This window comes from Nocardia sp. NPDC127526, from assembly GCF_042672265.1.
GTDB lineage: Bacteria > Actinomycetota > Actinomycetes > Mycobacteriales > Mycobacteriaceae > Nocardia.
Map to the genome: position 1 here is coordinate 227,378 of NZ_JBHXVO010000003.1, position 114,408 is coordinate 341,785.

The window sequence follows — 114,408 nt, forward strand, 5'->3', positions numbered from 1 at the left end:
CTTTTCTGGTGTGGCGCGGCCTGCAGCGCGGTCAGCGCTACGATCCGGCCGAGCTGGCCGCGGCCCGCCGCGACACGCTGGTGGACGGTGACCGGGTGGCGTGGGCCGCCTTCGCGGGCTGGTTGCAGCATGCGGTGCTGACGCCGTTCATCCTGCTGGCCTATACCGATCTGTCCGTGCCGCAGGTGCTGCACTTCGCCTCGACCCTGCTGGTCGCGGGCACGGTGGCGGTGGCCTACCCGTTCTTCCTGATCACCTTCTTCATCGTGCGCTGCATCTATCCGGCCCTGCTCATCCATGGCGAGACCACCGATGACGACCGTGATCTGCGCGCCCTGAGCCGGCGCTGCACCCGCTATCTCGCGGTGGCGGCCTCGATTCCGCTCATTGCCGTGGTCACCGGATTCATGGCGCTGCGGCCGGATGAGGTGTCGCTGGTCATCGAGCCCATGAAGTGGCTGTGCCTGGCGGGCGTGCTCGGATTCCTCGGCGACTATTGGCTTTTCCGGCAATTGGAGGCGGATCTGCGCGCGTTCGAGCGCACCGTGGCGGAGCGCCCAGAACTCGGGTGACGCGCCCGGATCCCGGGATGGGCTCAGAGAAAGAACCACATCCCGTACACCAGCATCCACGCCGCGCCGAGCGCCACGCCGCCGATGGCGAGACCCTTGTCCTCCCGCTGCGAATCCAGTGCCAGCGCCACCGACCCCAGCGCGATGGCGGGCAGCGCGGTGATGCCGCAGGCGATCCCGAACATGCCCAGGATGAAGGCGGCGATCCCCATGCCATTGGACCTGCGCGGTGGCCCGGGCGGTTGCGGGCCGTAGAGCATCGGCGTATTCGGATAGATGGCCGGTCCGAGCCGGACCGCCGGCAATCCGGTCATGACGTGTTCCAGATCGCCGTAGGTCTTGGCATTGAGCGCCAACCCGATTCGATCGGATAGTTCGTCGGCGTCGATGCGCCCCTCGGTGAAGCACTGTTTGAGCGCTTCGACCACCCGATCCCGATCGTCATCCCCCGCGCGGAAATGTGCGGCGGCCCAGTGAGGTTCCATCTGGCTCTCCCACGAACCCGAAGCAACAAATGTCTTCCCACCGAGCGTATGCCGCGAACGGGCGCGCCGCCGCAACCGAGAGCGGAACCACAGAGATCGTTCAGGCTCGGCGCCGAATCAGGCGCGGCCGTGCCGCCGTTCGTAGGCAGTGCGGTCGGCGGCCTCACGGGTGCGCCGATCGATATCGGCGAGTGCGGGATCCAGGCCGTGCTTGATGAGCCGATGCCGGCGGTAGACGTACATGAGCGCGGCGGTGAAATAGATGAGCGGAATGTAGAGCAGCGCCATCATGGCCAGCCCCATCCACGTCGGCCCGGGCAGCAGCAGGAACAGGCAGAGGACCGGAATGATCGGAACGAGAATCCGCAGCAGATAGCGGCGGGTCGCGCCGGGCCCGGTCAGATCCTCGAGGACCCAGTCCCGCATGCTCGGCGGGAGGGTGCGGCCCCAGACGTAGCCGATCCGTTCGAGCGGATTCGGCGTGGCGCGTTCGGGCATGTGCCCAGGATCCCCGGTGCCGCGACGGGGGACAACTCCGGGGGTCGGCGCCATTGACGACCCCGTGGCTCAGGCGCTGGCGCGGGCGGCGTGGAAGGCGGCGACCTGGGTGACCAGGTTCTTGGTGGAGCCCTTCACGGCCAGTTTCACGAACGGTTCGATGGTCTTGCCGAGCACCTTGCCCGCGAGACCGCCCGGGACCTTGTAGTCCACGATGGCGTCGATGGTGCAGGATTCCTCGCCCTTGTCGTGGAAGAGGAAGGTGGATTCGATCTCGAATCCCTTGATGGACTTCACTCCGATGGCCACGCCCGGTTCGTGCCGCACGATCTTGATGGTCGAGTGCAGCGTGACGGGACCGAGTGCGATGGTGCCGTCGAAGGTGGCGTCCACGCCCTCGGTCTGCTCGGTGAGCGGGGTGAAGGCGCTGATCTCATTGATGAATTTCGGCAGGTGCCGGTAGTCGTTGACATAGGCGAAGGCGGATTCGGCCGAGGCGGCGCAGTCCGCGACGATCTTGACTTCGGTCATGCGCAGAACTGTAACGTGTTCTAATTCGGTATGCCTCTCACAGCAGCGGGGGAGAGGCGCAGATCACGCGGTTCGCTCACGCGGTGACGGCCAGCGTCGCGGCCAAGCCGAACACTACCGCCATTGCCAGCACTTCGGAAATCGCACGGCGCAACGAGGATTCGGCGGTCATGCGATGATCGGCCGCCCGCGGCACCCAGCGGGTGCGCCACCACCAGCCCAGCCCCAGCAGCACGGCCAGCAGCAGGGTCTTCGCCAGCAGGATGCGGCCGTAACCGGTGGTCGCCAGGGCGGTGAGACCGCCGACCCGGATCAGGCCGTTCAGCACGCCGGTCAACGCCACCGCCGCCGCCAGCGGCAGCGCCCACGCCGAATACCGGGGCAGCAGCACCGCCCACTCACCCCGGGTGCGGACCGTCAGCGCCAGCGCCAGCAGCAGCCCGAACCAGGCCGAGGCCGCGAGCGCGTGCACGGCCGCCAGCACCGAACCGAACATCTGCTGCGACATGTGCCCGGTGATCGGCCGCAGCGCCACCGTCACCGCGGCGAACACCAGCACCAGATCGACGGTGGCGCGGTCGGGATTGCGATACGCGAACGCGCTGTAGACCGCCACCGCACCGCAGCCGATGAGAATGGCGATGCCGATCTGCCCGCCGCTCACCGTGGTCAGATACTCGCCGAACTGTCCCGCGCTCATGCGCCGCACCGGAATCCCCTGCACCTCCCCGGCTTCCAGCGCCAGCATGGTGAATTCCGTTGCCGCCCAGAGCCCGGCCAGGATGGTGAGCCAGCGCCAGGGCGGGGCCGTCCGCTCGTGCAGGCGCGGCAGCGCGGCCAGGCCGAGCACGGTCGCGCCCGCGCAATCGGCGAGCACCCGGGCGGGCGCCTCCGGCTGCACTGGATCGCTCGCGGCCAGCAGCCAGGCCAGGCCCGCACCGGCCAGGCCGAGCGGGACGACCAGCAGCAGCCAGCGCACTGCGTTGCCGGTCGTCCCGGGTTCCCGGCGGCGATCGGTGCGGTCGGACCGGTTCACTTGCGCCGCTTGCCCTTACCGCCGAACAGGGCGAAGGCCAGGCCGCCGCCGAACAGCACCACCGCGCCCACGATGAACACCCACAGCGGTACGCCGCCGCCGTCGGAACCGCCGGCCTTGGCCGAGGAATCGGCCTTGGGTCCCGGAGTTCCGTTGCCCGCCTTGGTGAGTTCGAACTTGCGGGTGCCGCTGACCGGGTGGCCGTCGGCGGAGGTGACGCGGTAGGCGATGGTGTACTCGCCCACCGGGCCCAGTTCACCGACCTCGATGCTCACCGAGGGGCCCTCGACCAGCGGCTGCCCCTTGGACCACAGATTGCCGTCCGGGCCGGTGACCGTCATGGACGGATAGCTGGCCTGCAGATCCTCGTTGAAGGTGACGCTGACCCGCGCCGGCGCGGCGTCGATCTTGGCCCCGTTCTCCGGGGTGGAGGCGATGGCGGCCGAATGCGCATTGGCCACACCGCCGCCCAGGAAGGCGAAACCGGTGATCAGCAGGCCGGTGATCAGACCGGCGAATACCTTGCGCGTCATGCCTTCTTGCTCCGGATCACGGCGCCCAGACCGAGCGCGGCGCCCAGCGCGCCGAGCGCCAGGCCGATACCGCCCAGCCAGCGGGCGGTGCTGTCCTCGGACTTCTGCTCCGCGGCCGCGGTGGTGCCGACGCTGTGGTCGTCACCGCCATTGCTCGCGGCCAGCGTGAGCGACGGGGCCGGATGTTCCGGTTCGGTGCCGTCGGCCTTCTCCTGCTGATCCCAGTTCACGATCTTGCCGTCGCTGTAGGTCTGGGTGGCGGCGAAGCTCAGGGTCTCCTGCTTGGGCAGCGGGCCCAGCGACAGCACGAAACGCTGGAACTGCCCCGGGCCCACACCCGGATTGCCCGGATCGGCGGTCCAGGTGACCGCGGTGGCCTCGCCCTTGTCATTGCGGTCGACCTTGGCCGACCAGCCCGGCAGCGGTTCGGTGCGCGTCGACTTCAGATTCGGCACCGTGACGGTGAGTTTCGTGGTGGACGCGGTATCGGACTCGGTCGGCACCTTGAACGTGACGACGGAATACCCGCCCTGTTCGGCGCCGGGCGCCTCCACGGTGACATGGGCGGCGGCCACGCCGGCGCCCAGCAGCGTCAGGCCCGCGGTCGCACCGACCGCGACGAGCCCACGCGAAAGAGAGGTGTGCATGGATGGATTGCCTTTTCTGACAAAGGGTTACGGGTGAAGGGGAGTCACATCGCAACCGGTGGCGCCCGCGGCCCGAACCCGCCGCGCACCAACCGCCCGCGCAGGACGGGCGCGGTGTGCGCCCAGCGCGCCGACCCGGCCCGCACCGGAACTCCGGCGGGCCGCGTCGACACCACCCGAAGCGCCTGCGAGACAACCGTATACAGCCGCTCGGCAATCAGGATGAGGAAGGCGAAGGCGATCGCGGCGATGGCGTGCGCCACCGTCATCGCGCCGTCCACGACGAAATCCGCTGCCCCCGAACCGTGCCCGCCGTGAGCGAGGCCGCTCAACGCGACGTGCCCGGCGGGCTGGCCGAGGGCCATCAGCGCGGGCACCGCGGCGGGGGAGTGCCGCACCGGCAGCATGGCCGCCAGCGCGCCGACGGCCGCGGCCGCCAGCAGCAGCAAGGTCAGCCCGGCAGATCCCGGATACCCGCCCCCGGCCCAGCCGTGCGCCGCCACCGCCAGCGCCGCCATGACGGCGCCCGCGAGACAGCCACGCACAGCATTGGATTCGGCTCCGCCGCGCTCCCCGTCGCTTCGGCGGGCGCTCGGCCGGAATGCGCCGCCGTGCCGTGTGCCGACCGTGCCGGGGGTTGCCCCCCGGCCGTCGGCTGCATCGCGGCGGCGCATCGCTGTCGGCTCAGTTCACGCCGAGGCGCGCGAGCACATCGGCTTCGATACCGGAGAGCTCGTTGGAGATGGAGGCGTGCACGGCGCGGCGGCGCTGCACCGGCATCTGGGCGGCGGTGCGGACCGCGGCGGCGAGGCTGTCCAGGCGATCACGCGTGGTGGCGGCGAACTTCTTGACGTCGGTGTCGTTCGGGTTCTTGCGCTCCACCTCGGCGAGGGTGCCCTCCACATTCGCCAGCCGGGCCTGGAGTTTGGCGCCGGGACCGGAGAATTCGCCGAGCTGGTTCACGCCGATGCCCAGCTGCTGCGCCCGCCGGACGTCCAGCTGGCCGCGCACCAGGGTGGCGGCCCGGTAGGCCAGCGGCGCCAGCACCGGCAGCAGGATCCGGGCCACGCCCAGATACTTCTTCACTTGTGCCGGGCTGAACGGATCCCGCTCGGCCTTGGCGGCCAGCTTGAGCGCGGCCTTCTCCTCGGCCTGCAGCTTCGCGATCTCGGCCTTGGCGACCTTCTCCTGGGTGCGCGCTTCGCTGCGATTGCGCTTGCGCTCGTTGCGCGCCCCGAGCTTGGCCTCCATCGCGGCCTTGTGCTTGAGGGCTTTCGCCTCGGCTCGGCGGCTGACCCGCTTCTTGCGCTTGGTGAACAACCCCATAAATGGCCTCCGTCATGCTGGTTCGCCATGGCAGCACAGGGCCGGGGGATATGCCTGTCCGCCCATGTAACACAGTTTGCCCCACCCTATCGGGTCGGAAAGTCACGCTGCGACCGCTCGGTGGTTTCGCCGGAAACAAGTCGCAGTATCAGTGCGGCCACGGACACGCGATGCCGGGGCGGGCGGGGATCGGTGTCGGGGGTTACCGCCATACTGGCGGGTGTGTATTCGGGCATCGGTGACCAAGGCGAGCGGGCCGCGTACCTTGACGCGCGGTCGCTGATCGGGTGCCGGCACCGGTTGTTTCTGGACGCCACGCATCCGGGAGTACTGACCGGGGTCGCGGAGGACGCGGGGGTGCAGCAGCGGCGGGAAGCCGCGGCGGCGCATCGATCGAATGTGCGGGACACGCTGGTCGCGGCAGATCCGGACCGCTGGCTGGTGATCGATCCGGCCCTGTCCGCGGGGCAGCGGGCCGCGGCGACCATGGCGGCCATGGCGGCCGGGGTCGAACGGATCTGGGGCGGGCTGCTGCCGCAGGAGTCCGACACCGGCCGGCGCGGCGGCTGCGAAATCCTGTGGCGCGACGGCGATCGCGGCGGCTACATCCCGGTGATCGTGGTGAACCACAAGGTGAGCGATCCGCGCCAGCCCGATCCGGCGGACTACCACCCGACGACGAGTGGCCTGTACCAGTGGGATCCGCAGCCCGACCGGCACGTGCGCACCCGCCCGCAGCCGCGCGACACCCAGCGGCTCGCGCACCTGTATCGCATGCTGCAGCGGCACGGCTATGCCAGCCCGGCCCTGGTCGGCGGTGCGATCGGCTATCACTTCGACCGTATCCTGGTGCACGATCTCGCCGCCGTCCTCGACGACTACGACGTGCGCTACGCCGACCGCATCGCGGTGGTGCGCGGCGAACTGCCCACGGTCCCGTCCAAAGTGCCCGAATGCCGGCAGTGCCCGTGGTGGACCCGCACCCCGGAGGAGGGCAGGCCCAGCTGCTCGCAGTGGCTGTCCGAGCACCGCGACGTGAGCCTGGTGGCTCCCGGTTCGCGCGCCGAGGTGCTGCGCCGCCACGGTGTGGAGACCATCGACGATCTGGCCGCCTGGACCGGTGACGATCCCGACGACTGGCAGTACGAGCCGTTCACCGAAACCGTTGTGACCGCACGGGCCTGGGCCACCGGCGCACCCCTGGTGCGGCGCGTGGAGCAGGTGCGGGTGCAGCGCGCCGACGTCGAGGTGGACGTGGACCTGGAGAGCTTCCAGGAGCACGGCGCCTACCTGTGGGGCACCCTGCTGGACGGCGTCTACCGCCCCTTCGTCACCTGGGATCCGCTGCCCACCGTCGACGAGGGCCGCTCCTTCGCCGAGTTCTGGACCTGGCTCATGGGCGTTCGCGCCGAGGCCGCCGCGAACGGCAAAACCTTTGCCGCCTACTGCTATTCCCGCACCGCCGAGGACAAGTGGCTCTACGAGTCGGCCCGCCGTTTCGCCGGCATGCCGGGCGTCCCGACCGAGAAACAGGTGCAGCAGTTCGTGGACGGCCCGCAGTGGGTGGACATGTTCCAGGCCGTCTCCGAACAGTTCATCTGCCCGAACGGCAAGGGGCTCAAGAAGATCGCGCCCGTCGCCGGCTTCGCCTGGCGCGACGCCGAGGCCGGGGGAGAGGCGTCCATGGCCTGGTATCGCCTGGCGGTCGCCTATGACGGCGGCGAACCGGACATGTCGCAGCGCACCCGCATCCTGGAATACAACGAGGACGATGTGCTCGCCACGAAGACCTTGCGGGAGTGGATGACCCAGCGGGCCGATGCCGAGGTTCCGGCCATCGCCGATTTCGCGCGTCGTAGTATCGCCTCGTGACCGAACACGTCGAACACCTGGAGTTTCAGGCCGAGACCCATCAGCTGCTGGAGTTGATGATCCACTCGGTCTACTCGAACAAGGACACCTTCCTGCGGGAACTGATCTCGAACGCGTCCGACGCACTGGACAAGCTGCGGCTCGAGTCGTTCCGCGACAAGGATCTGAATGTAGACACCTCCGACCTGCACATCGAGCTGGAGGTCGACAAGGACGCCCGGGTTCTCACCGTCCGCGACAACGGCATCGGCATGTCCCGCGCCGAAGTGGTGGATCTGATCGGCACCCTGGCCAAGTCCGGCACCGCGGAATTGCGCAAGCAGCTGCTGGAGGCCAAGAAGTCGCAGACCGAGGCCGAGGAGCTCATCGGCCAGTTCGGCATCGGCTTCTACTCGACCTTCATGGTGGCGGACAAGGTCACGCTCACCACGCGCAAGGCGGGCGAGACCGGCGGCACCCGCTGGGAATCCAGCGCGGGCAGCTCGACCTACACGATCGAGGAGCTCGACGAGGCGCCGCAGGGCACCGCGGTGTCGCTGCACCTGAAGCCCGCCGACGAGGAGGACCACCTCTTCGACTACACGCTGGAGTGGAAGCTCCGCGAGATCGTGAAGCGGTACTCGGATTTCATCGCCTGGCCCATCCGCATGGATGTGTCGCGCACCGTCATGGACGGTGAGGGCGAGGAGAAGACCGAGAAGGAGATCACCGAGACCCAGACGCTGAACTCCCAGAAGGCCCTGTGGACCCGCCCCAAGAGCGAGGTCTCCGAGGAGGAGTACAAGGAGTTCTACAAGCACGTCTCGCACGCCTGGGACGATCCGCTCGAGATCGTCCCCATGAAGGCCGAGGGCACCTTCGAATACCAAGCGCTGCTGTTCATTCCGAGCCACGCGCCCTTCGACTTGTTCATGCGCGAGCACAAGCGCGGCGTGCAGCTGTACGTGCGCCGGGTGTTCATCATGGACAACTGCGAAGAGCTGATGCCGGAGTACCTGCGCTTCGTCAAGGGCGTGGTGGACGCACAGGACCTGTCGCTCAATGTGTCCCGCGAGATCCTGCAGCAGGACCGGCAGATCCGGGCCATTCGCAAGCGCCTGGTCAAGAAGGTGCTGTCCACGGTCAAGGATCTGCGCGGCGCCGAGGATCAGGAGAAGTACCGGACCTTCTGGCAGGAGTTCGGCCGGGTCCTCAAGGAGGGCCTGCTCTCCGATACCGACAATCGCGAAACCATCCTGCAGGTCTCGTCGTTCGCCTCCACGCACTCCGACACCGAGCTCACCAGCCTGGCCGAGTACGTGGAGCGCATGCCGGAGGGCCAGCAGGCCATCTACTACATGACCGGCGAGTCCCGGCAGCAGATCGAGAACTCCCCGCACATGGAGGCGTTCAAGGCCAAGGGCCGCGAAGTGCTGGTGCTGACCGATCCGGTCGACGAGATGTGGGTGGGCTCGGTTCCCGAGTTCGACGGCAAGCCGTTCCAATCCATTGCCAAGGGCGAGGTCGACCTGGAGACCGAGGACGAGAAGAAGGCCTCGGAGACGCTGCGCGAACAGCAGGAGAAGGATTTCGCCGGCCTGCTCGCCTGGATGCGGGAAGCCCTCGACGCCAGCGTGAAGGAGGTCCGCCTCACCTCCCGGCTGACCACCTCGCCCGCGTGTGTCGTCGGCGACGTGTTCGATTTCACACCGATGCTCGAGCGCATGTACCGGGCCTCCGGCCAGGAACTCCCGGAGACCAAGCGCATCCTCGAGCTCAACCCGGCCCATCCCCTGGTCACCGGTCTGCGCGACGCCTTCGCGAAGGTCGCCGACGAGGATGTCAAGCCCGTTGAACTCGGTGAGACCGCCGAGTTGCTCTACGGCACAGCGGTTCTCGCCGAGGGTGGCGAACTGAAGGACCCGGCGCACTTCGCCAGGATCCTCGCGGATCGCCTCGCGCGGACTCTCTGACTCAGCGAGGCAACATCCTCTGACCTGGATGTTTTTGCGGCCCCCGCGGTTTGGGCGCGGGGGCCGCTACCGCCTCTGGGGTGCGGTCGCAGGCGCGCGACTGCTTCTGGGGTTCGGGGGCGAAGCCCCCGAGAGCCCCCGAGAGGCGGGTTTTGGTCATGCCTCGAATGGCGCAAATGTGACGCTTGTTATCCGTCGTCGATTTCGGGAACTCTTTTGAGACGCGTACGTTGTACGTCTTGGTCGTAAGTTTTTCGTGTTCGTGTTTTACATGCTCGCGCGGAACATTGTGCGGGCGTCGCTTCCTCTTGCCAGGCAAGGAGTAAGCCGCCTTCTGATCGACCGGACCACCGCGACCGCGGTGGTTGAAATGCCTCGTCAGGAGAAGGTAATGGTTCAGGGCACCGTCAAGTGGTTCAACGCGGAGAAGGGCTACGGCTTCATCGCCCGCGAGGACGGCCCCGACGTGTTCGTTCACTACTCGGAAATCGAAGGCAACGGCTACCGCCAGCTCGAAGAGGGCCAGGCCGTGAGCTTCGAGATCACCGAGGGCAAGAAGGGTCCGCAGGCCGCGGCCGTCCGCCCTCACTGAAACAGCGCGGTGACCTAGGGCGCAAGCCCCAACCCGCCTGAAAAACAAGGCCCACACCGGATTCGGTGCGGGCCTTGTCTGCGTCTCAGGGCTTGGGGTGGTTGGCCGGCCCTTCCCTTTCATAGGGGGTCCGGGGGCCTGGCCCCCAGTTCCCCCTTCTCTTCGGGGATTGGGGGCGAAGCCCCCAAGACCCAGCGTCAGCGCGGCGCCATGCGCAGGGCGCCGTCCATGCGGATGGTCTCGCCGTTCAGGTAGTCGTGCTCGGTGATGTACTGCGCCAGCTGCGCGTACTCGTCCGGGCGGCCCAGGCGCGACGGGAACGGCACACCGGCCTCGAGGCCCTTGCGGTACTCCTCGGTGACACCGGCCAGCATCGGGGTGTCGATGATGCCGGGGGCGATGGTGTTCACGCGAATGCCGAACTGCGCCAGGTCACGCGCGGCCGGAATGGTCATGCCGGCCACGCCGCCCTTGGACGCGGAGTAGGCGATCTGCCCGATCTGGCCTTCGAACGCCGCCACGGAGGCGGTGTTGATGATGACGCCGCGCGACCCGTACTCGTCGACCGGATCGGTCTTGGCGATGGCGTCGGCGGCCAGCCGCATGACATTGAAGGACCCGAGCAGGTTCACGGTGATCACCGTGCGGAACAGCTCCAGATCGTGCGGGCCGTTCTTGGACAGGATGCGTCCCGCCCAGCCCACACCGGCGCAGTTGACGACGATGCGCAGCGGCACACCGGATTCGACGACCTTGGCGACCGCGGCGGCCACCTCGTCGGCGCTGGTGACATCGGTCGGAATCAGGGTGACACCGGCGGGGACGCTATCGCCGGCGCGCTCGATGGACTGCGCGAGGTCGAGTCCGAACACGGTGGCGCCCGCGTCGGCGAACCGCTTGGCGGTGGCGGCGCCCAGGCCGGACGCACCTCCGGTGACGATGGCGGCGGAGCCCGAAATCTCCACGGTGATTGGTCCTCTCTGACGTGGACGGCCCTCTCACTGGCCCTCCGTCAATAGGCACCCTAACGGTGGCCCCGTGGGGGGTCATTCGGGGCCGGGGTATCCGCGCGCGAAAGACGACCGTGAAGTTTGCGAACAGAAGTGTTCGTCAGTGGTACTGTCGTCCGCATGAACGCCAGCACGGCCCGACGTTCGCGCCGTGGTCTCCTACGCCCGGCCCCGCTGGTCGCCGGAAAACGCATCCTTATCACCGGGGCCGCACGCGGTTTGGGGGCGAGCCTGGCCCGCCAGCTGCACGCGCACGGCGCCCGCGTCGCCCTGCTCGGCATCGAGGAGGCCCTGCTGGCCGATGTCGCCGCCGACTGTGGTGACGCGCCGTGGCGCTATTGCGACATCGGGGATCCGGCGCAGGTCGAACGCGTCATCAATTCGCTCGCCGAGGAGCTCGGCGGACTCGACGCGGTGGTCGCCAATGCCGGTATCGCCAAACAGCTTCCCCTGCTCGGCGGCGATCCGCTGGTGCTGGAGGAAACCCTCGCCGTCAATGTGCTCGGCGCGTACTACACGCTGCGCGCCGCCGGCCCGCACATCGCGCACCCGGGCGGCTACATCCTGCTGGTGTCCTCCCTGGCCGCCGCCGTCCACCTACCCCTGGCGGGCGCCTATAGCGCGTCCAAGGCGGCCGTGGACGCCCTCGGGCAGACCCTGCGCATCGAATTGCGCCACACCGGAGCCAAGGTCGGCGTCGCCTACTTCGCCGAACTCGACACCGATATGACCAGCCGCGGTTTCGACACCGAGGCCGCCCGCAGCATTCTGGGCCGCAGCACGGTCTCCGGCATCGCCCCGCTCGGCCCGGCCATCGACGCCATGGAACGCGCCCTGGCCCGTCGCTCCCGCCGCGTGGTCTCCCCGTTCTGGGTGGGCATGGTGCTGAATTTCCGCGCGATCAGTCAGCGCATGATCGAATACTCCTTGCGCAACGGCGTCGCCCCCGGCCTGGATATCGCCCGGACCGAGCGGACGGCCTTCACGACGGAGCAGCCGGCCCGGCAGCGCAGAATGAGGAAGCTCGCCTAACCGTCCCCGCCCAACGGAGTCCCATGACCGATTCGGCTGTCACCGCCCGCCAGCTGCCCCGCGGCCGCCACGGTCTGCCGCGGGAGACCGTGGTCGCGGCCCAGCGCGACCGCATTCTGCTCGCCATGGCGGAGGCCATGGCCGAGAACGGTTATGTCGGAACGCCGGTGGCGGCGGTCATCAAGCGGGCGGGCGTCTCCCGGGAGACCTTCTACGAGCAATTCCGTTCCAAGGAGCACTGTTTCGAGGCCGCCTTCGAACGCACCGTGGAACTGCTGCTGGCCGGTGTGCTCGCCGCCAGCACCGAGGGGCCCGAGGACGAGACCCAGGTCCAGCGCATCGAGCGCCTGCTCACCGCCTACCTGGATGCCCTTGCCGCACAACCGGCCTACGCCCGCCTGTTCCTGGTCGAGGTGTACGCGGTCGGCGCCGAGGCCATCGCCCGCCGCACCCAATTGCAGGAAACCTTCGTGGCCATGGTCGCCGACACCCTGGGCGCGGAATCCGAGGAACAACGTTTCGCCTGCCAGACCCTGGTGGCCGCGCTGAGCGCCATGGTGACCGCCCGCATCGCGGTGGGCGATGTCGACGGCCTGCGCTCGCTACGGGAGCCGCTGCTCGACCTGATCCGGCGCAGCGGGGAACTCTTCGGCAGCGCGCCGCTCGGCGAGTGAGGCCCGGCGGCGCAGCAGCGCCAGCGCCAGCCCGGCCAGCGCCGGCAGCACCGCCGCCAGCGTGAGCACCGCGGGCGTGCCGAGGCCGTCGGCGAAGGCGTCCAGCAGCGTCATGCCGCCGAAGTAGAGGAACAGCAGCCCCGAGGCGATGGCAATGAGCCGTTCGGGCAGATGCTTGCCCACGGTGACGCCGATCAGAATGGCGAGCCCGCCCGCCGCGACCATGCCGGCCACCGAGCCGATCCACACCGCCAGCCAGCCGTTCTTGGTGGCCAGGGCCATGGTCGCGAACATGGTGCGGTCGCCGAGTTCGGCCAGCAGGAAGGCCGACAGCACCACGAAGAAGGCGGATCGCGACGTCGATTGCGGCGCCGCGGCAGCCGTCCCGTCCTCGGACTCGCGACCGGGCAGGGTTTCGCGCAGGGTCCACAGGCCGACGCCGATCAGTGTGGCGGCCGCGAAGGCGGCGATGACAGTGGTCGGCAGCGCGGCGCCGAGGAAATGGCCGACGCCCACCGCGATGAGGTTCACCAGCACGCTCGCCGCGGTGATGGCGCTGAGCACGACCCACCAGCGATAGCGCAGCGCGAAGGTCAGGGCCATCAGCTGCGACTTGTCGCCCAGTTCGGCGAGGAACAGCGCGCCGAAACTCAGCAAAATCGTGGTGATCATTTCTTCTCAGCTCCAAGGTCTCCGGCCTGCCGGCTGAGAATGCGGGGTCGCTTCAGCCGACACCCGCACCGGTAAATCGGTTTGGTTGTCATCGGCCGAAGGTCTCGCCCACCGGATGACTCCGGTTCACGCAGCCGGATCCGCGATGGACCAGTATGTCGACTGCGTGATTGGGGGCTACTCCCCTTCGCTGTCCGCCACTCTATCGGGCAAATCCGGCGCCTGCAAACGCGCGTAACCGAAATCGCAATGCGCACAATAAGTTTGGAGACACTGCCGCGATTCTTCGGGAACCCTTACGCGGGCGTTCCCGCCACCCTCACGCCGCCAGCAGCATGGCCAGAACCGCGGTGTCGGGATCGCTGATCGGGTCCACCCCCACCCGGCTCACCATGGAGGTCACCGCCCCGTCGGAGTCGGTCTCCACCCACGCCGCCCGATGCTCCAACCCCAGATGCGGCAGCCCCGGAAGCAGCAGGCACCCGGAAGCGGCACCCGTGCACTCCGGCAGCGTAGGCCGCGTCTCCCGCGGCGGATGCAACATGATCAGGGCCGGTGGCACATGTTCGGCAAACTTCCCGGGCGCCAGCGCCTCCTCCCCGAGCACCGTCCCCTCCGCGATCACCAGCCCCACCATCCCCGGCTGCGGCTCATCGGGCAGCTCCTCCCGCGCCCCGAACACCGTCGTGGTCGGCAACAACCCCGGCAAACTGGCCACCCGCACCGCCAGCACCAGCACCTGCGCCCACTCCTTCGTCGAATCCGGCCACCGCCCGGAGATCACGAACCCGCGCAACGACCCGCGCGCCTGAAACGGCATCACACCGATCTGGTCGCTCATTGTGTGCCTCCCGAGCGATCCGGGGGCGGCTCTGCCCAACCAACCCTTGACCACCAGGTTGTACCCACAACGAACTGGCACACAAGTACCAGTGAGTGCTAGCAGAGGGGGCGCTGAGCACACAGAAACGGCTCGCGAACCGGTTGGTTCGCGAGCCGTTGCCTCGAGCCGGGTTGCCTCAGCCGAAGATGAGACCCTTGCCCTGGTTCACGGCGCGGGCGAAGCGGTCCTGCACCTCGGCCCAGTTGACGACGTTCCAGAACGCCTTCACGTAGTCGGCCTTGACGTTCTTGTACTGCAGGTAGAAGGCGTGCTCCCACATATCCAGGCCGAGCAGTGGGATGATGCCGAGCGGCACATTGCCCTGCTGGTCGGTGAGCTGGAAGGTGAGCAGCTTGCCGGCCAGGGTGTCGTAACCCAGCCAGGCCCAGCCGGAGCCCTGCAGGCCGTTGGCGGCGGCGGAGAACTGCGCGACGAACTTGTCGAAGGACCCGAACTGGTCGTCGATGGCGGCGCCCAGGTCGCCGACCGGCTTGTCGCCGCCGTCCTTGGACAGGGTCTTCCACCAGATGGAGTGGTTGACGTGCCCGCCCAGGTGGAAGGCCAGGTTCTTCTCGTTCAGGAAGATGGCGGCGTGGTCGCCGGACTCCCGGGCGGCCTCCAGCTTCTCCAGCGCGGCATTGGCGCCGGCCACGTAAGCGGCATGGTGCTTCGAATGGTGCAGCTCGTTGATCTGCCCGGAGATGAACGGCTCCAGGGCGCTGTAGTCGTAATCCAGATCTGGCAGCGTGTAAACAGCCACGATGTCCCTTCCTCAGTGTCGGGGGCTTAGTGTGCCCTGCCGGCGATTGCCGTGGCGCACCCAACCTTCATTCGTACACCCGCTCCGGTGCAACCGGGCTTTCTCCCCCTACATTCCGGTCCGCCCGGAGCTTTCTCAATCTGTGGAATCGGTCGTGATTGTCATGGCGGGCACGGCGAAGGGCCGCCCCGCGCGAGCGGAACGGCCCTGGCGCTTTCGCGACACCGGCGTGATCAGGCCACGAAATTACAGCGGCGGCACGATATTCGGCTTCTGGGTGCGGGGGTCGTTGGCGTCGTGGGCCTTCCACCACCGCACGCCGCCGGCGATGAACTCGTCGACGGGAATGTCGTTGCCCTGCTTGTCCTGCACGGTGACGCCCTCGAACCAGACCCGCACATCCAGCTCGCGCGGATCGATGCCCTCCTCCTGGGAGAACTCGAGCATGTGCGCGGCCGGCCGGTCACCGAGGGTGGTGTCGAAGCTGAGCAGTTTGCGCCACTGCGTCCAGGCCTTGTCGTCGAGATCGAGGAATTCCCAGCCGTGCAGCGCACCGCCGCCGAAGCTGCTGACCGCGTCGTGCAGGCCGTCCACGGTGAGCGGCAGGATGACCGGTTCCAGATCGTCCCAGCGCTGCATGCGGAACGAGGCCGCGATCCGGCTGACGCCGGTGAGGGTCAGATATACGTCGCAGTCGTCCGGCGGCGGGCCGTCGACGGGCAGGGTCAGGACGTCGAGTTCCAGCCGGAGCGTGCCGGCCGCCGCGTCGACATCCACACCGAGGCAGGTTGCCTCGGAGAGTGCGGTATTGAGTCCGGTGATATCCAGTCCGTCGAGTAGCCCCCTGTGCGCGGTCATAGCGCCAGGCTACCGATTCGCCCTGGCAGGTCCAGGGATTTCCGGTTTTCGCGCGCCGACCGGCGCGCCTGCCCTCGAAGCACCCGACATACAAGGACAATCAGGACAGGTCTGAAGCTGTGGATCAGGTTGTGGATTATGTGGATAACTCCCGGCCGGACTGCCGCGTACCCGGATAGAACTGCACAGCTCCGCGACGCCCGTGGCAGGATCGAAAGTGTGACCAGTCCCCATGTCCCCTCGGTTCCGATCGACGCCGTGCCTGCGGAATTCGATGCCGCCGAGTCCGGCCTGGGCACCGCACTGCTACTGGATGTCCGCGAGGACGACGAATGGCGGCTCGGGCACGCGCCCGGCGCCATCCACATTCCCATGGTCGACGTGCCCGCCCGCATCGACGAATTGGACTATGACGCCGAGATCTACGTCATCTGCCGGCAAGGTGGCCGTTCCCTGGACGTGGTGCGCTACCTGAACCAGGTCGGTTTCGAGGCGGTGCAGGTCACCGGCGGCATGGTGGCCTGGCAGCAGACCGGGCGCCCGCTCGCCGGCGACGGCGACGAGCCGAAGATCTACTAGTGAACGGGGGACACGTGGCCGACTCGCGCTCGCCGGTCGTACAGCCCTGCGCCCGGTGCGGCGCCCGCTGGGCCGTGCAGGGCAAGCCGCTGCACTGGTGCCCGCGCTGCCACGGCGTCCTGCTCTCACCGGCGCCGGTGGACGCGCCACCGGAACGCCGCAACTACCGCTGGGTGGCGCGCCCGCCGGGCCGCAAGGCCCATCCGGATCGGACGCCGCCGCGGCGCGCGGTGAACCCGGAAACCCCGCGCTACACCCAGATTCCGCGCTGGGGACTGCAGGACCGGCCGCCGCAGCAGGCCGTCGCACCGCAGAGCCGGCTCGACCGCCTGGCGTCGCGAATTCCCCGGCTGCTCACGCTCACCGCCGTGGTCTTCGGCCTGGCGGCGCTGGCCGAATTGCTGCGCTACGGCATTCTGCTGCGCAATCGGACCCGGCTGATCCATCCCTGGCTGTTGTGGGGATCCGATGCGGCCGTGATCTTTTCGGCGGTGCTGAGCCTGGTGTTCGCGCTGGTGAGCGCGGTGGCGCTGGTCGCCTGGCTGGCCCGGACCCGGCGGGCGGCGTATACCGCTGCCGGCAAACGGGATCCGCGTTCGCCGCGCATGCTCGCACTGGGCTGCCTGGTGCCCGGGGTGAATCTGATCTTCCCCGGCGTCTTCCTGACCGAGGCCGCGCGGGTGCGCTCCGAGGCCGGCGGCCTGCTGCGCGTGGTGCGGATCTGGTGGGGCGCTTGGGTTCTGAACGGCGCCCTCGTGGTGGTCGCGGTGCTGTACAAGTTCGCCGGGTCGCTCCAGGTGGAGGCGGACGGCGTGCTGTTCACCGTGTGGACGAATCTGATCGCCGCCGGGGTGGCGGTGCTCACGCTGTGGGTGGTGCGCGCCTTCGCCGGACAGGATCTGCGCGGCCGCGAACTGACCGTGAAGCGCTGGTTGATCGCCCCCGCCGGGCCGGAACCGGTCATCGAACCCGTGCAGCCGGGCGCGGGCGCCGCTTCCGCCGGACGCGCGCCCGCCGCCGCCGTCGGGAATGATGAGGCCACCGCATCGAATCCGGAACGCGAGCAAGAGGAGGTATTGGCGAAGTGAGCTCGGCCAATCGCGCACCGTTCGTGGTCGCGCACCGGGGAGCGTCGGCGGCGCGACCCGAACACACCCTCGCCGCTTACGAACTCGCGTTGCAGGAAGGCGCCGACGGCGTCGAATGCGATGTCCGGCTCACCAAGGACGGCCACCTGGTGTGCGTGCACGACCGCACCGTGGACCGCACCTCCTCGGGCACCGGCGCGGTCAGCGAGATGACCCTCGACGAACTCGAGGCCCTCGATTTCGGCGCCGCGGGCGAGCCCGCCCCCATCCTCACCCTGGCGCAGCTCATCGAACTCGTCCTGGACTGGAAGAGCCGCCCCACCAAGCTCTTCATCGAGACCAAGCACCCGGTCCGCTACGGCGCCCTGGTCGAGACAACCCTCCTGAACGAGCTGCAGCGCTACGGCATCGCCACCCCCGCCTCCGCCGACCACTCCCGCGCGGTGGTCATGTCCTTCGCAGCGACCGCCGTCTGGCGCATCCGCCGTGCCGCCCCGCTCCTCCCCACCGTCCTGCTCGGCGAGTCCTCCCTGTACCTCGCCGGCGGCGCCGCAACCACCGTGGGCGCCACCGCAATCGGCCCCTCCGTCCGTTCCCTCCGCGAGCACCCCGACCTGGTGGACCGCGCCGCCGCCGCAGGCCGCGCCACCTACTGCTGGACCGTCGACGATCCGGACGACGTCAAGCTGTGCGCCGACCTGGGCGTCAGCTGGGTCGCCACGAATCACCCGGGCCGCACCAAGACCCTGCTCACCGCCGCGTAGTTCAGCCTGTAGCTTTGCCTGCTATGGGTAAGAGCAAGCGGAATAGTCCCAAGCCGGACAGCAACCGGGCGCAGAAGCTGGCCGCACGCCGCGCCGCGCAGGAGCAGGCCGCGCAGACCGTCACGCGCCCGTTCGAGGGCTTGGCCGCGGAATGCGATCTCGTCGCGCTACGGGAGTTCGTGCCGTCCGCGACCGCGACGCTGAAGCTGTCGCCGAATGTCGCCGCCGAGCGTGCGGTCACCCTCGCCACCGTGCTGCCCGGTGCGGTGGCCGCGCTGGTGCGGGCCGGGGACGAGGCCACCGGTTTCGTCGGCACGCAGGTGCAGTTCCAATCCGGTGATCCCGCAGCCGATCTGGCGAACGCCATCCTGTGGACCCAGTCCGCGGAGCCGGGCGAATCGCTGGCCGCCGCGAGTACCGATGGCGTGCCGGGTCTTTCGGAGGTGCTCGATGCCGGCGCCGCCCTGGATCTCACCGTGCATCAGGACTTCAACTGGTGGGTGCCCGAGGGCGTCACTCCCGACCCGCAGGTGGCCGCCACCATCGAGCAGGCCAATCAGGCCATCATGCCCTCGGCCCGCCTGAACCTGGGCGCGGACGGCATCGGCGCGGCCTGGTGGGTGGATGCCGGGGAGAAGGCGCATCTGCGCTGGGTGCGGCCCGAGGACGAGGATGCGCTCATGCTGGCGCTGGCGCGCCTGCACGCGGCCGGCGGTCTGCACCTGGGCGAGGGCTCCCGTTTCGCGGGTTCCTTCCGCACGCATGGCCTGCTGGTTCCGGTATTCGATCTTGATCCGGAAAAGCACGCCACCGAATGGGAGGCTCCCGCACGCGAATTCGGCGCCCGCCTCGCTGACGCGCTGAAGAACGACGCGCCGCTGACCTCGGATGAGCGTCGCTCGCGCGATGGCCTGCGCTCGCGTCAGGTGACCCTGCGCTGAGGCTCTGAGCTGCGCTTTCCGGGCCGCTCGCCGGTGGGTTCCGACCCATGGCGAGTGGCCCGGAGCCTTTATCGGGGAATTTTTTGAAAAACGCTCTTTTCGCAACCTGTTCTAGGTTACGTTCTCATCACCCCAGAAGGTCGGGGGCCGGTAGGGGAAACCACACCGGGCAGTGATGAGGAGAAAACAATGGATGCCATTCTCGAGCTGATCAAGGGTCTCGTTAGCACTCTTTCCAGCAGCCTCTCCAAGGAATGATCGACCTTCCCCGGTAGATCAGCGACAGCCCCGGTCCAGCGCAAGGGACCGGGGCTGTCGTGATAAAGAAAACTACAGTGCGCCGCCGGCGGCGTGCGGAGCGCCGGACGCATCACTCGGGGAACTCATTTCGCGCGAGACGTAATTCTCCAGATCGAACAGGTTCGCACTGGCCCGTTCGGCGACGGTGAGCAGGGTGCGCATGGTCGACACTTCCTCGACCTGCTCCTTGAGGAACCACTGCATGAACTGCTCACCCTGGTAGTCGCCCTCTTCGCGGGCGGTCTTGGCGAGCTGGACGATCTGCTCGGTGACCGTCTGCTCCTGGGAGAGCGCCAGGGCGATGGGCTCCTTGGCATTCGCGAATTCGGACTTCGCGGCATCGGTGTTCGCCACTTCGACGCTGATATCCAGGTCGAGCAGGTAGCGGGCGATCATCATCGCGTGATTGCGTTCCTCGACGGCCTGCTTGTAGAAATACTTCGCCAGGATCGGCAGATCGGCATTGTCGAACCACAGTGCAATGGCGATGTACTGGTGCTCGGCATTGAATTCGTTGCGGATCTGATCCTGCAGCAGGGAGTGGAACTTGCTGCGCTTGGTTTGGGTGCGGGTCGACATGTGGACGACATTAGCCCTGGTCACACCGCGTGTCATCCAAGTGCAACCTTATTGAGCACAGCCTTATTGAGGCAAGTATTACCTAAAACGAGTGTCCCGATTGCCCTAATTTCCGACCGTGGTGATGAGGTCCGCGGGGATCGGCTCATCGCTTTCCAGCGCCTCGAAGAACCTGCTCGCGCGGTCTTTGTCCCAGAGCAGCACATTGCCCACATCCGTATCGGTGAACCCGCCGATCGGGACCGTGGTTGCCACCGGATCGCCACTCAGCGCCTTGCCCAAAAGGGCCAGATGCCAGACGTGATCTCCGTCATCCACCTTCAGAGCCTTCGTCAAGCCCTGTATCAGCGGCCAGGCCCGGAACGGGTTGGCCAGGGTGGCCGGGCTCGACGCCTTCTTCAGCAGGGCGCTCAAGAACTTTCGCTGATTGAGCATGCGATCCAGATCGGCACTGGCGGTGGCGCGGGAGCGCACGAACCCGAGCGCGTTGGCGCCATTGAGTTCCTGGCAGCCCGCCGGCAGGTCGATGCCGGCCAGCGGATCATTGATGGGCTGGTCCAGGCACATGTCGATGCCGCCGACCGCGTCGACCACATCGGCGAAACCGCTGAACCCGATCTGCGCGTAATGGTCGATATGCAGTCCGGTCGCGCCCTCCACCGTCTGCACCAGCAGCTGCGGGCCACCGAAGGAGAAGGCGGAATTGAGCTTGTCCTTGCCGTAGCCCGGAATGCTCACATACGAGTCGCGCGGCAGGCTGACCAGCGTCGGCTGCCCGGACTCCGGAATGTGCACCAGCAGAATGGTGTCGGTCCGCTCGGACCCGACCTCACCGCCGGTCGCCAATTCCTGTTCCTGCTCCGGCGTGAGCCCGGAGCGGCTGTCGGAGCCCACCAAAAGCCAATTCGTCCCGGGCGTGTCGCCGGGGCGGCCCTCGTAATTGGTGAGCACGTCGATGCGCTGCAGATTCCGGTCCACATAGATCGCGGCGCCGATGGGCAGGAACAACAGCACCACCAGCAGCATGAGAATGATCCGCCCCCAGCGGAATCGGTATCTGCGCTTGCGCGGCTCCCGCGGCGGTCGGCCGCCGCGCTCGCGCCTGCCCGGTGGGACCGGTGGCGGCGGCGGGGGGCTCGCCTCCCGATAGGGGACCGGTTGCTGGGTCGGGGCGTGCGTCATGGGCGTGCCCTCGCGATCGGGATAGCGGGGCGGCTGCTGCCGCGTGCGCGCCTGCGGCTGGGGCGGCCGCGGCGGCTGATTGCGCGGCGGTTGATTGCGCGGAGTACGCGCCGGAGGCGCCTGCGAATAGGCCAGCGCCGGACCGGCTTCCTCGCGCGGCAGCCGCTTGGTTCGCCCGAGCGGATCGGGCCGGGGCCCGCGCGCCGCATGCGGTGGCGGGCCCGGATTCGGCCGGGGCGGCCGGCCCGCCCAGCCCGGCGGCGGCTCCCGGCGCATCCGTGCATTGTGCTGGGGTTCGTCGCCGTTCATCACCGATGATGCTACTGATTCGGGCGCCCGGGGGGTTCATTCCAATCGCATTACGGCAGCCAGGAGACGTGCCCGCGCAGGGCGGCGTAGCCGAGATAGGCAATGGTGTCGATGAGCGCGTGCGCCAGCAGCAACGGCCATAAACGGTTGGTGCGCTGCCAGTATCGGCCGAACAGCAGACCCATTACGAGGTTGCCGAGTCCGCCGCCCAGTCCTTGATAAAGGTGATAACTGCCACGCAGCAGCGCGGATGCGAGCAGTGAACGATGTTCCGACCAGCCGAGCGCGCGCAACCGGGTGATCAGGTACGCCACGACGAGGACTTCCTCGGCGGCCGAATTGGCCCAGGCGGTGAGCACCAGCATGGGCAGCCGCCACCAGTATTCGAGGGATCCGGGGACGATGGTGACGCTCACGCCCAGGGCGTGCGCGGTGAGATACAGGCCGAGCCCGGGTATTCCGATGACCGCCGCCAGCACGAGTCCGGGCAGCACATCGGCCCGCCACCGCAACCGGCGAGCAAGTCCGCTGGCGCGCGGCCCGATTCCGCTGCGCCACAACAGGTACAGCCCCAGCGCCGCCCAGCCGAGCAGTCGCGCCACGCTCAGGAACTGGAACAGCAGATCGATCGTCGACTGCGTGGCGCGCGAGGGGTTCAACGCAATGGTCTGCCCGCCCACCCCGCCCGGGGACAGCGCGCTCTCCAGCAGCGACAGCGCCGCATTGGCCCCGCTCAGCCCGAAGGTGACGACCAGCACCACCGCGATCTCGAGCCGGATGGCCCGTCGCTGCCGGTCGGTCGATACGGGCTCGGGCCACGTGGGTGCGGGCTCAGCTGCCGAAGACATGGCAGTCAATCTAGGTGCCGCCGGGTGCGGCGGCAGGTTGCGGTGCGGCGTCAGATGCGGTGCAGGCCGCGGCGGAACGGGTCGACGGCGAGGGCTTGCACCGCGCGGCTGAGGGATTCGACATCGTCGGCGGGCGCCGGGAAGGGCAGCCGGATGTCGTGATCGGCCTCGGCCGCCTCGACGCGCAGGGTGACGCCGTAGCGGTCGATGGCCAGCGGGTGCACCAGCGCGCCGCGGCGAATATCGGAGGGCAGGTGATGGGCCAGCCGGTCGATGACATCGGCGTGATCGGCGTGCAGATGCTGCAGCCAGGCCGCTTCCATGGCACAGAACGGGTCCGGCCGGGCGGCCCGAAGCTGGTCGCGGTCGACGGCGTCCGCGCCCGCGGTGTCGGCGACCACGGCCGAGTCCACGACCAGGCGCAGCAGGGTGGCGGTGTGGCCGATATCGAGCAGCGCCGGATTCGGATGGTCCTCGGCGACGGCCGCGGCCAGCGCGCGCTGGGCATGCGCGGGCACCGCGTGCACCCAGCCGCGCAGCCAGACCAGGGCGCGCACGGGTTCGCGCAGCGGCAGCGGGGCGTGGTCGGTGAGTTCCAGGACCGCGGGCGAGCCGGTGGTGCCGGTGCCGCCGACCAGCAGGTTGGCGGTCGAGGTGGACGGCACCGCGACCACGATGTCGCCGCACTGCCGCAGCAGATGGACCGAGGTGGGTACCGGATCGAGGCCGGGCAGGGCCAGTACCGCGCTCTCGGCGTGGGCACAGGCGCTGTGCACGCGTTCGGCGGTATTGGGAGCGACGGCCGGTGCCGCGTGGGGCATACACACCTCCGAAAGAAAATTAGGTAAACCTAAGCTAAGTGACGGTGTGATCTTGCGCAACCCATCGGCTCGCATACGGTGAAACTCGTGCCGCACGATTCCGCCCCCGCGCCCGAACCGGTCCTCATGCAACTGACCGTGCCCGGCAAGACCGGCGCGCAGACGCTGCTGGACGGACTGGTCCGCCCGATCGGCTCCGCGCCCGCCGCCGCGGAGGTCCTGGAGCCGGACGCGGACGACGAGGCCGTCTCGGAATTCCTGGTCCGAATCGCGCACGGCGACACGGGTTTCGTCGCGCGCACCGACTCCGGCGAACGCGCGCTCGCCCTCGTCGCCGCGACGGTCGCCGCGCTCTGCGGCGAGGACATCCGCACCGCGTTGACCAGCCCGGACATCGATTTCATCAAGGGCCTGAAGCCGCCCGCCGTCGAAGCGCTGCGGTCCGTCCTGCTCGCCGTCGAGACCGCCGACCCGGAGGCCGTGCACAGTGCGCTCGCCGTTCTCGGATGAGTAGTTACCGAGGAGTCGGCCAAAGCGCGGGAGGACTCCGGATCCGCAAGTAATGTCGTAGCCGTGCCGCGTATCGCCTACTTCGGGCCGTCGGGAACCTTTACGGAGATGGCCCTCGCAAAACTCGAGTCCACCGGAGTGTTCGGTGGGCCGGTCGAGCGTGTCCCGGCGGCCAGCCAGGGAGCCGCGATCGAACTGGTGCGGGCCGCGAGCGTCGAGGGCGCGGTGGTGCCGATCGAGAGTTCGGTGGAGGGCTCGATCGCGCCCACCCTCGATGCACTGGCCGTCGGTCCCCGATTGCAGATCATCGCCGAGACCGAATTGGACGTGGCGTTCACGATTCTCGGCAAGCCCGGCACCGAGCTCGCCGATGTGAAGCGTGTCGCCGCCTACCCGGTGGCCGCCGCCCAGGTCCGGTTGTGGCTGGCGCATCAACTACCCGGAGCCGAGCTGTACACCTCGGCCTCCAATGCCGCGGCCGCCGAGGATGTGGCCGCCGGGCACGCCGACGCCGCCGTCTCGACCGCACTGGCCGGGCAGCGCCTCGGCCTGTCGGTGCTGGCCTCCGGGGTCGCCGATCACGATCAGGCGGTGACCCGGTTCGTACTGGTCGCGCCGCCGCAGCCGGCGCCGCCGCGCACCGGGACCGATCGCACCTCGATCGTGCTGGAACTGGCCAACGAGCCCGGTTCGCTCATGCGCGCGTTCGCGGAATTCGCCACGCGCGGTATCGATCTCACCCGTATCGAGTCGCGGCCCACCCGCACCGGTATGGGCACCTACCGTTTCTATCTGGACTGTGTCGGGCACATCGACGACGCGGCGGTCGCGGAGGCGCTGAAGGCGTTGCACCGCACGGCCGCCCGGATCCGTTACCTCGGATCCTGGCCGGCCACCGCGCCGACCGGCACCCCGCCGCCCGCCGACGAACCGGCGGCGGCCTGGCTGGCCGACCTGAAGAAGGGGGTGGCGGACCTGTGACGGGCAAACTCATCCTGGTGCGGCACGGTGAAACCGAAGGCAATGTCGCCAAGATCCTGGACACCCGGCTGCCGGGCCTGCCGCTCACCGAACGCGGTGTGGCACAGGCGAAAACCTTCGGCTCCAACCTGGCCGCGCCGCCCCTGCGGCTGTTCTCCTCCGAAGCGCTGCGCGCCCGCCAGACCGGCAGCTACATCGAGGCCGCCACCGGCGTCCCGCTCGAGGTCCTCGAGGACCTGCACGAGGTTCAACTGGGCGATCTCGAAGGCCTCAACACCCGCGAGGCCCACGAAACCTTCCAGGACATCTACCACTCCTGGCATTTCGGCGATCTCGACACCCAGGTCCCCGGCGGCGAATCCGGCCGCGACGTACTCAACCGCTACATCCCTGCCCTGGAACGCCTACGCGACGAATACCTCACCGACTCCGACGCCGGCGACATCATCCTGGTCAGCCACGGCGCCGCCATGCGCCTGGTCTCTCGCGAATTAACCGGCGTCCCACGCCTGTTCGCCGCCAACAACCACCTGGACAACACCGAGACCATCGAACTCCTGCCGTTCTCCGACGGCGTCTGGGAATGCACCCGCTGGGGCCGCTACCCGGCCCCCTTCGGCGACAACATCGAACCCACCGGCGACGACCCGATGGGCTGACACCCTCCAGAACTGAAACGACATCGACCGGGAACTGGTGGCGGCAAACGCCGAGAAGGTCCCGCCACCAGTTCCCGGTCGGCGATATTTCAAATCGGCTGCACCTCAACGCACGAGAATGCACTGGAGATCGCAGGGGGTCAGTGGCCCATGCCGAGGCCGCCGTCGACGGGGATGACGGCGCCGGAGACGTAGCTGGATTCGTCGGAGGCGAGGAAGCTGATGACTGCGGCGACTTCTTCGGGGGCGCCGGTGCGTTGCATGGGGATGGCTTGCCGGGCGAGCTGGTGGTATTTGTCGTCGAGGGCTTGGGTCATGTCGGTGTCGATGAAGCCGGGGGCGACGACATTGGCGGTGATGGAGCGGGAGCTGAGTTCGCGGGTGATCGATCGGGCGAGTCCGATGAGACCTGCCTTGGAGGAGGCGTAGTTCGCCTGGGCGGGGGTTCCGAGCATGCCGACGACGGAACCGAGGAAGATCAGTCGTCCCCAGCGTGCGCGGAGCATGGATCGGCTCGCGCGCTTGGCGACGCGGAACGCGCCGGTGAGGTTGGTGTCCAGGGTGCGTTCGAACTGTTCCTCGCTCATCAGCGTGAACAGCATGTCGTCGGTGATGCCGGCGTTGGCGACCACCACTTCGACCTCACCGTGACGCTCGGCGACTTCGGCGAAGGCGGCATCGATGGATGGGGTGTCGGTGACGTCGCATCGCACGCCGAGTAGTCCTGCGGGCGTGTCTGTTCCGCGGTGGGTGACCGCGACCCGGTGACCAGTTGGGTGAGCCGAAATGTCCGGCCTCACTGAGGCTTACAGCTCACAAGGCGATCGGCATCAGCGGATTCCCCCAATCTCCACGGCGAAAAATGAGGGTTCCTCACACCGCCCAGAAGGCTGGCGTGATGCAGGCTTCAGACGGGCCGGGTGGCTGGGAATTCCTGTCGGAAAGGCAGCGACGCAATGAGATCTTGGAGGGCGGTGCGCAGGCGGGCGGGGGTGCCGCCGGCCAGGGAGGTCCATTTGGTGCCGTCGTCGGCGGGGGCGGCGGTGGCCAGGAAGCGGCCGTGCCGGGTGTTGAAGACGGCGATGTGGTTGTCGGTGATGTCGCGGGTGCCGTCGCCGTAGACGACGGCGACGATTTCGGCGTGGGAGTCGACTTGGACCAGGGCGGAGGCAAGGGTTTTCGCGTCCCTTGGCGGATTGCCTACCGCTGCGAGCCGGTTGGCCGTGGTGGTGACGTCGCCGGCGTCGTCGAAGATGGGGGCCAATTCCTCGGTGGGGGCGTTCATTCCGGCGAGGTCGAGGGGGTCGGCGGGGCCGAGGGCTGCCATGACGGTGCCCGGAAGGTCATGGCCCGCTTCGTCTATGACGTAGGAGTGCGGGCCGCGTAGTGCGACGACGGCGATATCGTCGCCTTGGGCCAGGCAGAAGCGGTTGACCTGGCCGTTCACGTACCAGCGCAGGGCCAGGACCCAGTGGGGGCGGTACAGGACTCGCAGGCGTTCGGCCAGTTCGGGATGCACCTGGTCGCCGTCCAGGAGTTCGCGTTCGGTGAGCGCTGCTGCGGCGGCGGTCAGGGCGGCGTCGTGGTCGGCGGCATTGTCGTAGCGGCCCATGGCATTCAGCACCACGGGCAGCTCGTCGATCGCCAATGTTTCCTGGAGGTACTGCAATTCGTCGGGGGTCAGGGTGATCGCCCGCAGGAGGGATGGTCCGCGACCCGCGCCGAGGACCGTCATCGGCCGTCGTTCGGGTCGGCGCCGATGACGGCGGGCGCGATGACCCGGCCGTCGGCGAAGTGCTCCACCGAGCGCCCGTAGTCCTTGCCGTCGTGGGTTTCGTCCTCGTCCCCGGAATGGTTGCTGCCGAGTAGCGGACTTGTGCTCGCGGAGCGGACCGGGGCGGTGGCGGCGGTATTCGGGGCGGCGGCAACGGGTTCGGTCAGCGTCGGTGCGGCCGGGGTTGCGCCGCCGCCGATTCCGGCGGCGGCGCCCCAGCCCTCGGGGAGTTTCAGTGTGCCGCCGCCGTTTCCGATGCTCACGCCCGCGCCGCCGCCGGTGAAGGACACCGCGCGGGTGCTCACGCCCGCTGCGCCCGCACCCGCCGCGGCCACGCCCATTCCGGCCATCATGGGCAGTTGGGCGCCCGCGGCGGCGGTCTGCGACAAGCCGTTGGCGACCGCGGACACGGCGGTGCCCGCGACCTGCCCGGCGGTGCTGACACCGCTGGTGACCACGGTTCCGGCGACCTGGGCGGACTGGGCGACGGCGCTGATCACGGCCGGATTATTGGCCAGCCCGGCGGCCGTGGCCAGGGCCGTCTGCACCGGATCGCCGGACATATTGGCGGCCGCGCCCGCATCGGCGGAACCCGCGCCCATGGCGATGGGCGGCGGCATGAGGAATTGGCCGGGCGTGGTGACGATGGCGGTGGTGGCGGCCTCGTAGGTCTCCATGACCAGTGCGGCGCGGATGTCGAGCGCCAGCTTGGCGGCCTCGGCGGCCTCGGCGGTGCCATTGAGCGCGCCGCCGGTCGAGTACGCGGCCACGCGGGCGGCCTCGACGACGGCGATCTCCGGCAGGCTCGGCATGGCGATCGAGGCCACGGTGTAGGCGGTGGCATTGGCTGCCGTCTTGGCGGCCATGGCGGCGGCCATGACGCCCTGCTGTTCGGCCCAGACGGTGAAGCCGGTGAGGCGGGCCAGCACATTGAGGCCGTTCACGCCCTGCAGGCCCACGCCGACCTCGGCCATGACCCGCGCGACGGTGGCGGTGGCGTCCACCCACGCGCCGGTGAGCACGCCCCAGGAGGTGCTGGCGGCGGCGATCGGAATGGCGTGCGCGCCCGCGTTCAAGGTGACGGAATTGAGTTCCGCCATGCGGGGCAGCCAGAACACCCCGGTGATTCCCAGCGTCATTGTTTCCCCCTAGACCTGAATGGCCGCGATGCCGGCGGCGCGCACCGCGTCCTGGATCAGATACTGCGCGAGCTGGCTGCGCAGCGTGGCGGCGGCGTGGTGCAGTTCGAGAATGCCCTGGGCGACGGCCCGGTCATGGCTGAAGGCGGCGTGATTGAAATGCCCGGCGGCCAGGAACGAGACCTCCTCGGTGCCGGAGGGCAGGACGTGGGTGGCCGGGCCGGCCGCCGCCGAGGCCGCGGACAGGCGCTCGGCGAGTAGGTCGAGTTCCAGGGCTGCCGCGAGGACGACCTCCGGCTGCACGAGGACGTGGCCAACCATGATCGATCTCCCTTCGGGATTCCCCCGGGTACGCAGTCGCGTCCCGATATGAAGCTTGGACGCGACGGGCATTCGATCGGTTCCCGGTTTGCCGCGAGTTAGCCCCATCCCAGCTGATGAAGGCGGTCGTCGTCAATCCCGAAGTAGTGGGCTATCTCGTGAATCACTGTGATTGCCACCTCTTCGACCACTTCTTCTTCGCTGTGACACATCTCCAGGATGGCTTCGCGGTAGATGGTCACGGTGTCGGGCAGCGCGCCGCCGTAGTGGCTGAAGTCCCGGTCGGTGAGGGCGATGCCGTGATACAGCCCGAGCAGATGCGGGTCTTCCTCATTGCGCGGTTCGATGAGCACCACGACGTTGTCGATGGCCTTCGACAACTCCGGCGGAATGAGGTCGAGCGCGTCCCCGACGAGTTCCTCGAAACGATCGTCGGACATGGAGACCGGCACGGCTACCTCGGCGCGGGAATGACCGGCGGCGCGGCGCCGGGCAGCGGCTGCGGGGTGGAGCGGCCGTTGTTCGGCGGCGGCACCGGGGCCTGCCCGTCGACCAGGATGTCGCCGCGCGCCGATCCGGTGATGGCGGCGAAGCCCTCCTGATCCGCGCCCTTGCCGATCATGCAGTTGAGGCTCTTGCTGCCCGCCAGCCAGCTGCGACTGTCCAGGTAGTCCCAGAACAGCGTGAGGGTCTTGTTGCGCAGCGCGTCCTCGGAACCGAGATAGTCGGTGGAATCCTTGGCGCACTGTTCTTCCATGAACCGGTCCTGCTCGTCCTTGGACGGCGGGCCGCCGTTGAAGTGACTGCTCAGATCCACGGTCGAGACGATCTCGAAGGCGTGCGGCTGGGCGCAGTCCACCGGATCGGTGGGCAGGTTGCGGGCAATGCCGATGCAGGTGCCGACGTCGTAGATCTTGGACTGGTTGGAGTTCTGCACGCTGCCGCTGACGGTATGGGTGGCGGTGCCGGAACTGCCCGCGACCTGAAGCCCGCAGCGCAGCGTGCGCTCGCCCGCCTTCCATCCGGCCTCGCCCGGATTGATCAGGCCGACCACGAATTTGCCGCGCGGATCGAACTTTCCGCCGAGGTAGGACTGGGCGGCGCTGACGCAGTGCTCGTCGCGCAGTTCGGAGAAGCGCAGCGAATCCGGGAACCGCGATCCGGGACCGAATTCGACGCCCGGGTACTTGCTCAGGTCGATATCGGCGGTGACCTCGAACAGATGCTTGTCGCCGCAGTCCACCTTCACCAGATCGCTGGCATTGGATTTGGACCAGGCCAGGCAGTCGCCCTGTTTGGCGGTGCCGAAGGCCTCGCCCGCGACCGCACCGGTGGGCGAGGCCGAGCCCGGATTGTGCGCCTCCACGCGCCCGGCGTGGAAGCCGGAGACGGCGACGGTGATGAGCGCGGCCACCAGGGCGCCGACGGCGACCGCGAGCAGACCCCAGCGCAGGGTCGGCGCGGACAGCGGGCCCTTGTCGAGCTTGGCGCGCAAGCCTTCCAGGGCGCCCGGCAACGACCGGCCCGTGGACCCGCCGGCGGGGCTACCGGCCGACCCACCCGTGGGCTTACCGGCCCGGCGGCGACCGGGTGTGGGCTGCTGTGGCGGAGGCGACTGTTCGGACATCGCGCTCCATCATTGCAGCGCCGCCGCACCCCCGCCATGTCCTCTTGTGTCAGGACCTGTCGGTTTCGGTCAGGCGTTGATCAGGTCGGCCGCCTTCTCGCCGATCAGCACCGCCGGGGCGTGGGTGTGGCCGCGGGTGATGATCGGCATGACCGAGGTGTCGGCGATGCGCAGGCCGGCCACGCCGCGTACGCGCAGTTCGGGATCCACGACGCCGGTCTCGCCGGTGCTCATGCGGCAGGTGCCGACCGGGTGGTAGAGGGTGTGCGAGTGGTCCTCGAGGCAGCGCCGCAGCACGTCTTCCATGGGCGTGTCGGCGGGCAAGGCAGGTTGCATGAGTTCGCCGATATGTTCCTTGAGCGCGGGCTGATTCGCGATCTCGACACAGGCGCGTAGCCCATTGAGCAGGGCGGTGCGGTCGGTGAATTCGGCGCAGTAGCGGGGATCGATGCGGGGCGCGGTGAACGGGTCGGCGGAGGAGAGGGTGATCTCGCCGGTGGACTTGGGTTTGAGCAGGATGGCCGCGAAGGTGAGCGCGTGGCCGTCCGGATCGCCGAGGCCCTCGCCGACGTACGGGGCGGGGCCGAAGATCAATTCGAGGTCCGGCAGCCCGACATCGGGATGGCTGCGCACGAAGCCGTAGGCCTCGCCGACATTGGAGGTGAGCTGGCCGCGGCGGCGTAGCAGGTAGTTGGCGAGTTCCGGAATGCTCTTGTCCGCGCCGAAGAGACTGCCCGCGCGAGTGCGGTAGACAATGGGCGCGGCCAGGTGGTCGCGCAGATTGCGGCCGACCTCCGGAGAGTGGTGCAGCACCGGAATCCCCAGCGCCCGAAGCTGGTTCGAATCGCCGATACCGGACAACATGAGCAACTGCGGGGTATTGATGGCGCCGCCGGACAGGATCACCTCGCGCTTGGCCTTGAGCTGTTTGAGCTCCCCGCCGAGCTGATACTCGACGCCGATGGCCCGGGTGCCCTCGAACAGCACCCGCGTTACATGTGCGTCGGTGACGATGGTGAGATCGCGATGCGCCTGCAGTGCGGGCCGCAGATAGGCGTCGGCGGTGCTCCACCGCGCGCCCCGCTTCTGCGTCACCATGGTCTGCGTGAACCCTTGCGGTTCATCCAGATTCGCGCGTTCGACCTTGTATCCGGCCTCCACCGCCGCCTGCAGATAGTTGAGCGTGTGCGGCCGCGGGCTGCGCTGGCGGGAGATGTGCAGCGGCCCGTTCACGCCCTCGCCGGGTTCGCTGGCGCCCTCGACCGCCTCCATGCGCTGGAAGTAGGGGAGCACCTGCTGGAACGACCACCCGGGCCCGGCGTGCTCGGCCCATTCGTCGTAATCGGCGGCGAAGCCGCGCACCCACATCATGGCGTTCATGGAGGAGGATCCGCCGAGCATCTTGCCGCGCGGCCAGTACACCTGCCGGTCGTGCAGCTCGGGCTGCGGTTCGGTGCGATAGTTCCAGTCGTTGGGACCCTGGAACAGCTGCGCGAACCCGGCCGGGATCCGGATGAATTTGTCGCGGTCGGCGCTGCCCGCCTCCACGACGGCGACGCTGGTGCCGATGCGCTCGCTCAGCCGCGCGGCCACCGCCGCACCGGCCGATCCGGCGCCCACCACGATGAAATCGACTGTGTCCGGGGTGTATTGCATGGGAACTCCTCGGAATTGACTACGCCGACCGGCCGGCTCGACAACCGTGGCACGGAAGGGATGGGTCCGCTACCGGAGGCCATGGCCCCCACTATGGCGGGGCGTGCTGGGCAGCGGCCGAAAACGCGGGAAATACCACGGGAAACTGTGAGCTCGGCGGCGGGACAAGCGGTCTCGCCCGGGCCCCGACCTGGGCGAAAATCAGTGGAGGCCGCCCACTAGGCTTATTGCCTATGATCGACCTTCGATTCCTGCGGGAGAACCCGGACGTGGTCCGTGCGTCGCAGCGTGCGCGCGGTGAGGACCCGGCCCTGGTGGACGCCCTGCTCGAGGCGGATGCGGCCCGGCGCGCGGCAGTGGCCACCGCCGACAATCTGCGCGCCGAGCAGAAGGCCCTCGGCAAGAAGGTCGGCAAGGCGTCCCCCGAGGAGCGCCCGGTGCTGCTGGCCCGGGGCCAGGAGTTGTCGGCGAAGGTGAAGGAGGCCGAGGCGGCCGAGAACGCCGCCGACGCCGATCTCGACACCGCCATGCGCGCCCTGTCGAATGTCGTGCAGGACGGCGCCCCCGCCGGCGGCGAGGACGACTACATCGTGCTGGAGACCGTCGGCACGCCGCGCGAGTTCGACTTCGAGCCCAAGGATCACCTGGAACTGGGTGAGTCGCTGGGCCTGATCGATATGGAACGCGGCGCCAAGGTCTCGGGCGCGCGCTTCTACTTCCTCACCGGTTACGGCGCGCTGCTGCAGCTGGGCCTGCTGCAGCTGGCCGCCCAGAAGGCCACCGCCAACGGCTTCACCATGATGATCCCGCCGGTGCTGGTGCGCCCGGAGATCATGGCGGGCACCGGATTCCTGGGCCAGCACGCGGCCGAGGTCTATCACCTCGACGAGGACGAGCTGTACCTGGTCGGCACCTCCGAGGTCCCCCTGGCCGGCTATCACTCGGGCGAGATCATCGACCTGAGCGAGGGTCCCAAGCGCTACGCCGGCTGGTCGTCGTGCTTCCGCCGGGAGGCCGGCAGCTACGGCAAGGACACCCGCGGCATCATTCGCGTGCACCAGTTCGACAAGGTGGAGATGTTCGTCTACGCCAAGCCCGAGGACGCCGATGCCGAGCATCAGCGCCTGCTGGCCTGGGAGCGCGAAATGCTCGCCGCCGTCGAGGTGCCCTATCGCGTGATCGATGTGGCGGCCGGTGATCTCGGTTCCTCGGCGGCCCGCAAGTTCGACTGCGAGGGCTGGGTGCCCACCCAGCAGACCTACCGCGAACTCACCTCGACCTCGAACTGCACCACCTTCCAGGGCCGCCGCCTGAACGTGCGCTACCGCGACGAGAACAACAAGCCGCAGACCGCCGCCACCTTGAACGGCACCCTCGCGACTACGCGCTGGATTGTGGCAATTCTGGAAAACCATCAGCAAGCGGACGGTTCGGTCCGAGTTCCGACCGCGCTGGTTCCCTTCGTCGGCACCGAGGTGCTGAAGCCGATCCGCTGAAAAACGTCCACTAGCAGCACTCTTCGACACCTGTGCCCCGAGGGTTCGAGGCCCGGCTCGGTCCGGACTGCGGCTCTCTCCTCCCCGCGCCTTGGAGCGGGGGAGTGAAGCGGAGGAGGGAAGACCGAGCTTGCAGGGCCTCGAACCAGCCGGAGCGAAGCGGAGGCAAATTCGGCACAGCGCAGGCAAAATTCGGCTGACCGTTTAGGCTAGGTGCCGTGCGAGGAATCGGGTCTCGCGGCGATACCCGAACCCGGGTGCGGGCGGCGTCGGCGCTGGCGACGGCAATGGTCATGGCTCGGACCACCGGGGCGTTCTACGTCATGGGTGGGGTGCTGGGTCTGATCATCACGGCGGTCGCTCCGGGTGATGAGGGCAATCGGCCGCTGGTGGGTACGGCGGCGCTGGTCGCGCTGCTGCTCGGCATCAGTCTGCTGATCTGGGGTCCGCGGATGCCGCATTCAGTGCATCACGTGTACGTCGGCATGGCGACGGTGCTGGTGACCATTGCGGTGCACTGGTTCCCGAATACCGTGGGCGCCATCAGCCTCGCCGCGTTCTATGTGTTCGTGGCCTGCGATGCGGCCATCTTCTTCGCGTGGCGCTGGCTGGGCGTGCATCTGGCCTTCGCCATCGCCTGCTGCCTGTGGGTGGTGCCCTCGCGCGGGCTGCCGTGGTGGTCGGGCCTGATTCCGGCGGGCATCACCTTCGGAATCGGCATCGTGGTGGGCATTTTGACGCGCATGGCCTCCGATGCCGATATCGACGTGCTGACCGGTCTGCTGAATCGCCGCGGTTTCGATCGGGCGTTGAGCAATGCCATCGCGCACGCCGCCCGCACCGGTCAGGGGCTGGCGCTGGTGCTGGTGGACCTGGACCGCTTCCAGAAGATCAACGACCATCTCGGCCACCGTGCCGGCGACGCCGTGCTGCAACGGGTGGGCGACACCTGGTCGAAACTGCTTGCGCCGGACCAGCGTCTGGCCCGCTACGGCGGTGACGCCTTCGCCCTGCTGCTGCCCGGCACCACCGAACAGGCCGCCATCCTGCTGACCGAGCAGCTGCGCGCCGCGGTGACCACCGGCTGTTCCGCGGGCGTGACCTCGTGGCAGCCGGGCGAATCCGGCTCGCTGCTGGTGAGCCGCGCCGATGTCGGGCTGTACCGGGCCAAGCAGGCGGGCCGCAATCGCACCGTGCTGGAATCCTCGCGGCAGCTGCCGCTGGCGGTGGAGCTGCGCGAGGCCATCGATCGCGGCACCCTCGACGTGCAGTATCAGCCCATTGTCAGCCTCTCCGACGGCGCCACCCGCGCGGTCGGGGTGGAGGCGCTGCTGCGCTGGTCCTCGCACGCGCAGCCGGATGTGACCACCGAGGGCCTCATCCGGGTCGCCGAGGAATACGACCTCATCTCCGATCTGGACGAGCTGGTCCTACGCCGGGCCTGCGCCGACGCCGCCCGCCTGCAGGAGACCTTCGCCCAGCTGGACCTGACCCTCAATGTGAATGTGAGCGGCCTGGAATTGGCCGAAACCGAATACGCCGACCGGGTTTCCGGGATTCTCGCCGACACCGGCTGGCCCGCCGATCAGCTGGTCCTCGAGGTCACCGAGAGCGAACTGGCCGCCGAGTCCGAGACCGCCATCGCGAATCTGCACACCCTGCGCGAGCGCGGCGTGCGGATCGCCATCGACGATTTCGGCACCGGCTATTCGTCCCTGAGCCGCCTGGCCACCCTGCCCAGCGACATTCTCAAGGTCGACCAGTCCTTCGTGGCCGCGATACGCTCCGATTCCCCGGCCCCGCCGCTGCTGGGAGTCATTGCGGCGCTGAGCAAATCCCTCGACCTCCAGGTCATCGCCGAAGGCGTCGAGACCGAATACCAGGCTGCGGTCCTCACCGAACTGGGCTTCGCCCTCGCCCAGGGCTACCACTACAGCGATTCGCATCCGGTCTCCGAACTCATCAGCGACCTCAACGAACGGCACGGTCTGGTCGGCGCGGGGGTCGCCGAGCACGAGGTCAACACCAATGGCTGGATCCCCCTCGATAATCCCCTTGACGGCGGTCCCGGCGGCGCGCCAAGCTGACCGCATGCGCTTGCTCGTCTACGCCGTTTGATCCTTACGCGCCCTCCGCGGTAGCAACCGCGACCAGCGCCCGGCCTCGGTGCGCGGTCTCACCGTTCGCGCGGTCCTGTTCTCCCTCACGGCAGACCTGATCCCGTACTACGCCCTCTACGCCCTGCTCTTCGCCGACCACGGCCTGAACACGGCGCAGATCTCCACGCTGCTGGCCATCTGGTCGGCCACGTCCTTCCTGCTGGAGGTCCCGTCCGGCGCCTGGGCGGACACGGTCTCGCGGCGCGCCCTGCTGATCCTGTCCGGATTCCTGCTGGTCGCCGGTTTCGCGTCCTGGACGCTGTGGCCGACCTATGCCGGTTTCGCCTTGGGCTTCGTCCTGTGGGGTACCTCCGGCGCGCTGCGGTCCGGCACCTTCGAGGCGCTGATCTACGACGATCTCGCGGCGTACCCGTCGACGGACGGGCGGGGGCGCGGGGCTACTTCCGAATACCCCCGCATCATGGGTTATGTCCGCGGCGCCGCCGAATCCGCCGCGCTGATCGGCATTCTGGCGGCCGCGCCGCTGTACGCCTGGGGCGGCTATGCCCTGGTGGGCTGGTCCAGTGTGGCGATCGCCGCGGTGCACACGCTCGCGGCCTGCGCACTGCCGGGTGCGCCCAAGGCCGTATCGGCAGGTGCGGTCGAGGATCTGGAGGATCCGGAGACGGCCGAGACGCCCGAAACCGCCGCGACCACAGCGGTTTCGCCTCGAGCCGGCTCGGCGGCTGTCGCTCGCTACCTGCATATGCTCCGCTCGGGCCTCCGGGAGGCGCTGCGGGTCAAGGTGATTCGCCGGGGCGTGCTGCTCGCCGCCCTGCTGGACGGCGTCACGGCCTATGACGAGTACTTCGCCCTGCTGGCGGGCCATGCCGGCGTATCGCCCTGGGTGGCGGCGATTCTGGTCGGTGTCACGGTCGCGGGCGCCCTGATCGGCGCGGTCACCGCCGGCCGCACCGCAGCCATCGCGCCCCGCACCATGTCCATCGCCCTGGCGGTCGGCGGCCTGCTGTTCATCGGCGGCGCACTGCTGGCCGGACTCGCCCTCGCCTACCCGAACGCCGTCTATGTCTTGACCGCTCTCGGCTTCACGGCGATCGGCGCGGCCTACGGCATCAACTACAACGCGAATGTCCTTGCCGACGCCCGTCTCCAGGACGCCATCGAGGGCCCCGCGCGAGCCACCGTCACCTCGGTCTCCGGCCTGGTCACCGAGGTTTTCGCGGTGGTCGTGTTCGCCTTCGTCGGATTGGCCTCGCTGTGGCTGCCGATTCCGGCCGTGGTCGCGCTGCTCGGTGTCCCGCTCCTCGCGACAGCGGCCTTGGTACCGGCGTGGCTACCACCTCGTACCGCCGAGTCGGTCCCCGAAGTGTCGTATCGCACGACCAGCGACTGAACACCCGATCGGGAGGTCCGCGCCCGCGCCACCTGATCCGGGTCGTCGCGCAGCAGTCATTCCGGCAGGGGTTCGGCCGGAATCCACCAGTTTCGTTGCGGTGCCGCAGGTGTGGATATCGGCCGGAAGCACGCCGGTAGACGGTGGCAGTTCAGCGCCGCCGTCGCCGTCGCCGTCACGTCGGTGAATCGCGCGCTGGCCGATCGGGTGGCGTGTCGGCCGACGCATAAGTGAAACATCGCCGACCGGGAACTGGTGACGGGGGCTTCTCGCGATTTGCCGCCACCAGTTCCCGGTCGGCGTCGTTTCAGAACGGGGGGCGGGGGAAGATCGGGGGGTGGCGATGCGGCGGCGGGTTGGGTTGGTGTTCGGGGGGTGTATCGGGGCGGCTGTGGCGGGGCAGGCTCGGATCAATGGGGCCTTGGGGGAGCGGTTGCAGGATGGGGTGGCGGCGGCCGTGATCAGCTTCGGGGCGGGGTTGGTGGTGTTGCTGATCGCGTTCGGGGCCAGTGGCCGACTACGGGTGGGGCTGGGGCGGGTCCGGGTGGCGCTGCGGGCGGGTGGGTTGCGGTGGTGGCAGTTGCTCGGGGGGCTGTGTGGGGCGTTTTTCGTTGCGTGCCAGGGGCTTACGGTGGGGGCGATCGGGGTCACGGCGTTCACTGTGGCGGTGGTGGCCGGGCAGTTGGTGAGCAGTCTGGTGGTGGATCGGTTCGGGCTGGGGCCGGGCGGGCGGACTCCGGTGACCGGATTGCGGGCCGGGGGCGCGGGGCTGGCGCTGGTGGCGGTGGCGCTCGCGGCGGTCGGACGGGCCGATAGCGGAGGCGGGCTGGCGGTGCCGGAGGCTTTGCGCGGCGGACCGCAGGCATTGCTGATCGGGTTGCCGCTGCTGGCGGGTTTGGGGGTGGCGTGGCAGCAGGCGGTGAACGGGCGGGTCGGGGCGGTCGGCGGGCCGCTGTCGGCGACGCTGGCGAATTTCACGACGGGTCTGGCCGGATTGCTGATCGTGGAAACCGCGGTGGTCACCAGGACCGGGTGGCCCACCGCCTTTCCCCGCGAACCGTGGCTCTATCTCGGTGGCGTCGTGGGCGTCGCGTTCATCGCGCTGGCGGTGGTGACGGTGCGCTGGATCGGCGTGTTGCTGCTCGGGCTGACCACGGTGGCCGGGCAGCTGCTGATGTCGCTGGTACTCGATGTGCTCACGCCCAGCGGGCCGGGGTTGTCGGCGACGGCGGTGGTGGGTTGCGCGCTGACCTTCGCCGCCGTGGCGCTCGCCGCGCGCGCACCCGCCCGAGCCGCGTAGGCCGCCGCTCCGCGGACGTGGTGCCCGGATCGCTCGGCACTGTGGCCCGAGATCCGATCGGCGATCGAATCGCGTTCTCCCGATTATCGTTTCGAGTTCGCCCGGGTATGTCATGGTGCGGGCATGACCATCGAATACGGCGTGTGGGGTCTGCGGCTGGCGCTGGGTGTGGTGTTCGGATTGTCGGCGGCGGGGAAATTCACGGATCGGGCGGGGACGCGGAAGGCGGTGGGGGAGTTCGGCATCCACCTGCGCTGGGTGCCCGCGGTGGCCTGGGCGCTGCCGGGCGTCGAGGCGCTGATCGCGGTGGCGGTGCTGCCGTCGTGGACTGCGGCGGTGGCGGCGCTGGTGGCGGTCGGGCTGCTCGGTGTGTTCACCGGGGCGGTCTTGCGCCTGCTCCGGCAGGGGCGGCATCCGGCGTGTTCGTGTTTCGGGGCGGGCAGCGCCGCACCGATCGGGGTGCGGACGGTGGTGCGCAATGCCGTTTTGATGCTGCTCGCGCTGGCGGTGGCGGTGGGTGCGATCGGATATTCGGAGGTGCCGGGGGCGCTGCCGCTGGATCATGTGGTGGGCATGGCGGTGGCGGCGGGTTTCGTCGCGATATTCGTGTGGCTGGAGGGTGAGATACGGGTGCTGCGGCGGCGATTGGACGAGCAGGCGCTCTCCACGCTCGGTGCGGAGGGCCTGCCGCCCGGTGCGGTCGCGCCGGAGTTCGAGTTGCTGAAGACGGCGGGGGACGGGCGGGCGAATCTGGACTCGCTGCTCGCGCCGGGGCGGTCGCTGCTGCTGGTGTTCGTGCATCCCGGCTGTGAGATGTGCGCGGCGCTGGCGCGGGAACTGCCGCGCTGGCAGGTGCGGGCGGCGCGGTCGCTGACCATTGCGGTGGTGGGCAACGGTGATGTGGCCGAGCATGCGGCGTGGGGGCGCGAGCAGGGGCTGGGGGAGATCCCGGTGCTGGTGCAGCAGGGTAACGAGGCGGCGCTGCGGTATCGGGTGCGGGGGACGCCGTCGGGCGTGCTGATCGATGCGGACGGCCGGGTCGCCGCGCCGGTGGCGCGCGGTGCGATGGCCATTCGAGACTTGATTATTCAAGCGAAACGGACTGGGTTGCAGTCGATTACGCACGGAAACGGGCAGTCGGTTCCCGATCGCGGTTAGTCGATCTCCGCGCCGCCGTTTGCCCGGAATCAAACGGGTCGGTCCCGCAAAATGCATTGCTACACAATCGATTTCAGCATTCGGCGTGCTTCGTGAGGCTTACCATCGAATGGCAGGACCCTCCCCATTCACCCAACGCATCGAGCGAGGGATCATCATGGCGGACTTCGCATTCACCGATTATTCCGGCAAAGAATTCGTCATTCGGCTGACCAATGAACAGCGGATTCAGGAGGCTCGCCGGATTCTCTCCGGCGAGGAACAAATGTCGGTCCACGTCATGGGCCGGATCAGGAAGCAGACGGCCGAATACAACCCGGGCTGGAGCTTCCATCTGGATCCGGACACGATCACGTTCTTCACCATGGCCATCGAGGTCTGCGATGCCAGCATCACCTATGTCGAAGACCATCTCGATGAGGCGTGCGGCGCCTTCCTGCCCGGCTGCTTCTGGTGTCCGTGGTCCTCGCGCCTGACCCGTGAACTGACCTGACGCCCGCAGAGCGGCGAAACTCTCCGGCCGACGTGGCGAACGCCGGCCGGAGCCGTGTGATCAGAGCTTGCGCGAGCGCAGTTCGTGGCCCTTGGAGGTCTTGCAGCGGCCCGATTCCAGATCCCACTGCCAGCCGTGCAGATTGCAGGTGAGGGTATTGCCCTCCACCACACCGAATTTCGACAGATCCGCCTTCAGGTGCGGGCAGCGGCGCTGCACTTCCCAGCCGGCCAGTTCGGTGGAGGCGGAATCGTCGTGCGCCTCGGCGAACCAGCCGTCGGCATAGGCGATGCGCTCATCGGTGAGGCATTTGAAGAAGGTGTAGAGGAATTCGTTGTAGCCGCCGATCCGCCAGGTGGTGAAGCGGGTCGACAGGAAGATGGTGTTCACCCAGTCGGGCTCGTTGTCGCGCAGCACCGTGCGCACCAATTGCGGATCGATGCGGAATCCGTAGCGCTGCTTGCCTTCCCCCTCGATGGGCTCGCGCACGACGCGCTTGGGGAAGTCGAGGACCACGGTCTCCTCGCCCATGACCAGGGCGACCGGATAGCCGATGCCGTCGCAGATGAGGTCGCTCTGCGCCATGATCGGCTCGAAGAGCTCCTTGAGCTGCGGCAGCAGCGGGGTGCCGTCATCGACTGCCCAGGAAGCCTTTTCGGCCGCCAGCACGGGGGCCATGCGCTGGGCCATGTCCTCGATGTAGGCGGCCTTGTCGTCGTACACGGTGGCCGGATCGACCAGGTGGGTGAGTCCGAGCAGTTCCTTGCCGCGCAGCTCCGCGGTGGAGCCCGGGATCATCAGGAGCCCGCCCTCGTTGCCGTGGATCTTCATCTGCTCGAGGAAGACGATCTGGTCGGGGAAGATATTGCCCTCGTCGCCGCGATCGTCGTTGAGGTAGCGCAGTTCGTCGTCGAGGAAGACCGGCGGCCCGGCGGACGGGACGATCCAGGTGGCGCCGACCTGTTCGATGTAGGAGCGGGCGCGGTCCATCCCGCGCTGGCGCTTCTGCTTGCCGAAGTTGGCCTTGGTCTTGGTGGGGATGTCGTAGACCATCGGGTACCAGATGGCCCCGGAGTACTGCAGCAGGTGGATGTCGACGTGCCCGAAGGCGTCGTGCAGCACGTCCATATCGACCGGACGCGCGTCGTTCATGTTGAAACAGACCGTCTCGCCGTCGGAGACGACCAGGCCGGAGTCGCCGATGGGACCGTCGGCGGGCGCGCGCAGCGCGATGATCATGATGTCGAGATCGCCGCCCGGGCCGGTGACGGTGTGCTTGACCGAGTCCTCGGTCTCCACGAACTTGTGGAAACCGAGCTTCTCGAGTTCCCGCTTGAGATCCGGCACCGGGTAGTCGGGCAGCAGGACGACGGCGTCCTTGTTGACCTTGTCGGCCAGGTGCTTGGCGTCCCAGTGATCGCGGTGCAGATGCGAGACGTAGAGGAAGTCGCAGTTGCCGAGCTCGTCCCAATCCAGCTGGGTATTGTCCGGGAACGGGAACCACGATCCGAAGTAGGCCGGATTGACCCATGGATCGCACAGGATCGTCCCCGCTGCGGTACGGATGTGGAATCCGGCGTGTCCGACGCTGGTGATCTGCACGAGCTATCTTCCTCCCTGACCGTTACCAGCCACCCAGGGTACTTGCTACCCCGAGACGTCGCCGATGCAGTAACCCTCGTCGCCCGCCTTCAGGGTGAAGACCTGTTTCTTCTGGACGCCGGCGGCGGTGGTGACCGGGACCGATACGGTGATGTACGCGCCGCGCGGCCACTCGGATTTGATGGATCGGTCCACGAAACCCTGGATGCCCGCGAGCGCGCCCGGATTTCCGGCCAGCGGCGGCTTGCCGGATTTACCCGTTTGGTTGGGGTCCCAATCGCCCGCACCGGCGGCGCAGACCAGCGGATGGGTCTGTTCGTCGTCGTCGGGGTGCACCGGTTCGCCGATCAGCCGCGAGAGATAGCGCCGCACGGTGTGCCGGGCGTCGGCATCGTTGAATCCGATCTCCGCATCGCCCGTAAAGACATATGGACAGGCGTACCCGCCGGTCACGGCCGCATCCGGCACCACGACGGTGACGCCGCCGTCCTGCCACACCGTGGTCGATCCGGTGTGCGCGCCCGGCCGCTCCAGCGCGGCGAGCACGGGCTCCGGATCGGCGTACATGGTCCGCACGTTCAGCGGAGCCATGGTCCAGCAGGTGGTCTCCAGCCTGTCGAGGTCGCCGCCGCGCAGATCGTTCGCGAAACCGCGCACGGCCGCCGTGGCCAGCGCCGATTTGTCCGGCCCGGGGGCGGTGGCGACCGCCATGACGGTGCGGGAATCCCCCGACGAGACGATTTCGTCGCCCGGAATCCCGACCACGGAATCGCATCCGGCGCTCAGCAACGCCGCGCCGAGCACCGCGAGTCCCCGTCTGCCGAGCAGTCCCCCGCGGTCGCGTGAACGCAGTGCTGTCCGGGCGGTTTCCACGCGTGCGAACCTCTTTCGTTTCTGTCGGTCGGTTGGTGGCATTCGTCACATGTTCTGGGCTGAGCAGCGACTACGCTAGCGGACTTGTGGAACCCGTCTACTTCCCGATCATCGGGCTGGCCCGCACCGTGTTCGCGCTGCAGGGCCTGAAGTTCACCGTCAAAGGCGACGAAAACATCCCGGCCACGGGTGGAGCGGTCATCGCCATCAATCACACCGGCTATATGGACTTCACGTACGCGGGTCTGCCCGCGCGCACGCCGAAGCGCTACATCCGGTTCATGGCGAAGAAGGAAGTCTTCGACGACCCGATCGCCGGTCCGATCATGCGGGCGCTCAAGCATATTCCGGTCGACCGCACCGCGGGCGCCGACTCCTACCACGAGGCCGTGAACCGCCTGCGCTCCGGCGAATTGGTGGGCGTCTACCCCGAGGCCACCATCAGCCGCAGTTTCGAATTGAAGGAATTCAAGTCGGGCGCGGCGCGCATGGCCATCGAAGCGAATGTCCCGATCATCCCGATCGTCATCTGGGGCGCCCAACGCGTCTGGACCAAGGGCCACCCCAAACGCCTGGGCCGCACCAACACCCCCATCTCCATGGAGGTCGGCGCCCCCATCCAGCCCTTCGAACCCGCCTCGGCCCTGACCGAGAAGCTGCATTCCACAATGGAATCCATGCTGCTGGACCTCCAGAAGGACTACATCCACGAGCCCGGCGCCTACTGGGTCCCCGCCCGGCTCGGCGGCAGCGCACCGACCCTGGAAGAGGCGAACGCCCTCGACGCCGCCGAGGTCGCCGAGCGCGCCGCCCGCCGCGAATCCCGCCCGCAGGAGTGATCAGCTGGGGTCGGAGCCCCGAATGGCGGCCAGCCAGGTGGCGGTGACACCGGCGACGAGGCCAGCGGCCAGGAAAGCGGCAACCCCGCCACCCGCAACATAGACCCACAGCAGTCCGAAGAACGGTGCGACAACGGCGGATTGGGCGTCGAGCAGGAGACGACGTCCGATCCGTCCGGCTCGCACTGCCGCGACCGGCCCATCCGGATCGGCCTGCGCCGGATTGTCGATCAGCCGTCCGACCGGTTCGGTACGACGCAATCGTCCCGAGGGATACACCCGCATCCCATCGACGTGTATGGCCCGATCGGACACATCGATCCGCGCCGGCGTCAGCGTGACGAACGCCGGATCGAAATACACCGGCAGCCACACGGTCCGGAACCTGGCATCCAACTCCAGCCAGGTCCGGCTGGTGAGCCGATGTTGCTGCCGGACCCGTCGCACGATCACGCCGTGCCGGTCTTCCGGTGCCTTCCCGGGGGCTGCCTGTGCCACGAACGCCGCCGCTCCCGCTGCGGTCCGGGTGGCGACGAACAGTCGAAAGGCGCTGTATCCCACCACTACCAGGGCCACGGCCCCGAGCAGTCCGGCCTGCTCCACATCGACGAACGGCGCCCAGGCGGCACACACCACCAGGACGCCGATTGTCATGAGCACCGGATAGGCCAGGGGATGGCCTGTCCGGAAACTCACTTCAGGAAACCGATTTTGGTGTAGTCGTAGGTGGCCAGGCCGGGTGCGCCGTAGTTGGCGAGATTGTCCCGCACCGCGACATTGCCGGGCGTCTGCCACAGCGGTAGCGAGTGGCCCTCGTCCCAGACCTTCTTGTCGACCTGGTTGGCCAGCTGAACGGCTTTCTCCGGGTCGAGTTCCGACAGAGTCTGCTCGATCAGATCGTTGAGTTCGGGGGAGCCGATGCGGCCGTAGTTACCCTGCAGGTTGTCGGGGTAGTAGCCGTATATCTGCGGCAGGCTGCTGAACGGGAACGGGTCGCCGACCCAACTCCACTGTCCCACATCGAAATTGCCCGGCTGTATCACATCGGTGAAGTAGCCCTGACCCGGTTTGGTCTCGATGGTGAGTTTCACGCCGATGCGTGCCAGGTTCTGCTGAATGATCTGTGCGACCTGCACCCAGGTTTCGGCGTTGTACACGATGTCGCGGATCTCGAGGACGCGGCCATCCTTCTCGCGGAATTCGCCGTTGAGCTTCCAGCCGAGTTCATCGAGTTCCCGGGCGGCGGCGTCCGGGTCGAAGGGAAGGGCATTGTCCTGGTAGCCCTTCTGCCCGGCCAGATAGACGTGGTTGTTGAGCGGTTTGGGGTTCTCCACGAGCCCATTGAGCAGGGCCGTCGTGATGCCCTGCCGGTCGATGGCCTTGGAGATCGCCACCCGCAGTTTCGCATCCTCCAGGATCGAGCCGGATGCGCCATTGAAGGTCAGGTGCGTCCAGAGGTTGCCGGGCGCCCGGCGGATCACCACGCCGGGGGTCCCCTGCGCGGTCCTGAGGTCGTCGCGGTCGGCGATGCCAACCGCGTCGATCTCGTTGTTCTGCAACGCCGGAATCATCGCCGCGTTGTCGAGGATGGTGAAGGTGATGGTGTCGAGCTTGGGCTTGTCACCCCACCAGAGGGGGCTGTGGTCCAGGACGATGCGTTTGACGGCGCGATCGACGGACTGGACCTTGAACGGCCCGGCGGTCAGGTTGATGCCGTCGACGAGACTCTTGTTGAACGCCTCCGGCGTTTCGGTCACGGCCTTGGGGTAGAGGAAGCTGTTGCCCGCGAACTGGCCCCTCCACTCACCGTAATGCTTGTTGAAGGTGATGATGGCCTGCCGGTCGTCGACGCCGCGTTCGACCTTCTCCACTCGGTCGAACCCGTTGGGGCCGGCGATCAGGAACTCTTTGTTCTTCCCGCTCAGCGCCTCGGCCTGGGAACGCAGATCCTCCCAGGTGATGGGGCTACCGTCGGACCAAATGGCCTTGGGATTGATGGTGTAGGTGACCTGCTGGGGCTCGGTGCTGGTCAGCTCGATACTCGTGAAGTAGTCGGTATTGACCGTGAGTTCGCCCGCCGCATCGGTTTTGAAGGCGCGCGGCATCATCGGCCGCAGGACGGCCGCGATTTCGGCATCGTTGCCGTCGTTGGACAGCCCGTTCCAGTTCTCCGGGATGGCGCCGAGCGCAAGGCGCAGATTGCCCCCGTCCCGCAGATCGCTCACCGGGTGCGGATTGATGTCATTGGTGGTGCCGAGTTCGCCGACGGCGCCTTCCGGGGCGCTGTCATTGCCACCCGCACAGCCGGTGGCCGCCACGGCGACGGCTACCAGGGGTATCGCGAGTCGCAAGCCTATCGAGCGCAACCGCATCGATCGATCCTTCCGGTGGGTGTACTGCTGGATTACTTCAGGAAACCGATTTTTGTGTAGTCGTAGGAGGCCAGGCCCGTGGCCCCGTAATTGGCGAGATCGGCACGCACCGCCACATTTCCGGCCGACTGCGTGAGCGGCAGCGAGAAGCCGATCTCCCACAGCTTGCGGTCGATCTGATTCGCCAGCTCGATGGCCCGCTGCGGATCGAGTTCGGCCAGCGCCCGGTCGATGAGATCGTTGATCTCCGGCGAACCGATGCGGCCGTAATTGCCCTGCAAATCATTCGGGTCGTACCGGTAGACCTGCGGCAGGTTCTTCAACGCGAAGACATCGCTGGACCACACCCAGTGCGCCATATCGAAATTGCCGGGCCGGATCACATCGGTGAAAAGGCCCTGGCCGGGTTTGGTCTCGATGACGAGCTGCACGCCGATACGCGCCAGATTCTGCTGGATGATCTGCGCCATCTGCACCCAGCTGTCGGAGTTGTACATGACATCGCGGATCACCAGTTTGCGGCCGTCCTTCTCCCGGACATCGCCGTTGAGCTTCCAGCCGAGATCGTCCAATTCCCTTGCCGCGGCGTCGGGATCGAACGGGATGCTGTTGTCCTGATAGCCCACTTGGCCCTGGACGTACACATGACTGTTCAGTGGAACCGGATTCTCCACCAGACCGTTCTGTACGGCGGTCACAATGCCCTGCCGGTCGATCGCCTTGGAGATCGCCACGCGGACTCGGGCATCCTCCAGGATCGAGCCGGGCGCACCATTGAAGGTCACATGCGTCCAGCTGGCGCCGGGAGCGCGCCGGATCGCCACGCCGGGGCTGTTCTGCGCGATCTTCATATCGTCGCGGGTCGCGATGCCGATCGCGTCGATCTCGTTGTTCTGCAGCGCGGGCATCACCGCGTCATCGGCGAGCACACTGAATGTGATGGAGTCGAGCTTGGGCTTGTCACCCCACCACATCGGATTGCGGCCCAGCACGATTCGCTGCAGCGCCCGGTCCACCGATTGCACGGTGAACGGTCCCGCCGTCAGCTTCACCTCGTTGCGCAGGCTCTCGTTGAACGCCTCCGGTGTTTCGGTGACCGACTTCGGGAAGAGGAACCCTTCGCCGGCGAACTGGCCCTTCCAGTCGGCGTAGTGCTGTTTGAACGTGATGACGGCCTGCCGGTCGTCGACGCCGCGCTCCACCTTCTCCACCCGGTCGAAGCCGAAGCTCATGCGGATCAGGTAGGCCGGATCGGACCCGTCCAGCGCATGTGCCTGGGAGCGCATATCCTCCCAGGTGATCGGGCTGCCGTCGGACCAGACCGCTTTGGGATTGATGGTGTAGGTGACCTGCTGCGGATCGGTAGCGGTGAGCTCCACATTCGTGAAGTAATTGGTGTCGACCGAAAGGTTGCCCGCGGCATCGGTTCTGAAGGCGCGCGGCATCTGCGGCCGCATCAGGCCGCCCACCTCGCCGTCCGCATCGTTGTGCAGCACATTCCAGGTCTCGGGCATGGAGCTCAGCGCGAGCCGCAGATTGCCGCCGTCCCGCAATTCGCTCACATCGCGCGGATTGATGTCGTTGGTGGTGCCGAGCTGGGCGGCCCCACCCTGTGCGGCGTCGTTGCCGTCACCTGTGGCACATCCGGCGAGCATCACCGTGGCCGCGATCAACGGCACGGCCAATCGTGTTCCCAGCGACCTGATTCTCACGGCTTTCTCCTATCGTGCGACCACCGGGACCGGCACCGCGTCGATGAGGGCGCGGGTGTAGGCGTGGCGGGGAGCGGTGAAAATCTGTTCGGCCGGACCGTATTCGACAATCTCGCCGCGATACATGACCGCGACCTCATGGGCGAGATTACGCACCACCGACAGGTCGTGGGATACGAACAGAAACGACAGTCCGCGCTCGATCTGCAGGTCCCGCAGCAGGTTCAGCACACCCGCCTGAATCGAGACATCCAATGAGGAGACGGGCTCGTCCAGCACCAGGATCTCCGGATCGAGGGCGAGCGCGCGGGCGATATTGATGCGCTGCTTCTGTCCGCCCGAGAAGTCGGCCGGATAACGGTCGGCGTGTTCCGGTCGGAGACCTACCTGCCGCAATAGTTGCGGTACCCGCCGCCGGATTTCCTCACGGGGGCGGCCGTCGATGCGCAGCGGTTGCGCCAGCGCGTCGAAAATGGGCAGGCGGGGATCCAATGAGGCCGAGGGATCCTGGAAGACGATCTGCATGCGCCGCCGGATGGAGCGACGCTGCTCCGTGGTCATCGACTCCACACTGTGGCCGAGGATTTCGATGCTGCCACTCTCCGGGCGCACCAGATCCATGATCTGGGTAAGGGTGGTGGACTTGCCCGATCCGGATTCCCCGACCAGCGCCAGCGTGCGGCCCGCGCGCACTTCGAAACTGATGTCGTCCACGGCCTTCACCTCGCCGGTACGACGGCGGAACACGACACCCTTGGTAATGGGGAAGGTCTTCTTCAGATTCGAAACCTTCAGCACCACATGGGAATCGGTCTCGGACCGGTGGTCCGGTTCGGGAATCTCCCGGCGGTAGGCGGTGAACAGCTCCGCCGAACCGACCTCTTCGGTGCGGATACAGGCGGCACGATGACCCGGCCCGGTGCCTTGCAGCGGCGGCTCGGCGACCCGGCAGTCGTCGACGGCGACCGGGCAGCGGGGCGCGAAGGTGCACCCGGGCGGCAGTGCGTGCATGGCCGGCGGTGCGCCGACGATGGGGATCAACGGTGTGCGCGGCGGCCCGTCCATCCGGGGGATGGAACCCAGCAGGCCGACCGTGTACGGCATCCGCGGGGCGTTGAACAGCTCTGCCGCGGGGGCGGTTTCGACGATTCGGCCGGCGTACATGACCGCCACTCGATCCGCGAGGGTGGCGGCGATGCCCATATCGTGGGTGATCATCACAACGCCCGCACCGGTGATGTCGCGTGCCTTGCGCAGCAGATCGAGGATCTGCTTCTGCACGGTCACATCGAGGGCGGTGGTGGGCTCGTCACAAATGATGAGTTCCGGATCGTTGGCGATGGCCATGGCGATGACCACGCGCTGGCGCATACCGCCGGAGAATTCGTGCGGGAAGGCCTTGGCCCGTTGGGCGGGATCGGGAATGCCCACCAAGCCGAGCAGTTCCACGGCCTTCTCGGCGGCCTCGGCCTTGCCGAATTTGCGGTGTGCCAGGAGCGCTTCCGCGATCTGCTCGCCGACCCGGTACACGGGGGTCAGCGCCGACAACGGGTCCTGGAACACCATCGAGACGCGACTGCCACGCAGGGTGGACATCTGTTTGTCGCCCAGGCCGAGCAGTTCCCGGCCGCGCAATCGGATGGATCCCCGCACGCGCGCCTGTTCCGGCAGCAGCCCCATGACCGCCAGCGACGACACTGATTTGCCGGAGCCGGATTCGCCGACGATGGCCAGCACTTCACCGTCCTGCACGGTGTAGCTCACCCCGCGCACCGCGTCGATGCGGCCCTCCTCGCCGGGGAAGGAGACGTGCAGATCGGAGACCTCCAGCAGCGGGGCGGTCAAAGCACGCCGGGCGGAATCGTCCCCATCGCCCTTGCCCAGTACGACCTTCTGGTCCGTCATGACCCTGCCTTCTCCGGTGCCGCGGTCTGCATGGTCGCCACGGTCGCCGGTCGTACGGCCTTCGACTTCTTGCGCGACCGAGCGCGTTTCGCACTCGGATCGAAGGCATCACGCAACCCGTCGCCGACCAGATTCGCGCACAGCACCGTGGCGACCAGCAGGCCGCCGGCGAACATGAACAGCCACGGATAGGTCAGTGCCGACTTGGTGCCCGAGGCGATGAGCGAACCGAGCGAGACATCCGGCGGCTGCACGCCGAATCCCAGGAAGCTGAGTCCCGTTTCGGCCATGATCGCCGAGCCCACCGACAGCGTGGTGTCGATGATCAGGATCGACGCGATATTGGGCACGATGTGGGTGGTGATCACCGTCCAGGTCGATGCACCCATATACCGTGCGGCGCGCACGAATTCGCGCTCCCGCAGACTCATTGCCAGGCCGCGCACGATGCGCGCGCTGATCATCCAGCTGAACACACTCAGCAGGCCGATGAGCAGCAGAATGGAGCCATTGCCCTTGGTGCGCGGCGCGAAGATCGCCACGATGATGAAGCTCGGCACCACCAGCAGCAGGTCGACGAACCACATGACGGCCCGGTCGGTCCAGCCGCCCAGCAGCCCCGCCAGCGAACCGGCCAATGCGGCGATGGTGGTGGAGATGAGCGCCACGCACAGACCGATGATCAGCGATTTCTGCAGGCCGCGCAGTGTCTGCGCCAGTACGTCCTGACCAATCTGGTTGGTGCCGAAGGGATGATCCGCGCTCGGCGGCTGCAACAGCGCCGTGTAATCGAGTTCCTGATAGTCGTAGGGCAGCAATGGCGGCAGCGCGAAGGCCAGTACGAACATCAGCACCAGCACCGTCGCGCCGAATACCGAGGCCTTGTTGCGAAGGAACCGGCGCAGCACCAGCTTCCGGCGACCAGCGGCGGCGGGCTCCGGCGCGCCCTGGACGATGATTTCGGCTTCGGTCATCCCACACGCACCCGGGGGTCGAGGATCGCGTACACGACATCGGACAGCAGGCCCGATACGAGTACCACCAATCCGGCGAAGGCCGTGATCGTCACGACCGGATACAGATCCTGGGCATTGATGGAGTCCACCAGCCATTCGCCGACTCCGTGCCAGCCGAAGATCTTCTCGGTGAAGGTCGCGCCGGTGATCAGACCGCCCAGGCTGTAGGCGAACAGGGTTGCCATGGGAATCAGAGCGGTCCGCAAGCCGTGTTTGTAAAGGGCTCTGCTGCGGGTCAGTCCCTTGGCGCGGGCGGTGCGGATGAAATCGGACTGGAGCACATCCAGCATGGCGTTGCGCTGATAGCGGCTGTATCCGGCCATCGCGCCCAGTGCCAGACCCAGGGTCGGGATAACCATGTGCTGGAAGCGGTCCACGATCTGGTTCCACAGGCCGTGCACGGCGTTCGCCGACGTCTCACCGGTATAGAGGAAGATCTGCTTCCCGGTGGCCATATTGATCTCCAGCGCACCGAATTTCAGCAGGGTAGCGAGTAGGAATACCGGTGTCGAGAGCACCAGCAGCGAGATCACCGTCGTGAAGTAGTCGCTGAACTTGTACTGGCGTATCGCGCCCGCCGCACCGATCAGCACGCCGAGCACGGTGCCCACCAGCGAGCCGACCAGCAACAGTCTCAGGCTCACTCCGATACGGCGCGGCAGTTCCTCCGACACCGGCTGCCCGGCAAGCGTCTTGCCGAAATCACCGTGCAAGACGCCGCCGACCCACTGCACGTACCGCGGAACGATTGGTTCGTCCAGTTTCAGCTCGGCGCGCTTGGCATCGATCACCGATTGCGGCGGACGAGGATTGCGCTGTTCCAGGCTCTCCAACGGGTGAAAGGACCACGACGCGGCAGCGAAGGTCAGGAACGAGGCCAGCACCAACAGCACGACGTAGTTGAGCGCCCGTCGCAGTAGAAATCCGGCCATCAGTCCCTCTCGGGTCGAGTCTTAGGCACAGATAATAGGGACAGCTGCGGGCAACCGTGCGGTTCGGCGGACAGTGGCGGCAAGATCGGCCCGGCACGGCTTCTACCAGCCGCGTCCGTGTCGCCGAATGTTTCCGTCCGGCAGCGTTGCGATCACGCTGCAGACAATCCTTGGCAATTCACCCCTCGTTACCATTCGATGTCCGTATTTCAGGCAGGATGGACTAGGTGACTCTCTTTCACCTGCCTAAACCCAAGATGGTCGCCACGGATGTCGACGGCACGCTCATCGACCACAGTGAGCAGGTGAGCCCGCGCACGAAAGCCGCGATCGACGCCCTCATCGCGGACGGCGTGCCGTTCGTGCTCGCCACCGGCCGTCCGCCCCGCTGGATCGATCCGGTCGTCGACGGGCTCGGCTATGCACCGCTGTGTGTGTGCGGGAACGGCGCGGTCATCTACGACAGTGCCGGCGATCGCATCCTGTCGACCTCGACGCTGGATACCGACACCCTGGCCTGGGTCGCGGATCTGGCCGAAAGCCTGCTGCCGGGCTGTGGTCTGGCCGCCGAACGCGTCGGCGTCAGCGCCCATGACGCGGCGACGCCGCAGTTCGTGAGCTCGCCGGAGTACGAGCACGCCTGGCTCAATCCGGACGATACCGAGGTGTCGCGCGCCGAGGTGATCTCCGCACCCGCCATCAAGATGCTGATCCGCCTACCTGGCGCGTCCAGCGGCGATATGCGGGCGATCCTCGAGCCCCGCCTCGCCGGGCGGGCCGATCTCACCTATTCGACCGACAACGGGCTCATCGAGCTGTCCGCGCCGGGCGTCACCAAGGCGACCGGGCTGGCCATTGTCGCCCAGCGCCTGGGGGTGCAGCATGCGACGCTGATCACCTTCGGCGATATGCCCAATGACGTTCCGATGCTGCGCATGGCCGGCCATGGCGTGGCCATGGCCAATGCGCATCCGGAGGCCATTGCCGCGGCCGACGAGGTGACCGCCGCCAACGACGAGGACGGCGTCGCGCGCGTCCTCGAACGCTGGTGGAGCCCGGAAGCCTAAGGCGCCACGGGCGTTTCGGGCAGCGGGGCTTGATCGGGCAGGGGTGCGGGGTCCGGCAGCGTCGCCGGGATCTGATCACCCTGGGCCGGCGGCGTGCCGAGTACCTCCGGCAGCACCGAGGCGGCCGGATCCTGTACCGCGCCGAAGTTCTTCAGCACGGTGGTGACGATGCCGGTGAGCCGGTTGAAGATGAGTGAGCCGTTCTGGAAATCGGCGCGCACACCGTCGTCGACCGGGTACTCGTTGCTCAGCGGCAGGCCGAGAATGCCGGTGCCGGCGCCCAATTGCAGGAAGCGCTCCAGGATCTTGCCGACCACCGCGAAGACGCGGCCGTCCGGGGTGGCGTAGACGTAGCCGTTGACGAACTTGGCGTACTGGCCGCCGTCCGCGGTGGGCTGCGGTTCCGAAGCCGGTTGCCCCAGTGCGCTGTTCGGGCCGCCCTGTTCGTTCCAGTACCGCGCCACCGGGCTGCGGTCGAGCAGGCCCAGCAGTTTGGTGGTCAATTCGGCCAGGGTGGCCAGATCGGCATCGGTATTCGGGGTGGTCGGACGCTGCGGATACCCGTTGCCGGGGTATTGGTTCCCGGCATTCTGTTCGGGGCGCAGTCGCGAATTGTCCGGCGATGTGGTGGTCACCGGTCCCGGGCCCGCGAAGGATTTCGCGATATCGCGGATGCGGTCCATGACCTCGTAGGCGGCGTCACCGGGGCAGGTGGTGTTGCCGACATCGCGGTGCGCGAACACATTCGGCAGTTTCACCGCTTGACCCAAGGCGTACCGGGTGAATTCGCTGCCCTCCGAATACATGGTGGAGGACCCTTCCGGATCGAATCCGGCGACCTTGGCGCGCCAGCCGATGAATTCCCCCATCGATTCGACGGCGGCGTCGCTGGGCTCCTCGGATTCGTGATTGCCCATGAAGGCGACACCGGCGGTATTGATATTGAATCCGCCCGCGTGCGCGCCCTCGACCGGGCGATCGAGTCCGCCGAAGCGGCCCTCGAAGATCTGCCCGTACTTGTCGACCAGCGCGTTGTAGCCGATATCGCACCAGCCCAGCGTCTTGGCGTGATAGGCGAAAATGGCGCGCACGATGCCCGCGGATTCGGCGCGGCTGTAATCGTTGCGGCCCGCGGTGTGGTGCACCGTGATCGCCGAGAGCCCGTCGTCATAGGTGGGTTCGTCGCAGCGGATGGATTCGTCGGCGCCCCACTGCGAGCGGGTGATCACCTTCGGCCCGCCGCCCGGCAGCGCGGCCGCCACCTGGTGCAGGTTCTCGTCGGCGGCGCCGCGGCCCGGGTCGATGAGGATGGCGGCGAGCTTCTCCAGGTTGACCTGCGCGGGATCGCCCGCGGTGTCATTGCGCGGAATGGGGGCGGTCGCGGGGACCTCGCCGGGCGCCGAACCGGTCGTCGGCGCGGCGGCCGGGGCCGCGCCGGTGTCCTTGCGGGTCACCAGGATCTGCACGGCCTTGGTATTGCCGACGTAGATCGGTTCGGTGCCGGTGCGCGTCGCGCCGGGTCGTCCGGGCGAGTCGACGGGTTCGGCGGAGAACCACGGTCCCCAGCTGCCGTCGGGCCGCTTCGCCCGGATGAGCGCCGTCGTCCCCGCCATATCCTGCGCGGTGAGCGCGACCATGCTGAAGGGGGTGTCGCGAGTGAGTTCCTTGACCTGCGGGCCGACCTTGCTCGCGAGTTCGTGCGGTACCGCGCCGGGCGCCAGAGCCGGGGTACGCGGATCGCCGGTGATTTCCGGGGCGGCGGGTTGTGGTGCGCCCGCCGGGGTTTCGTCGATCGGTTCGGGATCGGCAATGAATCCCGGAGCGTTCTGGGAGGGTCCGTAAGGGCTGGTTGCGCCGGGCTGACCCGGCTGGCTTAGTCGCGGTAGCGGAATCTCGTCCGGTAGCTCCATGCCCAGCGGCGCCTCCAGGGCGTCCGGCACCCGGATCGATGCGGGCAAAGGTAGTTTCCGCAGGTCGGACAGCCGCAGATCGGGCAGGTCCAAGCCGGTCAGCTCGCGGAGCGGCAAGACGATGTCCGGTGCCGAGGCCAATCCCACCTCGGCCAGAGTCGCAGGTATTGCTGCCAGATTGCTCTCATCCATGGCCCGAATATCCGGGGAGTCGCTCAGCCCCAGCACCGCAAACGGTGTGGTGAGGGCCAGGATGGTGACAACCGGGAGCGCATAGGACTGTTTCGCTCTGCGGTACGGCACGTGCATCTCCCATTCCAGGTAAAACCGTTGAACCTCGCCCGAATGCCAAAGTTGCTTCCTGGCGAATCAACGATCACACTAGTCCCAACTGTCACAAGCCCTGAATGTTTGGTTGAGGATTAGCTTCGGGTAACTCGAATGTAGCTTCGCCTCACGAAAGAATGGGTATGACATGCCGAAGGGTCACCTACACAGGCGCCGCAGAAGGCGCCGCCTGCTCACCCTGTCCCTAGCCGCTCTCACCCTCGCCACCAGCACCGGAGCTCTCCTCTACGCCTGGCCCGGCGGCATAAAATTCTCGGCCGCCACCGGCCCCGGCCCCGGCCACGGCCGCGGCCTCAGCCAAAACGGCGCCTACTCCCGAGCCCAGGACGGCTCCACCGCCGAATCCATCCTGGCCCACTACTACCCCGGCGCCACTCTCACCGAAATCGCGCCCGTCCCCGTCCGAGTCCGCCTCATGGCCCAGGACGACAGCACCCTCGACGTCGAATCCGACGCCGGCCTCCTGGTAGCCGGCCGCCGCGTGATCCCCGGCCAAGCCGCCCACCTGACCCCCACCCCCACCGGCGCCGACGTCGTCATCACCACCGGTTGCGACGGCGAAGTCCTCTGGGAAGGCTCCACCGACGACCCCTGGGTCTACCCCATCTACGAAGGCGCCGCCCGCCCCGCCGAAGAACACCTCCGCCTCTGCGGCGGCAGCGAATACCGCGGCACCCTGGGCGTAGCTCTGGAGGACGGCGCCTATCGAACCATCAACTACGTGGACATCGAGGACTACCTCCAAGGCGTGGTCCCCGCCGAAATGGTCCCCAACTGGGCCGACCAAGGCGGCACCGAAGCCCTACGCGCCCAAGCCATCGCCGCCCGCTCCTACGCCCTGGCCGAATCCCGCTACCCCTACGCGGAAACCTGCGACACCACCGACTGCCAGGCCTATCCGGGCACCGACAAAGAAGACCCCCGCACCACCGAAGCCGTCCAATCCACCCTCGGCCGAATCCTCTCTTTGGACGGCTGCGTCCTCCGCGCCGAATACTTCGCCGGCGACTCGGGTTCCCCGACAATCGACAATCTGGAACTGGGCCCCGCCCTGAGCGAATTCCCCTCCCCGGCTCCGCAATTCGTCGACCCCCAACTTCCGGTCTACTCCGACCCCGCTCTCCCCGCGGAGTCGGACCCCACCGCCCCCACGGATTCCGCCCCTCCCCTCCCCGATCAAATCCCTTGGGAGCCACTGGACCTGGGTGACCAGTCGCCACAGCCGGTCACGGAATCCATTGACCTGATCTCGAACTCGCACGAGTACAACCATCCCTCGACTCCCGAAGCCTCCATCAAGCCCACGGCTCCCAGCGCCACCAACGCGCCCAGTACCGCCGCGACCCCGGCGCCGCCCCTCACTCCTTTCCCTCTCCAAACCCAGCCTTCGGTCACAGTGACGACTTCGAATTCACACTGATTTCCGCGGCTTTCAGCGTCACAGACTTGACCGATTCGTTGACCGATACAGGGGTACGACGGGGCGGTGGGATTACCACTGCCACTCCGTTAGCTCAGGAAACGGCTTGTAGAGTGGCTGTATGCCATTCGATTTCGACCCGCTGACACCCGAGGAGTTCGACGGTGACCTCACCTCGGCGCCCGGCGTCCGTCCGGCAGGTCTCGATGACGCTGGCATGCCGGAGGAGCATACGATCCCCAAGTTCGGCGACCTGTCGGATCTGAACCGGCACGACCTGCGCCTGGTCGACGATTTTCTGGCCGCGCTGGGATAGATAGTGTGCCCCGCCGCAAGGCCGATAGAGGCTACGACGCCCGCACCCATGCCGCAAAACTCGACATCACGATCGACGCACTCGGTTTCGAGGCCTCGATCGTCATCTGGGAACCGGAGTACCGGGCGATCATGATCTCGGCGGAGCTGTCCGCCATCGATCGCCGCGAGGCGCTGGCCCATGCCGTCGCGCACGCGCAGCTGGAGCACACCGAGGTCGTCCGTCAGGCCCGGATGGGCCGGGAATCACGCTTGGCCGCGGAACTGCGCGTCTATGAATTGGCCTGCCGCAATCTGATTCCGGTCGGCGCCCTCGGGGAGGCGCTGTCGCGCTATACCCAGGTCGAGGACGTCGCCGACCGCCTCCAGGTCAATCCCGACACCGTCCGCTACCGGCTGCGGACACTGTCGCGAGCCGAACGCCGCGCACTGCCCGTCGATACCGTGAACCGTCTCGACTGGACGGAGGCCGGGGACTACCCCCTGCCGATCAGCTGTATCTGGACCAATGCGCAACCGCTGCCGGTGCATCGGAAGCTGTCCGAGGCGCTCCGCTCCACGATCACCGAGGCCATCTCGCACCGCTGAGGCAACCTAGCAAGTTGCATGCAATATGTCTATCCGGGTGAGTGGCCCTGGATTGTGAAACATCACTGGGGCAGTGGGCCTGGATGGCTCTGGCTCAAGAGAATTTTCGCTGTTCAGAGAGGTGGCAGGGGTTAGCGCCGCGGCGCGCGGGACGCTTACAATGTCGATGTGCGGGTGCAGGCCGCAGTGTATATTCTTTGCATGAGCAGTCGTCAGAGCGCGCTGGTGCCGAGAGAGGTCAGTGAGGCGATCCGGGATGCCCGGCAGGCCAAGGGCTTGTCTCGTGACGCGGCGGCGCGCGCGGCTGGAATCAGCGTCAGCCTGTGGACCCAGGTCGAACTCGGTGCACAGTACAAGGACGACGGGAAGGTCGCGACCCGAACCACTGCTCGCACACTGCAAGCCATGGCCGAGGCGGTCGGCATGGATCCGCTTCCGCTCCTGCGCAGAGCTGGACTGCACGCGCCGGCACGCGGTGCTGCCCCGCGTCGTCGCACCGAGCCGGTCGTCGACCTGTCGGGCTTATCGGACGATGATCTGAGCAAGGTTGCCGCGTTCGTCGCCGGCCTGCGTGCGCGCTGATCAGCCATTACGTTGACTATTGTATGCAATTTGCAATGCTTGTTGTAGCCTGACGCCGTGGAGAGATCAACCGCCCCGTCGTGGGCGTTGCGAGTTCCGGCAACCCGGGGCCACGGTGCGCGCACATACTGCCGACAACCCTTGCGGCCCACGGCCGATGCGTTTCCCGTCGGCCATACGACACCCCTCGGCTGGCGCGCCTGCGCCGCTGATCGTGAGTGCCGGCACTAGACGATGATCGAGTCGCTGACCGAGCGACCGTGGGGCGGGGTTCATTGCGGCTTCGAGCCGCCCGGGGGGAATCTCAAATGATGTGGAGGGGTTACCGCTGTGTCTGCGAATGCGCTCACGATGTGGTTCGCTCGGATTTTCGACACCACCGCCATCGAGGTCGTGGCCGAGCGAGCGGGCGCCGAGGTGGCGGAGCGAGTGATGTGGGGCCGGGCGACGATCGCGGATCTGTTCGTGGCGTCGACGGTGCTGGGCCGGAGCCTGGCTGAGCTGCTACCGCTGACCCTCGACCAGCTGGACGGCTTGCCGCATGAACTCGACCGGCGAAATGCCGAGCGCCTCGCACAGGGCGAAGAGCTGATGCATATCGGGTGAGCGCTCCCCGTTTTCGAAGCGCTGGATCGTACTGACCGCCAGACCGGAGGCGGCCGCCAGCTGTGGCCTGGTCATCCTTCGCCGACCGCGGGCGGCAAGGAGCTCCTCGCCCACGGCGCGATTGATTCCGTCGTGGAGGTTCTGGAATTCCATACGGACCATTCTGAGGTCCGAACGGAATTCACGCAACCACCTGCGGTGATGCCGACCTGCTCTGGAGAGGCTCCAGATAATCGGCCTACTAGAGGTCCGTTTGGACTTGATCGAAGTCCAAACGGACCTTAATGTGAGCCGTATGGACCTGTTTGTGAGTCGGAGCCTCGGTCGGATCGTCCGGTTCCCTGCCGCTGACCTGCCTTCGGATGAGCTGGGTGCTGACTCCAGCCGCCACTCTGTCGCATGTAGGCCACGCCGCCGACGTGATCGGAGCGTGGCAGCGTGATCGACGTTCTGATCGTCGGCGGCACCTGGGCGCCCCACGGCGAGCCCGTGACCGACACCTTCGCCCGCACCCTCGACCACAGCCGCTTCGCCCCGCGCATGGTCCCCTACCCGGCGGACTACGGCCGCGAGGTCTCCTACGCCCAGAGCAGCGCGGCGGGGAAGGCCGCGCTCCTCGAAGCCATCGCGGAATCCCCCAATCGTGTTGTGGTAGCGGGCTATTCCCAAGGCGCGGCCATCGCGGGCGATGTGGCCGCCGAAATCGGCCGCGGCCTGTGGCCGGAGCTGGAGGTAGCCGCCTGCGCCCTGATCGCCGACCCCCTGCGCCCCGCCGGTGCATGCGTCGGCCCCGACCCGGGCGGCTACGGCATCGCCGGCCAACGCTGGATCGCCGACATCCCCACCTTCTGGTCCGCCACCCCCGGCGACCCCATCACCGCCCTCCCCGCCGGCAACGCCCTCCGCCTGGTAGCCGACCTCTCCCGCTTCTACTGCCTCTCCGACCCCGAAGCAACCCTCCGCTGGGGCCAAGACATGGCCGACACCGTCCTGCACCGCCGCATGCAGCGCTGGTGGGCCCCCAAGAACTGGTCCGCCTGGTCCGGCGCCCTCGCCTACGCCCGCGGCTACCTCACCGACGGCCGCCACACCACCGACTACGTCCGCCACGGCCACGCCGCCCGCCTCGCCGAAACCATCAACCGAGAGGTCGCCTGATGTCGCCCGCCGAGCCCCACCTGTACCTGACCCACGACGAAATCCGCGACCTCGCCGCCATGCTCCGCGAAATCCCCTCGCTCGCCGAAGATCTCGAGGACTCGGTAGCCGGCCGCGCCCGCCTGAGCGACCCCAACTTCCGCCTCAACACCCGAACCAGCGACCAGCCCCTCCCCTTCAGTCCGGGCGCAGCGAAGGTCCGCGACCACCTCCACACCATCCTGGTCGGCTGGGTCCGCCTGATCTGCGAACAACGCGCCACCACCTACCCCGGCCACCCCTCCACCGGAGCCCTGGCCCGCTGGCTCGAGCAAAACCTCATCGCCTTCGCCATGACCGAAGGCGTCGAATCCGCCCCCGCGGAGATCCGCGCCGCATTCGAAGCAGCCGAAGCCATCGTCTGCCCCCAACCCGAGCGGATCACCATCAACCCGAACGCAGTAGCCGCCGCCCGCCGCGCCCGCCTCAACGCCTCCGGAATCGCCACTCTCGCCAAACAGTTGGGCGAGCCCTTCCGCACCCTCACGGTCCGCCGCATCCAAACCCTGCGCGACGCGGGCAAGGTCCACCCCATCCCCGGCCCCTGGGCAACGGATTGGCCCGAGCAGTTCGCGGTCGGCGAAGTACTGGACGCCCACCTCGCCCATCCCATCCGCACAAGAACGACGACGCCCGCTCAACGTGGCAGCCACGCCCCACGGCTCCGAAAGGCGGTGAACCCAGATGACTTTCACACTTTCGCAACTCATCGAGATGTCGACCCACGATGCTCCGGACGCATCGCTCACACTCAGTGAAGCGCACGAGATCATGCGTCTACACCGCGAGTGCGCTGCCTGCTACTGCCCGCGGAAGACGGCAGCGTTCGAAACGTTGATCGCAGCCGGCTGCATTGTTCCCGACTCCGGTCGCAGGCTCTAATGCTCGAGCCGCTCGCAGTCACCTCGTATCAGTCACGCTCAGCGCCCGGCCCTCGAGGTTCCGGCCCGAAGCCGACATCGCCGGCCGCCCAACTCGACTGCTGGTAGGCCAAATTCGATCGATCGACATCGACTATGTGAAGGGCGACCCGGTGGGCTACCTGACGCGAGAGGAACTGACCGAGCTGGACGCCGTGATCATCCGGTACCTCGGACTCGATTAGAGGTACGAAACGAGGAAGTCCCGGCCCGCGCCTGCGGGCCGGGACTTCGTCATTTCTGGACCGCTTCGTAGGTGGCTGGTCAATGAAAGGGCGGTCTCACCAGCATATTTCATGAATCTTCAGGATGGGTGTTGACATTCCGCTTCGCTTAAGTGAAGCTATCTGCAGCGCCACAGTTGCGCCTTCATCCCGAAATCACGGGAAACAATCACTCCGGCATCGGGTTTCAGCCTCGTTGCCAATCCGAATCGTGTTCACCAGAACCCTCGATCCACGCCCGGATCGGGGGTTCTGCCGTTTCAGCACACGTGCCTCTCGAATCAGGAGGACCAGCAATGGTTTTCGGTCTCACAGTCGACCAGTTGATTCACATCGGTGGTCTCGTCATCCAGCTTCTGGCAACTCTGGCCCCGCTGGTCCTGTAATTCACCCGCGGTCTCTGCTTCCAGAGCGGCAATCGGGGACCGCGGCGTTGTCGGAAGGAAACATCATGCGTATCAACAGGGTTCCCGAGCCCGCTCTGGTGCGATCCGTTCTCGTCGCTATTACCGGAGTCATCGCATTCGCCGTCGGCCGCCAGGTGGACACCGAATGGATCGACACTGCGCTCACCATCTACGGACTCATCACTCCGCTGATCGCTGGCGCACTCATCAGACCGGCGGTGACTCCGGTCCAACCCGCGGACGGTGAGGCCTGAATGCATTCATGGCTCAACCCGGATCTCGTGCAAGCCATGGGAGTCGCAGTCGCAACCGTAATCGGCGCCGTAACCGCCTGGCAGGCACGTGAAGTAACCAAACTCCGCGAACGCGTCGCCGCCCTCGAAGATCAAGCCGCCGACGACCAGCGCCGCTTCCGCGACGCCATCCGCCTGATCCGCGCCCTGCAACGCCATATCGATGAACTGCTCGGCTTCCTCAGGCTGCATGTCCCCGGTCAAGAACCTCCGCAGGCGAGTTACAAGATCCCCGCCACCCTCGAAGAAGAAATCTAACGGCCCACCGCCGTTTCACAGCCCATGTGGCCGGCCCCCGAAACCTCTCACTAGGTACAACGCGGGTTCAGAGCCAGCCACATGCCCGCCCCTCGCGCGCCCGTCTCCCGCAGGTGGTCCGCGGTCGCAGACACGGTCGCAGCGCTAGGGGCGCAACGGTCCCGCCTCCGATCCTCCCCTCTCCGGGGGCGGGACCCCCAAACCTCGGCGAAATTCACGAAGGAGAATCAAATGACGAGAATGGTTCGAATCACCGTCGCGCCCTTGAGCGAATGGAGCACGATTGAAGTGCCGGTCGGCGCGACATTCGTTTGGGCGAAACCCACCGGCCGTGGTGGTATCGGAGTTCCGCCTGCCAGGGACGCTATCGGAATGTATTGGAGCGTCAAGAACAGCGTGACGGGCGAAGAGGAGCCTTCCGCAGGCACAGAGCCTTGGCTGATCCGGGTGGGCAACGAACCGGACTCGGGTTTTCCGGGCAACCCGAACCCCTATCCGTTTCCGACCAGCGTTTCAGGTCTGCCCAACGCGGTTCCGTTCGTCAGTGACGACCTTTTCATCTGGGTGAAGAAGAAGGGCCTGTTCGACCCCGACTTCCCGGTGAACAAATTCCCGGATCGCAATCCGTCGTAATCTCTTGAACGGAAGTTGATCTCGGCATGTCTTGGACTGGAGATCCGGTCTGGCTAGCGGATGTATTGCGTGAAGCCGGATTGCAGGTAATCGAACATGACGGCTGGCGCGACCGCGGACACGGCGATTTCGCCGATATCCGCGGCGTGCTCTGCCACCACACCGCCGGCGGCGGCGCCAACGACTGGCGCATAGTCCAGTACGGCCGCCCCGACCTGGAAGGACCACTGGCGCAGCTGGTCCTGGAACGTGACGGCACCTACCGCGTCATCGCCGCCGGCGTGTGCTGGCATGCCGGGCGTGGTTCCTGGCCCGGCTGGCCGACCAATAACGCCAACTATCACGTCATCGGAATCGAAGCCGTCTCCCGCGGCGACGGAACTGATTGGACCCCAGCACAACTGGATGCCTACAAGCGTGGCTGCGCTGCCATCTTGGCCCGTCTGGGCCGCACCGCCGCGGATTGCGTGGCGCATCGCGAGTACAGCAGCGAAGGCAAGATCGACCCTGCCGGCATCGATATGGACGAGTTCCGTCGTGACGTTCAGGGTTTCATCGATGGAAAGGATGCGCCCATGAGCGCAGCGGAAGTCCGGCAAATCACCGATTTCATCGCTGATTTCTGCGGACCGATCGGCAGCGATGTCAAAGACATCCGTGAACAGCTGTGCGGTCTGGGCCAGCGCGATGCCACGCAGTACGGTGGCTGGCCGCAGCTGGACAACCGCACGGTCGTCGACGCACTCGCCGAGGTAATCGCGCGGTTGGACCGGCTCGAAAGCCGCTGACAGAGAACGTATTCCAGCGTGACAAACGCCGGATTTGTCGTCCGGCACAAAATCCAGGCTACAGCGGGGGCGTACGTTCCCGCCTCGAAATCGAAAGGACGAACATGACTGTCCAGGAAAAGATCAATGCCATCGGTGATCAGGTCGCTTACGTGCGTGATCTGGTGGTGAAGATCCGCGCCGAGATTCAGTGGCTCAAGGCGAACCCCCAGGCCGAGTACTTGGACTTCAAGCGGGTTGATGCCCTGCTGGAGAACCTGAAGGCGCACGCCGAGCACACCGACGCAGAGCTTCCTGATCTGCCGAAGTAGGCATCGATGCCGGGAGTCTTCCTGGGACTACCCGGCGCTCTATGGGCGAGCTGGTGGCAGCGGACCGGTCTCCAAAACCGGTACCAGGGAGTTCGACTCTCCCCGCCCGTGCACACGCACACGACGACGTGCGCCAACGATTCACAGCTAATGGACGGTCGAATATGTCTTATGAGGGTCTGCGTATCAATTCCGAGGAGGAACCCCGTCCGGATTCCGGTGACGGGCTGCTGTCCACCGCGGGTGTAGGGACCATTGGATCGTTTCTGCAATGGTCCACTGGTGCAAGCGATTTGGGGGAGAGCATCGGTAAGTCGTTCCTTTCTGCCGCCGGACTCGCCGAAGGTGGTGAGCCCGAGGGGCGACAGGATTACGACGACGGATTTCTCGCGACATCGCGGCCGGGTCGCCTTTTCGGCTTCCTGCAATGGCCGAGCTGGTTCAACATCGCCAAGAGTACCGTTGATCAGTTCACGGCATACGGTGGAACGGCAGCCGTTCAGGCGGGTCTCTCCGCTCTTGTCGGCTCGGTCGCGGGTCCCGCCGGTGCCGCTGCCGCCGTCGCGGTGAGCACGCTGACGTCCTCGGTGCAGAATGTGTTGCAGCAGTTCACCACACCGCCGCAGACGCAGACCGGCGGCGGGTTGCCGAAAGCGACTCCACTGCCGCAGGTCCTCCCGCTGAACAACGGCGTGTTCGATCAGCAGTCATTCGGACCGAGCATTGATCGCACCACGACGATCAATGTGCTGAAGACGACTGAATACAAGCCGAATACGAGCGATCCGCTGATCGGGCGGATGGAACAGTATCTGTCCCCGTTGCTCTGACGTACCCGGCTCCTTTCTGTACTTGTTCGTTTCCACGGATTGCCCGTGAACCTGATGATGGAGAAGAACGTGCCTACTCCCGACAATTCCCCCGGCCTCGCCCAAACCATCACATCCGATGTCCATGCCTTGGTTTCCCGCTTGTTCAGTGTGCGGGCGGATATCGATGTACTGCTCAATCTCGCCCAGGGCGTGTCCATGACCGTCGATGCCGCACTGCCCGCGCCCGCGCCGCCGGCCGGCGACACCTCCGGTGACGTCGTCACGGTCGGCTCGACTTCGGAAGAGGCGTGATGGCAACCTATCCCGTGGCGGGGGAGTTCCCCGATTTCGAACAGTTCATGGTCGATCTGTTCACTCCGATCGCCACCACCGTTACCGCACTACCGGCCACGTCGGATGCGCTGCAGTCGTCGTTGCCGCTGATTTGGGTGCGGCTGGGCGGCGGAACGCTGGACATCAACGCGGTCACCTACAAGGCGACCGTGAATGTCGTCGCGTTCGGCACCACACGCGGCGCGGCGCAACAACTCGTGGTGCGCATTCGCGAAGCGATGCTGGCTGCGCCCGCCAGCCGTGTCAACGGCGTCCTCGTCGACTACGTCGAGGAGATCGCAGCCGAGGAGCAGAAGTTCCATCCGCCGATCCTGCGGCGCAGCCGCGGTCTGACCGAGGTCCCCGACCTCGATCCGCTCAACCAGATGGTCGAGATCGCCTTCTCGATCGAAGCCCGCCGCCAGTAGGCGGACCGAAACCCTGTCCCGGATAGGGCGTTTCACCGGCACCGCTCGGTGCCGTTTCCGTTAAACCCTGCCCGCACTCGCGGGCGTTCGAATGGAGACTCATGCTTGCCACCAACCTCACCGATCTCAAGAATGCTCAGCGGTCGCTGTTGCTGAAGCCGCTGGACGCTGCCGTGTTCATCGCTCCTTGGTACACCGCTGCGCCGTCGTCGTTCACCGATTCCACCGGTGCCCTGCAGCCGCTGCCGGCCGCCTACCAGCCTGTCGGTCTGATCGATAAGAAGACCGGTATCGCCTTCGCCCGCGGCATCACCGCCGCCCCGATCGAGGCCTACGGTGAACTGCAGCCGGTGCGCAACGACATCACCAGCGACATCACCACCATCGAGTTCCAGCCGCAGCAGACCAGCGCGCTGACCCTGAGCCTGACCACGAGCACCAATATGGCGAAGGTCAAGTCGAATGCCACCTCCGGTGAGGTGTTCTTCCCGCAGCCGGCGTCGGAGGAGATCACCTACTACTCGGCGATCATCATCGGCAAGGACGGCAATGACGCCGAGCCGATCTACGTGTTCAAGGTGCTGCCGAAGGTCGCCGTTTCCAAGTTCGGTGGCGAGCAGTGGAACCCGACCGAGGTCCTCGCCCAGAAGCTGACCATGGTCGCGTTCAAGGACGACACCGCGGGCTACGCCGTGGCGCACGGCTTCGGCGGCCTCGGTTGGAAGAAGGTCGTGGCCAAGACCGGCATCGCCGCCGCAACGGCCTGACGTCGTCAAGCTCAGCGGAGATTCTCCCTGATCACCCAGGTCCCGACCTGGGGGTGGGGCGTGCCATGTGTCTCCGGTCATGGCACGCCCCACAACATTTCTGTCCACATTTCCGGAGAAGGAAGCAGGTCCACCGTGTCCGCCATCCCCACCGAATACCCCGTCACCATGACCGACGGCGAGAACGACTACGTCGTGTCCTCGGCCACCGAGTACGTCAACGCCGTCTACAAGCTCGGCCATGAACTCAAGGCCGAAACCGCAGCCGCCGCCCCGCGCCGCGCCGCGAAGACCAAGTAACACAACATATTCCGGAGATCAGTCATGACAACCACTCACGATGCGGCCGCCAAGGCCGAGGTCGGCGGCCGTTTCCACGAGCTGCAGCAGGAGCTCGCCCCGCGCCGACGCGCGCCCTACCGCTTGACCGAGGACATCGCCATTCCGCCGGTTACCCGGGGCCAGCTGCTGGCCCTGCGCCGGACCAACAACGACGACGAGCAGATGGCCATCGTGCTGGGCGACCAGTACGAAGCCGTCGAAGCGCTCTTCGCGGACCGGCCGCTGGACGAGTGGTTGGCCTTCCAAAAGGATCTCTACGCCCACCTCTTCGGCCAGGGCTCTTCGGAGCTGCCGGGGGGATCGTCGGGCTCGTAGAGTTCTGGGAACGTTTCGGTGCCGCGCTCGACTACGACCTACTCGAGCGCGGGATCGACGTCCGGGACTGCTTCGGGCCCAACACGATTCGCACGCGCGATTGGCGCACCATCTGGGCCATCAAGGACAAGCTGCCGCACGGCTGCCAGTATCGTTCGGCGCTTGCGATGGATCGCGAGCTCGCCGAGCAGATGGTCGCCGCCGAACAAGCCGAAGCTCAGCTCGAGTCCTATGAGGAGCCTGAAACCTCCAGCGGCCCAACGCCAGAGGGCTACACCATTGACACGTACCTGCTGCTGTCGATCATCGACGCATTGCAGGGCGTTCAAGCGGCGGTGATCGCGGCCGCAGGTGGCGATCCGCCGAGAATCACACCGATGCCCCGGCCCGTCACCGCAGCGGACCAGGTCCGTGACGAGTACCGCGACCGTTCGATGCAAAAACTCATCGACCAGTTCACTGCCTCTACCTGGGAGAACTGATGATCTATTCTGCGACACTGCCGGCCCAGAGCATGGGGACGGCCGATGTGACCGTGCTTGCGGGCGTCTATTCCCCCAGCTTCTACAGCGGCGACACCGTCACCGATGTCAAACTGGTGGCCCCGCACGGGTTTCCGGTCGTCACTGGTGCGACCCCGAATAACGCCACCATCTCGGTCCGACAGCTCAGGAATGGCGTACCGATCCAGACCATCGCGAGTCTGACTGTGACCACGGGGGTTTCGCTCAGCCCGGCGATGCCGGTGACGATTCCGATCGTGCAGCAACCGACTCTGCTGGCAGGTGACGTTCTCGACGTGCAGATGCACCAAAACGGGTCTGGCCTAGCGATCGGGTCGGGCTTGCTGCTGTCGGTCTTCGTAAGCTGACCGACAGGGGAATTCCGGCCACGCCGAGGCTCCAAATCGCATTGGCGGAGTCTGGGTCAGCCACATCGCCAACGGCCGACGATGTGGGTCGTCTGACTCGACTGTGTCGAGTCAGGATTCCACGGCCCCAGCCAGGCATCGAGCGTTCCGCCTGTGCGGTCGGCGTCAATCGTGATTGTGGAACTCGGGACCGTACACGGGCTGTTGCGGGTGCACTCGGCCGATTTCCGTAGTGTCGGATCGCCATCGATGAACAGCTGCACGCTGTCGAAGAGACCGTCGGTCCTGATGAGCAGTCCGACTCGATGCCCACCGACGATTCCAACTATGGTCGCGCCCTCAGAGCGGCGGGTTTGCAGGTCCTGGGCAAGCATTCCGCCTGCGTCATCGTTGGTGAAGCAGCGAGTTTTCGACGGTGCGGCATCGAGCGTCGTCCCGTCAGACAAGCGGGTCTGCTCGACAGGATGGTCGGGGGTGCGGCCGTAGACACTGAGGCCGGTGTCGAGCGTGCCCGTGAGATGGCCGTGGAATGTGAGTTCCTCCGGGAGATCTGCGAGTTGCGGCCCGTCGCTGCTAGTGGCACAACCGCCGATTGTCATTGCGAGAACCGCGATGCCGGCCGCGACGACGAACTTCTTGCTCACCGGTCCGAACAACTTCACCAACTCCGTCGTGCCGTCACGATTACAACGAAGGATGCCCCACGATGTTCGATGACCATACACGTCACCTCGGACCACCGCTGCTCCGGTTCGTCGCCGATGATGCGCGGTTCGATGACCCCGAGCCAGCGCCTGCGGGATGGGCGCAAGGCGGTACACCGGCCGGCTTCAACGGTGCACTGGAAGACACACCGCCCGACGTCCTGGATCCCAACCCCAGGGCCGCGGGTTTCCAAGACCATATCCACGACCCCGCGAACGCCAATGACCATTATGGGCAACCCTACTGGGGATCCAGCCCAAAACCGTGGAACGAACGGACTGTCAACCAGGCCGAGATGCGAGCCGCGCCGATGTACTTCGACGGGATCGGCGCTGACCTTGCGGCAGATCTGTTCCGGGCCTTCTTGCGAAACAACCGCAGCAGCTATGAAATTGGTGCCAGTCACGTTGATGAGGCTGTACTCGGGACAAAGTGGGCCAGAAGCGCTCTCTTCTTTGGCCAGGATCGCCGGTTCCATCCCGCCATGGCGAACGATCCTCGGCTTCAGCCCGACTGGATGACGCTCCGCCAGCAGGACCAGTTCTTGCCGGGGGACGTGCACGACAACGGTATTCAGGATCAGATCGACGAAGCGATCCGACGTGCCCGTGCCGATCCCTCGCTCTATGGGAAGCCGCAGCAGACCAAGGTCCCGTGGATGCGGACCCCGTATGACGCGAACAACGACGATAACTTCCGGGTGAACCTTGCCCTGGGGCATTACCACCTCGGTGCTGTCGGCGCGATCACCGTGTACGCACCCGACGATCCAGATCACCCGAATGGATACGAGGCGACCTTCAACGCCAAAATCTGGGACTATTACAACTTCCCGTGGCGAGAACCACGCCCCGACGACAGCGACGAGATCCGGAAGAATATCGAACGAAACAACCAGGCGAACGAACTGCACTCATCCGGTGTCGCACGGAATTTCATCGACTTCGGTACCTCGAACACCATTGTGCAGCGAGGCACCATCGGCGCCGATGGCAGGGCACCCCGGGACTTCGAGTACACCGTCAACGGCGAGCGGTTCCGCATTCAGGAACGTAACCCCGACGGAACGTACAAGGATCGGTATGACCCGGCCAACAACGGCGGCGTCCAAAGGCCCGCGTACGCCGCAGGGGGAAGTGTCCAAGGGCCGGGCTCGTCGATCGGTGACAAAATTCCGGCATGGTTGTCCGATGGCGAGTTCGTGATGAACGCGCGGTCGACGTCGGTGAACAGGCCATTTCTGCAGGCGCTCAACGCTGATCCGTTCTTCCTGCAGACGATGCTTGCGCAGCGGGACCGCGCTGCTGAGGCGAGGGCCAGTGCGAACGCGGGTGCCTATGCGTCCGCGCCGTCCGGCAATGGTCCCGCGACGGTGAATATCTCCATGTCGAGTTCCGAGGACATCGTCGCGCGGCTGAAAGTGCTGTCGACACAGTGGGAGCTCATGAATTCCCGATAGTGCGTGTCCAATTGCCTGTTTGGCTGAGATCGCCTGTCGGTGAGTCTATTTCAGATTTTCAAGAGAATTGAGGTGAGGTTGTGGCGTCGAATGCCGCGATGATCACGGTGACCGGGGTCGATGGATCGGTGTGGACGATCGCCGGCCAGGGGCGGGGCCGTGAGGGTGTGGAGTTGGCGACGGCTCCGAGTGGTTTGTACGACGCGCCGGTGACGACGATTTGGAACCAGTCGGCGTTCCAGATCGGGTCGTCGTTCGGCGGGTATCGGACGAACAAGCGGGATGTCGTGTTCGCTGTAAATGTTTTCGAGGCGGCGGGCCGGTCATGGGAGTCGGTCGATTCGGCGTGGCGGAAAGCTTGGGCGTATGACCGGGATTCGATCCTGACGATTACGACCGACTTCGGGACGCGGTCGCTCAAGCTGCGGATGTCGGAGCAGCCGGACTTCAAGCCGGATAAGGATCCGCATCTGAAGTCGATGGGCAAGGTCGTAATGACCTGCGTCGCAGGCAATCCGTGGTGGGTGGAGTCCGATGAGACCGGTACCTGGAGCTCGACCATCGACACCACCGGTGAGGGAAAGAGTCAGAGCGGCACGATCACCGTCGCCAACCCGACCGATCAGCCGATGTGGTTGAAGTGGGTGTGCTCGGCACCGGGCAAGTGGACGCTTCCGGACTTCTCCTGGGGTGAAGTTGAGCGCGACAAGGCGCGCGTGATCACGTTGCCGTTGGCTCGTGCCGGACAAGACCTGACGGTTGATACCGATCCGATGGAAGAGATGATCGTCGCCGCGGACTCCGCGCAGATCTGGGCCTTGATGAACGGTGTCAGCTTCCTGTATCCGGTACCGGCGTACACGCCGGCCACAGAGGTGCCGGTATCGGTGACCGGTGCGCCCGCGGGCGCGTCGGTGATGGTGGTGCAGCCGCGCAACTGGTCGCGTCCGTGGGGGCTGCAGTGACAGCGGTGATGGACCTGCCCGCTGTTTACGCGAATGCGCAGGCGGTCAAGGTAAGTCGCAAACAGCAGCGATTCTCACGGCCGTTGATCCGGCTGTGGGACGGTGACTGGAATCTGCGCGGCGTATGTGGTGCCGAGATCAGCGCCAACTTCCGGTGGGTGCTCAATCAGTCCGGCACCGGAATGCTGGTGCTGCCGTATGACTATTACCTGGCCAAGTGGGCCGTCGATATCAACGGCCGTGCCAAGCGAAATGTGCACATCACCGTCGACAAGGACGGGTCGCGCTGGGACGGCCGGTTGGAGAAGGCGGTCATCAAGACCGACGAGCATGGCGTGACAACCGTCGAGTTGCTGTTCATGCACTCCTATCAGGAACTCAAACACATCTACTGCTGGTCGAATCCGTTCTTGCCGGCGGCGGTGCAGTTCCCGCGCGAGTTCATCCTGGCCGGGCCCAGCGTCTGGGTGCTGAAGACGGCGCTGCATCTGAACTTGCTGCGGCTACACGGATTCGGGAAATGGGAGCTGCCGGATGACCCGGTGGATGCCGGCGCGTGGGGCAATCTGAACCAGTCCAACTGGTCGGTCGTGGTCAAGCCCGGTGATTTCCACTCCGACACCTCGTTGTGGACGATCTTCGGTGCCCGATTCCGGTCCTTCCATGAAGTCGCTTCCGGCACATTGGAAACCGCTCAATTGGCGGTTGTGACACGCCGCTGGCTCGCCGGTGATCCGCCGCCGTGGCCGGGAGCCAAACTGCGCCACGGCTGCCTGGTGGTCGACATTGTCGACAAGTCCGGTTTCTGGTCCGGCACGAGCACCGGCGGCAATATGTGGGACGGTCTGGAGCGCACCAAGCAGGTACTGGACAACACGCTGCTGGACTACAGCCCGGATGTGCTGCCGGACAACAATGTGCCGGAGCTGTACAAGAACCCGGGCTGGATGGGCACGCTGCCGTCGAACCCGTGGGTGGTGTACCGGCGGAACGATTACACCGGTATCCAGACCTCGTCGTTCGTGGTCAACCCGTCCTCGGCGACGCGGGTGCTCACCGGCGGTCACTCGATGCCCGGTGTGAACGAGGCGATCTCCTCGGCGATCCAGTTCGTCGGCATGGTCGCCGCCGGCGCGCTGGGAGTGGTCCCGATCGTCGGTCCGGTGCTGGCGGGTGTCGCCAACGGTACGACCGCGGTGGTCGACACCATCGCGATGGCGCTCTTGTCGGACACGCTGCTGGCGTGGATGGAGTTCCAATCCCCGCAGCGTGAGAAGAATGCGGGCTGGTCGCACTATTTCGAGCACTTCGAGACCAGCGCGTCGCGCGCCTACACTCTCGGCTCGCTGCTCAGCCTGGGTGAGGGCCTGTGGAAGACGCGCCAGCACTTCACCCACAAGTTCACCGTCGCCAATGGTGAGCCCTATCTGATCGGAGACCAGGGCTATGGCCACTTCTTCCTCGGTGACCGGGTCGGTTCCACCGTCAAGGGCATGCCCGAGGGCTCGATCTACGTCGACCAGGTGAGCGAGCTCGAACTGGCCTGGTCGCGCACCGCCAGCCCGGCCTGGCAGGTCACGGTCGGCTCCGACCGCGATCACGGCATGCCGTTCGCCAAGTCCATGCGTGTGATCGCCGATATCGCCGACGCGATCCAGGCCCTCGCCGTCCAGATGTAATCCCCGTCCCGACACTCTCTTTCGCACGACCGGAGACAATCATGGCAATTCCCTTGCACGAGGACTGCGATCCCAACGATCCCTATCAGGCGTTCGTGTGGGCGTTGGTCGGCCTGCCCGGACCCCACAACTCGCCACTGCTGGTGCACCCCGATGTGCTCCGACAGTGGTCGAAACATCTGTGGGACTTGGGATTCCGGCACGACCCCGAGCAGCAGACCAAGGAATATCACCCGCCTGCTCGCGGTGTCACCCACTGGCTCAACGGTTCTGGACAGTGGGCGGCGAAGGGTGCGCCACGTCCGCCGGAGTCCTCCGCACCCGATATCACCGAACTCACCCCGGACGAGCGGATGCACCTGGCGCAGCAGCTGCGGGAGTCCGGTGAGCTCGGGCACCTTGTCGACCCGCGCGAGCTCGATCTCAATCAGGCCAGGATCGGCACGGCCGCCGACATGATGGCCGAGGAACGCCGATGACCAGCCCTGACAAGAAGATTCCGCCCGGCGCGTATACCGGCGGCTCGATCCGCAAACTCCAGAAGGTCACCTGGGAATCTGCCCAGGCCTCGGTCATGTCCAGCGTGATGGGTTCATTCGCTGGTCTGGACGCGGTCGGTACGAATCTGAACGGGGCCACCAATCGAGCGTTGGAGGCGGCGAATTCGGCGCAGGCCGGTGCCGCGCAAGCGCAATCGACCGCGTACGCGGTGCAAGCCACGTCGGCGTCCAACGCGTCCGAGATCGCCAAGCTGAAAACCGAGCAGAAACAGAACGAGGTCGGCGGCGCGGCGATCACCGATCTGTTCGACACGTGGGACGCCACGATGTGGACCGTCGCCAAGTGGGCCGATGGCGCCCACGCCGTCCCCGACATGGCTGTGATCAGCGGTCAGGCGGGTATCGCCAAGAGTGGAAATGCGGCTACGGGCGGCAATTTCGCGCTGTACCGGACACCGCTGATGACCGACTCGCAGTCGGTGTCGCTGGTGCTGGGGCGACCCAACCAGGCCAAGGATTTCACCGGCAGCGGGATCCTGCTTCGCGCGGCCGCCGACTTCTCGAGTTTCGTCATGGTGCAGATCGGCACAACCCGCATCTACTTGCAACGCGCCGCGCTGGTCGGTGGCAAGCTCCAGGTCACGACCTGGGCCGAAGCGACGAATCTGACCCTGGCCACCGGTGACACCGTGACCGTGGCCGCGACCGGGGACTGGTACGAGGTGCTGCTCAACGGCATCGCCGTGCTCGGCTATCGCGACAGCGCCGTCACCTCCCCGGTCGGTCCCAACAACCGGTGGGCGGGCTTGTGGAGTGCGTGTCATGTCGCCTCGAACTGGGCTGGCACGATCAACTACTTCGGTTTCGACATCGACTCCTTCGCCGCGGCGGACACATCATCACCGCCACTGGTGGGCACGGGCTGGTCGCTGTACCGCCGCAGCACCACAGCGGTGACTCAACCCGCGGGAACGAATCGTTTCGGCGCGGTCTTCGACGCCATCCGGCAGGCCAAGAACGTCAATATCGTCGACGTTCCCACCGGCGCGGTGCAGATCACCAAGGCCGGCTGGTACGTGATGAGCGTCGGCGCCCGATGGTCGAAACCCTGTGGGACGGGCTTCAACTTCAACGTCGGGCTGTGGACCGCACCCAATCCCGGCGGCGAATGGCGATACATCCGCAACGGCGGAGAGTCCGAAGGATCCAAGGTCTACGGAGTCGCAGGCACGTTCATCGTCTTCGCCGGTGCCGGAAGCGTATGGGCACCAGGCTATTACATCGCTGGCGCGAATGACATGACCGGCGATCCGTCGGGCATCTACACCTATTTCGACGGCACCCTGTGCTCCTTTGCCTGAGCTACTCCGATTCGGGCCGTCGACTCCAACACAGCAGAGGAACCCATGAGCACACTCAACGATCCTGGCTACCTGGGCTATCAGCCCACCCTGCAACCGCTGAAGCTCACCACCGGTGCCAGCTTCGTGCAAACCATCCAGCCCTCCGGCGGCGCCGTATTCCCAGCCGGCACAAAGGTTTCCATCGTGCTGACCACGCCCGGCGGCCAGCCGCTGGGCACCTGGCCCGCGACCGTCACCGACACCGCCGCGACCTGGGCCGTGCCCGCCGCGACGTGCGACGACATCCCGTCGAACTCCCGCTACACCATGCTGGTCACCTACCTCACCAGCCCGGTGACTACCTACGCCTGGTACGCGGGCACCGTCATCCGCACCTAGTTCTGCTCCCATCGCTCCTCTCGATTCCGGGAGTAGCTGAATCACCCATTCCCGCAACAACTCTCAAGGAGTACAAGCCATGGCTATCGCCGTCACCTCGACCAAGAACGCACTGTGCGCCGCCTACGCCACCCTCGCGCAGACCATCTACGTTTCCGTCCACGTGGCCGATCCCGGCGCCGAAGGCAAGAACGAAGCCTCCGGCGGTTCGCCCGCCTACGCCCGTAAGCCGACCACGTGGAACGCTCCGGCCAACGGCCAGATCACCGGCGGCCAGGTCACCATCGACCTGCCCGCCGGCACCTACACCCACGCCGGCCTCTGGAGCGCGGCCTCCGGCGGCACCTTCATCGACAAGGTCGCCATCGCCCCTACCACCCTCGGCGCCCAGGGCACCCTGCTCATCACCCCGACTTTCACCATGAGCTGACCGGCAAACCGGTGTCGAAAGTTATTCGTTCACAACCAAATCGGAGGCTGTCATGACAGCACCCGGGCAGGTGTTCACAGCAAGGCTGCCGACACCGCCGACGGCAGTCCCCGCCGTCCCAGCGGCGTCGACCATCATCGTCGACGCCCCGCAACCAGCCCGTACCTCGATCGATGGAACCCGCATCCCAGTCGTTCCACCGTTCGTCTACGCCGCATTCTCCGGATCTACGCAAAACACCCCGATCTTCAAGCCATCGGCCACCGCGACGGCTGGGCTCAGCGGGCTCGGAACGTTGACCACGGCAATCGCGTACACGAAGCAGTGGAGCACACCGGCCTTCGGCAACGAGGGAACCGCGACCGCGGGTGTCAGCGTCGGCGCAGGCGGCCAGGTCGTCGTCACAGCGTCGTTCGGCGGTGACAGCTATACGGTGGCCGGCAACGCGGCCTTCTCCGGTGTGGCGGGGCTGTCGGCCTCAGTCGTCCCGTACCTGTCGGCGGCCGCCGCGTTCGGCACCATCGGCACGTCCATGAGCACGAATGTTGGTCCGATCCCCGCGACCGCCATCGGGGTGGGAACACTGTCCGCAGCGGTCGCCCCAGCATTCCGTCCTTCTGGCATGACCAAGAACGGCGACCAGTCACTGACCGGTGATTGGACCGATATCTACGGGTGGATCGCCGATACCGGCAGCTTCCCGGGTTCGACGATCAACGGCAACGGACTTGTCGTCCAGGGAACCGAGTTGAAAGCGGTCATTTCGGCGACGGTCCCGTACGTGATCGCAAGTGGTTTTGGTGGTCCTCGACAGGCCGTGCGGCTGCTGGTGAACGGTGAAGAGGTTGCCAAGAGCCAAGAGGTGAGCGGTTGGTCAGGCACCATGACCGCCACCGCCTCGCTGCGGGTGAACGCGGGAGACCGCGTGACCATTCAGGGCTGGTCCAGCCACAACGCCGCGGTGCGCAACGGCACCGGAACCTGGGTACGAATCCAACGCGCCCAGCCATAGAGGTTTTGCTTCCTGCGGCGGTGCCCACGCGTTGCGAATCCTGCTACGTCACAGGTGTTTTGCGAAAGTGCGCTACACCGCAGTTATCCGCCGAGCTGGCCGTTCACGACCTGACAACCGAGAAGTGCCTCCGCTGGACCTGTTACAGGTCCGGCGGAGGTCTTCTTTATCCCCGCCAAGCGTGATGTGAGCCGCGGCCAGATCACCTCACCGCTCCCTTCGGATTCGGTGGGGTTCTTCATATTCATTCACCTGCGGCACGCCCCGGCAAGCCTGCTCATGGTCGATTCTTACCCGATGGTGTGAGAAGTGTCTGCTCGGGCCAGGGTGTGTGCGCTGTTCGAGATACAGCGAGTGAGTCTCAATGGGCCTCTGGAACAAGATTACGAATGCCGTTGACAAGGCGACTGATTGGGTTGGGGACAAGCTCGGTGGCGATTCCGATTCGAAAGATAACAAAAATGTCTCTAATGGAACTCCGCCCCCGAGTAATTCAGAAAAGACACAAACTACCCTGACGCCAGACCAGCAGAAGCTAGCCGATCTTGCTCTGGGGCAAGGGGCGAATGCCCAACAGCAGGCACAGCCAGTTCCAAACGTTGGAAATCCGTCGATCGGCGCTGGAAATCCTGCCGGTGCGGCGCCGATACTCCAAGGTCCCACGAAAACGTATACCGCGGATAACGTTCCTGGAGTTTCCACGTCGGTAGCTCCCGATCTCGCGACGTTGGCTGTCCCGCAACCAGCAAACGGCAACAACGCTCCGAAAACCCAAGCGCCTGAGAGTATTGGCGTGGTCGGCCAGCTGATGCTGGGTATGGCACCGCCTGGGAGCAAGTTCGAGGGGCAGACAGGCTACGGCCTCGATGGTTCGGTCGTCACCGACTGGAACCTGGTGGTACCAGGTCAGGAACCTACCCACTGGGCGACAACGAAGCAGACCCCTAACGAGAACGGGACGTGGACGAATGCCGTCTACGGCTCGGACGGTAAACCCACGTCGATTGAAGTCAGTCCACATCCCTTCGGCACTATGGGCCAGCTGGTTGAGGAGATGAGCCCTGCGGGCACGAACTTCGTGCCAACGGAAGTCCAAAACAAAGACGGCCTACAGATTATCGATTGGGATGTTGTCGGTCCTGGCTTTACACCAGTCCATTGGGGCCGAGCCGAGCGTCTAGAGCTCGGCGGCGGGATGATCGTAAATTCGAGCTATGCCTCAGACAATACTACCCGTCTTGGAATATCCCTCACGGATGCCTCAGGTGTAACTCTCAACTATCGGCCCGCGCTCGGCGCAGACGGAAACCCGGATCCTCAAAAGTGGTTGGCCACAGATGGGATCAACCTCTACACCCTCTCGGTTGGAATCGATCCGGCCGGAAATCCCACATACACACCTAATCGATCTCTGATCCCCCCATCGCCGAAAACCTACGATCTACCGGGTTTGGCTGGAGATGTCCTCGATGCCGTGTACTTCTGGAACCCGATTCAGGCGGGAGTTGGCAAGGCCGGCGTAAATGCCCTGGTCGGCATAGGTGGAATCTTGGGTTGGTGGGACGAGATCCCTGGTGGGCCAAATCTCTATAATTTGCCCTCGCAGCAGCAAAGTAAAGATGGTTTCGTCGATTTGCTAACGGCAGTAGGGCAGGACTATCTCTACCTCCAACTCGACTATCGTGACGCCGCCGGAAACAGGATATATAGCCCAGGTGGAAATCTTGACCGCCAGCAAGCTGTACTGAATGCATACAACGATCTATCCAAGCTCGTAATCGGCACCGACTGGAGTCAGTTCGAGGAAAACCCGTGGGACACGGTCGGCTCGGCTGTCTTCGGCATCGGAACCTTTCTGATCCCTGGTCCCAAGGGCATGGGCGCGCTCACCAAAGGTGCCGGTGCCGCCGACTCGATGGGTGGTGCGGGCCGACTAGGCGCAGTTCCGGATACACCCTGGCCGGAACTCCCTAGAAGAGCAGGGCCCGGAACGCCGCACCGCAATCAACGTATGGATGACGGACTTGGCGGATCAACGCGTCCGATGCTAGGCGAGCTCGCGCTTGAAATTGACAGGCTGACAACGGCGGGCATGGGTGAATCGGAAATCATTGCCGCCATCCGCAACAAGGGCATCGGCGACGATGTGCTTCGTAACGACCAGATCAGCGCCGCCGTCGCTGCGTCGAAAGAAAGGCCTGGCCTGCTAAACGCTGACCAGAGTATGGGAAGCAACGGCATGATATACGGTCCAGGAGGCAAAGCGCCTGCCGAAGACCTTCCTCTCGGCAGAAATCCGTTTACTCCAGAAGAGCCGAAGCCGCCCAAGTACACCCCACAAGAGTCCAAGAAACTCGGGGAAGATCTCCGGAGGGACACTCCGGCAACAAATACTGCCCACATGGAGAAGATTGATGGCAGCAAGGTCAAGGCGTGGACCTTGCCTGGTAGGGCGGACTTGTCCTCACAGGCACGAGGGAAGCTTGGCGAGTCCTTTACGCGGGCTCAGCTCGAGCTCCGCAATAGGGATCTAAGGGAGCAGGGTGTCGCTAACGTAGCCGATGCGTTAGAGCAAGGATCGGTGCAGGTTCCACTCAGTGATGGCACGTTCGTGGAAATCCATCCTGACTTCATCTATTTCGATCCAGAAACAGGCACGGCGAGGTTTTATGATTCGAAGTTTTCTGAAGGAGCTAGTTACACAGAGAATCAGCTCGATGGCTATCGGGCGTTGGTTGATGGCAAGAATGTAGATGGTATACGCACTGATCTCACATTCAGGGATCTGCAACTGACCGATCGCGCATTGAGATGGCTGCGAGAAAATAGGATATCTCTGGACACGCCGATCTCGGGCGTGGAAACTCATGCGTGGAATACTGAATACATGCCGGACGCGAATATTCTCGCCGAAGCGCAACGTGATCTCGCCGGTCGGGTTGCTGAGCCGGGTAGTAGCTTGAGTCAAGCTCAGGAATTCTTGAACAACCAGCTATACCCTGCGGTCAAGCCGATTTCATTCGCGACACCGTTGATACCTCCAACTGTATTTGGCCTTCAGTCGATCGATGCGGGAGCATGGTTGGCCGATATTGCTAACAATGGGCTTGGTGGCCCCGGGGTGCCCAATTTGTCGCAGTCCATCAGCCAAGATTGGCAGCTGGCTCGTGGCCCACAGGGTGAGAAGCTTGATCAATCGCTGCAGATTACTGTAGCTGTTCGAGGCGATCAACACTCAGACAGTGAGATTTTGAAAGCCAACGGGTACGTCCCCGTCGGATGGTGAGCGGATATTCGGTAAGCTAAACCGGTGTAACTGCACGGAAGGCAGGGGCGAGTTGAGCGGAACGATTAGTCATTACAAGGTGTTGTTGGGGGAGGAGCTTTCGTCGAAACTGGCTGAGCGAGGCTTGCTGCTCTCGGCCGATCTGAGCCAGGGCGACAGCCTGTGGTTCGTTGGGCAAGTGCCAGCGGTCCCCCGCTTGACCATGGCTGTGGAGTGTCTGGTGGAGACTCTCAAGGGCAGGATGGGAATGGCGGCATACGCCCATCTAATGTCGGTTGAGGTTGCTGAAGTGACCCGTAGCTTCCCCCTAGCTGCCCGGTCGAAGGAATGGTCGGACACTGACTACGATCTCAGTCTTGTCGAGATGACGGCCTTCAACAATTACATCAAGGCGGGCTGGTACGGAGTGTTCGATCTCGATGACGAGGCGAGCGTTGCCAGCGCGGCCGAGTGGGTGATGCAGTGTGTCCGGGGTCCGGTAGGTGAGTGGTTTTCGCAGCGTGACAGCCTGGCCAAGCTTGTCGGACTTGCCAAGTACCCCACGCCGAAGTCTGTAGACCAAGCAAATCCAGATGCCGAGCGACTGCGCGCGACCGTGATCTTGTGTGCGCTGAACGGTCGCTTGGCTGATGCGGCAGGTTTGATGGGTTGGTATCTCCAGGCTGGGCGATTCAGTGATTTCGATTCCTTCGAGCGGGCGACAGCGTTCGATATCGCTCTGCGTCAGCGGTTCCCCGGATACAGGGATGCCCGAGAGCTTATGGCCTGATCTGGACTCGGATCTCATGGCCTCGCGCAACATACGCCATGGAGTGATTCGCCTACTAGCTCGCCACCCGATCGGTGGCGAGCTAGTGAGCATCTTCCGGTTTAGGGTGCGGGTTCGCTCCGAAGAATGAGGTCGATTCGTGGCTGTCAGAGCCCACTTTGTTGTCACGCATGTAGTGTCTAGCAGTGGAGTTGAGTGCAGGCCGAGACGGACAACTCGTCGAGTTGGTCGAAGCAGGTGTATCTGAGTCATTAGAGCGGAACGGTTTCGCACGGTCGCTGCCGTTGGATCCTGATTGGGGTGTGTGGTTTACCGCTCTGGAAGGCGCAATTCCGAACTTGACTCCTGCGATCACACTGGGATTCGAGAAGCATCGGCATGGCGGTATCGGTGTCGCGGGGCACGTGTCGATTAGGTCCGATGCGGTCGGTGAAGTACTCGCGGCGCTGCCGTCTCATGCCTGAGCCGGATCGGGTCGACAGCGCTGTCGAATGGTTCATGGACTTTGTCTCCGGGCCGGCGGCTGAGTGGTTCGCCGGGCGGGATTCGATCGAGAAGCTTGTCGAGCTCGCCAAGACTCCTAACGCCGGGACCATCGACAACATCAGTCCGCGACGTTTGCGGGGGATCGCCACCCTATGTGTTGTGAACGGTCGGATGGACGACGCTCACTCACTGATGGACTGGTACATACAGCGCGGCAAGTTCAACGTCCTGGATTCGTTGGAGCGAGCCTCAGCTTTCGACGCGGCTTTGGCCATGTGTTTTCCTACGTATCGGGAGCGGTGACGCGCCGGCGAGAGCTATCTGACATCAACAGATTTGGTGACGCTGGGGTGAACGGCCTCGCATCACCGAACTCATGATCGACCTCTAAGCCTGGATCAGCGCCTGGAACGCCGACGTCAAACCCTTTGTCTGGTGCTACCGGTCGCGGCTGATGGAGGGCTCGATAACGGTGTCTGCGGCAAGGGTATCGGTGCAGGCATGGGTATTTCGTTTCGACGAGAATGAATTCCTTGTCGCCGAGAGCGATTCGGGTACTGCAACCTGATGAAGGCGGACCGGCTCCGAACTTCATCTTGGCGTTGCTGGTTGCATCGGCGGTGGTGGTGGCAGGAGTGGCATCGGCTGGGGCGGGAGCGGTGGTCGGCTGCTCTGAGGAGAAACCGGGCGACATAGATGCCGTAGGTCTGTCGATCTGTGGTGAATGAAGGCGGTGTTCCCGATCTTGGGGGTGCCGCTCTTTTTGAGCAGGTAGGAAGGTAAATCATGGCGTACACGCAGGTTAGCTTGCCGTTCGGGGATCTTCAGGGGCCGATTGGGCTCGAAGTCGATTCAGTGGGGAATACCTATGTCTCCAACCAAGGTGCGCGGCGGATCGAGAAGCTGTCATCTGATCACGCCCAAAGCTCGCTGCCAATGACCTTCGAAGGGACGCCTGCGGGTATCCGGGTTGATCAGGGCGGCAACATTTTTGCGGTGGACTATGGCGGTGGACGGGTCCTCAAGCTCGGGCGCGACGGGGTGGTTGTTGAACTCCCGTTCGTAGGACTGGACCGCTTCCCGAACGATGTGGACGTCGATGCGGTCGGCAATGTCTATGTCACCGATGGAGGGAATAACCGGGTGGTTCGACTGTCTCCGGACGGGACGCAGGTCGAACTACCCTTCACCGGCTTGTCCGGGCCGCATGGCATCCGGGTGGATCCCACCGGGAACATCACTGTCGCGAACAAGTCGGGATACAGTGTCGTTCGCTTGAATCCGCAAGGTATTCAGACGAAGGTGCCCTTCTCTCGGGTTCTGGGCCCCACCGGCGTGGATGTGGATGCTGAAGGCAATACCTACGTCACCAACTTCGGTGCGGATTCATTCATGATTCCGATTGCGGTGGTGAGTCCCGCGGGCGTTACTTCAGAGGTTCCGTTCCGCCAGTCCAGCGTGATGCGGCCGGTCGATATTCGTGTCGACAATGCTGGCAACATCACCGTCCTCGACTGGACGGGATCTGTGCAGCGGCTTGTGGTGACGGCCTAGATGGCCCGATCTGGAAGGTCTGCCGGCTCAGTTGATGCTGGAACCTGACGGCACCTTCAGTAGCATCTGGTCGTGAGTGTTGATGCCGCAGTAGCGGTTCCGGTTACGCCGGGTAAACGAGTGGTGCGCGGGCGGGGCGGGCGGTTCGAGTTTCTCGATGCGCTTCGGGGGTTGGCGGCCTTGGCGGTTGTGATTCAGCACTCGGCGGAGCGGCTCTGGCCGGAGTATTTCCGCTTCTCGCAAGCACATTTCGGGCTCGGGCAGTTCGGGGTGTTCGTCTTCTTTCTCGTCAGTGGGTTCATCATCCCTGCGTCGATGGAGCGAGGGCGGTCGCTGGGTGCGTTCTGGGTGGGACGATTTTTCCGGCTGTATCCGTTGTACTGGGTCTGTCTGATTGCAGCGATGATCCTGTACTCGGTACAGCGTTACAACCTGCCGGCGGATTTTCTCGAGCATCCCGTGCGCAACTTCATGATGAACCTCACCATGGTGCAGTTCTTCATCGGCGGCGCGGATATTCAGGTAATCGGCGCCTCTTGGTCGTTGTCCTATGAACTGGCGTTCTATCTGTTTCTGTCGCTGTTGCTGATTGCCGGGCTCAGCCGTCGGTCGGCGCCCCTGGCGGTTCTCGCGGTCGCTTTGATTCTTCCCGGGGCGTTCCTGCCACCCTCGATGATCACCGGCTCGCAGGCCGGTGTTGTGACGCGTTCGGTGGTGGTGGTCGCGACGGTCCTGGTCGCTGTGGTGTTCGCCTTCTGGGCTGGTGACCGGCGGTCGGCCCTGGCCGCGATCCTGCTTGTATTCATCACCGTCCCTTTGGTTCTCAATCAGCCCGGGGCGTCGGTGTTGACCTTCGGCTATTTCGCCACCATGTTTGTCGGAACGGCGCTCTACCGGATCACTTCGGGTGAGCTCACCGCGCGACGCGGGTGGGCGGTGTTCGGGTTCGCGGTGTGTGTCATTTTCGGGATCAGCCTCTTCGTGGAACCCACCCTGGACCCGATCACCGGTGTCTGGATCACCTGGGTGAAGCAGCCCGCCACCATCATTCCCGCCTATCTGCTGTTCGCGGCGGCGCTGTTGTTGCGGCGCTATTCTTTCCCGCGCCCATTGCTGTTCCTGGGGCGGATCAGCTACTCGCTCTACCTCGTTCACGCCCTCGTGCTCGACGCCCTGCCCCGCTGGACAGCGCCCGTCGCCGGCATTTCCGCGGCCTGGCTCACCTTGGGCACGTGGGTGATCGGTGCGGTGGTGATCGCGGCCGTGACCTACCGCACGATCGAGAAACCGTTCCACAACCTAGGCCACCGTTTGATCAGCAAATAGCCGTACGAAATCGGGCTGGGGAGCCTGCGCACCCTCCGGCGTCTGCGCCTTGTGATCGGAGCGGGCGGCGCTACTTCCCAATTCCCCTTTTCTGGAGGCAGTTATGCCATTCATCTTCACGTCGCGAAAGCTGGCTGCGGCGATCGTCAGCGTGGTAGTAGGCGCTGGATCGGTCGTGGCGATGACCGCGATCGGGACGGCCGCGACGGGGTGTATCGCGTCGGGTACGGATGCGGACATCAATGCCGCGCTGACCGGTAGCGGCGCGAAGGCGGTGCTGTGCCCCAATGCCGTGTTCGATCTTGCCGGTCCGGTCACGTTCACCGCGCCCGGCCAGGAGGTGTCGACGCAAGGCTATCCGACTGATCAGACGCGGGCCGTGCTACTCGTCAGCGGTAGCGATCAGACGACTGCGGTCAACGGCCTCGGACAGGCCGGTGCCGTGCTGCGCAATGTGCAGGTCGACGGAAACCGCCCGGCCCTCGGCCATTTGAAGGGTGAGGCGCTCATCCTGATGGGTGGAGCCGGCACGGATCAGACCGTGCGGGACACCGTCGCCCGCGAACCCCGAAGCTGGTCGGCAATGCACTTCTTCGAAGGCGCCGTCACCGATAACGTGCCCCAGTGTCAGCGGGCGACCATCGTCGGCAACCAGATCGGACCGGCGGGCCAGGCCGACGGAACTTGGGCGGACGGTATCTCGTTGGCCTGCGGATCGAGCCTTGTCCAGGGCAATACCGTGACCGACGCCACGGACGGCGCCATCGTCATTTTCGGCGCTCCCGGATCCACGATCCAGAACAACACCATCGTCGCCGTCTCCCGCCAGTTGCTGGGTGGCATCAATATGGTCGACTTCGCCCCGGTGGGCGGCAACTACACCGGGACCGTCGTCGAGAACAACGTGATCGACGGCAGGAGCGACTTCATCAAGGTCGGCATTGCGATGGGCCCCGCGATCTGGAACTGCGCGACCGGCACCAACTACGGCGCCGCCGTCACCGGTAATACGCTGCAGGGCCTGAACATCGGCTACGGCTACGCCGTCAACGGCGTCACCAATTGGACCGTGACCGGCAATATCGATCACGCGCGACATGTCGGCGCTCCCGGATTCGGTTGCAGCGGTGTGCAATCGGCGCCGTCCGGCTTCCAGATTCAGGCGGCGACCTCGGCCACGCTGCAGCCGGAGTTCCAGCACGCGCAGCTTCAGTCCGTGCTCGGTATCTCCGAGCCGCCGATCCTGCGCGTCCCCATCACGTCGCCCACCGGTTGCGGGGTCATGCGGGTGGACGAAGGCTTCCACCCCGGCCAGTCGCTCTCCTCGTGCGACGGCCGTTTCACGCTCACTCTGCAGAATGACGGCAACCTCGTGCTCACGCAGTCCGGCACCCCCATCTGGGCTTCCGCGACCGCCGGCCGCGGCAGCGTGGTGGCCATCATGCAGCAGGACGGCAACTTCGTCCTCTATGACGCTGCGGGCCGAGTTCTCTGGTCGACCCGGACCAACCCCAGGGGCTCGGTCCTGGCGGTTCAGGATGACGGCAACGTTGTCGTCTACACGGCAGACGCCCAGCCGTTGTGGTCGACGAACACGGCGCGCTAGTGCCGTGGGACCCGGTGTGATCCGGGCCGGGGAATGAGCCGGCACATCCACCACGGGCGGTTGGGGAATTCGGGCGAGTAGATGCGCACGCTCAGTTCCTCGGTCCGATGGCTGCCGGGGGAACGGACGAGGATGTGGATGTTCTCGCTGGTCCGGTGTGGTTGCGGGCTGTTCCAGAGTTCGTCCCACTCGGGTGCTTCCTGGCATCTGCGCACGGCTGCCGCGATCTGCACATCGGTGGCGATGTTCGGAGTGAGCATGCGCACGCTGTGGAGCAGGCGCTGGGCTTCCTGGCGCCAGCCGACGATTACCGTGCGGGCGGCGGGGTTCAGGAACATCCATTCGACGAAGTTGGTGCCGGGACTGCTGCCGGGGAATACGCGTTGGTGGGCGGCATTGGCGGCGACGATCGTAAAAGTCGGCAGGGCATAGAGACTCGCCGGATGCGGGAGGCTGTTCAAGTCGGCCAGATCATCCTCGGTTGGTACCAAATGGTCGGTATTGGATAAACCGAATACCCCGGGCAGACTCAGGCCGAGGATGTATTTGCGATACATCGGCGGCACATCCAGCTGGTCGAACAGGACTTGCAGGGTGGGCAGGGTCGTCGGCCGGGTGCCGAGTTCGATCTTTTCGATCAGGGAGACCGAGACGCTGGCTCGTTTGGCGAGTTCGGCGCGGGTGAGGTGAGCATCCTCGCGGCGACGACGGATGTATTCGCCGAATCGGTTGTCGGCCAACGCGGCTCACCTCTTTCCTATTGACAACTCACGGGTTCTGTATGCCGGGTTTCCCACGGATTGTGTGGACGGAGATCGTTGATCTTCGAACCGAATACCTCGGATAATAGAACACATGTTCGAATGATAGCTGGAATGGTGCCACGACCTGCGATGGTGCGGGTCGTGTTGCCGTCGTGCTTGGGGTGGAAGGCGGTCTTGTGGACTGGGTGGACAGATGCGTCGGCGGGAGGGTTGCGCGGGCGATGGGTGATGCGGGGATCGGGGTGGTGGAGCTGGCTCGGGGGATGGGGATCGATGAAAGGATTCTCGTTGATCGACTTGCCGCGCCGGCTACATTCACGGCCTGCGAGTTGATCGTGGCGGCAGGGGTTTTGGGGTGTGATGCTGTCGGGTTGCTTCCGGATGCGCGGTGCCGGGAGTGTGTGGAGAGTGCGCGGGGCGGGTCGACGCGATTGTCCGAGAGGTATTTTCGGTGTGCTCGGTGAGAATTGAATGAATGAGGGCGGCGCTCCCGTGGTTGGGAGCGCCGCCCTCATTTTTTGCGTTGGGGGTCAGGCGATCGATGTATCTCCAAGGGCCACAGAGAGACTGCGCAACAGGGGGATCAGGTCGGCGCGGTCGGTGGCGGGGAAGGCTTGCAGGACGCGTTCCTGATTGGCGGCGTGCAGGGGGAGCATCGTGTCGACCAGGTCGCGGCCGGCGTCGGTGAGTTGGACTCGGATGGCGCGGCGGTCGGTGGGGTCGGGGACGCGTTCGACCAAGTTCTTGGCGGCCAGGCGGTCGATGCGGTTGGTGATGGCGCCGGAGGTGACCATGAGGGCCTTGTTCAAAGCGCCCGCGGTCAAACCGGTGTCGCCGCCGTTGCGGCGGAGGGTGGACAGGACATCGAACTCCCAGAACTCCATGTTGTGGGCGCGGAAGAAGTCGGCGAGTTCGCGGTCCAGGATGCGGGCGATGCGGGTGAGGCGGCCGGTCAGTTCTACGTAGGAAACGTCCAGGTCAGGGTGGATTCGGCCCCAGGCGGCCCGGATCTCGTCGACTGCGTCGGACATGGTGGCTCCTCTCGAAGTTGAAAATCTCAATATCAAGATACTTGACACTGAGAGATCTAGATGGTGTTATTTCAACGTTGAGATTATCAATGAGGAGCTAACGATGAACAGCATGACGCGCGGCGGGGCGGCCGCACTGGTGGGGACCCTGGCGGTTACCGGGCTGGCGCCGCTGGTGTGGGGATCCACCTACGCGGTGACCACGGAGTTCCTGCCCGACGACCGGCCCATGTTCACGGCGCTCATGCGGGCGCTGCCCGCGGGGCTGCTGCTGCTCGCCATTACGCGGAAGCTGCCGCACGGCGAATGGGTGTGGAAGGCAGGTGCTCTCGGCGTGCTGAACATCGGAGCCTTCTTCCCGCTGCTGTTCCTCGCGGCCTACCGGCTGCCGGGCGGCATCGCCGGGGTGCTCGGGGCCGCGGCGCCGCTGATCGCGCTCGGATTCGCCACCGTGGCGCTGAACGAGAAGGTCACCACGCGGAAGCTGGTCGCGGGCATCATCGGAATGTTCGGTGTGGCGCTCGTGGTGCTGCGGGCCTCCGCCGCACTCGACACCGTCGGCGTGATCGCGGGCCTGCTCGGCGCGGCCTCGATGGCCGGCGGCACCATCCTGACCAAGCGCTGGGGACGGCCGGAAGGCGTGGGCCCGCTGGCACTGACCGGCTGGCAGCTCACCGCGGGCGGACTCATGCTGCTGCCGCTGGCCCTGCTCATCGAGGGCGCGCCGCCGGCGCTGGATGCCACCGCCATCGGCGGCTACCTCTACCTCGGACTGATCGGAACCGCTGCGGCGTACGCGATCTGGTTCCGCGGACTGGCCAAGGCCAATGCCACCTCGGTCGCCTTCCTCGGACTGCTGAGCCCGCTGTCGGCCGCCGTCATCGGCTGGATCGCGCTCGGCCAGGCCCTCACCCCGCTGCAGATGCTCGGCATGGCCATCGCGCTCGGCGGCACCCTGCTCGGACAGACCGGCGCGGCGCCGAAGCCCGCACCCGAGCCGGCGAAGCGCGTGGTCGAGGTCGGGGAGGTCCGGCTCATGGCCGCCGCCACCCGTACCGCCGCCTGAACACCTCGCAATACCCGAAATAAGCCCTCCCACAAGCCGGTACGCGCTCCCGCGGCGCGTACCGGACCCATTTCACGAAGGAGTTCCCCAATGCACATCACGGTTTTCGGAGCCTCGGGCGGAGTCGGCAGCCGGACGGTGATCGAGGCGGTGCGCCGCGGCCACCGGGTGCGGGCGGTGTCGCGCGACGCGGCGAAGCTGACGGACCTGCCGGACGGCGTCGAGGTCTGGTCGGGCGATGTGTCCGACGCCGAGCAGGTGGCGGCCGCGAGCGCCGGCACCGACCTGGTGATCAGCGCGACCCGGCCGGTGCCCGGCCGCGAACACGAGCTCGCGGAGGTCGCCGAGGCCCTGCTGGAAGGACTGCGGCAGCAGGAAACTCGACTGCTGGTGGTCGGTGGCGCGGGCAGCCTCACCGTGGCGGGCACCGGCAAGACCGTGGTCGAACAGCCGGACTTCCCCGACTTTCTGAAGCCGATCGCCAATGCCTGCGGCGACCAGCTGGCGGTGTTCCAGCGGGCAGCGCAACAGCCCGGCGGCGGCGCGGTGAACTGGGCCTATCTGAGCCCGGCCGCTCTGCTCGAGCCCGGCGAGCGCACCGGAACCTACCGCCTCGGCGCGGACGAGCTGATCGCCGATGACGAAGGGAACTCCGCGATTTCGATGGAGGACCTCGCCGTCGCCCTGCTCGACGAGGCCGAGCAGCCCAAGCACCACCGCGTCCGATTCACCGTCGGGTACTAGGACACCAGCTCGGCGCTGTCGATCAGATAGCTGTCGCCGTTCGGGACCAGCGTGGCCACACGCTTCTCGACGGCGACTTTGCCGTCCCCATAGACCAGATGCAGCTGATAAGTGACCGTATTGTCCGCCGGATTCGCCGTCACTTCCGAGGTAACGACAGTGGCGACGGTCTTCCAGAACGACTCGTAGCCGGCGAATCCGCCGATGCGGTTCTGATAGCTCGTGGTCAACCGGGCCCACGCGGCGCCGGTGTTCCCGAGCAATGAGGAGTAGTGCGAACGCAGGAAGTTCGCCATCTGCGTCGCCGCGGCGGCCGCCGTGGTGGGCTGCGTGGTGACCTGGGTCGTCGAGACGGTGGTCGGTGCCGTCGTGACGATCGACGTGCTGCCGGCCGTCGTCGGACCGGTTGCCGCCGAAGTCGTTCCCTGCCCGGCGGGCGGGCTGTCGTCACCGGTGAACCGCACCGCCAGAACCACACCCGCGATCAGCAACACCACAAGTGCTGCCGCCAAGATGATTCCGCGTCGCGGGACCGTCTGCGACTTCGGCGAGCCCGGCGACTCGGGCAAGCCCGGCGGACTCGCGTCGTGGGGCGGTGTGGCGGGATATGTGTGTGGTGACAGCCCCGGCGCGGTGGAAGCCGCGTGTGCCGTCGGCGCGTCGGGCAGCGTAGAGCTGCGGGTCGTAGCACCCGCCGCCCACCCGGCCTGCCCCGGCACCCCGGGCAGCGGGTTGATCTGGGTCGGAGCCGTCCGGAAAGGCGTTGGCGCACCGCCGTTCTCCCGATCCAGCGCGGCTCGTGCCGCGGCCGCCAGCACCCCGGCGGCCGGGAAGCGCTCATCCGGATCCTTCGCCATCCCCTGTGCGATGACCGCATCGAACGCACCGGGCACATTCGCCGCCTCCGACGGCCGCGGCGGCGGCAGCGTGAGGTGGGCCGCGATCTGCCGGCCGAGACTGTCGACGGGGAACGGCTTTGCGCCCGTGAGGCATTCGTGCAGGACGCAGGCCAGGGAATACACATCCGCCCGCGAGTCGTAGCGTTCGTGTGCGAGTCGTTCCGGGGCCATGTAGGCGAAGGTGCCGATGGCGGCGCCGACCGTGGTCAGGCTGGTGTCGGCGTCGCCGCGGGCGATGCCGAAGTCGATGAGATAGGCGAAATCGCCTGGTGCGATGAGGATGTTGGACGGTTTCACATCCCGGTGCACCAGCCCTTGCCGATGTGCCGCGTCCAGGGCCGCCGCGACCTGTTCGAGGATCCCGACCGCCCGCGCCGGGGGCAGTGGCCCGCCGTGCACCAGTACCGCCGCCAGATCGGTCCCCTCGACCAGCCGCATGTCCAGGAACAGCTGGCCGTCGATCTCCCCGTACCCGTGAATGGGAATGATGTGCGGTTCGCTCAGCCGCGCCGCCGCCTGCGCTTCCCGGCGGAATCGTTCCCGGTATCCCTGGTCGTGGGCGAAGTCCTCGGGCAGCACCTTCAGCGCGACGACCCGATCCGTCTCGGTGTCGTAGGCGCGGTACACCCGCCCCATGCCGCCCTCACCGAGCAGTCCGAGCAGCCGGTACCGGCCGAACGGTGTTCCGTCCACGGTGTTCCCCTATCGCGTGTGCGCCCCGAGTATTCGAAAATACTCGAGCACGAAGCGAACAGGACAATACCTTTCGAGCCCTGGCGAGCACTCGGAAGCGGGTCTGCCCTGCGGAAATGCGAAGAGGGCGGCACCCCGAACCGGGAGTGCCGCCCTCTCAGCGTATTTCGGCCGGGGCTCAGAAGACCCGGAAGCCCGCGCCCACGCCGCCCTTGCGGTTGATGTCGGCGAGCACCATATCCATGGTGGTGGACAGGTCCGGCTGGTAGATGAGATCGCCCGCGCCCTTGCAGGACGGCAGTTCGACGCTCACCGGGCCGACGTCGATGCTGGTGCCGGCCACGATCATGCCGACCAGGCGGTCGCCGAGCAGCACCGGCGCGCCGGAGTCGCCGTGGTCGGCGCAGACCTGGCTGCGGAACCAGGCCGGGTTCACGTCCCAGACCACGCCGCAGGTGTAGCCGGTGGTGCGGCCGTTCTTGCAGGCCATATCGCCGAGCTTGGGGGCGCCGCCGACGCCGTTGATGACCGACTGCGCGACCTGCCGGGTCGGGATGACCCGCTCGGCGTCGAAATGGATAACGGCCCAGTCGTTTCCGTCGTACTTGTTGGCGATGACGCCGATGCCGCCGCTGGGGGTGTATTCGGCGGCGATGCGCGCGCCGATCTCACCGCAGTGGCCGGCGGTCAGGCCGACGAGCCGGTTCTCGTTGTCGTAGCCGATGGCGGTGAGCGTGCACTCGGCCACCATGCCCTCGTCGTCGAGCTGTTCGACATAGATGCCGGAGCCGCCGCCGAGCGTGACCGGCGGCGCGGCCTGGGCGCTCGCGGGCATCAGCAGAGCGGAGCTGAGCGCGGTCGCGGCGATGGCCGCCCAGCGCAGGACTCGGGCGCGGCCCGCAGACAACATTTGCTTTTTCCCATCCCCGGGACGCGCGTGTGCGTCCCCCGGCTGAACGAATCGACGAACGCGATTGAAAAATGAGCTTTCCAGCGCGCTCGCGGATCTTGTCACGACGCTCACCGGAGGCGCAAGTACCTGCCGGTCGGTGACTGATTCGGCGACCGATGCGCTATCCCCGGACCGCCTCGGGAAGGCGCATACTGAATAAGTCTTGACCTTGACGCTACGTCAACTTGCATCCTGAGTTGGTCGAGGCGAACGAAAGGAAGAAAGGACGAACAGTGGCAACCGAATGGTCCATCCAGGATCTGGCCAAGGCCGCCGGCACCACCAGCCGCACCCTGCGGCACTACGGTCAGCTCGGCCTGCTGCCGCCCACCCGGATCGGTTCCAACGGCTACCGCTATTACGGCCAGGAATCCCTCGTGCGATTACAGCGGATCCTGTTGCTGCGCGAACTCGGACTCGGTCTGCCGACCATTGCCGAGGTTCTCGAGGGCGAACAGGACACCGCCGCCGCCTTGCGCACGCATCTGGAACTGCTGAAACAGGAGCAGGACCGGATCGCGCGCCAAATCGCCTCGGTGCACACCACATTGCGCAAAACGGAAGCAGGTGAGCCACTCATGGCGAACGAAGTGTTCGACGGATTCGATCACACGCAGTACAAGGACGAGGTCATCGAGAAGTGGGGCAAGGACGCCTACGAATCGGGTGACCGCTGGTGGCGGGGGCTGAGCGACGCCGAGAAGAAGGCGTTCATGCAGACCCACGTCGATATCGCCGACGACTACGGCCGCGCACACCGCGCCGGAGTCCCGGTCGACAGCGACGAGGTGCAGGCCATCGTGCAGCGGCACTACGACTGGCTGGGCGTGAGCTACCAGGGCAAGCCCCCGGTCAAGCAGCACTTCCTCGGACTCGGCGAAATGTACGTCGCGGACCCGCGTTTCGCGGCCAACTACGACGGCCCCGGCGGCGAGGGCACCGCGGCCTACGTCCGCGATGCGATGAAGGTCTACGCGGAGGCCAACCTCTGAGGCCGGTGGATCGCATAGAGAACGGCCCGAGCGAGAAACACTCGCTCGGGCCGTTTTGCATTCGCCCCTGAGAGAAGGGGTTTCAGGGGGAACCCCTGAGAGTTACGAGAGTTGTCTAAGCGGCACACATGGACTGCATGACGCCCTTGAGGATCGGCGCACCATAAGTGGTCGGCGCGAACGCCAGGGTCTGCGCGACCGACAGCGGCGTGAGGATCGTCGAGGCCACACCGGTCCAGCCGGCGATCATATTGCCCAGTGTCATCAGCAGACTGGTGGTGTCCAGCGCCAGAGTCACCAGATCGAAGGCATTCTCGACGGTCACATCGGCGAGCGCCACGGTATTGAACACCTTGCCCTCGTAGATGTCGAAGCCCAGATTGGCGAGGAAGGTCATCGGCCCGTAGTCCATGGCGTTCACCAGCGGACCGAGCTGCTCGGTGCGGCGCAGGGTCACGATCTCGGCGACCCGGTTGTGCTCCAGAAAGCCCTGGAGGGCAACGGCATTGGCATTGACCGCCGCCGGGTCTACCGGCAGTCCGGCGGTGGTGGTGAGGAAGGAACGGGTCCGCTCCACCAGATCGGAGGTCTTCAGCTCGGCCAGCGGCGTGCAGGCCCCGTCGGCGAGGGTGAGCTGATTGGCGAGATCGATCAGCGGCTGCGGAACTGCGACCTGCTCATCGGGCAGCTCCAGCCGGAGCTTCTGGTACGCGCCGGAGGTGTTGCAGCCCAGCGCGAGCTGATCCTGCACGGCCCGCGCCAGGGATTTCACGCCATTGAAGATGGCGCCCACGATCGGCTTGAGCACGAAGCCGACGGTCGGCACCAGGCTGGCGCCCAGCTGCGCCGGGATCTTCACGATGCGGGTGGCCAGGATGAAGGTCTCGATCACATCGTTCACCGTGAGGTGGGTGATCGGGATGACCTTGTTGATCCGCCCGGTGCGAATGGCGTCCAGATTGTTCACCAGATGGGTGACGATCGGATCGTCCAGGAATTCCAGCCGCCCGCCGAATTCGGCCGAGTCGATGGGCAGCGTGGAGCGGTGCACGCGGATATTCGCGATGGAGTACCGGAAGTCGTCCACCCGCCGGTCGTAATCGGCCTGCTGATGCGCGGGCACCACGGTGCGAATCGCGGTCGCCGCATTCGTAATGATGTCGTCGAAGGTTGCCGAGCCCTTGCCGCAGACTCCGTCACCGTCGGCGACGGGTGCGGCGGCGAGGGTGTCCTCGGCGGCTCGGGCGGGAGCCGCGGCGGGGATCAGAGCTGCGGTGCCGAGGACGGCGGACAGCGTGAGCGCGCCCACGAGGGGCGCGAGACGGGGGAACCGCATGGGTGATGGTCTTCCGGGTCTAGCGGGGGCACGGCCGCGTAGTTAGCACACGGCAACAAACTGGACGGACGTTCAGCTTGGTTCGGTATGTAATACAGTCCGCGTGACGCGCTTGTCCGGGATTCGGTGAACATTGCGCAAAACCTCGACGATTTCTCCCACCCACCGGGACGGCCCGGACCACCTCCGCAAACCCTCCCCACCGGAGCCCACGCGCGCTCTCATCACCTTCCGATACGCTGGGCTCCCGTGACCGCCGCATCGCCCTTCGATCTCATTGTCGTCGGCTCCGGTTTCTTCGGGCTGACCGTCGCAGAACGCACCGCCAACCTGCTCGGAAAGCGGGTATTGGTGGTCGAACGCCGCTATCACCTGGGCGGCAACGCGTACTCGGAGGCGGACCCGGAAACGGGCATCGAAATCCACAAGTACGGCGCCCACCTCTTCCACACCTCCAACAAGCGGGTGTGGGATTACGTGAACCAGTTCACCGAGTTCACCAACTACCAGCACCGGGTCTTCGGCCTGCACAAGGGCCAGGCGTACCCGCTGCCCATGGGGCTGGGCATGATCTCGCAATTCTTCGGCCGCTACTACACCCCCGACGAGGCGCGTGCGCTCATCGCCGAGCAGTCGGCGGAGATCGACAGCAAGGACGTGACCAACCTCGAGGAGAAGGGCATCTCGCTGATCGGCCGCCCGCTCTACGAGGCGTTCATCCGCGATTACACGGCCAAGCAGTGGCAGACCGATCCCAAGGAGCTGCCGGCCGGCATCATCACCCGGCTGCCGGTCCGCTACACCTTCGACAACCGCTACTTCAACGACACCTACGAGGGTCTGCCCAAGGACGGCTACACCGCGTGGCTGTCCAAGATGGCGGAGAGCCCGAATATCGAGGTGCGCCTCGATACCGACTGGTTCGACGTACGCGACGAGGTCCGCGCCCAGAACCCGGACGCCCCCGTCGTCTACACCGGTCCGCTGGACCACTACTTCGACTACGCGGAGGGCGAACTCGGCTGGCGCACCATCGATTTCGAGACCGAGGTGCTCGAAACCGGTGACTTCCAGGGCATTCCGGTCATGAACTACAACGATGCGGACGTGCCGTTCACCCGCATCATCGAGCCGCGCCACTTCCACCCCGAGCGCGACTACCCGACCGACAAGACGGTCATCATGCGCGAGTTCTCGCGCTTCGCCCAGACCGGCGACGAACCGTACTACCCGATCAACACCCCCGACGACCGCGCCAAACTGGTCGCCTACCGCGAGCGCGCCAAGGCCGAGACCGCGGACAACAAGGTGCTCTTCGGCGGCCGCCTGGGCACCTACCAGTATCTGGACATGCACATGGCCATCGGCGCCGCGCTGAGCATGTTCGACAATGTGCTGCGGCCGCACCTGGAATCCGGCGCTCCCCTGGTGGACACCGCCGAATGACCGCCCAAGCGACGCTGGAAGAGATGACCACCGAGACCCGCGCCAAGTCCCTGCTGCAGCGCATCATCCTGCCGCGGCCGGGCGAACCCCTCGATGTGCGCAAGCTGTACCTCGAGGAATCCGAGACCAATGCCCGTCGCGCGCATGCCATCACGCGCACCGCGCTGGCCATCGGCGCGGAATCCGAGGTGTCGTTCTGCACCTATTTCAACGCCGTCCCGGCCAGCTACTGGCGGCGCTGGAGCGTGCTGAAGTCCGTGGTGCTGCGGCTGGAACTGTCCGGCCACGGCCGGGTGGACGTGTACCGGTCCAAGGCCGACGGCTCCCGCATCCACGTGCAGGGCGACGAGTTCAGCACGCCCGGCGACGGCGCCGCGGCCGCCGCCTTCGTGGAATTCGAAGTGGATCTGGGCCCGTTCGAGGACGGCGGCTGGATCTGGTTCGACATCACCACCGACAGCCACGTCGAAATGCGCAGCGGCGGCTGGTACGCGCCGATCGAGGCGCCGGGTGAGGGCAGCATCGCCGTCGGCATGCCGACCTTCAACCGGCCGACCGATGCGGTGAAGACCATTGCGGCCCTGGGCTCCGACCCGCTGGTGCTGAACAAGATCAAGGCCGTCATCATCCCCGACCAGGGCAATCGCAAGGTCGTGGACGAGCCCGGATTCGCCGAGGCGGCCGCGCCGCTGGGCGACCGCCTCGCAATCCACAACCAGCCCAACCTCGGCGGCTCCGGCGGCTACAGCCGCGTCATGTACGAGGCGCTCAAGACCACCGACGCCGAGTACATCGTCTACATGGACGACGACATCGAGATCGAGCCCGACTGCATCCTGCGCGCGCTGGCCTTCTCTCGATTCGCCAAGTCGCCCATCCTGACCGGCGGCCAGATGCTCAACCTGCAGGAGCGCTCGCACCTGCACACCATGGGCGAGGTCGTGGATCGCGGCATCTTCATGTGGACCGCGGCTCCCAATGTCGAATACGACCACGATTTCTCGAAGTACCCGCTGCGCGACCGCGACAATTCGAAGCTGCTGCACCGCCGCATCGATGTCGATTTCAACGGCTGGTGGACCTGCGTGATCCCGCGCCAGGTCGCCGAGGAGATCGGGCAGCCGCTGCCGCTGTTCCTCAAGTGGGACGACGTCGAATACGGTTTGCGCGCACGCGAACACGGCTATCCGACCGTCACGCTGCCGGGTGCGGCGGTGTGGCACATGGCGTGGAGCGACAAGGACGACGCCATCGACTGGCAGGCGTACTTCCATCTCCGCAACCGCCTGGTCGTTGCCTCGCTGCATCTTCCGAACGACGGCCGGCCGATGGTCATCAACACCGTCAAGGCCACGCTGAAGCACCTGCTGTGTCTCGAGTACTCCACGGTGGCCATCCAGAATCAGGCCATCCGCGACTATCTCGCCGGCCCGGACAAGCTGTTCGAACTGCTCCCCACCGCGCTCGGCAAGGTGCACGCCATGCGCAAGGAGTACCCGGACGCGGTCATCGTGCCGTCCTCCACCGAACTGCCCATGGCCTCCCGCGCCGACGTGGGCGCGGTCGGCGAGCCCGGCAATCCCATTGCCAAGATCGCCCGCCTCGGCAAGGGCGTGCTGCACAACTTCCGCAAGGCCAAGCCGCAGCATCACGACACCCCGCAGCTGAACGTGCCCACCCTGGACGCGCGCTGGTTCCTGCTCTCGCAGGTCGACGGCGTGACCGTAACGACTGCCGACGGCCGCGGCGTCGTCTACCGTAAGCGCGATCCCCGCAAGGCCGCGGAGCTGTTCAAGGAGGCCATGCGCCTGCGCAAGGAACTGGCCGAACGGTTCCCGGAGGTGCGTGAGCAGTATCGTGCCGCGCACGCGCACCTCAGCAGCAAGGCCGCGTGGGAGAACGTTTTCGGCATCACAGGAAATGAGACCAAATGAGCGCACCCCAGTCGGCGTCCGATTCCGATCGCGGTCTGCGAGTGGTCCCGGATACGCCGGCGGCCCCCGCGCCCGCCGAGGTCAAGATCATCAACGCGGTGCAGGCCACCATCGGCCAGAACCCGGCGGTGGTCAAGGCCGCCCGCGGCATGTCCCACTTCGGTGAGCATTCACTCGGCTGGATCGGCATCGCCGCCGTCGGCGCGCTGGTCGACAAGCCGCGCCGCCGCCAGTGGGCCGGTGCGGCCGTCGGCGCGTTCGGCGCGCACGCCGCCTCCGTGGTGATCAAGCGGATCGTCCGCCGCCCCCGGCCCAACGATCCATCCGTGCAGGTCAACGTGTCGACGCCGAGCAAGCTGAGCTTCCCGTCCTCACACGCCACCTCCACAACGGCGGCGGCTGTGTTGCTGGGCAGGCTCACCGGGCTACCCTTGCCTGCGGTGCTCGTCCCGCCGATGCTGCTCTCCCGGGTCGTCCTCGGAGTGCACTACCCCTCCGACGTGCTCGCCGGTTCAGCGCTGGGCGCCGCATCAGCCGCCGTAGTGCTTGCCGCCGAAAAGAGACTCGCCAAGTGACCGCATCACAGGAAAGAGCGCTTGTTGACATGAGCGAAGAGCCGACCAGCACCGAGCTAGACGAGGCGGTCGTCAAGGGACCGCCCAAGACGCTGGCCGGCGGCCTCGTGAAGGCCATGCGCCCGCGCCAGTGGGTCAAGAACGTCCTGGTGCTGGCCGCTCCGCTGGCCGCGGGCAAGACCGCGGCCGGTGACCTGGTCATCGGCGACTGGCAGGTGCTGGGCAACCTGGGCATCGCCTTCGTGGTGTTCTGCATGGCGGCCTCGGGCATCTACCTGGTCAACGACGCGCTCGACGTGGACGCCGACCGAGCGCACCCGACCAAGCGGTACCGGCCCATTGCCGCCGGCGTCGTGCCGGTCAACCTGGCCTACGCGCTCTCGGTCGTGCTGCTGGCGGCCTCGATCCTGCTGTCGTTCATCGCCTCCTGGAATCTCGCCGTGGTGATGGCCGTCTACATCGGCATCCAGCTGGCCTACTGCTTCGGCCTCAAGCACCAGGCCGTGCTCGATATCTGCATCGTCTCCTCCGGCTTCCTGCTGCGCGCGGTCGCCGGCGGTGCGGCGACGGGTATCGCGCTGTCCCAGTGGTTCCTGCTCATCATGGCGTTCGGCTCGCTGTTCATGGCGGCCGGCAAGCGCTATGCCGAGCTGAAGATCGCGCTCGACACCGGCGCTAAGATCCGCAAGTCCCTGGAGTACTACACGCCGACCTACCTGCGCTTCGTCTGGACCGTGGCCGCCACCGCCCTGGTGGTGTTCTACGGTCTGTGGGCGTTCGAACAGGGTCGGGCCAAGGACACCGAGATGTACGCCATCTCGATGGTCCCCTTCACCATCGCCGTCCTGCGCTATGCCGTGGACGTCGACGGCGGTGAAGCCGGTGAACCCGAAGAGATCGCCCTGGGGGACCGGGTCCTCCAGTTCCTCGCAATCGCCTGGATCGGAGCGGTAGGTGTCGCTGTCTATCTCACCTGACGTGGTAGAGGGAGAAGAGCGAGAGGAGGGCGCGCCGACGGCACAGTTGCCGGTCGGACGCGCCCGCCGTCGTGCGGTCGATTCCGCGCGCGGCTTCACGCGACTATCCCGAACCGTATTCGTCGGTGGGATCCTGCTGACCGCGGCCGTGTTCGCGGCCGGCGGCTGGCAGCGGCGCTGGATCGCCGATGACGGCCTGATCGTGCTGCGCACGGTGCGCAACCTGCTCGCGGGCAATGGTCCCGTGTTCAATATGGACGAGCGCGTCGAGGCGAACACCAGCACGGCCTGGACCTACATCGTCTGGTTCTTCAGCTGGCTCACCCAGATCCGGCTGGAGTACGTGGTGCTCGGCATCGCGCTCACGCTGTCGGTGCTGGCGGTCGTATTCGCCATGCTCGGCGCGGCCCGGCTGTGGGGCGGAACGGGTTCCGCGCTGCTGCTGCCCGCCGGCGTGCTGGTCTACATCGCGCTGCCGCCGGCGCGCGACTACGCCACCTCCGGGCTGGAGTCCAGTCTGGTCATCTTCTGGCTGGCCGTGCTGTGGTGGTGGCTGATTCGCTGGAGCCAGACCGAGCAGCCGCGCCTGGCCAACTTTTTCGGGCTGGTGTTCTTCGCGGGCCTGGCCCCGCTGATCCGGCCGGAGATGACGCTGGTCGGCGCGCTGGCCCTGCTCATGATCTTCTGCGCGCCGCTGCCGCAAACCCGGCTGCGGCCCATGGTGTTCCGTGCGCTCATCGTGGCGGTCGCGGGCCTGGTGCCGGTCGGCTACCAGATCTGGCGGATGGGCTACTACGGCCTGCCCTACCCGAACACCGCCGTGGCCAAGGACGCGGGCGGGGCCAAGTGGGGTCAGGGCTTCGTCTATCTGTGGAACTTCATCGGCCCGTACTGGCTCATCGTGCCGCTGGTGGTGCTGGCCGTGGCCGGAATCGTCGCCGGGCTGGCGTACCGGGCCGACCATGCGGGCGGTCGCCACACCGCGGATTCCGATGCGGCCCAGGACAAGAGCCTGCGCCGGCGGATCCACCGCCTGAGCCAGTGGCTGCACTCGCCGTCCGCGGTGGTCGCGCTCATGCTGGGCAGCGGTGCGCTGCTCACCGTGTACGAGATTCGCGTCGGCGGCGACTTCATGCACGGCCGCATGCTGCTGCCGCAGCTGTTCTGCCTGATCCTGCCGGTGGCGGTGCTGCCGCTGCGGGTGCCGGCGGGCTGGTTCGGGGTGCCCGGATCGCGGCGGCTGGACTGGGCTTTCGCCATTGTGCTGCTGGCCTTCGCGGGCACCATCGGCTGGGCGCTGTTCGCGGCCAACACCACGGCCATCAAGTCCGGCACCAAGATCAGCTCGACCGGCATCGTGGACGAGCGGATCTACTACGTGCTCAATACCGGTCACGATCATCCGATCCGGGCCGAGGACTACCTGGATTACCCGCGCATGCGGGCCATGGTGCAGGACATCGCCAACAATCCCAATGGCGGTCTGCTGCTGAACTCGCCGTCGTTCATGGCGTGGTACATCGCGCCGCCGCCGCTGCCCATTCCCGAGGGCGGCGCCGGGCATACCGTGTTCTTCCTGAACCTCGGCATGACCAGCATGAACGTGCCCCTGGACGTGCGGGTCATCGATCAGATGGGTCTGGCGTATCCGCTTGCGGCGCATACCGAGCGGCTCACCGACGGGCGCATCGGACACGATAAGAACCTCTACCCGGACTGGGTCGTGGTCGATACCGGCATGGTGGACAAGCACCCGTGGACGCCGTGGTATCTCGACGAGCGGTGGATGACGCAGGCGCGGGCGGCATTGAAGTGCCCGGAGACCGAGGCGCTGCTGGTCTCCACCCGCGACCCGATGACCTTCGAGCGCTGGCGGCACAACTTCAAGAACGCGTTGGAGTTCGCCAAGTACCGCATCGATCGGGTGCCCAAGTACGAACTGCAGCGGTGCAATATCCCGGATCCGACCGCGCCGGTGGCGCCGAAGTAATTCGAAGACAAACAACCCCCGCGCCCAAAACGGGCGCGGGGGTTTGATTTTGGGGCTTTTGGGCGGGTTTCGCGTTTGGGGGTTCGGGGGCGAAGCCCCTGAGAGCCCCGAGAGTTGTTTCAGTCTCGATTCGGTAACGCCAAGACCTCGGTTCCGCGATACGCTCTCTGATAACAGCTGGTGCGGCTGATCTTGTATGAGCCGCAACGGCTGTCGCAGTAAACGGATGAAAGGCCGGACGAGGTATGCGGGGCGTCACGAGACGAGAAGTGCTGCGGAAATCGGCGCTGGGGGTGGGACTGGCGGCATTGCTACCGTTCGGCGCGACCGTGGCGGGAGCGCCCGCCGCGCGGGCGGCCTTCGACCCCAGTGGTTTCGACTTCTGGGTCGAATCGTCCATGGGTCCGATCAAGTCGCGGATCTTCCGGGCGGCGGACGGCAATACCAATCGGGTCGTGTACGCGCTCGACGGTATGCGCGCCCGCGACGATCTCAATGGCTGGGAGATCGACACCAATGTCTCCCGGGCGCTCACCGCCGCCAATATCAATGTGGTGATGCCCGTGGGCGGCCGCGCCAGCTTCTATGCCGACTGGAACGAGCCGAGCACCTTCGCCGACACTCCGGCCGGCACCGACGGCGGCACCGCGGACAACGGCTGGTCGCAGATGAACGCGGGCGGTCCGGGCAAGACCTACACCTACAAGTGGGAAACCTTCCTCACCCAGGACCTGCGCAACGCGCTCCGGGATCGCCTGAGCTTCAACGCCACTCGCAACGGCGTGTTCGGGCTGTCCATGAGCGGCAGCTCCGCGCTGCAGCTGGCCGCGTTCCACGCCGACCAGTTCTCCTTCGCGGGTTCGTTCTCCGGTGTGCTGGATATGTCCATGGCCGTTATCCGGCAAGCCATCCGGGTCGCCATGATCGATGCCGGCGGCTACAACATCGACTCCATGGCCGGGCCCAAGGACAAGAAATGGGGGCGCATCGACCCGGTGCAGTTCGCGTCGAAGCTGAAGTCCGCCAATACCCGGCTGTGGGTCTCGTGCGGCAGCACGCTGCCCGCGGAGGAGGGCGCCGTCAACGACTCCCAGGTCAACGCAATCGGTTTGGAGGCCGTGGCGCTGCTCGGCACCCGATCCTTCGAGGCCAAGTTCAACAGCATCGGCGGGCGGAACGCGAGTTTCAACTACCCCGCCGTCGGCGTCCACGACTGGGCCAACTGGGAGGCCCGGCTGACCGAAATGCTCCCCGATCTGTCCGCGAACATTGGCTAAGTCATTCTCGATTCCGCTCCACCCCGCCGGCGGCTTCAGCGCCGAAGCCGCTGGTCAGCCCGGTCGGGGCCACAAAAACGCCGCACAGTGGCCCGGGTCACAAATGTCTCAGTCTGATAACGCCCCGTTAGCCCAGCCACGATAGGGTCTCGGGACGCCCGCCGTGGTCACAAGCACGCGGTGGAAACGAACGCGATACGAAAGGCCGAACGGAATATGCGAGGCGCGCACGAAGGACGTCGGAGATCTAGCGGCGGTTGGTTGAAGAAGTCGGTGCTCGGCGTGGCTGTGGCCATGTTGCTACCGCTCGGGGCGTCGGTGGCAGCGGCTCCCGCCGCGAATGCGGCCTTCAACCCGGCAGGGTTCGACTTCTGGGTCGATTCGGCAGAGATGGGGCCGGTCAAGACGCGCATCTTCCGCGCGGCCGACGGCAACACCAACCGCGTGGTCTACGCGCTCGACGGCATGCGCGCCCGCCAGGACCTGTCCGGCTGGGAGATCGACACCAATGTCGCGCAGGCGCTGACCGACGCGAACATCAATGTCGTCATGCCGATTGGCGGCCAGTCCAGCTTCTACGCGGACTGGAACGCGCCGTCCAGCCTGCTCGGCATCGAGGGCGGCACCGGTTCGGCCTCGGGTTCGGGCACGCTGTCCTCCTCCGGGTCGTCCTCGGGCTCGGGTGGTCTGCAGATCCTGTCCGGTGGGCCGGGCAAGAGCTACCGCTACACCTGGGAGACCTTCCTGACCCAGGATCTGCGCAATGCGCTGCGTGACCGCCTCGGCTTCAAGTCGACCAACAACGGTGTGTTCGGCCTGTCCATGGGTGGTTCCGCCGCCCTGACGCTGGCCGCCTACCACCCGGATCAGTTCGGGTACGCGGGCGCGTTCTCCGGCTATCTGAACATCTCCGCGCCGGGTATGCGCGAGGCCATGCGCCTCGCCTTCATCGACGCCGGCGGCTACAACGTGGACTCCATGGCGCCGCCGTGGGGCCCGCAGTGGCTGCGCATGGACCCGTTCGTGTTCGCGCCGCGCCTGGTCGCCAACAACACCCGCCTGTGGATCTCCGCCGCCAGCGCCATCCCGGCCGCCGGTGACGTCACCGGCGTCATGTCGGTCATCCAGGGCATGCCCCTGGAGGCGCTCGCCCTCGCCAACACCCGCGCCTTCCAGGTGCGCATGGCCACCCTGGGCGGCGGCAACGCAACCTACGACTTCCCGGCCAGCGGCGTCCACAACTGGCGCAACTGGGAGGCCGAGGTCTACCGCATGCTCCCGGACTTGTCCGCCCACCTCGGATAGGACCAACTCTCGGGAACTCTCAGGGGCAAGCCCCTGAAACCCCAAGCCGAAGAGGCCCCCGCCCTGTTGGGCGGGGGCCTCTTGCGGTGTGGGACGGGGGCGGAGGCGCCAAAGTCGAGGAGAGGCGGGACAGGTCTCGTTCTGGACAAGGCGCGCCTGACACGCCTAACACGCCGAGTTGGACGTCCGATACTCGATCCGTAACGAAGATCAGTACTGCAGGTCGGTTGTGCTCCTTGACGAGAGGGCTAGGTCGATGCGGGTCCGAGGCTTCAAAAAGACGGTTCTGGGTGTGGCGGCCGCGGTGCTGTTGCCACTGGGGGTCTCGGTGGTGAGTCCCCCGACAGCGTCGGCGGCCTTCGATCCGTCCGGGTTCGACTTCTGGGTCGACTCGCCCGTCATGGGACCGATCAAGTCGCGGATCTTCCGGGCGGCGGACGGCAATACCAATCGGGTGGTGTACGCGCTGGACGGTATGCGCGCCACCGAGAACATCAGCGGCTGGGAGAACGACACCAATATCGCGCAGGTGCTGACCAGCTGGAACATCAATGTGGTCATGCCGGTCGGCGGCCCGTCCAGCTTCTACGCCGACTGGGCCGCGCCGAGCTCGTTCTTCGGGCTGCCGGCGGGCGCGGGATCCTCGGCCAATACCGGTTCGGGCGCCACCGAGGTGCTCGGCGCCGGGCCGGGCAAGAGCTACCGCTACGACTGGGAATCCTTCCTCACCAACCAGCTGCGCTGGGCGCTGCGGGATCGGCTGGGGTTCAACCCGTATCGCAATGGCGCTTTCGGCCTCTCCATGGGCGGCAGCGCGGCCCTGACGCTCGCCGCCTACCACCCGGACCAGTTCAGCTTCGCCGGCTCGTTCTCGGGCTATCTGAACATCTCCGCACCCGGCATGCGCGAGCTCATCCGCACGGCCATGATCGACGCCGGCGGCTACAACGTCGACTCCATGGCGCCGCCGTGGGGCCCGCAGTGGCTGCGCATGGACCCGTTCGTCTTCGCGCCCACCCTGGTCGCCAACAACACCCGATTGTGGATCGCCGCGGGCAGCGGCTTGCCGATGGAGGCGGATCTGCAGGCGCCGTTCGGGGTCGCGGCCGACCGCCTGCTGCGCGGTTCGCCGCTGGAGGCGCTGGCCCTGGCGAATACCCGGGCCTTCCAGGTGCGCATGGATACCCTCGGCGCGCGCAATGTGGTCTATTCGTTCCCGAATGCGGGCCTGCACGCCTGGACGAACTGGCAGGACGAGGCTTACCGCATGGTTCCGGACCTGTCAGCGAATATCGGTTAGCAGTCCCGCCTCTCCGCGACTTCAGCGCCCGGCCAAGTGCCGCGATGGTCCCATTCGCGTGCCAGCGGTCAGGCGCGGGGCAACTTAGCCCGTACCCGACGAGTTACCCGGACCCCACGAAATCAGTTGTCGCGTCCGATTTTCCTCACCAGTGCAGATATCTCGCCGTATCACGATTCGGTATCCTGAGGTGTTTCGCCAGTCATTGGCTCCGAATAGGGGCATATAGAGAACTTCAGAGCGGCTACAGATTCTGCATTTCGGATGTGGTCAACGGTGACCACGCTCGTGAAAGGCGAGTCGATGCGGGTTGTGCGGGTACGCGGCACGGATGTGGTTCGGTACGGGCGCACGCTGTTGCGCCGCTCGCTGGCGGGAGCGGCCCTGGCGCTGACCTTGCCTTTGGCGGTGGCGCTGGGTGGTGGGGGAGCCACGGCGCAGGCGGGTTTCAATCCCGCCGGGCACGATTTCTGGGTCGATTCGAGCATGGGCCCGATCAAGACGCGCATCTTCCGCGCGCTGGACGGCAATACCCAGCGCGTGGTCTATGCCCTCGACGGCCTGCGGGCGCGCAATGACCTGTCCGGCTGGGAGATCGACACCGAGATCTCGCGGGTGCTGCCCATGTGGAACATCAATGTGGTGATGCCGGTGGGCGGCCAGTCCAGCTTCTATTCGGATTGGCTGGAAACCAGCAATACCAATGGGCAGACGGTGCGCTACGAGTGGGAGACCTTCCTGACCCGGGATCTGCGCAATGCGCTCGCGGCCCGGCTGGGTTTCAATCCGCGCGGCAACGGCGTGCTCGGGTTGTCCATGGGCGGCAGCGCCGCATTGGTGCTGGCCGCCTATCACCCGGAGCAGTTCCGTTATGCCGCATCATATTCCGGTTATTTGAATGTCTCCGCGCCTGGTATGCGGGAGGCGCTGCGGATGGCGATGCTGGATGCCGGCGGCTACAACATCGACGCCATGTGGGGCCCGCCGTGGAGCGAATTGTGGTTGCGCAACGATCCTTTCGTGTTCGCGGAACGCCTGCGCGCCAATGGAACCCGGCTGTGGATCTCCAGCGGCAGCGGTCAGCCGGGTCCGCGTGATCAGGTGCGCTCGCCGCTGGACGCCTATCACCTGACCAATGCGGTCGGCCTGGAGACCGTCGCGCTCGCCAATACCCGGGCCTTCCAGGCGCGCATGGAGTCCTTCGGTCCCTGCAATGCGGTGTTCGACTACACGCCGGACGGTGTTCACTCGTGGCACTACTGGCAGGATCAGGTCTTCAAGATGCTGCCGGACATGAGTGCGAACATCGGCTGACTCGACGCGGCCCGGAGTCGAAAGGGGCGTAAGGGATTTTCCCGTTGCCGCGACATCACTGGCGTTTCGCGATAAGGTCACCGCACGATTACGGTCGTGCGGGATGGTGGAAATCGGCCACTCATTAGCACCACCTTGCCAATCGCTCGGAAGGTCGAATACCCTCCAGCGAGCGCAAGTGTGATCCAGACCGTGGTAGCGCTTCGCTCACTTCGAAGTGTCGGGATTCGGGGTGAGCGCATCGAGTATGCATGCTGCGGCTCTGCCCTGCGTGCTGCAGCGATGACAACTGAAGACTATTGCAGTAAGAGAAGGAGCAGTATCCATGCGTTTCGGCAGGTCCGCCATGCCGGAGGGAGTCCAGCCCGGACGCCGTAGTGCTCATCGTGGTTGGGGCGCACGACTTCTGGCAGCCGGCGCCGCGGCGCTGGCCATCCCGACCGCCGCTGCGGTAGCAGCCCCGACCATCGCCTTCGCGGCGCCGGTGTACACGCCGATGCATCGCACCCCGGCGGGTGGTTTCGAAGAGCTGATGGTGCCGTCCTCCATGGGCCCGATCAAGGTCCAGGTGCAGTGGGCGCGCAATGGCGGTGGCTCCGCCCTGTATCTGCTCGACGGCCTGCGTGCTCGTGACGACCGCAATGCCTGGTCGTTCGAGACCAATGCGATGGAGCAGTTCGCCAATGACGACGTCACCCTGGTGATGCCGGTGGGCGGGCAGTCCAGCTGGTACGCCGACTGGGTGTCGCCGTCCAACACCAACGGTCAGAAGTACACCTACAAGTGGGAGACCTTCCTGACCAAGGAACTCCCGGATTTCCTTGCGGGCTACGGTGTCTCGCGCACCAACAATGCCGTGGTGGGCCTGTCCATGAGCGGCCCGGCCGCGCTGCGGCTGGCGGCCTTCAACCGCGGTCAGTTCAAGCACGCCTCGTCGTTCTCGGGCCCGCTGAACTGGAACGCCCCGGGTATGCGTGAGGCCATCCGCATCATGATGCTGGATGCCGGCCGCTTCAATGTGGACTCGCTCGCCGCTCCGTGGAGCCCGGCGTGGCTGCGCATGGACCCGGCGGTGTTCGCGCCGCAGCTGAAGGGTCTGCCGATGTACATTTCGGCGGCTTCGGGTCTGCCGGGCCAGCACGATGCGCCGAACTCGGCGGTCGGGGTGTTCAACACCGCGAATGCCATGGGCATCGAAGCCATTTCGATGGTGACCACCCGCCTGTTCCAGGCTCGCCTGAACTCGCTGGGCATCAATTCGGCCATCTACGACTTCCCGGCCGCGGGCACGCACTCCTGGAAGTACTGGCAGGACGAGCTGTGGAAGGCGCGGCCGCACATTCTGGCCGCCCTGGGGCAGTAAGAACCGAATAAACGCGAGAAACCGGCCGTCCTACGGGGCGGCCGGTTTCTTTGTGGCTCCCCATGTTTCGCCGGGAGCCTGTAGAAAACTAGTGTGACACCTGTGGTGTGTGATGGATGGGGGAGACGCGGGCGCAGAACTCTGCTGGCGCTCGCGGCGATCACGACAGTACTGGCGACCGCCCCCGCGGCGGTCGCGGAACCGGGGGCGGCGACGGCAGCGGCGCCCGCGATCCGAAATGTGGTGTGGCTGACCGAGAGACGCGTGGCCCTGTGGATCGATTCACCGGCCATGGGCACGCCGATACAGGTCCAGTTGCTGCTGGCGCGGGACTGGTACAGCAAACCGGATATGCGGTTCCCGACCCTGCTCATGCTCGACGGCCTGCGCGCCGGCGACGATCAGAGCGGGTGGACCAAAGACGCTGGGGCGGAAGCGTTCTACGCGGATAAGAACATCACTGTTGTATTGCCCATTGGCGGCATGTCCAGCTGGTACACCGACTGGCGCAGACCCGACAATGGCAAGACCTACAAATGGGAAACGTTCCTCACCAAGGAATTACCGCCGCTGCTGGACCAGAGCTGGCGCACCACCAATGTGCGCGGCGTGACCGGATTGTCCATGGGCGGCAGCGCGGCCATGACGCTGGCGGCCCGCAATCAGGGTTTCGTCCGCTATGCCGCCTCGTTCTCCGGCACGCTCACCACCACGACCCTCGGCATGCCCCAGGCCATCGCCTATTCCATGCGCGATGCCGGCGGTTACGACGCCGACGCCATGTGGGGACCGCCCGGCGATGCGGAATGGGCCGCCCACGATCCCTACTCGCTGGCCGAAAAGCTCAGGGGCACCAGCCTCTACGTCTCCAGTGGCAGCGGGCTGGCCGGAGCCTATGACATTCCCAGTGGAATTCCGGGCGTGAGCACCAACTGGGCGGGCATGGCCCTCGAGGTCATCTCGCGTTTCTCCTCACAGTCCTTCGTCGCCAAACTCAACAAACTGAGCATTCCGGTGTCGGTGAATTACCGGCCCTCCGGGACGCATTCGTGGCCGTACTGGGATTTCGAAATGCGCCAGGCCTGGCCGCAGGCGGCGGCCGCGCTCGGCGTGGAAGCGGCCAAACCGGACTGCGCGGCCGCCGGTGAGATATTGCCGGTGGCACTGGCCAAGACCTGGCTGGGGGAGTGCCTGACCACCGAGTTCGCGGTGGCCGGCGGTGCGGCCCAGGATTTCCGCGGCGGGCGGGTGCTCTGGTCGCAGGCCACCGGCGCGCATGCGGTGGGCGGCATGATCGGCGGCGCGTACGAGGGTGCGGCGGGACCCGCTGGGCGGCTGGGATTTCCAACTTCGGACGAATCGCCCATTCCTGGCGGAGCGCACCAGAATTTCCAGCACGGCCGCATTGTGTTCCGGGACGGTAAGGCCGAAATTCAGCTCGGCTGACTGTAAAGTGCTCCGAGGTCCGTGACGCCGATCACTCCATGGTGTCTTTTCCCTGCGGTTCAGGAGTCATTCTCATGGCAGCACAGGGCGAGTCGTGCCCAGGTTCGGTTCGAATAGCGGCAACACAGCATGGCTGGCGGCGCCTGCTGGCGACCGCCGTCGCGGTGATCGCGGTGCCGGGGTTGGCGGCGCCCGCGCTCGCCGACCCGCCGGCCGAGCCGGTGCCGGTGGCCGAACCCGCGCCGGCGGCGGAGCCCGCGCCGGTGGCCGAGCCCGCGCCGGTCGCGGAGCCCGCACCCGAACCGCGCCGCCCCGCAGGCGGATTCGAGGAGCTCATGGTGCCCTCGAGCATGGGCCCGATCAAGGTGCAGGTGCAGTGGGCGCGCGACGGCGGTGACGGCGCGCTGTACCTGCTCGACGGTCTGCGCGCCCGCGACGACTTCAATGCCTGGTCCTTCGAGACCAGTGCCCTGCGCATGTTCGCCGAGGACAACATCACCCTGGTCATGCCGGTCGGCGGGCAATCCAGTTTCTATTCCGATTGGCGCGCGCCCTCGAGCACCAATGGCCAGAAGTTCACGTATCGGTGGGAGACCTTCCTGACCGAGGAGCTGCCCGCCTTCCTCGAGGGTTACGGGGTGTCGCGCACCAAGAACGCGGTGGCGGGGCTGTCCATGGGCGGTTCGGCGGCGCTGGCGCTGGCGGCCTATCACCGCGATCAGTTCAAGCACGCCTCCTCGTTCTCGGGCTATCTGAACATCTCCGCGCCGGGTATGCGCGAGGCCATTCGCATCGCCATGCTCGATGCCGGGCGCTTCAATGTGGACTCCATGGCCTGGCCGTGGAGCCCGGCGTGGCTGCGCATGGATCCGTTCGTCTTCGCGCCGCAGCTGCGCGGGCTGCCCATGTACATCTCGGCGGCCTGGGGCGTGCCCGGCGGTTACGAGGATCCGAGTTCGCCGGTCGGGGCGTTCAATACGGTGAATGCCGTTGCGCTGGAGGTGCTGTCGATGCTGAACACCCGCGCCTTCAAGACCCGCTTGGAGTCGCTGGGCATCGATGCGCGCTACGACCTGCCGGTGCGGGGCACGCACGCGTGGGGCTATTGGCAGGAGCAGCTGGCCAATGCGCGTCCGGATATCCTCGCCGCGCTCGCTTCTTGAGCGCCTGATCGCGAACCGGACAAAGAAAACCGGTCGTTTGCTGACTCTCTCGGATTCCCGCGCGTCCTACCCGGAGAATCGCCCGATCAGGGGTACAAACATTGTGTGGCTGGAGTTGTTCGTGGGATCGGGCGGGCGCGCAGACGCTGGACGGCGTGCGCCGCGGCAGTCGTGTTTCCGCTCGCCGCGGGCACTTTCGCCGGCGCGGGACCGGCGGCCGCCGCGCCCGAGGCGCCGCAGGCGGTCCAGGTCCCGGCCACCCTGCAGAAAGCGGTGTGGCTGGGAGATCGCCGGGTGGCGCTGTGGGTGAACTCGCCCGCCATGCAGACCCCGATTCAGGTGCAGCTGCTGCTGCCCCGCGACTGGCGCGCCAAACCGGACGCCAAGTTCCCGGTCATGTTCATGCTCGACGGCCTGCGCGCCACCGACGACGAGAACGGCTGGACCAAGGAGGCCGGCGCGGCCGGCTTCTACGCCGATAAGAACGTCCTGGTGGTGCTGCCGGTGGGCGGCCAGTCCAGCTTCTACACCGACTGGCTGGAACCCTTCAACGGCCACAACTACAAGTGGGAGACCTTCCTCACCAAGGAGCTGCCGCCGCTGCTGGAAAGCCAGTGGCGGGCCACCGAAGTGCGTGGCGTCTCGGGACTTTCGATGGGCGGCACCGCGGCCATGATGCTGGCCGCCCGCAATCCCGGCTGGGTGCGCCACGCCGCCTCCTACTCCGGCTTCCTGACGCTCACCACGCTCGGCATGCCGCAAATGGTCAACTTCGCCATGCACGATGCAGGCGGTTTCGACTCCACCGCCATGTTCGGGCCGCCGACCGGTCCGGCGTGGAAGGAGCACGACCCGTACGAGCTGGCCGACAAGCTCAAAGGCGTCAATCTCTACGTGTCCAGCGGCAGCGGCACCGCGGGCGCGACCGATCCGCCGACCGACATTCCGGGCCTCACCACCAATTACGCCGGCATGGGCCTGGAGGTGCTGTCGCGGCTGAGTTCCCAGAACTTCGTGGCCAAACTGCAGAAGCTGAGCATTCCGGTGCAGGTGAACTACCGCCCCTCCGGCACGCACACCTGGCCGTACTGGGATTTCGAGATGCGCCAGTCCTGGCCGCAGACCGCGACCGCGCTGGGCGTGGACAACACCGCGAGCGACTGCAAGCTGGGCGGGGCCATCGGCGGTGTGGCACAGGGCAATACCTGGCTCGGCGACTGTCTCACCGCCGAATATCAGATCGCCAATGGCGTGGCGCAGGACTTCCGCAACGGCATGGTGGTGTTCTCGCCGGCGACGGGCGCGCATCCGGTCGGCGGCGCCATCGCGGGCTCGTACTCCGGTCTGGACGGCGCGGCCAGCGGCCTGGGCTTCCCCACCGGTGACGAGCGCGCGCTGCCGGACAATCGCGGCCGCTGGCAGACCTTCCAGAACGGCTCCATCTACTGGACGCCGCAGACCGGCGCCAATGCCGTGCGCGGCGCCATCCTGGACGCCTGGGGCGCACAGGGATTCGAGCGCGGCCCGGCCGGCTACCCCACCGGGCCCGAACAGCGCACCCCGAACAAGGACGGCGTGGTGCAGGGGTTCGAGAACGGGCCCATGTACTTCAGCCCCAAGACCGGCGCTCATCTGCTCCAGGGCCTGATCCTGGGCAAGTACGCGCAACTCGGTTTCGAGAACAGTCCCTTCGGATTCCCCGCCTCCGAGGAGCTATCGGTCAAGGATTTCGGCCGGTTCGTGAAATTCGAAGGCGGCAGTATCTATTGGAGCCCGCTGTCGGGATCCTGGGGCGTGCGCACCGGCCCGATCATGGACGCCTGGGGTGTGCTGGGCTTCGAGAACGGCGTGCTCGGCTTCCCGATCGGCGACGAGGTGCCGGTCGCGGGCGGCACCCAGCAGGCCTTCCAGGGCGGCTCCATCCTGGTGCGCGACGGGAAGGCCCAGGTGCTCGGCCTGACCGGGCAGCCCATCTCACTGCCCAGCCTGTCCCCCTTGACGCCGCAGCCGGTGACCCAGCCCGCGGCGCCGCCGTCCGTGCTACCTGCGCCGCAAGCGGCGCCGTCCACAGCGCCGCAGGCCGTGCTGCCCGCGCCGCAGCCCGCCGAGCAACCGGTCACCCCGCCCGCCGAGAACGTGCCGGCGCCCATCCCGGCGCTCGGTCCCGAGGTGCGTCCCAACTGAGCCGTGCGGCCCGTCCGATCACTGAGAAAGGTATGAGGTTCGGTTGCGAGGGGGTCACGGATGGATGGGTTGCCGCTAGCCTGGTGGCCGAAACTGTGCCCGCAGACAGAGCAAGGAAGCGAATAGATGCATCGGACCCGTGGAAAGGTTCTCGGCGTGGTCGTGGCCTTCGCTGCCACCGGACTGCTCGCCGCGTGCGGCGACAACGATTCGACCGCGACGAGCACGCCCACGCTGGCCCCGACCACGACCAAGGCCGGCACCGCGGCGACCACGCCCGGCGGCGAGACCTCGGCTTCGGAACAGCCCGCGCCCCAGGCCACCGAGACGCCCACCACCGAGGCGGAGCGCCCGCAGCCGGTGCCCACCGAATTCCTCACCACCCCCAGTGACGCCGCGCCGCTGAGCGATCGGGACAAGACGTTCCTGGAGGCGCTGAAGGCCAAGGGCATCAGCCCGGCCGCCTCCGATATCGCGCTCACCGCCGCGAACCTGGTGTGCCAGGGCAAGTCCGAGGGCGCCTCCGACGACCAGATCCTCACCTACGTGACCGCCATCGCCGGATCCGATCCGGGCTTCGACGAGTCCAAGATGACGGTCGAGCAGGCCGGCAAGATCTACGTCGAAACCGCGACCGCGAGCTACTGCAACCAGTGATGAGCCGACGCCGATCCGGGGGCCGGAAAGCCAGGGGGTGCCTGCTGGCCGTCGCGTTGATCGTGATCGCGATCATCGTGGTGGTGCTGCTGTGGTACCTGCTGGCGGGCCGCCTGCGGGTGCCGGGCCCGGAGAAGCCCGGCCCGGAGAAGCCGACCTCGCAGCCCGCATCCTGCCCGGATGTGCTGCTGCTGTCGGTGCCCGGCACGTGGGAGTCGTCGAGCACCGACGACCCCTACAACCCGACCGCGAATCCGGCGTCGCTCATGCTGCACATCTCCAACCCGATTCGGGCGGCGTTCCCCAATGAGCGGCTCGAGGTCTACACCGTGCCGTACGTGGCGCAGTTCTCCAACCCCATCGCGATTCCGCCGGACGGGCAGCAGTCCTACAACAACAGCCGCTCCGAAGGCATCCGGCGGGCCACCGACAAGCTGGCCGAGACCTATCGCGTCTGCCCGCTGACCACCTATGTGCTGGCCGGGTTCTCGCAGGGCGCGGTCATCGCCGGCGATGTCGCCGCGAGCATCGGCGACGGCAAGGGCCCGGTGCCGGCGGATCAGGTGCTCGGCGTGGCGCTGCTCGCCGACGGCCGCCGCGACACCGGCCCGGGTCAGGCCATTCAGATCGGCACCAACAATCCGACCGGCGTCGGCGCGGAGGTCGCGCTGCGCGGCCTGAACGTCCCGGGCATCACCATGACCGGCGCCCGGCCCGGTTTCGGCAGCCTGGCCGACCGCACCTACTCCATGTGCGCCGCGGGCGATCTCATCTGCGACTCCCCGCGCCAGGCGCTCAATCCGGCCAACATCATGAGCAGCATCGGCATTCTGGTGCGGGCCGCGGGCAATCCGGTGCACAGCCTCTACAACAGCTCCACGGTGGACGGCAACGGCACCACCGCGACCGGATGGACGGTGGGCTGGGCGACCGGTCTCATCGAGAACGCCCCGCATCCGGCCCACTCCTGAATTCGACCGACCCCCTAGTTTCGGGGTCACGCTGTAGAGTGCTCCGAGATCACGGCCACACCCGGCCGAATCGCCGGACCCCTCCGCCGGGTGCGGCAACTCACACCGATGTCCTACTCGGGGGTAATGACCGACCAAATAGCGACGTTCGCCCCGGTGATCCCACTGGGGCCGAGCCAGTGAGCTGGGATATGTTTGGCCGCTCCGGAGCATGGCCGGACCGCCGCTCTGTAACATGTCTCTGGTTTGAGGACATCTAGCCAATAGACGGTCACCGCGCAGACCGCAATACAAATCTGCAGGTTGGCTCTCGCAAGACGAGCTCCCCCGCGGGCGAAGAGAGTCGGGGCCTCACAGGTAAGGGCGCAGCGCGCCCTCCTGCTGCGTGCGCCTCGGAGGAGAAGAAGGAATGGACGAGACTTTCGACGATTACCTCGACGAAACGGGGAACATCACGATTCCCGAGGGCCGCACCCTCGTCGACTACGTCGAGAAGCACACCCACGGTAATGACGCCGATGATCTGGCCTACCGGTACATCGACTACTCACGTGAGCGCGACGGCGTGTACCAGGACCTCACCTGGAGTCAGTTCGGGACTCGGCTGCGCGCGGTGGCCGCCCGACTGCAGCAGGTGACCAAGCGGGGCGATCGCGTCGCGATCCTGGCCCCGCAAGGGCTGGATTACGTCATCTCCTTCTTCGCCGCCATCTATGCGGGCACCATCTCGGTGCCGTTGTTCGATCCGGACGAGCCGGGCCACACCGATCGCCTGCACGCGGTGCTCGGTGACTGCACCCCGTCGGCGATCCTCACGGCCAGCTCCTCCGCCGCCGGGGTCCGCCAGTTCTTCCGTGCGCTCCCCGCGGCTCAGCGCCCCCGCATCATTGCCGTCGACGCGATTCCGGACTCCGTCGGCGAGTCCTGGATCCGCCCCGATATCGCGGTCGACGATATCGCGTACCTGCAGTACACCTCGGGTTCGACACGCGTGCCCGCCGGTGTGGAGATCACCCACCGCGCCGTCGGCACCAATGTGCTGCAGATGGTGAACGCGCTGGACCTGAACTGGAATTCGCGCGGCGTCACCTGGCTGCCGCTGTACCACGACATGGGCCTGCTGACGGTGATCCTGCCCGCCGTGGGCGGCAAGTACATCACCATCATGTCGCCGAGCGCCTTCGTGCGCCGCCCGGCGCGCTGGATCCACGAACTGGCCGCGGTCTCCGACGGCGCCGGAACCTTCGCCGCCGCACCGAACTTCGCCTTCGAGCACGCCGCCGCGCGCGCCGTGCCGAAGAACGGCGAGGCCCTGGACCTGTCGAACGTCATCGGCCTGATCAACGGCTCCGAGCCGGTGACCACCTCCTCGATGAAGAAGTTCAACGAGGCGTTCGCCCCCTACGGCCTGCCCAAGACCGCCATCAAGCCTTGCTACGGCATGGCCGAGGCGACCCTGTTCGTCTCCGCCACCCGGCACGAGGACGAGGCCAAGGTCATCTACGTCGACCGCACCGAGCTCAATGCCGGTCGCATCGTGAAGGTCGAGCAGG

The 114,408-nt window shown here is 66.3% G+C and carries 112 protein-coding genes, 1 tRNA gene and 2 pseudogenes (2 of these 115 only partly in view); 75 read left to right on the forward strand and 40 right to left on the reverse strand.

Going from position 1 to position 114,408, the window contains the following annotated elements; genetic code table 11:
• Positions 1-572 carry the final stretch of a serine/threonine-protein kinase gene (locus tag ACFVIV_RS07170; RefSeq protein ID WP_379193894.1) on the forward strand. The gene continues 1,657 nt to the left of window position 1, outside the view, so 572 of the gene's 2,229 nt are visible here — the last part of the coding sequence; the start codon falls outside the window, past its left edge; the stop codon is at positions 570-572.
• A 23-nt stretch (positions 573-595) separates the two neighbouring features.
• Here the strand turns inward: ACFVIV_RS07170 and ACFVIV_RS07175 are convergent, their stop codons facing one another.
• The 8 genes from ACFVIV_RS07175 to ACFVIV_RS07210 all read right to left on the reverse strand — a co-directional run bounded on the left by ACFVIV_RS07175 (position 596) and on the right by ACFVIV_RS07210 (position 5,628).
• The gene (locus ACFVIV_RS07175) at positions 596-1,057 is read right to left on the reverse strand and encodes a DUF1707 and DUF4190 domain-containing protein (protein WP_379193895.1); all 462 of its coding nucleotides are present in this window, start codon (positions 1,055-1,057) and stop codon (positions 596-598) included.
• A gap of 117 nt (positions 1,058-1,174) precedes the next feature.
• Positions 1,175-1,555 (reverse strand): DUF5313 family protein, encoded by a 381-nt coding sequence (locus ACFVIV_RS07180; RefSeq protein WP_379193896.1) that lies wholly within the window; start codon positions 1,553-1,555, stop codon positions 1,175-1,177.
• 69 nt (positions 1,556-1,624) lie between these two features.
• Entirely contained in the window at positions 1,625-2,086 is a 462-nt protein-coding gene (locus ACFVIV_RS07185) for an SRPBCC family protein (RefSeq protein ID WP_379193897.1), read from the reverse strand.
• Between the two features lie 76 nt (positions 2,087-2,162).
• Positions 2,163-3,122 carry a CopD family protein gene (locus tag ACFVIV_RS07190; RefSeq protein WP_379193898.1) on the reverse strand — a complete coding sequence of 320 codons (960 nt, stop codon included), beginning with the start codon at positions 3,120-3,122 and terminating at the stop codon, positions 2,163-2,165.
• Entirely contained in the window at positions 3,119-3,655 is a 537-nt protein-coding gene (locus ACFVIV_RS07195) for a copper resistance protein CopC (protein WP_379193899.1), read from the reverse strand. Before ACFVIV_RS07195 ends, ACFVIV_RS07190 begins: the two co-directional genes overlap by 4 nt.
• On the reverse strand, positions 3,652-4,302 hold the full coding sequence (locus ACFVIV_RS07200) for a YcnI family protein (RefSeq protein ID WP_379193900.1): 651 nt from the start codon (positions 4,300-4,302) through the stop codon (positions 3,652-3,654). The genes ACFVIV_RS07195 and ACFVIV_RS07200 overlap by 4 nt, the downstream gene beginning before the upstream one ends.
• 44 nt (positions 4,303-4,346) lie before the next feature.
• Positions 4,347-4,847: a hypothetical protein gene (locus ACFVIV_RS07205; protein ID WP_379193901.1), complete on the reverse strand. Its 501-nt coding sequence runs from the start codon at positions 4,845-4,847 to the stop codon at positions 4,347-4,349.
• 139 nt (positions 4,848-4,986) lie between these two features.
• Positions 4,987-5,628: a DUF6474 family protein gene (locus tag ACFVIV_RS07210; protein ID WP_379193902.1), complete on the reverse strand. Its 642-nt coding sequence runs from the start codon at positions 5,626-5,628 to the stop codon at positions 4,987-4,989.
• 222 nt (positions 5,629-5,850) lie between these two features.
• Between ACFVIV_RS07210 and ACFVIV_RS07215 the strand changes: the two genes are divergently transcribed.
• The 3 genes from ACFVIV_RS07215 (at position 5,851) to ACFVIV_RS07225 (ending at position 10,044) form a co-directional block, all read left to right on the forward strand.
• Positions 5,851-7,500: a TM0106 family RecB-like putative nuclease gene (locus ACFVIV_RS07215; protein ID WP_379194204.1), complete on the forward strand. Its 1,650-nt coding sequence runs from the start codon at positions 5,851-5,853 to the stop codon at positions 7,498-7,500.
• On the forward strand, positions 7,497-9,452 hold the full coding sequence (gene htpG, locus ACFVIV_RS07220; RefSeq protein ID WP_379193903.1) for a molecular chaperone HtpG: 1,956 nt from the start codon (positions 7,497-7,499) through the stop codon (positions 9,450-9,452). Before ACFVIV_RS07215 ends, htpG begins: the two co-directional genes overlap by 4 nt.
• A gap of 391 nt (positions 9,453-9,843) precedes the next feature.
• Positions 9,844-10,044: a cold-shock protein gene (locus ACFVIV_RS07225; protein ID WP_033085228.1), complete on the forward strand. Its 201-nt coding sequence runs from the start codon at positions 9,844-9,846 to the stop codon at positions 10,042-10,044.
• Between the two features lie 197 nt (positions 10,045-10,241).
• Here the strand turns inward: ACFVIV_RS07225 and ACFVIV_RS07230 are convergent, their stop codons facing one another.
• Complete coding sequence (locus ACFVIV_RS07230) at positions 10,242-11,009, reverse strand: SDR family NAD(P)-dependent oxidoreductase (RefSeq protein ID WP_379193904.1); 768 nt, start codon at positions 11,007-11,009, stop codon at positions 10,242-10,244.
• Positions 11,010-11,174: 165 nt separating this feature from the next.
• Here ACFVIV_RS07230 and ACFVIV_RS07235 point away from each other — a divergent pair, with 165 nt between their 5' ends.
• Positions 11,175-12,086 carry an SDR family NAD(P)-dependent oxidoreductase gene (locus ACFVIV_RS07235; protein WP_379193905.1) on the forward strand — a complete coding sequence of 304 codons (912 nt, stop codon included), beginning with the start codon at positions 11,175-11,177 and terminating at the stop codon, positions 12,084-12,086.
• Between the two features lie 23 nt (positions 12,087-12,109).
• Positions 12,110-12,760, forward strand: a complete 651-nt coding sequence (locus tag ACFVIV_RS07240) for a TetR/AcrR family transcriptional regulator (protein WP_379193906.1) — start codon at positions 12,110-12,112, stop codon at positions 12,758-12,760.
• On the opposite strand, the gene ACFVIV_RS07245 is transcribed toward ACFVIV_RS07240, so the two are convergent.
• The 4 genes from ACFVIV_RS07245 to ACFVIV_RS07260 all read right to left on the reverse strand — a co-directional run bounded on the left by ACFVIV_RS07245 (position 12,689) and on the right by ACFVIV_RS07260 (position 15,933).
• Positions 12,689-13,432, reverse strand: a complete 744-nt coding sequence (locus ACFVIV_RS07245) for a TMEM165/GDT1 family protein (protein WP_379193907.1) — start codon at positions 13,430-13,432, stop codon at positions 12,689-12,691. The two genes, ACFVIV_RS07240 and ACFVIV_RS07245, sit on opposite strands and share 72 nt — an antisense overlap.
• A 319-nt stretch (positions 13,433-13,751) precedes the next feature.
• Positions 13,752-14,273 carry a peptidase gene (locus ACFVIV_RS07250; RefSeq protein WP_379193908.1) on the reverse strand — a complete coding sequence of 174 codons (522 nt, stop codon included), beginning with the start codon at positions 14,271-14,273 and terminating at the stop codon, positions 13,752-13,754.
• A gap of 178 nt (positions 14,274-14,451) precedes the next feature.
• Positions 14,452-15,075 carry a superoxide dismutase gene (locus ACFVIV_RS07255; RefSeq protein ID WP_379193909.1) on the reverse strand — a complete coding sequence of 208 codons (624 nt, stop codon included), beginning with the start codon at positions 15,073-15,075 and terminating at the stop codon, positions 14,452-14,454.
• Between the two features lie 246 nt (positions 15,076-15,321).
• On the reverse strand, positions 15,322-15,933 hold the full coding sequence (locus ACFVIV_RS07260; protein WP_379193910.1) for a hypothetical protein: 612 nt from the start codon (positions 15,931-15,933) through the stop codon (positions 15,322-15,324).
• Positions 15,934-16,152: 219 nt separating this feature from the next.
• Between ACFVIV_RS07260 and ACFVIV_RS07265 the strand changes: the two genes are divergently transcribed.
• The 4 genes from ACFVIV_RS07265 to ACFVIV_RS07280 are packed head-to-tail and all read left to right on the forward strand — an operon-like array spanning position 16,153 to position 19,305.
• On the forward strand, positions 16,153-16,512 hold the full coding sequence (locus ACFVIV_RS07265; protein WP_379193911.1) for a rhodanese-like domain-containing protein: 360 nt from the start codon (positions 16,153-16,155) through the stop codon (positions 16,510-16,512).
• A 14-nt stretch (positions 16,513-16,526) separates the two neighbouring features.
• Entirely contained in the window at positions 16,527-17,600 is a 1,074-nt protein-coding gene (locus tag ACFVIV_RS07270; protein ID WP_379193912.1) for a DUF4328 domain-containing protein, read from the forward strand.
• Positions 17,597-18,364 (forward strand): glycerophosphodiester phosphodiesterase, encoded by a 768-nt coding sequence (locus tag ACFVIV_RS07275; RefSeq protein ID WP_379193913.1) that lies wholly within the window; start codon positions 17,597-17,599, stop codon positions 18,362-18,364. The genes ACFVIV_RS07270 and ACFVIV_RS07275 overlap by 4 nt, the downstream gene beginning before the upstream one ends.
• A gap of 23 nt (positions 18,365-18,387) precedes the next feature.
• A complete protein-coding gene (locus tag ACFVIV_RS07280) occupies positions 18,388-19,305 on the forward strand; it encodes a DUF5926 family protein (protein WP_379193914.1) in 918 nt (305 codons plus the stop codon).
• Positions 19,306-19,635: 330 nt separating this feature from the next.
• Here ACFVIV_RS07280 and ACFVIV_RS07285 read toward each other — a convergent pair whose 3' ends face one another.
• The 4 genes from ACFVIV_RS07285 to ACFVIV_RS07300 all read right to left on the reverse strand — a co-directional run bounded on the left by ACFVIV_RS07285 (position 19,636) and on the right by ACFVIV_RS07300 (position 23,344).
• Positions 19,636-20,184: a ferritin gene (locus ACFVIV_RS07285; protein WP_379193915.1), complete on the reverse strand. Its 549-nt coding sequence runs from the start codon at positions 20,182-20,184 to the stop codon at positions 19,636-19,638.
• Between the two features lie 105 nt (positions 20,185-20,289).
• Complete coding sequence (locus tag ACFVIV_RS07290; RefSeq protein WP_379193916.1) at positions 20,290-21,675, reverse strand: LCP family protein; 1,386 nt, start codon at positions 21,673-21,675, stop codon at positions 20,290-20,292.
• Positions 21,676-21,725: 50 nt separating this feature from the next.
• Positions 21,726-22,523 carry a CPBP family intramembrane glutamic endopeptidase gene (locus ACFVIV_RS07295; RefSeq protein ID WP_379193917.1) on the reverse strand — a complete coding sequence of 266 codons (798 nt, stop codon included), beginning with the start codon at positions 22,521-22,523 and terminating at the stop codon, positions 21,726-21,728.
• Positions 22,524-22,573: 50 nt separating this feature from the next.
• The gene (locus ACFVIV_RS07300; protein ID WP_379193918.1) at positions 22,574-23,344 is read right to left on the reverse strand and encodes a DUF2470 domain-containing protein; all 771 of its coding nucleotides are present in this window, start codon (positions 23,342-23,344) and stop codon (positions 22,574-22,576) included.
• 87 nt (positions 23,345-23,431) lie between these two features.
• On the opposite strand from ACFVIV_RS07300, the gene ACFVIV_RS07305 reads away from it, so the two are divergent.
• The 3 genes from ACFVIV_RS07305 to ACFVIV_RS07315 all read left to right on the forward strand — a co-directional run bounded on the left by ACFVIV_RS07305 (position 23,432) and on the right by ACFVIV_RS07315 (position 25,494).
• Positions 23,432-23,854, forward strand: a complete 423-nt coding sequence (locus ACFVIV_RS07305; RefSeq protein ID WP_379193919.1) for a hypothetical protein — start codon at positions 23,432-23,434, stop codon at positions 23,852-23,854.
• A 63-nt stretch (positions 23,855-23,917) separates the two neighbouring features.
• Positions 23,918-24,835: a prephenate dehydratase gene (gene pheA, locus ACFVIV_RS07310; RefSeq protein ID WP_379193920.1), complete on the forward strand. Its 918-nt coding sequence runs from the start codon at positions 23,918-23,920 to the stop codon at positions 24,833-24,835.
• The gene (locus ACFVIV_RS07315) at positions 24,832-25,494 is read left to right on the forward strand and encodes a histidine phosphatase family protein (RefSeq protein ID WP_379193921.1); all 663 of its coding nucleotides are present in this window, start codon (positions 24,832-24,834) and stop codon (positions 25,492-25,494) included. Before pheA ends, ACFVIV_RS07315 begins: the two co-directional genes overlap by 4 nt.
• Before the next feature lie 140 nt (positions 25,495-25,634).
• Here the strand turns inward: ACFVIV_RS07315 and ACFVIV_RS07320 are convergent.
• The 7 genes and pseudogenes from ACFVIV_RS07320 to ACFVIV_RS07350 form a co-directional block, all read right to left on the reverse strand.
• Positions 25,635-26,264, reverse strand: a pseudogene (locus tag ACFVIV_RS07320) (SDR family oxidoreductase); the annotation flags it as partial.
• 137 nt (positions 26,265-26,401) lie between these two features.
• Positions 26,402-27,229: an ESX secretion-associated protein EspG gene (locus ACFVIV_RS07325; RefSeq protein ID WP_379193922.1), complete on the reverse strand. Its 828-nt coding sequence runs from the start codon at positions 27,227-27,229 to the stop codon at positions 26,402-26,404.
• Entirely contained in the window at positions 27,226-28,407 is a 1,182-nt protein-coding gene (locus tag ACFVIV_RS07330; protein ID WP_379193923.1) for a PPE domain-containing protein, read from the reverse strand. Before ACFVIV_RS07330 ends, ACFVIV_RS07325 begins: the two co-directional genes overlap by 4 nt.
• A 9-nt stretch (positions 28,408-28,416) precedes the next feature.
• Positions 28,417-28,728 carry a PE domain-containing protein gene (locus ACFVIV_RS07335; RefSeq protein ID WP_379193924.1) on the reverse strand — a complete coding sequence of 104 codons (312 nt, stop codon included), beginning with the start codon at positions 28,726-28,728 and terminating at the stop codon, positions 28,417-28,419.
• A 98-nt stretch (positions 28,729-28,826) separates the two neighbouring features.
• Complete coding sequence (locus tag ACFVIV_RS07340; protein ID WP_379193925.1) at positions 28,827-29,180, reverse strand: metallopeptidase family protein; 354 nt, start codon at positions 29,178-29,180, stop codon at positions 28,827-28,829.
• Between the two features lie 2 nt (positions 29,181-29,182).
• A complete protein-coding gene (locus ACFVIV_RS07345) occupies positions 29,183-30,355 on the reverse strand; it encodes a septum formation family protein (protein WP_379193926.1) in 1,173 nt (390 codons plus the stop codon).
• A gap of 69 nt (positions 30,356-30,424) precedes the next feature.
• The gene (locus ACFVIV_RS07350) at positions 30,425-32,011 is read right to left on the reverse strand and encodes a GMC family oxidoreductase (RefSeq protein WP_379193927.1); all 1,587 of its coding nucleotides are present in this window, start codon (positions 32,009-32,011) and stop codon (positions 30,425-30,427) included.
• A 233-nt stretch (positions 32,012-32,244) separates the two neighbouring features.
• On the opposite strand from ACFVIV_RS07350, the gene serS reads away from it, so the two are divergent.
• The 6 genes from serS (at position 32,245) to ACFVIV_RS07380 (ending at position 39,971) form a co-directional block, all read left to right on the forward strand.
• On the forward strand, positions 32,245-33,507 hold the full coding sequence (gene serS / locus ACFVIV_RS07355; protein ID WP_379193928.1) for a serine--tRNA ligase: 1,263 nt from the start codon (positions 32,245-32,247) through the stop codon (positions 33,505-33,507).
• 218 nt (positions 33,508-33,725) lie between these two features.
• Positions 33,726-35,594, forward strand: a complete 1,869-nt coding sequence (locus ACFVIV_RS07360) for a putative bifunctional diguanylate cyclase/phosphodiesterase (RefSeq protein ID WP_379193929.1) — start codon at positions 33,726-33,728, stop codon at positions 35,592-35,594.
• Positions 35,595-35,673: 79 nt separating this feature from the next.
• Positions 35,674-37,020 (forward strand): MFS transporter, encoded by a 1,347-nt coding sequence (locus ACFVIV_RS07365; protein WP_379193930.1) that lies wholly within the window; start codon positions 35,674-35,676, stop codon positions 37,018-37,020.
• A 343-nt stretch (positions 37,021-37,363) separates the two neighbouring features.
• The gene (locus ACFVIV_RS07370; protein ID WP_379193931.1) at positions 37,364-38,320 is read left to right on the forward strand and encodes a DMT family transporter; all 957 of its coding nucleotides are present in this window, start codon (positions 37,364-37,366) and stop codon (positions 38,318-38,320) included.
• A gap of 123 nt (positions 38,321-38,443) precedes the next feature.
• Entirely contained in the window at positions 38,444-39,478 is a 1,035-nt protein-coding gene (locus tag ACFVIV_RS07375) for a MauE/DoxX family redox-associated membrane protein (protein ID WP_379193932.1), read from the forward strand.
• Between the two features lie 157 nt (positions 39,479-39,635).
• Complete coding sequence (locus tag ACFVIV_RS07380; RefSeq protein ID WP_379193933.1) at positions 39,636-39,971, forward strand: calmodulin; 336 nt, start codon at positions 39,636-39,638, stop codon at positions 39,969-39,971.
• Between the two features lie 60 nt (positions 39,972-40,031).
• Here ACFVIV_RS07380 and ACFVIV_RS07385 read toward each other — a convergent pair whose 3' ends face one another.
• Together ACFVIV_RS07385 and ACFVIV_RS07390 are read right to left on the reverse strand one after the other, a co-directional pair.
• On the reverse strand, positions 40,032-41,573 hold the full coding sequence (locus ACFVIV_RS07385) for a Rieske 2Fe-2S domain-containing protein (protein ID WP_379193934.1): 1,542 nt from the start codon (positions 41,571-41,573) through the stop codon (positions 40,032-40,034).
• A gap of 45 nt (positions 41,574-41,618) precedes the next feature.
• Complete coding sequence (locus ACFVIV_RS07390; protein ID WP_379193935.1) at positions 41,619-42,446, reverse strand: hypothetical protein; 828 nt, start codon at positions 42,444-42,446, stop codon at positions 41,619-41,621.
• Between the two features lie 86 nt (positions 42,447-42,532).
• Here ACFVIV_RS07390 and ACFVIV_RS07395 point away from each other — a divergent pair, with 86 nt between their 5' ends.
• The gene (locus ACFVIV_RS07395) at positions 42,533-43,285 is read left to right on the forward strand and encodes a lysophospholipid acyltransferase family protein (RefSeq protein ID WP_379193936.1); all 753 of its coding nucleotides are present in this window, start codon (positions 42,533-42,535) and stop codon (positions 43,283-43,285) included.
• Here the strand turns inward: ACFVIV_RS07395 and ACFVIV_RS07400 are convergent, their stop codons facing one another.
• From ACFVIV_RS07400 to ACFVIV_RS07425, 6 genes are read right to left on the reverse strand one after another with little or no spacing between them, the layout of a single operon-like run.
• Positions 43,286-43,981 (reverse strand): hypothetical protein, encoded by a 696-nt coding sequence (locus ACFVIV_RS07400; RefSeq protein WP_379193937.1) that lies wholly within the window; start codon positions 43,979-43,981, stop codon positions 43,286-43,288.
• Complete coding sequence (locus ACFVIV_RS07405) at positions 43,978-45,657, reverse strand: ABC transporter family substrate-binding protein (RefSeq protein WP_379193938.1); 1,680 nt, start codon at positions 45,655-45,657, stop codon at positions 43,978-43,980. Before ACFVIV_RS07405 ends, ACFVIV_RS07400 begins: the two co-directional genes overlap by 4 nt.
• Positions 45,658-45,689: 32 nt before the next feature.
• A complete protein-coding gene (locus ACFVIV_RS07410; protein ID WP_379193939.1) occupies positions 45,690-47,369 on the reverse strand; it encodes an ABC transporter family substrate-binding protein in 1,680 nt (559 codons plus the stop codon).
• A gap of 9 nt (positions 47,370-47,378) precedes the next feature.
• The gene (locus ACFVIV_RS07415; RefSeq protein WP_379193940.1) at positions 47,379-49,274 is read right to left on the reverse strand and encodes an ABC transporter ATP-binding protein; all 1,896 of its coding nucleotides are present in this window, start codon (positions 49,272-49,274) and stop codon (positions 47,379-47,381) included.
• Positions 49,271-50,248 (reverse strand): ABC transporter permease, encoded by a 978-nt coding sequence (locus tag ACFVIV_RS07420; protein ID WP_379193941.1) that lies wholly within the window; start codon positions 50,246-50,248, stop codon positions 49,271-49,273. Before ACFVIV_RS07420 ends, ACFVIV_RS07415 begins: the two co-directional genes overlap by 4 nt.
• Entirely contained in the window at positions 50,245-51,222 is a 978-nt protein-coding gene (locus ACFVIV_RS07425; RefSeq protein ID WP_379193942.1) for an ABC transporter permease, read from the reverse strand. Before ACFVIV_RS07425 ends, ACFVIV_RS07420 begins: the two co-directional genes overlap by 4 nt.
• A gap of 257 nt (positions 51,223-51,479) precedes the next feature.
• Between ACFVIV_RS07425 and ACFVIV_RS07430 the strand changes: the two genes are divergently transcribed.
• Complete coding sequence (locus ACFVIV_RS07430) at positions 51,480-52,289, forward strand: HAD family hydrolase (protein WP_379194205.1); 810 nt, start codon at positions 51,480-51,482, stop codon at positions 52,287-52,289.
• Here ACFVIV_RS07430 and ACFVIV_RS07435 read toward each other — a convergent pair.
• Positions 52,286-54,508 (reverse strand): N-acetylmuramoyl-L-alanine amidase, encoded by a 2,223-nt coding sequence (locus ACFVIV_RS07435; RefSeq protein ID WP_379193943.1) that lies wholly within the window; start codon positions 54,506-54,508, stop codon positions 52,286-52,288. The genes ACFVIV_RS07430 and ACFVIV_RS07435 overlap by 4 nt on opposite strands.
• A gap of 166 nt (positions 54,509-54,674) precedes the next feature.
• Between ACFVIV_RS07435 and ACFVIV_RS07440 the strand changes: the two genes are divergently transcribed.
• The 5 genes from ACFVIV_RS07440 (at position 54,675) to ACFVIV_RS07460 (ending at position 58,058) form a co-directional block, all read left to right on the forward strand.
• Entirely contained in the window at positions 54,675-55,967 is a 1,293-nt protein-coding gene (locus ACFVIV_RS07440; protein WP_379193944.1) for a SpoIID/LytB domain-containing protein, read from the forward strand.
• 121 nt (positions 55,968-56,088) lie between these two features.
• Positions 56,089-56,283, forward strand: coding sequence for a hypothetical protein (locus tag ACFVIV_RS07445; protein WP_379193945.1), 195 nt, complete (start codon positions 56,089-56,091; stop codon positions 56,281-56,283).
• A 5-nt stretch (positions 56,284-56,288) separates the two neighbouring features.
• Positions 56,289-56,870: an ImmA/IrrE family metallo-endopeptidase gene (locus tag ACFVIV_RS07450; RefSeq protein ID WP_379193946.1), complete on the forward strand. Its 582-nt coding sequence runs from the start codon at positions 56,289-56,291 to the stop codon at positions 56,868-56,870.
• Positions 56,871-57,071: 201 nt separating this feature from the next.
• On the forward strand, positions 57,072-57,452 hold the full coding sequence (locus ACFVIV_RS07455; RefSeq protein WP_379193947.1) for a helix-turn-helix domain-containing protein: 381 nt from the start codon (positions 57,072-57,074) through the stop codon (positions 57,450-57,452).
• A 330-nt stretch (positions 57,453-57,782) separates the two neighbouring features.
• On the forward strand, positions 57,783-58,058 hold the full coding sequence (locus ACFVIV_RS07460) for a hypothetical protein (RefSeq protein ID WP_379194222.1): 276 nt from the start codon (positions 57,783-57,785) through the stop codon (positions 58,056-58,058).
• Here ACFVIV_RS07460 and ACFVIV_RS07465 read toward each other — a convergent pair.
• Positions 57,957-58,220 (reverse strand): helix-turn-helix domain-containing protein, encoded by a 264-nt coding sequence (locus ACFVIV_RS07465; RefSeq protein WP_379193948.1) that lies wholly within the window; start codon positions 58,218-58,220, stop codon positions 57,957-57,959. The genes ACFVIV_RS07460 and ACFVIV_RS07465 overlap by 102 nt on opposite strands.
• A gap of 276 nt (positions 58,221-58,496) precedes the next feature.
• Between ACFVIV_RS07465 and ACFVIV_RS07470 the strand changes: the two genes are divergently transcribed.
• From ACFVIV_RS07470 to ACFVIV_RS07545, 16 genes are all read left to right on the forward strand, one after another.
• Positions 58,497-59,216 carry a cutinase family protein gene (locus tag ACFVIV_RS07470; RefSeq protein WP_379193949.1) on the forward strand — a complete coding sequence of 240 codons (720 nt, stop codon included), beginning with the start codon at positions 58,497-58,499 and terminating at the stop codon, positions 59,214-59,216.
• Positions 59,216-60,013 carry a hypothetical protein gene (locus ACFVIV_RS07475; RefSeq protein WP_379193950.1) on the forward strand — a complete coding sequence of 266 codons (798 nt, stop codon included), beginning with the start codon at positions 59,216-59,218 and terminating at the stop codon, positions 60,011-60,013. Before ACFVIV_RS07470 ends, ACFVIV_RS07475 begins: the two co-directional genes overlap by 1 nt.
• Positions 60,014-60,850: 837 nt before the next feature.
• Positions 60,851-61,060, forward strand: a complete 210-nt coding sequence (locus ACFVIV_RS07480) for a hypothetical protein (protein WP_379193951.1) — start codon at positions 60,851-60,853, stop codon at positions 61,058-61,060.
• Positions 61,061-61,357, forward strand: coding sequence for a hypothetical protein (locus tag ACFVIV_RS07485; protein ID WP_379193952.1), 297 nt, complete (start codon positions 61,061-61,063; stop codon positions 61,355-61,357).
• A 231-nt stretch (positions 61,358-61,588) separates the two neighbouring features.
• Positions 61,589-61,990, forward strand: a complete 402-nt coding sequence (locus tag ACFVIV_RS07490) for a hypothetical protein (protein WP_379193953.1) — start codon at positions 61,589-61,591, stop codon at positions 61,988-61,990.
• A gap of 65 nt (positions 61,991-62,055) precedes the next feature.
• The gene (locus ACFVIV_RS07495; RefSeq protein WP_379193954.1) at positions 62,056-62,778 is read left to right on the forward strand and encodes an N-acetylmuramoyl-L-alanine amidase; all 723 of its coding nucleotides are present in this window, start codon (positions 62,056-62,058) and stop codon (positions 62,776-62,778) included.
• 104 nt (positions 62,779-62,882) lie between these two features.
• Positions 62,883-63,089, forward strand: coding sequence for a hypothetical protein (locus ACFVIV_RS07500; protein WP_379193955.1), 207 nt, complete (start codon positions 62,883-62,885; stop codon positions 63,087-63,089).
• 41 nt (positions 63,090-63,130) lie between these two features.
• Positions 63,131-63,200, forward strand: a tRNA-Trp gene (locus ACFVIV_RS07505).
• 53 nt (positions 63,201-63,253) lie between these two features.
• Positions 63,254-63,919, forward strand: coding sequence for a hypothetical protein (locus ACFVIV_RS07510; protein ID WP_379193956.1), 666 nt, complete (start codon positions 63,254-63,256; stop codon positions 63,917-63,919).
• 45 nt (positions 63,920-63,964) lie between these two features.
• Positions 63,965-64,213: a hypothetical protein gene (locus ACFVIV_RS07515; protein ID WP_379193957.1), complete on the forward strand. Its 249-nt coding sequence runs from the start codon at positions 63,965-63,967 to the stop codon at positions 64,211-64,213.
• Between the two features lie 14 nt (positions 64,214-64,227).
• Complete coding sequence (locus tag ACFVIV_RS07520; RefSeq protein ID WP_379193958.1) at positions 64,228-64,662, forward strand: hypothetical protein; 435 nt, start codon at positions 64,228-64,230, stop codon at positions 64,660-64,662.
• A 101-nt stretch (positions 64,663-64,763) separates the two neighbouring features.
• Positions 64,764-65,429 (forward strand): hypothetical protein, encoded by a 666-nt coding sequence (locus ACFVIV_RS07525; RefSeq protein ID WP_379193959.1) that lies wholly within the window; start codon positions 64,764-64,766, stop codon positions 65,427-65,429.
• Positions 65,430-65,564: 135 nt separating this feature from the next.
• Entirely contained in the window at positions 65,565-65,729 is a 165-nt protein-coding gene (locus tag ACFVIV_RS07530) for a hypothetical protein (protein WP_379193960.1), read from the forward strand.
• Between the two features lie 24 nt (positions 65,730-65,753).
• Complete coding sequence (locus ACFVIV_RS07535; protein ID WP_379193961.1) at positions 65,754-66,086, forward strand: hypothetical protein; 333 nt, start codon at positions 65,754-65,756, stop codon at positions 66,084-66,086.
• Between the two features lie 167 nt (positions 66,087-66,253).
• Positions 66,254-66,568 carry a hypothetical protein gene (locus ACFVIV_RS07540; protein WP_379193962.1) on the forward strand — a complete coding sequence of 105 codons (315 nt, stop codon included), beginning with the start codon at positions 66,254-66,256 and terminating at the stop codon, positions 66,566-66,568.
• Complete coding sequence (locus ACFVIV_RS07545; RefSeq protein ID WP_379193963.1) at positions 66,568-66,957, forward strand: hypothetical protein; 390 nt, start codon at positions 66,568-66,570, stop codon at positions 66,955-66,957. Before ACFVIV_RS07540 ends, ACFVIV_RS07545 begins: the two co-directional genes overlap by 1 nt.
• A 56-nt stretch (positions 66,958-67,013) precedes the next feature.
• Here the strand turns inward: ACFVIV_RS07545 and ACFVIV_RS07550 are convergent, their stop codons facing one another.
• Entirely contained in the window at positions 67,014-67,601 is a 588-nt protein-coding gene (locus tag ACFVIV_RS07550; RefSeq protein WP_379193964.1) for a hypothetical protein, read from the reverse strand.
• 62 nt (positions 67,602-67,663) lie between these two features.
• Here ACFVIV_RS07550 and ACFVIV_RS07555 point away from each other — a divergent pair, with 62 nt between their 5' ends.
• The 14 genes from ACFVIV_RS07555 (at position 67,664) to ACFVIV_RS07620 (ending at position 84,476) form a co-directional block, all read left to right on the forward strand.
• Positions 67,664-69,121, forward strand: a complete 1,458-nt coding sequence (locus ACFVIV_RS07555; protein ID WP_379193965.1) for a hypothetical protein — start codon at positions 67,664-67,666, stop codon at positions 69,119-69,121.
• An 80-nt stretch (positions 69,122-69,201) separates the two neighbouring features.
• Positions 69,202-70,086, forward strand: coding sequence for a phage tail protein (locus ACFVIV_RS07560; RefSeq protein WP_379193966.1), 885 nt, complete (start codon positions 69,202-69,204; stop codon positions 70,084-70,086).
• Positions 70,083-71,765, forward strand: coding sequence for a phage tail protein (locus ACFVIV_RS07565; protein WP_379193967.1), 1,683 nt, complete (start codon positions 70,083-70,085; stop codon positions 71,763-71,765). The genes ACFVIV_RS07560 and ACFVIV_RS07565 overlap by 4 nt, the downstream gene beginning before the upstream one ends.
• Positions 71,766-71,806: 41 nt before the next feature.
• Positions 71,807-72,244, forward strand: a complete 438-nt coding sequence (locus ACFVIV_RS07570) for a DUF2744 domain-containing protein (RefSeq protein WP_379193968.1) — start codon at positions 71,807-71,809, stop codon at positions 72,242-72,244.
• Positions 72,241-73,626 carry a hypothetical protein gene (locus ACFVIV_RS07575; protein ID WP_379193969.1) on the forward strand — a complete coding sequence of 462 codons (1,386 nt, stop codon included), beginning with the start codon at positions 72,241-72,243 and terminating at the stop codon, positions 73,624-73,626. Before ACFVIV_RS07570 ends, ACFVIV_RS07575 begins: the two co-directional genes overlap by 4 nt.
• Before the next feature lie 45 nt (positions 73,627-73,671).
• Complete coding sequence (locus ACFVIV_RS07580) at positions 73,672-74,007, forward strand: hypothetical protein (RefSeq protein WP_379193970.1); 336 nt, start codon at positions 73,672-73,674, stop codon at positions 74,005-74,007.
• A 79-nt stretch (positions 74,008-74,086) separates the two neighbouring features.
• Positions 74,087-74,437 (forward strand): hypothetical protein, encoded by a 351-nt coding sequence (locus ACFVIV_RS07585; RefSeq protein ID WP_379193971.1) that lies wholly within the window; start codon positions 74,087-74,089, stop codon positions 74,435-74,437.
• Positions 74,438-74,489: 52 nt separating this feature from the next.
• Positions 74,490-75,449 carry a hypothetical protein gene (locus tag ACFVIV_RS07590; protein WP_379193972.1) on the forward strand — a complete coding sequence of 320 codons (960 nt, stop codon included), beginning with the start codon at positions 74,490-74,492 and terminating at the stop codon, positions 75,447-75,449.
• A gap of 364 nt (positions 75,450-75,813) precedes the next feature.
• Positions 75,814-78,735: a hypothetical protein gene (locus ACFVIV_RS07595; RefSeq protein ID WP_379193973.1), complete on the forward strand. Its 2,922-nt coding sequence runs from the start codon at positions 75,814-75,816 to the stop codon at positions 78,733-78,735.
• 52 nt (positions 78,736-78,787) lie between these two features.
• Entirely contained in the window at positions 78,788-79,504 is a 717-nt protein-coding gene (locus ACFVIV_RS07600) for a hypothetical protein (protein ID WP_379193974.1), read from the forward strand.
• A 429-nt stretch (positions 79,505-79,933) separates the two neighbouring features.
• Positions 79,934-80,293, forward strand: coding sequence for a hypothetical protein (locus ACFVIV_RS07605; RefSeq protein ID WP_379193975.1), 360 nt, complete (start codon positions 79,934-79,936; stop codon positions 80,291-80,293).
• Positions 80,294-80,776: 483 nt separating this feature from the next.
• Entirely contained in the window at positions 80,777-81,544 is a 768-nt protein-coding gene (locus ACFVIV_RS07610; RefSeq protein ID WP_379193976.1) for a hypothetical protein, read from the forward strand.
• 72 nt (positions 81,545-81,616) lie between these two features.
• Positions 81,617-82,870: an acyltransferase family protein gene (locus ACFVIV_RS07615; RefSeq protein WP_379193977.1), complete on the forward strand. Its 1,254-nt coding sequence runs from the start codon at positions 81,617-81,619 to the stop codon at positions 82,868-82,870.
• A 103-nt stretch (positions 82,871-82,973) separates the two neighbouring features.
• Entirely contained in the window at positions 82,974-84,476 is a 1,503-nt protein-coding gene (locus ACFVIV_RS07620; protein WP_379193978.1) for a hypothetical protein, read from the forward strand.
• Here ACFVIV_RS07620 and ACFVIV_RS07625 read toward each other — a convergent pair.
• On the reverse strand, positions 84,473-85,216 hold the full coding sequence (locus tag ACFVIV_RS07625; protein WP_379193979.1) for a helix-turn-helix domain-containing protein: 744 nt from the start codon (positions 85,214-85,216) through the stop codon (positions 84,473-84,475). The genes ACFVIV_RS07620 and ACFVIV_RS07625 overlap by 4 nt on opposite strands.
• A gap of 554 nt (positions 85,217-85,770) precedes the next feature.
• Positions 85,771-86,271, reverse strand: a complete 501-nt coding sequence (locus tag ACFVIV_RS07630; RefSeq protein WP_379193980.1) for a MarR family winged helix-turn-helix transcriptional regulator — start codon at positions 86,269-86,271, stop codon at positions 85,771-85,773.
• Positions 86,272-86,374: 103 nt separating this feature from the next.
• On the opposite strand from ACFVIV_RS07630, the gene ACFVIV_RS07635 reads away from it, so the two are divergent.
• Together ACFVIV_RS07635 and ACFVIV_RS07640 are read left to right on the forward strand one after the other, a co-directional pair.
• Positions 86,375-87,337, forward strand: coding sequence for an EamA family transporter (locus tag ACFVIV_RS07635; protein WP_379193981.1), 963 nt, complete (start codon positions 86,375-86,377; stop codon positions 87,335-87,337).
• 90 nt (positions 87,338-87,427) lie between these two features.
• Positions 87,428-88,081: an NAD(P)-dependent oxidoreductase gene (locus ACFVIV_RS07640; protein WP_379193982.1), complete on the forward strand. Its 654-nt coding sequence runs from the start codon at positions 87,428-87,430 to the stop codon at positions 88,079-88,081.
• On the opposite strand, the gene ACFVIV_RS07645 is transcribed toward ACFVIV_RS07640, so the two are convergent.
• Positions 88,078-89,673 (reverse strand): protein kinase, encoded by a 1,596-nt coding sequence (locus tag ACFVIV_RS07645; RefSeq protein ID WP_379193983.1) that lies wholly within the window; start codon positions 89,671-89,673, stop codon positions 88,078-88,080. The genes ACFVIV_RS07640 and ACFVIV_RS07645 overlap by 4 nt on opposite strands.
• Positions 89,674-89,851: 178 nt before the next feature.
• Positions 89,852-90,583, reverse strand: coding sequence for a S1 family peptidase (locus ACFVIV_RS07650; RefSeq protein WP_379193984.1), 732 nt, complete (start codon positions 90,581-90,583; stop codon positions 89,852-89,854).
• Between the two features lie 275 nt (positions 90,584-90,858).
• On the opposite strand from ACFVIV_RS07650, the gene ACFVIV_RS07655 reads away from it, so the two are divergent.
• Positions 90,859-91,617 carry a MerR family transcriptional regulator gene (locus tag ACFVIV_RS07655; RefSeq protein ID WP_379193985.1) on the forward strand — a complete coding sequence of 253 codons (759 nt, stop codon included), beginning with the start codon at positions 90,859-90,861 and terminating at the stop codon, positions 91,615-91,617.
• 115 nt (positions 91,618-91,732) lie between these two features.
• On the opposite strand, the gene ACFVIV_RS07660 is transcribed toward ACFVIV_RS07655, so the two are convergent.
• Complete coding sequence (locus ACFVIV_RS07660) at positions 91,733-92,953, reverse strand: hypothetical protein (protein WP_379193986.1); 1,221 nt, start codon at positions 92,951-92,953, stop codon at positions 91,733-91,735.
• 249 nt (positions 92,954-93,202) lie between these two features.
• Between ACFVIV_RS07660 and glf the strand changes: the two genes are divergently transcribed.
• From glf to fadD32, 16 genes and pseudogenes are all read left to right on the forward strand, one after another.
• Positions 93,203-94,399 carry a UDP-galactopyranose mutase gene (gene glf, locus ACFVIV_RS07665; RefSeq protein ID WP_379193987.1) on the forward strand — a complete coding sequence of 399 codons (1,197 nt, stop codon included), beginning with the start codon at positions 93,203-93,205 and terminating at the stop codon, positions 94,397-94,399.
• Positions 94,396-96,333, forward strand: coding sequence for a glycosyltransferase (locus ACFVIV_RS07670; RefSeq protein WP_379193988.1), 1,938 nt, complete (start codon positions 94,396-94,398; stop codon positions 96,331-96,333). Before glf ends, ACFVIV_RS07670 begins: the two co-directional genes overlap by 4 nt.
• On the forward strand, positions 96,330-96,908 hold the full coding sequence (locus ACFVIV_RS07675; RefSeq protein WP_379193989.1) for a phosphatase PAP2 family protein: 579 nt from the start codon (positions 96,330-96,332) through the stop codon (positions 96,906-96,908). Before ACFVIV_RS07670 ends, ACFVIV_RS07675 begins: the two co-directional genes overlap by 4 nt.
• Before the next feature lie 29 nt (positions 96,909-96,937).
• Positions 96,938-97,885, forward strand: a complete 948-nt coding sequence (locus ACFVIV_RS07680) for a decaprenyl-phosphate phosphoribosyltransferase (RefSeq protein ID WP_379193990.1) — start codon at positions 96,938-96,940, stop codon at positions 97,883-97,885.
• A gap of 1 nt (position 97,886) precedes the next feature.
• Positions 97,887-99,875 (forward strand): flagellar motor control protein ZomB, encoded by a 1,989-nt coding sequence (gene zomB / locus ACFVIV_RS07685; RefSeq protein WP_379193991.1) that lies wholly within the window; start codon positions 97,887-97,889, stop codon positions 99,873-99,875.
• A gap of 245 nt (positions 99,876-100,120) precedes the next feature.
• Positions 100,121-101,152, forward strand: a complete 1,032-nt coding sequence (locus ACFVIV_RS07690; RefSeq protein ID WP_379193992.1) for an alpha/beta hydrolase — start codon at positions 100,121-100,123, stop codon at positions 101,150-101,152.
• Positions 101,153-101,368: 216 nt separating this feature from the next.
• Positions 101,369-102,457: an alpha/beta hydrolase gene (locus ACFVIV_RS07695; protein ID WP_379193993.1), complete on the forward strand. Its 1,089-nt coding sequence runs from the start codon at positions 101,369-101,371 to the stop codon at positions 102,455-102,457.
• A gap of 256 nt (positions 102,458-102,713) precedes the next feature.
• Positions 102,714-103,757 carry an alpha/beta hydrolase gene (locus ACFVIV_RS07700; protein ID WP_379193994.1) on the forward strand — a complete coding sequence of 348 codons (1,044 nt, stop codon included), beginning with the start codon at positions 102,714-102,716 and terminating at the stop codon, positions 103,755-103,757.
• 303 nt (positions 103,758-104,060) lie between these two features.
• Positions 104,061-105,071 carry an alpha/beta hydrolase gene (locus tag ACFVIV_RS07705; RefSeq protein WP_379194206.1) on the forward strand — a complete coding sequence of 337 codons (1,011 nt, stop codon included), beginning with the start codon at positions 104,061-104,063 and terminating at the stop codon, positions 105,069-105,071.
• A 325-nt stretch (positions 105,072-105,396) separates the two neighbouring features.
• Entirely contained in the window at positions 105,397-106,434 is a 1,038-nt protein-coding gene (locus tag ACFVIV_RS07710; RefSeq protein ID WP_379193995.1) for an alpha/beta hydrolase, read from the forward strand.
• A gap of 93 nt (positions 106,435-106,527) precedes the next feature.
• Positions 106,528-107,841, forward strand: a pseudogene (locus tag ACFVIV_RS07715) (alpha/beta hydrolase-fold protein); the annotation flags it as partial.
• Positions 107,842-107,954: 113 nt separating this feature from the next.
• Positions 107,955-109,043, forward strand: a complete 1,089-nt coding sequence (locus tag ACFVIV_RS07720; RefSeq protein ID WP_379193996.1) for an alpha/beta hydrolase — start codon at positions 107,955-107,957, stop codon at positions 109,041-109,043.
• A 105-nt stretch (positions 109,044-109,148) separates the two neighbouring features.
• Entirely contained in the window at positions 109,149-111,227 is a 2,079-nt protein-coding gene (locus ACFVIV_RS07725) for an alpha/beta hydrolase-fold protein (RefSeq protein ID WP_379193997.1), read from the forward strand.
• Positions 111,228-111,353: 126 nt separating this feature from the next.
• On the forward strand, positions 111,354-111,884 hold the full coding sequence (locus ACFVIV_RS07730; protein ID WP_379193998.1) for a DUF732 domain-containing protein: 531 nt from the start codon (positions 111,354-111,356) through the stop codon (positions 111,882-111,884).
• Positions 111,884-112,855, forward strand: a complete 972-nt coding sequence (locus ACFVIV_RS07735; RefSeq protein ID WP_379193999.1) for a cutinase family protein — start codon at positions 111,884-111,886, stop codon at positions 112,853-112,855. Before ACFVIV_RS07730 ends, ACFVIV_RS07735 begins: the two co-directional genes overlap by 1 nt.
• Positions 112,856-113,264: 409 nt before the next feature.
• A protein-coding gene (gene fadD32, locus ACFVIV_RS07740; protein ID WP_379194000.1) for a long-chain-fatty-acid--AMP ligase FadD32 crosses the window boundary here: on the forward strand, positions 113,265-114,408 show its 5' portion. It continues 779 nt past the right edge of the window; only the first 1,144 of its 1,923 coding nucleotides appear in the window; the start codon lies at positions 113,265-113,267; its stop codon lies off the right edge, out of view.

Excerpts from the sequence above, each read along its gene's own strand:
- ACFVIV_RS07540 (WP_379193962.1), top strand. The coding sequence starts at position 66,254 with ATGGATCGCGAGCTCGCCGAGCAGATGGTCGCCGCCGAACAAGCCGAA.
- ACFVIV_RS07325 (WP_379193922.1), bottom strand. The coding sequence starts at position 27,229 with ATGACGGTCCTCGGCGCGGGTCGCGGACCATCCCTCCTGCGGGCGATC.
- ACFVIV_RS07435 (WP_379193943.1), bottom strand. The coding sequence starts at position 54,508 with ATGCACGTGCCGTACCGCAGAGCGAAACAGTCCTATGCGCTCCCGGTT.
- ACFVIV_RS07710 (WP_379193995.1), top strand. The coding sequence starts at position 105,397 with ATGCGTTTCGGCAGGTCCGCCATGCCGGAGGGAGTCCAGCCCGGACGC.
- ACFVIV_RS07595 (WP_379193973.1), top strand. The coding sequence starts at position 75,814 with ATGGGCCTCTGGAACAAGATTACGAATGCCGTTGACAAGGCGACTGAT.
- ACFVIV_RS07635 (WP_379193981.1), top strand. The coding sequence starts at position 86,375 with ATGAACAGCATGACGCGCGGCGGGGCGGCCGCACTGGTGGGGACCCTG.
- ACFVIV_RS07735 (WP_379193999.1), top strand. The coding sequence starts at position 111,884 with ATGAGCCGACGCCGATCCGGGGGCCGGAAAGCCAGGGGGTGCCTGCTG.
- ACFVIV_RS07180 (WP_379193896.1), bottom strand. The coding sequence starts at position 1,555 with ATGCCCGAACGCGCCACGCCGAATCCGCTCGAACGGATCGGCTACGTC.
- ACFVIV_RS07660 (WP_379193986.1), bottom strand. The coding sequence starts at position 92,953 with ATGCGGTTCCCCCGTCTCGCGCCCCTCGTGGGCGCGCTCACGCTGTCC.
- ACFVIV_RS07260 (WP_379193910.1), bottom strand. The coding sequence starts at position 15,933 with ATGACCGCGCACAGGGGGCTACTCGACGGACTGGATATCACCGGACTC.
- ACFVIV_RS07250 (WP_379193908.1), bottom strand. The coding sequence starts at position 14,273 with ATGAGCGACCAGATCGGTGTGATGCCGTTTCAGGCGCGCGGGTCGTTG.
- ACFVIV_RS07695 (WP_379193993.1), top strand. The coding sequence starts at position 101,369 with ATGCGAGGCGCGCACGAAGGACGTCGGAGATCTAGCGGCGGTTGGTTG.
- ACFVIV_RS07545 (WP_379193963.1), top strand. The coding sequence starts at position 66,568 with ATGATCTATTCTGCGACACTGCCGGCCCAGAGCATGGGGACGGCCGAT.
- ACFVIV_RS07465 (WP_379193948.1), bottom strand. The coding sequence starts at position 58,220 with ATGGTCCGTATGGAATTCCAGAACCTCCACGACGGAATCAATCGCGCC.
- ACFVIV_RS07405 (WP_379193938.1), bottom strand. The coding sequence starts at position 45,657 with ATGCGGTTGCGCTCGATAGGCTTGCGACTCGCGATACCCCTGGTAGCC.
- ACFVIV_RS07570 (WP_379193968.1), top strand. The coding sequence starts at position 71,807 with ATGGCAATTCCCTTGCACGAGGACTGCGATCCCAACGATCCCTATCAG.
- ACFVIV_RS07675 (WP_379193989.1), top strand. The coding sequence starts at position 96,330 with ATGAGCGCACCCCAGTCGGCGTCCGATTCCGATCGCGGTCTGCGAGTG.
- ACFVIV_RS07210 (WP_379193902.1), bottom strand. The coding sequence starts at position 5,628 with ATGGGGTTGTTCACCAAGCGCAAGAAGCGGGTCAGCCGCCGAGCCGAG.
- ACFVIV_RS07380 (WP_379193933.1), top strand. The coding sequence starts at position 39,636 with ATGGCGGACTTCGCATTCACCGATTATTCCGGCAAAGAATTCGTCATT.
- ACFVIV_RS07445 (WP_379193945.1), top strand. The coding sequence starts at position 56,089 with ATGCCATTCGATTTCGACCCGCTGACACCCGAGGAGTTCGACGGTGAC.
- ACFVIV_RS07490 (WP_379193953.1), top strand. The coding sequence starts at position 61,589 with ATGACGAGAATGGTTCGAATCACCGTCGCGCCCTTGAGCGAATGGAGC.
- ACFVIV_RS07700 (WP_379193994.1), top strand. The coding sequence starts at position 102,714 with ATGCGGGTCCGAGGCTTCAAAAAGACGGTTCTGGGTGTGGCGGCCGCG.
- ACFVIV_RS07690 (WP_379193992.1), top strand. The coding sequence starts at position 100,121 with ATGCGGGGCGTCACGAGACGAGAAGTGCTGCGGAAATCGGCGCTGGGG.
- ACFVIV_RS07640 (WP_379193982.1), top strand. The coding sequence starts at position 87,428 with ATGCACATCACGGTTTTCGGAGCCTCGGGCGGAGTCGGCAGCCGGACG.
- ACFVIV_RS07590 (WP_379193972.1), top strand. The coding sequence starts at position 74,490 with ATGACAGCACCCGGGCAGGTGTTCACAGCAAGGCTGCCGACACCGCCG.
- ACFVIV_RS07585 (WP_379193971.1), top strand. The coding sequence starts at position 74,087 with ATGGCTATCGCCGTCACCTCGACCAAGAACGCACTGTGCGCCGCCTAC.
- ACFVIV_RS07440 (WP_379193944.1), top strand. The coding sequence starts at position 54,675 with ATGCCGAAGGGTCACCTACACAGGCGCCGCAGAAGGCGCCGCCTGCTC.
- ACFVIV_RS07345 (WP_379193926.1), bottom strand. The coding sequence starts at position 30,355 with ATGTCCGAACAGTCGCCTCCGCCACAGCAGCCCACACCCGGTCGCCGC.
- ACFVIV_RS07195 (WP_379193899.1), bottom strand. The coding sequence starts at position 3,655 with ATGACGCGCAAGGTATTCGCCGGTCTGATCACCGGCCTGCTGATCACC.
- ACFVIV_RS07610 (WP_379193976.1), top strand. The coding sequence starts at position 80,777 with ATGGCGTACACGCAGGTTAGCTTGCCGTTCGGGGATCTTCAGGGGCCG.
- ACFVIV_RS07720 (WP_379193996.1), top strand. The coding sequence starts at position 107,955 with ATGGCAGCACAGGGCGAGTCGTGCCCAGGTTCGGTTCGAATAGCGGCA.
- ACFVIV_RS07330 (WP_379193923.1), bottom strand. The coding sequence starts at position 28,407 with ATGACGCTGGGAATCACCGGGGTGTTCTGGCTGCCCCGCATGGCGGAA.
- ACFVIV_RS07525 (WP_379193959.1), top strand. The coding sequence starts at position 64,764 with ATGCTTGCCACCAACCTCACCGATCTCAAGAATGCTCAGCGGTCGCTG.
- ACFVIV_RS07680 (WP_379193990.1), top strand. The coding sequence starts at position 96,938 with ATGAGCGAAGAGCCGACCAGCACCGAGCTAGACGAGGCGGTCGTCAAG.
- ACFVIV_RS07555 (WP_379193965.1), top strand. The coding sequence starts at position 67,664 with ATGTTCGATGACCATACACGTCACCTCGGACCACCGCTGCTCCGGTTC.
- ACFVIV_RS07295 (WP_379193917.1), bottom strand. The coding sequence starts at position 22,523 with ATGTCTTCGGCAGCTGAGCCCGCACCCACGTGGCCCGAGCCCGTATCG.
- ACFVIV_RS07535 (WP_379193961.1), top strand. The coding sequence starts at position 65,754 with ATGACAACCACTCACGATGCGGCCGCCAAGGCCGAGGTCGGCGGCCGT.
- ACFVIV_RS07235 (WP_379193905.1), top strand. The coding sequence starts at position 11,175 with ATGAACGCCAGCACGGCCCGACGTTCGCGCCGTGGTCTCCTACGCCCG.
- ACFVIV_RS07580 (WP_379193970.1), top strand. The coding sequence starts at position 73,672 with ATGAGCACACTCAACGATCCTGGCTACCTGGGCTATCAGCCCACCCTG.
- ACFVIV_RS07730 (WP_379193998.1), top strand. The coding sequence starts at position 111,354 with ATGCATCGGACCCGTGGAAAGGTTCTCGGCGTGGTCGTGGCCTTCGCT.
- ACFVIV_RS07375 (WP_379193932.1), top strand. The coding sequence starts at position 38,444 with ATGACCATCGAATACGGCGTGTGGGGTCTGCGGCTGGCGCTGGGTGTG.
- ACFVIV_RS07200 (WP_379193900.1), bottom strand. The coding sequence starts at position 4,302 with ATGCACACCTCTCTTTCGCGTGGGCTCGTCGCGGTCGGTGCGACCGCG.
- ACFVIV_RS07630 (WP_379193980.1), bottom strand. The coding sequence starts at position 86,271 with ATGTCCGACGCAGTCGACGAGATCCGGGCCGCCTGGGGCCGAATCCAC.
- ACFVIV_RS07370 (WP_379193931.1), top strand. The coding sequence starts at position 37,364 with ATGCGGCGGCGGGTTGGGTTGGTGTTCGGGGGGTGTATCGGGGCGGCT.
- ACFVIV_RS07575 (WP_379193969.1), top strand. The coding sequence starts at position 72,241 with ATGACCAGCCCTGACAAGAAGATTCCGCCCGGCGCGTATACCGGCGGC.
- ACFVIV_RS07240 (WP_379193906.1), top strand. The coding sequence starts at position 12,110 with ATGACCGATTCGGCTGTCACCGCCCGCCAGCTGCCCCGCGGCCGCCAC.
- ACFVIV_RS07650 (WP_379193984.1), bottom strand. The coding sequence starts at position 90,583 with ATGTTGTCTGCGGGCCGCGCCCGAGTCCTGCGCTGGGCGGCCATCGCC.
- ACFVIV_RS07475 (WP_379193950.1), top strand. The coding sequence starts at position 59,216 with ATGTCGCCCGCCGAGCCCCACCTGTACCTGACCCACGACGAAATCCGC.
- ACFVIV_RS07175 (WP_379193895.1), bottom strand. The coding sequence starts at position 1,057 with ATGGAACCTCACTGGGCCGCCGCACATTTCCGCGCGGGGGATGACGAT.
- ACFVIV_RS07415 (WP_379193940.1), bottom strand. The coding sequence starts at position 49,274 with ATGACGGACCAGAAGGTCGTACTGGGCAAGGGCGATGGGGACGATTCC.
- ACFVIV_RS07705 (WP_379194206.1), top strand. The coding sequence starts at position 104,061 with ATGCGGGTTGTGCGGGTACGCGGCACGGATGTGGTTCGGTACGGGCGC.
- ACFVIV_RS07285 (WP_379193915.1), bottom strand. The coding sequence starts at position 20,184 with ATGTCGACCCGCACCCAAACCAAGCGCAGCAAGTTCCACTCCCTGCTG.
- ACFVIV_RS07430 (WP_379194205.1), top strand. The coding sequence starts at position 51,480 with ATGGTCGCCACGGATGTCGACGGCACGCTCATCGACCACAGTGAGCAG.
- ACFVIV_RS07300 (WP_379193918.1), bottom strand. The coding sequence starts at position 23,344 with ATGCCCCACGCGGCACCGGCCGTCGCTCCCAATACCGCCGAACGCGTG.
- ACFVIV_RS07225 (WP_033085228.1), top strand. The coding sequence starts at position 9,844 with ATGGTTCAGGGCACCGTCAAGTGGTTCAACGCGGAGAAGGGCTACGGC.
- ACFVIV_RS07185 (WP_379193897.1), bottom strand. The coding sequence starts at position 2,086 with ATGACCGAAGTCAAGATCGTCGCGGACTGCGCCGCCTCGGCCGAATCC.
- ACFVIV_RS07510 (WP_379193956.1), top strand. The coding sequence starts at position 63,254 with ATGTCTTATGAGGGTCTGCGTATCAATTCCGAGGAGGAACCCCGTCCG.
- ACFVIV_RS07500 (WP_379193955.1), top strand. The coding sequence starts at position 62,883 with ATGACTGTCCAGGAAAAGATCAATGCCATCGGTGATCAGGTCGCTTAC.
- ACFVIV_RS07620 (WP_379193978.1), top strand. The coding sequence starts at position 82,974 with ATGCCATTCATCTTCACGTCGCGAAAGCTGGCTGCGGCGATCGTCAGC.
- ACFVIV_RS07485 (WP_379193952.1), top strand. The coding sequence starts at position 61,061 with ATGCATTCATGGCTCAACCCGGATCTCGTGCAAGCCATGGGAGTCGCA.
- ACFVIV_RS07420 (WP_379193941.1), bottom strand. The coding sequence starts at position 50,248 with ATGACCGAAGCCGAAATCATCGTCCAGGGCGCGCCGGAGCCCGCCGCC.
- ACFVIV_RS07670 (WP_379193988.1), top strand. The coding sequence starts at position 94,396 with ATGACCGCCCAAGCGACGCTGGAAGAGATGACCACCGAGACCCGCGCC.
- ACFVIV_RS07480 (WP_379193951.1), top strand. The coding sequence starts at position 60,851 with ATGCGTATCAACAGGGTTCCCGAGCCCGCTCTGGTGCGATCCGTTCTC.
- ACFVIV_RS07335 (WP_379193924.1), bottom strand. The coding sequence starts at position 28,728 with ATGGTTGGCCACGTCCTCGTGCAGCCGGAGGTCGTCCTCGCGGCAGCC.
- ACFVIV_RS07455 (WP_379193947.1), top strand. The coding sequence starts at position 57,072 with ATGAGCAGTCGTCAGAGCGCGCTGGTGCCGAGAGAGGTCAGTGAGGCG.
- ACFVIV_RS07350 (WP_379193927.1), bottom strand. The coding sequence starts at position 32,011 with ATGCAATACACCCCGGACACAGTCGATTTCATCGTGGTGGGCGCCGGA.
- serS (WP_379193928.1), top strand. The coding sequence starts at position 32,245 with ATGATCGACCTTCGATTCCTGCGGGAGAACCCGGACGTGGTCCGTGCG.
- ACFVIV_RS07425 (WP_379193942.1), bottom strand. The coding sequence starts at position 51,222 with ATGGCCGGATTTCTACTGCGACGGGCGCTCAACTACGTCGTGCTGTTG.
- ACFVIV_RS07245 (WP_379193907.1), bottom strand. The coding sequence starts at position 13,432 with ATGATCACCACGATTTTGCTGAGTTTCGGCGCGCTGTTCCTCGCCGAA.
- ACFVIV_RS07290 (WP_379193916.1), bottom strand. The coding sequence starts at position 21,675 with ATGAACGGCGACGAACCCCAGCACAATGCACGGATGCGCCGGGAGCCG.
- ACFVIV_RS07280 (WP_379193914.1), top strand. The coding sequence starts at position 18,388 with ATGGGTAAGAGCAAGCGGAATAGTCCCAAGCCGGACAGCAACCGGGCG.